This is a genomic window from Paenibacillus sp. PastF-3 (assembly GCF_029893135.1).
Taxonomy (GTDB): Bacteria; Bacillota; Bacilli; order Paenibacillales; family Paenibacillaceae; genus Paenibacillus_AQ; species Paenibacillus_AQ nitricinens.
In genome coordinates this window covers 173,015-288,357 of the sequence record NZ_JARXWM010000001.1, presented here as the reverse complement: position 1 = coordinate 288,357, position 115,343 = coordinate 173,015, and the positions used below count along the sequence as shown (strand labels likewise).

120 protein-coding genes and 1 pseudogene (2 of these 121 running past the window's edge) are annotated in these 115,343 nt (G+C 43.6%); 27 read left to right on the top strand and 94 right to left on the bottom strand.

All coding sequences use genetic code 11. The features are described 5' to 3' along the window. Together M2444_RS01405 and M2444_RS01400 are read right to left on the bottom strand one after the other, a co-directional pair. A protein-coding gene (locus M2444_RS01405) for a LacI family DNA-binding transcriptional regulator (protein WP_179281747.1) crosses the window boundary here: on the bottom strand, window positions 1-1,065 show its 5' portion. 45 nt of this gene lie to the left of the window's left edge; 1,065 of the gene's 1,110 nt are visible here — the first part of the coding sequence; its start codon is at window positions 1,063-1,065; the stop codon falls past the left edge of the window. Window positions 1,066-1,167: 102 nt separating this feature from the next. Further along, window positions 1,168-2,043, bottom strand: coding sequence for a LysR family transcriptional regulator (locus M2444_RS01400; RefSeq protein ID WP_094874171.1), 876 nt, complete (start codon window positions 2,041-2,043; stop codon window positions 1,168-1,170). A gap of 128 nt (window positions 2,044-2,171) precedes the next feature. Here M2444_RS01400 and M2444_RS01395 point away from each other — a divergent pair, with 128 nt between their 5' ends. Continuing rightward, entirely contained in the window at window positions 2,172-3,065 is an 894-nt protein-coding gene (locus M2444_RS01395) for a DMT family transporter (RefSeq protein WP_094874170.1), read from the top strand. Window positions 3,066-3,142: 77 nt separating this feature from the next. Here M2444_RS01395 and M2444_RS01390 read toward each other — a convergent pair whose 3' ends face one another. The 6 genes from M2444_RS01390 to M2444_RS01365 form a co-directional block, all read right to left on the bottom strand. Beyond that, window positions 3,143-4,642 (bottom strand): DHA2 family efflux MFS transporter permease subunit, encoded by a 1,500-nt coding sequence (locus M2444_RS01390; protein WP_094874169.1) that lies wholly within the window; start codon window positions 4,640-4,642, stop codon window positions 3,143-3,145. Between the two features lie 249 nt (window positions 4,643-4,891). Further along, window positions 4,892-5,641, bottom strand: coding sequence for a stalk domain-containing protein (locus tag M2444_RS01385; protein WP_094874168.1), 750 nt, complete (start codon window positions 5,639-5,641; stop codon window positions 4,892-4,894). Window positions 5,642-5,767: 126 nt separating this feature from the next. Then, window positions 5,768-6,532, bottom strand: a complete 765-nt coding sequence (locus tag M2444_RS01380; protein ID WP_218832799.1) for a M15 family metallopeptidase — start codon at window positions 6,530-6,532, stop codon at window positions 5,768-5,770. Between the two features lie 45 nt (window positions 6,533-6,577). After that, window positions 6,578-7,483, bottom strand: coding sequence for a hypothetical protein (locus M2444_RS01375; RefSeq protein WP_280786041.1), 906 nt, complete (start codon window positions 7,481-7,483; stop codon window positions 6,578-6,580). Window positions 7,484-7,550: 67 nt separating this feature from the next. After that, window positions 7,551-8,876 (bottom strand): FtsW/RodA/SpoVE family cell cycle protein, encoded by a 1,326-nt coding sequence (locus M2444_RS01370; RefSeq protein ID WP_280786040.1) that lies wholly within the window; start codon window positions 8,874-8,876, stop codon window positions 7,551-7,553. Further along, window positions 8,873-9,205: a PadR family transcriptional regulator gene (locus M2444_RS01365; protein WP_179281746.1), complete on the bottom strand. Its 333-nt coding sequence runs from the start codon at window positions 9,203-9,205 to the stop codon at window positions 8,873-8,875. The genes M2444_RS01370 and M2444_RS01365 overlap by 4 nt, the downstream gene beginning before the upstream one ends. A 230-nt stretch (window positions 9,206-9,435) precedes the next feature. Between M2444_RS01365 and M2444_RS01360 the strand changes: the two genes are divergently transcribed. Further along, window positions 9,436-9,969 carry a PadR family transcriptional regulator gene (locus M2444_RS01360; RefSeq protein WP_280786039.1) on the top strand — a complete coding sequence of 178 codons (534 nt, stop codon included), beginning with the start codon at window positions 9,436-9,438 and terminating at the stop codon, window positions 9,967-9,969. Between the two features lie 58 nt (window positions 9,970-10,027). Beyond that, on the top strand, window positions 10,028-10,846 hold the full coding sequence (locus tag M2444_RS01355; RefSeq protein ID WP_280786038.1) for an SDR family oxidoreductase: 819 nt from the start codon (window positions 10,028-10,030) through the stop codon (window positions 10,844-10,846). Between the two features lie 162 nt (window positions 10,847-11,008). On the opposite strand, the gene M2444_RS01350 is transcribed toward M2444_RS01355, so the two are convergent. Next, window positions 11,009-12,463, bottom strand: a complete 1,455-nt coding sequence (locus M2444_RS01350; protein WP_094874181.1) for a DHA2 family efflux MFS transporter permease subunit — start codon at window positions 12,461-12,463, stop codon at window positions 11,009-11,011. Window positions 12,464-12,513: 50 nt separating this feature from the next. Beyond that, window positions 12,514-13,083: a TetR/AcrR family transcriptional regulator gene (locus M2444_RS01345; RefSeq protein ID WP_094878284.1), complete on the bottom strand. Its 570-nt coding sequence runs from the start codon at window positions 13,081-13,083 to the stop codon at window positions 12,514-12,516. Window positions 13,084-13,245: 162 nt separating this feature from the next. On the opposite strand from M2444_RS01345, the gene M2444_RS01340 reads away from it, so the two are divergent. Further along, a complete protein-coding gene (locus M2444_RS01340; RefSeq protein ID WP_094874162.1) occupies window positions 13,246-13,680 on the top strand; it encodes a DUF4395 domain-containing protein in 435 nt (144 codons plus the stop codon). A 5-nt stretch (window positions 13,681-13,685) separates the two neighbouring features. Here M2444_RS01340 and M2444_RS01335 read toward each other — a convergent pair whose 3' ends face one another. From M2444_RS01335 to M2444_RS01295, 9 genes and pseudogenes are all read right to left on the bottom strand, one after another. Further along, window positions 13,686-14,219 carry a hypothetical protein gene (locus M2444_RS01335; RefSeq protein ID WP_280786037.1) on the bottom strand — a complete coding sequence of 178 codons (534 nt, stop codon included), beginning with the start codon at window positions 14,217-14,219 and terminating at the stop codon, window positions 13,686-13,688. A 103-nt stretch (window positions 14,220-14,322) separates the two neighbouring features. Further along, a complete protein-coding gene (locus tag M2444_RS01330; protein WP_094878281.1) occupies window positions 14,323-15,198 on the bottom strand; it encodes a serine/threonine protein kinase in 876 nt (291 codons plus the stop codon). Between the two features lie 22 nt (window positions 15,199-15,220). Next, window positions 15,221-15,469, bottom strand: a pseudogene (locus M2444_RS01325) (GNAT family N-acetyltransferase); the annotation flags it as partial. A gap of 98 nt (window positions 15,470-15,567) precedes the next feature. Beyond that, the gene (locus tag M2444_RS01320; protein WP_094878279.1) at window positions 15,568-15,837 is read right to left on the bottom strand and encodes a PQ-loop domain-containing transporter; all 270 of its coding nucleotides are present in this window, start codon (window positions 15,835-15,837) and stop codon (window positions 15,568-15,570) included. 94 nt (window positions 15,838-15,931) lie between these two features. Then, a complete protein-coding gene (locus M2444_RS01315) occupies window positions 15,932-16,906 on the bottom strand; it encodes an ROK family protein (RefSeq protein WP_280786036.1) in 975 nt (324 codons plus the stop codon). A gap of 106 nt (window positions 16,907-17,012) precedes the next feature. Further along, on the bottom strand, window positions 17,013-18,521 hold the full coding sequence (pdxR, locus tag M2444_RS01310; RefSeq protein WP_094878277.1) for a MocR-like pyridoxine biosynthesis transcription factor PdxR: 1,509 nt from the start codon (window positions 18,519-18,521) through the stop codon (window positions 17,013-17,015). Between the two features lie 33 nt (window positions 18,522-18,554). Beyond that, window positions 18,555-18,866: an AzlD domain-containing protein gene (locus tag M2444_RS01305; protein WP_280786035.1), complete on the bottom strand. Its 312-nt coding sequence runs from the start codon at window positions 18,864-18,866 to the stop codon at window positions 18,555-18,557. After that, complete coding sequence (locus tag M2444_RS01300) at window positions 18,863-19,606, bottom strand: AzlC family ABC transporter permease (RefSeq protein WP_094874154.1); 744 nt, start codon at window positions 19,604-19,606, stop codon at window positions 18,863-18,865. Before M2444_RS01300 ends, M2444_RS01305 begins: the two co-directional genes overlap by 4 nt. Window positions 19,607-20,589: 983 nt before the next feature. Further along, on the bottom strand, window positions 20,590-21,693 hold the full coding sequence (locus tag M2444_RS01295; protein WP_280786034.1) for a PRK06851 family protein: 1,104 nt from the start codon (window positions 21,691-21,693) through the stop codon (window positions 20,590-20,592). Between the two features lie 303 nt (window positions 21,694-21,996). On the opposite strand from M2444_RS01295, the gene M2444_RS01290 reads away from it, so the two are divergent. After that, window positions 21,997-22,230, top strand: coding sequence for a hypothetical protein (locus M2444_RS01290; RefSeq protein ID WP_280786033.1), 234 nt, complete (start codon window positions 21,997-21,999; stop codon window positions 22,228-22,230). Between the two features lie 217 nt (window positions 22,231-22,447). Here M2444_RS01290 and M2444_RS01285 read toward each other — a convergent pair whose 3' ends face one another. The 9 genes from M2444_RS01285 to M2444_RS01245 all read right to left on the bottom strand — a co-directional run bounded on the left by M2444_RS01285 (window position 22,448) and on the right by M2444_RS01245 (window position 30,366). Next, window positions 22,448-23,089, bottom strand: coding sequence for a thermonuclease family protein (locus M2444_RS01285; RefSeq protein ID WP_280786032.1), 642 nt, complete (start codon window positions 23,087-23,089; stop codon window positions 22,448-22,450). A 170-nt stretch (window positions 23,090-23,259) separates the two neighbouring features. Beyond that, window positions 23,260-24,438 (bottom strand): MFS transporter, encoded by a 1,179-nt coding sequence (locus M2444_RS01280; RefSeq protein WP_280786031.1) that lies wholly within the window; start codon window positions 24,436-24,438, stop codon window positions 23,260-23,262. An 83-nt stretch (window positions 24,439-24,521) separates the two neighbouring features. Next, window positions 24,522-24,833 (bottom strand): ArsR/SmtB family transcription factor, encoded by a 312-nt coding sequence (locus tag M2444_RS01275; protein WP_094874126.1) that lies wholly within the window; start codon window positions 24,831-24,833, stop codon window positions 24,522-24,524. A gap of 49 nt (window positions 24,834-24,882) precedes the next feature. Continuing rightward, window positions 24,883-25,836: a phospho-N-acetylmuramoyl-pentapeptide-transferase gene (gene mraY, locus M2444_RS01270; RefSeq protein WP_280786029.1), complete on the bottom strand. Its 954-nt coding sequence runs from the start codon at window positions 25,834-25,836 to the stop codon at window positions 24,883-24,885. A gap of 324 nt (window positions 25,837-26,160) precedes the next feature. Beyond that, a complete protein-coding gene (locus M2444_RS01265; protein ID WP_280786028.1) occupies window positions 26,161-26,616 on the bottom strand; it encodes a hypothetical protein in 456 nt (151 codons plus the stop codon). A gap of 170 nt (window positions 26,617-26,786) precedes the next feature. Next, entirely contained in the window at window positions 26,787-27,530 is a 744-nt protein-coding gene (locus tag M2444_RS01260; RefSeq protein WP_179281745.1) for an ABC transporter permease, read from the bottom strand. 48 nt (window positions 27,531-27,578) lie between these two features. Beyond that, window positions 27,579-28,328, bottom strand: a complete 750-nt coding sequence (locus M2444_RS01255; RefSeq protein ID WP_042193809.1) for an ABC transporter permease — start codon at window positions 28,326-28,328, stop codon at window positions 27,579-27,581. Between the two features lie 124 nt (window positions 28,329-28,452). Beyond that, complete coding sequence (locus M2444_RS01250; RefSeq protein WP_042187774.1) at window positions 28,453-29,508, bottom strand: ABC transporter ATP-binding protein; 1,056 nt, start codon at window positions 29,506-29,508, stop codon at window positions 28,453-28,455. 78 nt (window positions 29,509-29,586) lie between these two features. Further along, window positions 29,587-30,366 (bottom strand): GTP cyclohydrolase II, encoded by a 780-nt coding sequence (locus M2444_RS01245; RefSeq protein WP_094874108.1) that lies wholly within the window; start codon window positions 30,364-30,366, stop codon window positions 29,587-29,589. A 194-nt stretch (window positions 30,367-30,560) separates the two neighbouring features. Here M2444_RS01245 and M2444_RS01240 point away from each other — a divergent pair, with 194 nt between their 5' ends. Next, on the top strand, window positions 30,561-30,887 hold the full coding sequence (locus tag M2444_RS01240) for a winged helix-turn-helix transcriptional regulator (protein ID WP_094874109.1): 327 nt from the start codon (window positions 30,561-30,563) through the stop codon (window positions 30,885-30,887). 91 nt (window positions 30,888-30,978) lie between these two features. Here the strand turns inward: M2444_RS01240 and M2444_RS01235 are convergent, their stop codons facing one another. The 11 genes from M2444_RS01235 to M2444_RS01185 all read right to left on the bottom strand — a co-directional run bounded on the left by M2444_RS01235 (window position 30,979) and on the right by M2444_RS01185 (window position 40,128). Next, window positions 30,979-31,863, bottom strand: a complete 885-nt coding sequence (locus M2444_RS01235) for an ABC transporter permease subunit (protein ID WP_280786027.1) — start codon at window positions 31,861-31,863, stop codon at window positions 30,979-30,981. After that, the gene (locus M2444_RS01230) at window positions 31,860-32,822 is read right to left on the bottom strand and encodes an ABC transporter ATP-binding protein (protein WP_280786026.1); all 963 of its coding nucleotides are present in this window, start codon (window positions 32,820-32,822) and stop codon (window positions 31,860-31,862) included. The genes M2444_RS01235 and M2444_RS01230 overlap by 4 nt, the downstream gene beginning before the upstream one ends. After that, on the bottom strand, window positions 32,819-33,940 hold the full coding sequence (locus M2444_RS01225) for a hypothetical protein (protein WP_280786025.1): 1,122 nt from the start codon (window positions 33,938-33,940) through the stop codon (window positions 32,819-32,821). Before M2444_RS01225 ends, M2444_RS01230 begins: the two co-directional genes overlap by 4 nt. 53 nt (window positions 33,941-33,993) lie before the next feature. Continuing rightward, window positions 33,994-34,512 carry a sigma-70 family RNA polymerase sigma factor gene (locus M2444_RS01220; RefSeq protein WP_094874113.1) on the bottom strand — a complete coding sequence of 173 codons (519 nt, stop codon included), beginning with the start codon at window positions 34,510-34,512 and terminating at the stop codon, window positions 33,994-33,996. Window positions 34,513-34,685: 173 nt separating this feature from the next. Further along, window positions 34,686-35,003, bottom strand: coding sequence for a hypothetical protein (locus M2444_RS01215; RefSeq protein ID WP_280786024.1), 318 nt, complete (start codon window positions 35,001-35,003; stop codon window positions 34,686-34,688). A 147-nt stretch (window positions 35,004-35,150) separates the two neighbouring features. Next, entirely contained in the window at window positions 35,151-36,608 is a 1,458-nt protein-coding gene (nagE, locus tag M2444_RS01210) for an N-acetylglucosamine-specific PTS transporter subunit IIBC (RefSeq protein ID WP_280786023.1), read from the bottom strand. A gap of 48 nt (window positions 36,609-36,656) precedes the next feature. Continuing rightward, window positions 36,657-37,163, bottom strand: a complete 507-nt coding sequence (locus M2444_RS01205) for a PTS sugar transporter subunit IIA (RefSeq protein ID WP_042187759.1) — start codon at window positions 37,161-37,163, stop codon at window positions 36,657-36,659. Window positions 37,164-37,185: 22 nt separating this feature from the next. Further along, window positions 37,186-38,058: a PRD domain-containing protein gene (locus M2444_RS01200; protein ID WP_042187757.1), complete on the bottom strand. Its 873-nt coding sequence runs from the start codon at window positions 38,056-38,058 to the stop codon at window positions 37,186-37,188. Between the two features lie 213 nt (window positions 38,059-38,271). Next, window positions 38,272-38,658 carry a DivIVA domain-containing protein gene (locus M2444_RS01195; protein WP_094874127.1) on the bottom strand — a complete coding sequence of 129 codons (387 nt, stop codon included), beginning with the start codon at window positions 38,656-38,658 and terminating at the stop codon, window positions 38,272-38,274. 93 nt (window positions 38,659-38,751) lie between these two features. Continuing rightward, window positions 38,752-39,111, bottom strand: coding sequence for a replication termination protein (locus M2444_RS01190; protein WP_042127258.1), 360 nt, complete (start codon window positions 39,109-39,111; stop codon window positions 38,752-38,754). Between the two features lie 447 nt (window positions 39,112-39,558). Further along, a complete protein-coding gene (locus M2444_RS01185; RefSeq protein ID WP_094874117.1) occupies window positions 39,559-40,128 on the bottom strand; it encodes a GNAT family N-acetyltransferase in 570 nt (189 codons plus the stop codon). Between the two features lie 121 nt (window positions 40,129-40,249). Between M2444_RS01185 and M2444_RS01180 the strand changes: the two genes are divergently transcribed. Next, a complete protein-coding gene (locus tag M2444_RS01180; protein ID WP_280786022.1) occupies window positions 40,250-41,140 on the top strand; it encodes a GNAT family N-acetyltransferase in 891 nt (296 codons plus the stop codon). Window positions 41,141-41,254: 114 nt separating this feature from the next. Here the strand turns inward: M2444_RS01180 and M2444_RS01175 are convergent, their stop codons facing one another. The 6 genes from M2444_RS01175 to hrpB all read right to left on the bottom strand — a co-directional run bounded on the left by M2444_RS01175 (window position 41,255) and on the right by hrpB (window position 47,154). Continuing rightward, a complete protein-coding gene (locus M2444_RS01175) occupies window positions 41,255-42,199 on the bottom strand; it encodes a GNAT family N-acetyltransferase (protein WP_280786021.1) in 945 nt (314 codons plus the stop codon). A 307-nt stretch (window positions 42,200-42,506) separates the two neighbouring features. After that, a complete protein-coding gene (locus tag M2444_RS01170) occupies window positions 42,507-42,701 on the bottom strand; it encodes a hypothetical protein (protein ID WP_094874120.1) in 195 nt (64 codons plus the stop codon). A 24-nt stretch (window positions 42,702-42,725) separates the two neighbouring features. After that, window positions 42,726-42,854: a hypothetical protein gene (locus M2444_RS01165; RefSeq protein ID WP_280786020.1), complete on the bottom strand. Its 129-nt coding sequence runs from the start codon at window positions 42,852-42,854 to the stop codon at window positions 42,726-42,728. Window positions 42,855-42,880: 26 nt separating this feature from the next. Further along, entirely contained in the window at window positions 42,881-43,747 is an 867-nt protein-coding gene (locus M2444_RS01160) for an NAD-dependent epimerase/dehydratase family protein (protein WP_280786019.1), read from the bottom strand. A 233-nt stretch (window positions 43,748-43,980) separates the two neighbouring features. Further along, window positions 43,981-44,565: a general stress protein gene (locus tag M2444_RS01155; RefSeq protein WP_094874122.1), complete on the bottom strand. Its 585-nt coding sequence runs from the start codon at window positions 44,563-44,565 to the stop codon at window positions 43,981-43,983. 96 nt (window positions 44,566-44,661) lie between these two features. Then, entirely contained in the window at window positions 44,662-47,154 is a 2,493-nt protein-coding gene (hrpB, locus tag M2444_RS01150; protein WP_280786018.1) for an ATP-dependent helicase HrpB, read from the bottom strand. A 157-nt stretch (window positions 47,155-47,311) separates the two neighbouring features. On the opposite strand from hrpB, the gene M2444_RS01145 reads away from it, so the two are divergent. Beyond that, on the top strand, window positions 47,312-47,737 hold the full coding sequence (locus M2444_RS01145; protein WP_094878256.1) for a GNAT family N-acetyltransferase: 426 nt from the start codon (window positions 47,312-47,314) through the stop codon (window positions 47,735-47,737). Between the two features lie 118 nt (window positions 47,738-47,855). Here the strand turns inward: M2444_RS01145 and M2444_RS01140 are convergent, their stop codons facing one another. Further along, the gene (locus tag M2444_RS01140) at window positions 47,856-48,254 is read right to left on the bottom strand and encodes a DnaJ family domain-containing protein (RefSeq protein WP_094874128.1); all 399 of its coding nucleotides are present in this window, start codon (window positions 48,252-48,254) and stop codon (window positions 47,856-47,858) included. 1,218 nt (window positions 48,255-49,472) lie between these two features. Here M2444_RS01140 and M2444_RS01135 point away from each other — a divergent pair. Then, the gene (locus M2444_RS01135; RefSeq protein ID WP_280786017.1) at window positions 49,473-49,949 is read left to right on the top strand and encodes an SRPBCC family protein; all 477 of its coding nucleotides are present in this window, start codon (window positions 49,473-49,475) and stop codon (window positions 49,947-49,949) included. Here the strand turns inward: M2444_RS01135 and M2444_RS01130 are convergent. From M2444_RS01130 to M2444_RS01115, 4 genes are all read right to left on the bottom strand, one after another. Next, window positions 49,941-50,750: an SDR family oxidoreductase gene (locus tag M2444_RS01130; RefSeq protein WP_094878752.1), complete on the bottom strand. Its 810-nt coding sequence runs from the start codon at window positions 50,748-50,750 to the stop codon at window positions 49,941-49,943. The genes M2444_RS01135 and M2444_RS01130 overlap by 9 nt on opposite strands. A gap of 138 nt (window positions 50,751-50,888) precedes the next feature. Continuing rightward, window positions 50,889-51,755: a transglutaminase family protein gene (locus M2444_RS01125; RefSeq protein ID WP_094874597.1), complete on the bottom strand. Its 867-nt coding sequence runs from the start codon at window positions 51,753-51,755 to the stop codon at window positions 50,889-50,891. Beyond that, the gene (locus M2444_RS01120; protein ID WP_280786016.1) at window positions 51,752-52,705 is read right to left on the bottom strand and encodes an alpha-E domain-containing protein; all 954 of its coding nucleotides are present in this window, start codon (window positions 52,703-52,705) and stop codon (window positions 51,752-51,754) included. The genes M2444_RS01125 and M2444_RS01120 overlap by 4 nt, the downstream gene beginning before the upstream one ends. A gap of 68 nt (window positions 52,706-52,773) precedes the next feature. Then, window positions 52,774-54,237, bottom strand: coding sequence for a circularly permuted type 2 ATP-grasp protein (locus M2444_RS01115; RefSeq protein WP_280786015.1), 1,464 nt, complete (start codon window positions 54,235-54,237; stop codon window positions 52,774-52,776). 353 nt (window positions 54,238-54,590) lie between these two features. Here M2444_RS01115 and M2444_RS01110 point away from each other — a divergent pair, with 353 nt between their 5' ends. Then, window positions 54,591-55,478, top strand: a complete 888-nt coding sequence (locus tag M2444_RS01110) for a DUF1835 domain-containing protein (RefSeq protein ID WP_280786014.1) — start codon at window positions 54,591-54,593, stop codon at window positions 55,476-55,478. 119 nt (window positions 55,479-55,597) lie between these two features. On the opposite strand, the gene ftsY is transcribed toward M2444_RS01110, so the two are convergent. The 12 genes from ftsY to M2444_RS01050 form a co-directional block, all read right to left on the bottom strand. Further along, window positions 55,598-56,605 carry a signal recognition particle-docking protein FtsY gene (ftsY, locus tag M2444_RS01105; protein WP_094874594.1) on the bottom strand — a complete coding sequence of 336 codons (1,008 nt, stop codon included), beginning with the start codon at window positions 56,603-56,605 and terminating at the stop codon, window positions 55,598-55,600. Window positions 56,606-56,657: 52 nt separating this feature from the next. Then, window positions 56,658-60,227: a chromosome segregation protein SMC gene (gene smc, locus M2444_RS01100; RefSeq protein WP_280786013.1), complete on the bottom strand. Its 3,570-nt coding sequence runs from the start codon at window positions 60,225-60,227 to the stop codon at window positions 56,658-56,660. A gap of 171 nt (window positions 60,228-60,398) precedes the next feature. Next, the gene (gene rnc, locus M2444_RS01095) at window positions 60,399-61,103 is read right to left on the bottom strand and encodes a ribonuclease III (protein ID WP_042127220.1); all 705 of its coding nucleotides are present in this window, start codon (window positions 61,101-61,103) and stop codon (window positions 60,399-60,401) included. Between the two features lie 12 nt (window positions 61,104-61,115). Further along, complete coding sequence (gene fabF / locus M2444_RS01090) at window positions 61,116-62,354, bottom strand: beta-ketoacyl-ACP synthase II (protein ID WP_076282776.1); 1,239 nt, start codon at window positions 62,352-62,354, stop codon at window positions 61,116-61,118. Between the two features lie 218 nt (window positions 62,355-62,572). After that, a complete protein-coding gene (locus tag M2444_RS01085) occupies window positions 62,573-62,806 on the bottom strand; it encodes an acyl carrier protein (protein ID WP_036686493.1) in 234 nt (77 codons plus the stop codon). Window positions 62,807-63,030: 224 nt separating this feature from the next. After that, window positions 63,031-63,780, bottom strand: a complete 750-nt coding sequence (fabG, locus tag M2444_RS01080) for a 3-oxoacyl-[acyl-carrier-protein] reductase (RefSeq protein WP_094878488.1) — start codon at window positions 63,778-63,780, stop codon at window positions 63,031-63,033. Window positions 63,781-63,832: 52 nt separating this feature from the next. Continuing rightward, window positions 63,833-64,756 (bottom strand): ACP S-malonyltransferase, encoded by a 924-nt coding sequence (gene fabD, locus M2444_RS01075; RefSeq protein WP_094878489.1) that lies wholly within the window; start codon window positions 64,754-64,756, stop codon window positions 63,833-63,835. A gap of 37 nt (window positions 64,757-64,793) precedes the next feature. After that, window positions 64,794-65,783 carry a beta-ketoacyl-ACP synthase III gene (locus M2444_RS01070; protein ID WP_139328492.1) on the bottom strand — a complete coding sequence of 330 codons (990 nt, stop codon included), beginning with the start codon at window positions 65,781-65,783 and terminating at the stop codon, window positions 64,794-64,796. Between the two features lie 8 nt (window positions 65,784-65,791). Continuing rightward, on the bottom strand, window positions 65,792-66,781 hold the full coding sequence (gene plsX, locus M2444_RS01065) for a phosphate acyltransferase PlsX (RefSeq protein WP_094878491.1): 990 nt from the start codon (window positions 66,779-66,781) through the stop codon (window positions 65,792-65,794). Then, on the bottom strand, window positions 66,765-67,361 hold the full coding sequence (fapR, locus tag M2444_RS01060) for a transcription factor FapR (RefSeq protein WP_042127208.1): 597 nt from the start codon (window positions 67,359-67,361) through the stop codon (window positions 66,765-66,767). The genes plsX and fapR overlap by 17 nt, the downstream gene beginning before the upstream one ends. Before the next feature lie 422 nt (window positions 67,362-67,783). Continuing rightward, the gene (gene rpmF, locus M2444_RS01055) at window positions 67,784-67,957 is read right to left on the bottom strand and encodes a 50S ribosomal protein L32 (protein WP_019911234.1); all 174 of its coding nucleotides are present in this window, start codon (window positions 67,955-67,957) and stop codon (window positions 67,784-67,786) included. A 72-nt stretch (window positions 67,958-68,029) separates the two neighbouring features. Continuing rightward, on the bottom strand, window positions 68,030-68,542 hold the full coding sequence (locus M2444_RS01050) for a YceD family protein (RefSeq protein ID WP_042187699.1): 513 nt from the start codon (window positions 68,540-68,542) through the stop codon (window positions 68,030-68,032). 310 nt (window positions 68,543-68,852) lie between these two features. Between M2444_RS01050 and M2444_RS01045 the strand changes: the two genes are divergently transcribed. Further along, window positions 68,853-70,091: a nucleotidyltransferase gene (locus M2444_RS01045; RefSeq protein ID WP_094878492.1), complete on the top strand. Its 1,239-nt coding sequence runs from the start codon at window positions 68,853-68,855 to the stop codon at window positions 70,089-70,091. Here M2444_RS01045 and M2444_RS01040 read toward each other — a convergent pair. Beyond that, window positions 70,081-71,118 carry a SepM family pheromone-processing serine protease gene (locus M2444_RS01040; RefSeq protein WP_280786012.1) on the bottom strand — a complete coding sequence of 346 codons (1,038 nt, stop codon included), beginning with the start codon at window positions 71,116-71,118 and terminating at the stop codon, window positions 70,081-70,083. The genes M2444_RS01045 and M2444_RS01040 overlap by 11 nt on opposite strands. A gap of 152 nt (window positions 71,119-71,270) precedes the next feature. On the opposite strand from M2444_RS01040, the gene M2444_RS01035 reads away from it, so the two are divergent. Further along, window positions 71,271-72,497 carry a nucleoside recognition domain-containing protein gene (locus tag M2444_RS01035; RefSeq protein WP_280786011.1) on the top strand — a complete coding sequence of 409 codons (1,227 nt, stop codon included), beginning with the start codon at window positions 71,271-71,273 and terminating at the stop codon, window positions 72,495-72,497. Here the strand turns inward: M2444_RS01035 and coaD are convergent. The 8 genes from coaD to M2444_RS00995 all read right to left on the bottom strand — a co-directional run bounded on the left by coaD (window position 72,469) and on the right by M2444_RS00995 (window position 78,501). Then, a complete protein-coding gene (gene coaD, locus M2444_RS01030; protein ID WP_094874348.1) occupies window positions 72,469-72,987 on the bottom strand; it encodes a pantetheine-phosphate adenylyltransferase in 519 nt (172 codons plus the stop codon). The genes M2444_RS01035 and coaD overlap by 29 nt on opposite strands. Continuing rightward, on the bottom strand, window positions 72,971-73,579 hold the full coding sequence (gene rsmD, locus M2444_RS01025; RefSeq protein WP_094874347.1) for a 16S rRNA (guanine(966)-N(2))-methyltransferase RsmD: 609 nt from the start codon (window positions 73,577-73,579) through the stop codon (window positions 72,971-72,973). The genes coaD and rsmD overlap by 17 nt, the downstream gene beginning before the upstream one ends. A 697-nt stretch (window positions 73,580-74,276) precedes the next feature. Beyond that, complete coding sequence (locus M2444_RS01020; protein WP_280786010.1) at window positions 74,277-74,735, bottom strand: DUF6773 family protein; 459 nt, start codon at window positions 74,733-74,735, stop codon at window positions 74,277-74,279. A 705-nt stretch (window positions 74,736-75,440) separates the two neighbouring features. Next, the gene (locus M2444_RS01015) at window positions 75,441-75,545 is read right to left on the bottom strand and encodes a sporulation protein YjcZ (protein WP_094874345.1); all 105 of its coding nucleotides are present in this window, start codon (window positions 75,543-75,545) and stop codon (window positions 75,441-75,443) included. Between the two features lie 119 nt (window positions 75,546-75,664). After that, a complete protein-coding gene (locus M2444_RS01010; RefSeq protein WP_094874344.1) occupies window positions 75,665-76,087 on the bottom strand; it encodes a hypothetical protein in 423 nt (140 codons plus the stop codon). 111 nt (window positions 76,088-76,198) lie between these two features. Beyond that, window positions 76,199-76,483, bottom strand: coding sequence for a holin (locus M2444_RS01005; RefSeq protein WP_094874343.1), 285 nt, complete (start codon window positions 76,481-76,483; stop codon window positions 76,199-76,201). Between the two features lie 20 nt (window positions 76,484-76,503). Continuing rightward, window positions 76,504-77,313 carry a glycoside hydrolase family 73 protein gene (locus M2444_RS01000; protein WP_280786009.1) on the bottom strand — a complete coding sequence of 270 codons (810 nt, stop codon included), beginning with the start codon at window positions 77,311-77,313 and terminating at the stop codon, window positions 76,504-76,506. 579 nt (window positions 77,314-77,892) lie between these two features. Further along, the gene (locus tag M2444_RS00995; RefSeq protein WP_094874341.1) at window positions 77,893-78,501 is read right to left on the bottom strand and encodes a pentapeptide repeat-containing protein; all 609 of its coding nucleotides are present in this window, start codon (window positions 78,499-78,501) and stop codon (window positions 77,893-77,895) included. 123 nt (window positions 78,502-78,624) lie between these two features. On the opposite strand from M2444_RS00995, the gene M2444_RS00990 reads away from it, so the two are divergent. Next, window positions 78,625-79,005: a PilZ domain-containing protein gene (locus tag M2444_RS00990; RefSeq protein WP_094874340.1), complete on the top strand. Its 381-nt coding sequence runs from the start codon at window positions 78,625-78,627 to the stop codon at window positions 79,003-79,005. A gap of 112 nt (window positions 79,006-79,117) precedes the next feature. Here M2444_RS00990 and M2444_RS00985 read toward each other — a convergent pair whose 3' ends face one another. Genes M2444_RS00985 through M2444_RS00965 form a run of 5 tightly spaced genes read right to left on the bottom strand, consistent with a single transcriptional unit; the run spans window position 79,118 to window position 82,626 of the window. Beyond that, window positions 79,118-79,846 carry a hypothetical protein gene (locus M2444_RS00985; RefSeq protein ID WP_280786008.1) on the bottom strand — a complete coding sequence of 243 codons (729 nt, stop codon included), beginning with the start codon at window positions 79,844-79,846 and terminating at the stop codon, window positions 79,118-79,120. After that, window positions 79,840-80,541 (bottom strand): ABC transporter ATP-binding protein, encoded by a 702-nt coding sequence (locus M2444_RS00980; protein WP_280786007.1) that lies wholly within the window; start codon window positions 80,539-80,541, stop codon window positions 79,840-79,842. Before M2444_RS00980 ends, M2444_RS00985 begins: the two co-directional genes overlap by 7 nt. 12 nt (window positions 80,542-80,553) lie before the next feature. After that, window positions 80,554-80,928, bottom strand: coding sequence for a GntR family transcriptional regulator (locus M2444_RS00975; protein ID WP_094874337.1), 375 nt, complete (start codon window positions 80,926-80,928; stop codon window positions 80,554-80,556). 2 nt (window positions 80,929-80,930) lie between these two features. Further along, a complete protein-coding gene (locus tag M2444_RS00970) occupies window positions 80,931-81,677 on the bottom strand; it encodes an ABC transporter permease (protein WP_094874336.1) in 747 nt (248 codons plus the stop codon). Then, window positions 81,670-82,626 carry an ABC transporter ATP-binding protein gene (locus M2444_RS00965; protein ID WP_094874335.1) on the bottom strand — a complete coding sequence of 319 codons (957 nt, stop codon included), beginning with the start codon at window positions 82,624-82,626 and terminating at the stop codon, window positions 81,670-81,672. Before M2444_RS00965 ends, M2444_RS00970 begins: the two co-directional genes overlap by 8 nt. A 199-nt stretch (window positions 82,627-82,825) precedes the next feature. Here M2444_RS00965 and M2444_RS00960 point away from each other — a divergent pair, with 199 nt between their 5' ends. From M2444_RS00960 to M2444_RS00950, 3 genes are all read left to right on the top strand, one after another. Beyond that, window positions 82,826-83,197, top strand: a complete 372-nt coding sequence (locus M2444_RS00960; RefSeq protein ID WP_094874334.1) for a hypothetical protein — start codon at window positions 82,826-82,828, stop codon at window positions 83,195-83,197. 131 nt (window positions 83,198-83,328) lie between these two features. Further along, window positions 83,329-83,700, top strand: a complete 372-nt coding sequence (locus tag M2444_RS00955; protein ID WP_094878500.1) for a hypothetical protein — start codon at window positions 83,329-83,331, stop codon at window positions 83,698-83,700. 98 nt (window positions 83,701-83,798) lie between these two features. Beyond that, window positions 83,799-84,635, top strand: coding sequence for a sulfurtransferase (locus M2444_RS00950; RefSeq protein ID WP_280786006.1), 837 nt, complete (start codon window positions 83,799-83,801; stop codon window positions 84,633-84,635). A 1,004-nt stretch (window positions 84,636-85,639) separates the two neighbouring features. Here M2444_RS00950 and M2444_RS00945 read toward each other — a convergent pair. Then, window positions 85,640-86,323, bottom strand: coding sequence for a hypothetical protein (locus M2444_RS00945; RefSeq protein ID WP_280786005.1), 684 nt, complete (start codon window positions 86,321-86,323; stop codon window positions 85,640-85,642). A gap of 679 nt (window positions 86,324-87,002) precedes the next feature. Here M2444_RS00945 and M2444_RS00940 point away from each other — a divergent pair. The 5 genes from M2444_RS00940 to M2444_RS00920 all read left to right on the top strand — a co-directional run bounded on the left by M2444_RS00940 (window position 87,003) and on the right by M2444_RS00920 (window position 92,615). Then, the gene (locus M2444_RS00940; RefSeq protein WP_094873768.1) at window positions 87,003-87,260 is read left to right on the top strand and encodes a hypothetical protein; all 258 of its coding nucleotides are present in this window, start codon (window positions 87,003-87,005) and stop codon (window positions 87,258-87,260) included. Window positions 87,261-87,749: 489 nt separating this feature from the next. Beyond that, a complete protein-coding gene (locus M2444_RS00935) occupies window positions 87,750-88,409 on the top strand; it encodes a response regulator transcription factor (RefSeq protein WP_094878087.1) in 660 nt (219 codons plus the stop codon). 2 nt (window positions 88,410-88,411) lie between these two features. Next, window positions 88,412-89,815: a sensor histidine kinase gene (locus M2444_RS00930; RefSeq protein ID WP_094878086.1), complete on the top strand. Its 1,404-nt coding sequence runs from the start codon at window positions 88,412-88,414 to the stop codon at window positions 89,813-89,815. 56 nt (window positions 89,816-89,871) lie between these two features. Then, on the top strand, window positions 89,872-90,954 hold the full coding sequence (locus M2444_RS00925; RefSeq protein WP_280786004.1) for an AI-2E family transporter: 1,083 nt from the start codon (window positions 89,872-89,874) through the stop codon (window positions 90,952-90,954). 272 nt (window positions 90,955-91,226) lie between these two features. Then, window positions 91,227-92,615 carry a cryptochrome/photolyase family protein gene (locus M2444_RS00920; protein WP_094878084.1) on the top strand — a complete coding sequence of 463 codons (1,389 nt, stop codon included), beginning with the start codon at window positions 91,227-91,229 and terminating at the stop codon, window positions 92,613-92,615. Here M2444_RS00920 and M2444_RS00915 read toward each other — a convergent pair. After that, window positions 92,610-93,620, bottom strand: coding sequence for a phosphotransferase (locus tag M2444_RS00915; protein WP_280786003.1), 1,011 nt, complete (start codon window positions 93,618-93,620; stop codon window positions 92,610-92,612). The two genes, M2444_RS00920 and M2444_RS00915, sit on opposite strands and share 6 nt — an antisense overlap. A 335-nt stretch (window positions 93,621-93,955) precedes the next feature. Here M2444_RS00915 and M2444_RS00910 point away from each other — a divergent pair, with 335 nt between their 5' ends. Next, window positions 93,956-96,232 carry a preprotein translocase subunit SecA gene (locus tag M2444_RS00910; RefSeq protein WP_280786002.1) on the top strand — a complete coding sequence of 759 codons (2,277 nt, stop codon included), beginning with the start codon at window positions 93,956-93,958 and terminating at the stop codon, window positions 96,230-96,232. 23 nt (window positions 96,233-96,255) lie between these two features. Here the strand turns inward: M2444_RS00910 and M2444_RS00905 are convergent, their stop codons facing one another. The 8 genes from M2444_RS00905 to M2444_RS00870 form a co-directional block, all read right to left on the bottom strand. Continuing rightward, the gene (locus M2444_RS00905) at window positions 96,256-96,441 is read right to left on the bottom strand and encodes a hypothetical protein (RefSeq protein WP_280786001.1); all 186 of its coding nucleotides are present in this window, start codon (window positions 96,439-96,441) and stop codon (window positions 96,256-96,258) included. A 70-nt stretch (window positions 96,442-96,511) separates the two neighbouring features. Further along, window positions 96,512-97,759: an MFS transporter gene (locus M2444_RS00900; RefSeq protein ID WP_280786000.1), complete on the bottom strand. Its 1,248-nt coding sequence runs from the start codon at window positions 97,757-97,759 to the stop codon at window positions 96,512-96,514. Between the two features lie 233 nt (window positions 97,760-97,992). Continuing rightward, window positions 97,993-98,757: an ABC transporter permease gene (locus M2444_RS00895; RefSeq protein ID WP_280785999.1), complete on the bottom strand. Its 765-nt coding sequence runs from the start codon at window positions 98,755-98,757 to the stop codon at window positions 97,993-97,995. After that, window positions 98,754-99,698, bottom strand: coding sequence for an ATP-binding cassette domain-containing protein (locus M2444_RS00890; protein WP_094873784.1), 945 nt, complete (start codon window positions 99,696-99,698; stop codon window positions 98,754-98,756). Before M2444_RS00890 ends, M2444_RS00895 begins: the two co-directional genes overlap by 4 nt. An 11-nt stretch (window positions 99,699-99,709) precedes the next feature. After that, window positions 99,710-100,063 (bottom strand): DUF1048 domain-containing protein, encoded by a 354-nt coding sequence (locus M2444_RS00885; protein WP_082651129.1) that lies wholly within the window; start codon window positions 100,061-100,063, stop codon window positions 99,710-99,712. Next, window positions 100,056-100,385, bottom strand: coding sequence for a PadR family transcriptional regulator (locus M2444_RS00880; protein WP_042187640.1), 330 nt, complete (start codon window positions 100,383-100,385; stop codon window positions 100,056-100,058). Before M2444_RS00880 ends, M2444_RS00885 begins: the two co-directional genes overlap by 8 nt. Before the next feature lie 235 nt (window positions 100,386-100,620). After that, the gene (locus tag M2444_RS00875; RefSeq protein WP_280785998.1) at window positions 100,621-102,858 is read right to left on the bottom strand and encodes a M56 family metallopeptidase; all 2,238 of its coding nucleotides are present in this window, start codon (window positions 102,856-102,858) and stop codon (window positions 100,621-100,623) included. A gap of 5 nt (window positions 102,859-102,863) precedes the next feature. Then, window positions 102,864-103,241 carry a BlaI/MecI/CopY family transcriptional regulator gene (locus tag M2444_RS00870; protein ID WP_094873788.1) on the bottom strand — a complete coding sequence of 126 codons (378 nt, stop codon included), beginning with the start codon at window positions 103,239-103,241 and terminating at the stop codon, window positions 102,864-102,866. A gap of 215 nt (window positions 103,242-103,456) precedes the next feature. Here M2444_RS00870 and M2444_RS00865 point away from each other — a divergent pair, with 215 nt between their 5' ends. Continuing rightward, window positions 103,457-104,947: a 4-hydroxyphenylacetate 3-hydroxylase family protein gene (locus M2444_RS00865; protein WP_280785997.1), complete on the top strand. Its 1,491-nt coding sequence runs from the start codon at window positions 103,457-103,459 to the stop codon at window positions 104,945-104,947. Window positions 104,948-105,110: 163 nt separating this feature from the next. Here the strand turns inward: M2444_RS00865 and M2444_RS00860 are convergent, their stop codons facing one another. Then, window positions 105,111-106,262 carry an MFS transporter gene (locus M2444_RS00860; RefSeq protein ID WP_280786329.1) on the bottom strand — a complete coding sequence of 384 codons (1,152 nt, stop codon included), beginning with the start codon at window positions 106,260-106,262 and terminating at the stop codon, window positions 105,111-105,113. Window positions 106,263-106,602: 340 nt separating this feature from the next. On the opposite strand from M2444_RS00860, the gene M2444_RS00855 reads away from it, so the two are divergent. Then, window positions 106,603-107,184 (top strand): TetR/AcrR family transcriptional regulator, encoded by a 582-nt coding sequence (locus tag M2444_RS00855; RefSeq protein ID WP_094873792.1) that lies wholly within the window; start codon window positions 106,603-106,605, stop codon window positions 107,182-107,184. A 119-nt stretch (window positions 107,185-107,303) separates the two neighbouring features. Then, window positions 107,304-107,681, top strand: coding sequence for a PilZ domain-containing protein (locus M2444_RS00850; protein WP_094873794.1), 378 nt, complete (start codon window positions 107,304-107,306; stop codon window positions 107,679-107,681). A gap of 112 nt (window positions 107,682-107,793) precedes the next feature. Here the strand turns inward: M2444_RS00850 and mnhG are convergent, their stop codons facing one another. From mnhG to M2444_RS00815, 7 genes are all read right to left on the bottom strand, one after another. Next, window positions 107,794-108,198 carry a monovalent cation/H(+) antiporter subunit G gene (mnhG, locus tag M2444_RS00845; protein ID WP_256990002.1) on the bottom strand — a complete coding sequence of 135 codons (405 nt, stop codon included), beginning with the start codon at window positions 108,196-108,198 and terminating at the stop codon, window positions 107,794-107,796. Then, window positions 108,173-108,466 (bottom strand): Na(+)/H(+) antiporter subunit F1, encoded by a 294-nt coding sequence (locus M2444_RS00840; RefSeq protein ID WP_094873796.1) that lies wholly within the window; start codon window positions 108,464-108,466, stop codon window positions 108,173-108,175. The genes mnhG and M2444_RS00840 overlap by 26 nt, the downstream gene beginning before the upstream one ends. Next, the gene (locus M2444_RS00835; RefSeq protein ID WP_094873798.1) at window positions 108,466-108,939 is read right to left on the bottom strand and encodes a Na+/H+ antiporter subunit E; all 474 of its coding nucleotides are present in this window, start codon (window positions 108,937-108,939) and stop codon (window positions 108,466-108,468) included. The genes M2444_RS00840 and M2444_RS00835 overlap by 1 nt, the downstream gene beginning before the upstream one ends. Before the next feature lie 5 nt (window positions 108,940-108,944). Further along, window positions 108,945-110,423: a Na+/H+ antiporter subunit D gene (locus M2444_RS00830; protein ID WP_280785996.1), complete on the bottom strand. Its 1,479-nt coding sequence runs from the start codon at window positions 110,421-110,423 to the stop codon at window positions 108,945-108,947. Beyond that, window positions 110,420-110,755: a Na(+)/H(+) antiporter subunit C gene (locus M2444_RS00825; RefSeq protein WP_076121569.1), complete on the bottom strand. Its 336-nt coding sequence runs from the start codon at window positions 110,753-110,755 to the stop codon at window positions 110,420-110,422. Before M2444_RS00825 ends, M2444_RS00830 begins: the two co-directional genes overlap by 4 nt. Next, a complete protein-coding gene (locus M2444_RS00820) occupies window positions 110,755-113,619 on the bottom strand; it encodes a Na+/H+ antiporter subunit A (protein ID WP_280786328.1) in 2,865 nt (954 codons plus the stop codon). Before M2444_RS00820 ends, M2444_RS00825 begins: the two co-directional genes overlap by 1 nt. Before the next feature lie 127 nt (window positions 113,620-113,746). Next, a complete protein-coding gene (locus tag M2444_RS00815; protein WP_231573438.1) occupies window positions 113,747-114,385 on the bottom strand; it encodes a universal stress protein in 639 nt (212 codons plus the stop codon). 292 nt (window positions 114,386-114,677) lie between these two features. Here M2444_RS00815 and M2444_RS00810 point away from each other — a divergent pair, with 292 nt between their 5' ends. Both M2444_RS00810 and M2444_RS00805 read left to right on the top strand, forming a co-directional pair. Next, the gene (locus tag M2444_RS00810) at window positions 114,678-115,010 is read left to right on the top strand and encodes an ArsR/SmtB family transcription factor (protein ID WP_094873804.1); all 333 of its coding nucleotides are present in this window, start codon (window positions 114,678-114,680) and stop codon (window positions 115,008-115,010) included. 18 nt (window positions 115,011-115,028) lie between these two features. After that, window positions 115,029-115,343 carry the 5' portion of an SRPBCC domain-containing protein gene (locus tag M2444_RS00805; RefSeq protein WP_280785995.1) on the top strand. Its footprint extends 219 nt past the window's final position, so the window shows 315 of its 534 coding nt (coding positions 1-315); the start codon lies at window positions 115,029-115,031; its stop codon lies beyond the right edge, outside the window.

Sequence of the window (115,343 nt, the reverse complement as noted above, 5' to 3'; positions counted from 1 at the left end):
TAGTTCTGTCGGTAGTTTAATCTGGATGACTTGGGAGGATGATGAGGTTTCTGAGAGGCTATTCCCCAGCAATTCTAATACCTTAGCCACAGCGATTTCACCTAGCTCATAAAAGGGAACTCGCACACTGCTTAAGGCTGGTGTAGTTAGCTCAGCGGCATCTGAATCATCATACCCCACAATAGCTGGAATATGATCCCTTGGGATACCTAGCGCCTGCAAGCCTTGCTGCAATCCAATGGCCATTCGATCATTGGCGGCAACAATAGCATCAATCTCATTCAGCAGAGGCAACATCTCCTTAGCAGCCATAACACCGCTTTTACGACTGAAATTGCCTTCGAATAAAAGCGATTCATCCAACGGAAGGTTAGACTCCTCCAAAGCGCGTGCATAACCCGTTAAACGATCTCGGCTGTTCGAATAAGATGCTGGCCCGTTTAGAAAGGCAATTCTTGTAAAGCCCTGATCCAGTAAGTGCCTGACCGCTTGCCAGCTTCCTTCGACATGATCAGCATCCACCTCGTGAAAAGCTTCTTCTTCAAAATGCTGATTAATCAGGCAAAATGGATAACCTTCCTCCTTTAAACGACGAAGTGAATCCAGCTCACCAGGCTCTTCTTTGGCACCGAGTACAATGCAAGCATCGATCTTCCGCATCTTAAACAAACCGCAATAATCCATGGGCTCCTCGGCATTTCGAAAGAGCATTAGCAGATCATAACCCTCTTCTCGCGCCTTACTCCCAATTCCACTTAATATTTCAGAAAAATAATAAGTGGAGAACAAGCGTGCATTTGGCAAATAAGGCATTACTACACCAAGGTGCCCGCTTCTTCTACGAGCAAAGCTCTGCGCGAGTGAACTAGGGGTATATCCCAGCTTGAGCGCAGCTGCCAACACACGTTCCTTCGTTTCTTCCTTGAGCGGACCTACGTTGTTTAACACACGAGAGACTGTGGCTTCTGAGACTCCGGCAAGCTCGGCAACCTCTTTACGGCTGGCGATAGAAATCCCTCCTACGAAAGCGTATTCATTTAGATGTACGCGCGTACATTCTCTCATGAACCATGCCCTTCGTCAACCCTATTTTTGGATATTTATTAATAATAAATCCCCTGAATCGAATCAGGGGATTGAGATCATTTGAATTGGATTACTAACTATTCAGGGATTCCCCATTAACCACGCTTGCACATGCTTTAGGAATTTTCTAGTAGCAGGGGAAGCGTATTTCATGGAGTGTACAGCGATCCCAAGCGATCTAAAACTTCGTTCCTCCAATTCAAGCATGGTTACGTTATAATTTTGACGGGTTAACACAAGCTCTGGCAAAATACTAATCCCAAGCCCCTTCTCCACCATTGCCATAATGGCATAGTCATCACCCGCTGAAAACTTAATATTCGGTTTGATGCCTGCCTTATCCAGCACACGTCTGACATCATAATCTGAACCTGCCTTCGGGATGATGAAATCCTCCTTCGCAATTTGGGATAATGACAGAAACGGCTCTGCGCTAAGCGGGTTATCTTTGGAAACGATACCTAACATCCGGTCCTTTTTTAAGGGAATCACTTCGAACTTCTCACGGGTAGGCAGAGAAATAAAACCACAGTCAACAACTCCGGCCTCAATCCATTGTTCTACCTCTAAGTAACCCCCCTCCATTAACCTAATTTCTATATAGGGGTATTCACTGCGGAATTGCTTAATCATCCCTGGCAGCCAATGTACGGATACACTGGTAAACGTCCCAATGGTAATGGTACCGACCTCTAGCCCATGAATATCCGCTACTTCCTGCTTCAATTGTTCATTCCACTTTAGAATTTCACGGATCGGCTGCAGTACTTGCTCACCGTTGACCGTTAATTTAACCCCAGATCTATTTCTAATTAATAACGTGAAGCCAAACTCCATCTCCAAGCTGCTAATCGTGTGGCTAATCCCAGATTGCGTAAAGCCCAGCACATCTGCTGCTTTGGTTAGGCTCCCCAGCTCCACAACTTTTAGAAAAATCTCATACTTATTAATGCTCAACCTCTATCCCTCACCTTTATAAGTTGCATAAGTTTTACTCATGTATCCTATGATAAACATTCAGTTACCTTATGTATAGAGCCGTATTATAATATGTTGAGTTGATGATAAAGAAGGATGATGACGAGATGAAACCGCTCAAAGCTGAGCTGCTGCTGTTAGTTGTAACATTATTTTGGGGCTCCTCCTACATATTTATGAAAATGGGTTTAGGTACATTAGGCGAATTCAATCTGATTGCACTCCGCTTCGGACTTGCTTTTATATTAGCCACAGTGATCTTCCACAAACGATTAAGACAAGTAGACATCAAAACAATAAAATATGGTGCTCTACTCGGATTCTTACTCCTCGGCGTGTTCACATGCATAACCTTCGGACTGAAGACTACAACAACCTCCAACGCTGGATTTTTAGTTGCCTTGACGGTCATTTTTGTACCGATATTAGATCGAGTTATTTTCAAAAAGAGAATCGCATCTGCGCAGGTTTTCGGCTCCATACTCGCTATAGCTGGAATTGGACTCCTTACCTTAAACGCAACCCTATCGATTGGGCCAGGTGACTTCCTTTGTATTCTTTCGGCGGTATTCTATGCGGTACAGATCTTATTTACAGGCAAGGCTGTAAAAGAGTGTGATTCTCTGAATATTGGAATCTTACAGTTGGGTTTTGCCGGAGGCTTTGCTTTAGTGTTATCTGCACTGTTCGAGACACCTTCGCTTCCTTCGACTTTACCGGCATGGATTGCGATCCTCGCACTTGGGATTCTCTGTAGTGCCTGTGGCTTCATCCTGCAACCCATTGCTCAAAAATATACTTCCCCATCACGCACCGGACTGATCTTCTCCCTTGAGCCGGTATTCGCCGCACTGTTCGGCTATTGGTTCGCCGCTGAAAAGCTATCGATGCAAGGATATGCTGGTGCAGCCCTTGTACTACTGGGGATTGTGGCCTCTGAGCTATTGGGTAAATTGTCTCTAACCCCAGCGTTGGTTCAGAAGAAACCAGAACATCTATAGATAGATTCTCTAATACAAAAAAGGCGTCGTCAGCTAGGCAAGCTGAACGACGCCTTTTTATCATCTAATCTTATGAATTAATGCCCCATCATCATTGCTGCATCCGCCTTCTGGCCTTCTTCGGAGGAGGAATCACTCGAAGAAAGCTTAGGCTTGCGCAGAATAATCGACATCAATACTCCGACTACAGCAATACAGCCAGACAGGAAGAATACATCATCGAAGCCTAGAACTGCAGCTGTCAAAGGATTGCTCCCTGCTTCCAAAGCACCCATATGCACAGTGATTTGACTGGTCAGATAACCCGTCAAGCCTGCTACAGCAAAGGCCACAACCACCTGCTGTGCCGCTGCGGTAAGCGATGTAACACGGCTCACTAATTCACGCGGTGCTGCATTCAGAACATGTGTATTGAGTGGCATCATCGCTATACCCATTCCAAATCCTAATAAACCAAGATACGTCATAATTAAGTTTAGACTAGTATTTATCGTAATTCCTGACAGTAGGAATAAGGTAACCGTAATAATGCTCAGACCCACAAAAGCCAGCGGTCGTGCCCCTATCTTATCAAACAGTTTGCCGCCAAGCGGCATGCCGATTACACATGCTAAAGCTTGTGGAAGCAGTATTAATCCCGTTTCTAGTGGTGTATACGCCCGAATCTGCTGTAAGTATAGCGGCACGAACAGCATGGAACCAAACAATGCGGCCTGCATGACCCAAGTTAAAATAATGCCGCGGGTGAAATCTGAGGAGCGAAACACGCGCAGATCCAGCAAAGGCTGTTTATGCCGCAGTTCAACGATTATAAATAGAATTAGTGCAACGCCCCCAACAGATAATCCGAGGATTGCCGGAGTCGATGACCAACTATTCGCTCCACCTTCATTTACTCCATAAGCTAGCATAGAAAACGCAATCGGTGCCAGTATTATGCCTAATATGTCGAGGTTGCCTTTCCCAATCTTCTCCGTCCTAGGTAGGTACTTAACGCCAAGAATAATACCAACAATCCCAATCGGCACGTTGATCAGGAAGATCCAATGCCAGCTAACGTATTCAACAAGCCATCCGGACAAAATTGGGCCAAGGGCAGGAGCAAGCAGCATGGGAATCCCTAACATCCCCATAATCGACCCTCTTCGTTCTGCTGGAGCTAACTTAAACACCATAGCCATCCCAATAGGAGCTACCATCCCCCCACCAAGTCCTTGGATCACACGAAAAATAACAAGCTGCGAAGAAGTTTGAGCAACGGAACATAACATGGAGCCAAGAATGAACAACGTGAGCGTCACCAGAAACACTTGTTTAGAACCGAAGCGATCCGTCATCCAGCCTGCGAGCGGTATTACAGCCGCTAAAGCTAATGTGTACCCTGTAATCGCCCACTGAATCGTTTGGAGATCGGAACCGAAGTAGTCCACGAGCTTGGGAACTGCTACATTAACCACCGTACCATCCAGAATAACCATTATCATACCGACGATAATTGCAAGAAGCGGGGGGATGATAGCTCTTAGCGAGAATGGTTGTTCTTCTGTTTGGCTACTCCCAGTTATTGATTTTGTCATCCAGTGCTCCACTCTTTTCTCTAATTTAGTTAAATGCTTTAACGATTATTTCAAATTTTAATTTACCTTCGATGAAGGCGAAAGTCAACAAATAAAACCCTTTTTTACAATAAAAATACATTGTATTTACGTTCCTCTCAGAATGTTAATCCAATCAAAAAAGACTATGCATGGTCCCCTTAAGAAATTTCCTTAAGGAACGTACGCATAGCCTGTTGTGCCTGAAACGGTATCATTAATATTCTTTCACTAAATGGAAGGAAGGTTTCCCTTTAATTCAATAATCTTACCAGACTTATTAAGAACAAACTCCAGAGAGGCTTCAGTCACAGCAAAGCCAAGTACACATTGTATGGACACTTGATCTTCTTTTTGACTACTTTCCGTAGACTTTATGCCATGATATGTACCTGCTCGTGCCGTAAATTCAGCCCAATATTTCTGTAAACCCGGGACGGAAAGCGAACGCTTCATTTCATCACTAAAGAATCGATTCTCTAATTCTTGAAATTGTCCAGTGCTTAGCAATCCAGCGATCACGCTTGCTGTAACCTCAGGCGCATAAACTTCCACTAGATTAGCGTCAGCATTATAGGAGGTAACTAGTCCTATGCTAGTGAAAAAAGAGAGGGGAACATATAAGTGTTCCTTCTTAAACACAACATTATCCTTAAATTCTCTTTTCTCTTTATCATTAATGGTAATATGGTCGTCTCCTACCTTATACTCAATCTTTTGTTTGACTCCAGTTAAGGTAATGGTGTCCGTGCTTTTTTGATAAGTGGTTTGATATTTCAAGACGCTTGTTGCTTCTCGAAGGGGAATCATTACCGTAGAACCGTTAGGATAGGCTGAATATTGATCTGCTTTTAGAACCTGACCGTTCAAAACTACCTTTACTTCACTTACATCTGCCCAAGCTGTAGAATAGGTAGTTCCTCCAAATCCATTTACCAATAACAGTACACTTAGCACTACAACAACCGCGATTTTGTTCATCCGTTCGAAACCTCCCTTTTTTTGACTATTAGTATTATGTGCGTTTCCAGCATCTGCTAATCCTAATGGTAGTCAAGCTCAACAAAAAAAGTGAATCGGTTCTTACATGGACATTCAAGTTCTAGGTTATTCCACTTTGAAGTCAAAGTATTGTTTAGGATAAGGTTCCTTCGTCAATGTAAAATGCCACCATTCTTTGCTGTAAGGTTTAAATCCCTGTTGTACCATTGCCTCTTTGAGGATCGCGCGATTTGCTTTCTGAGTCTTGTTGATTAAGGGTGTATCATAATAGGAGATGTCTCCGAAAAAATCAAACGGGCTGCCCATATCTACTTCGGCTCCCGTTTCTTTATTTACGATCGTTAAATCGATGGTGCTACCTCTGGAATGGCCTGATTTTTTAGCAATAAAACCAAGTTTAAATAGATTACGTTTATCCAGTCGCGGATAATATTGCTGTTTCATCTTAGTATCTGCGGCATTCTGCGACCATCTTACAAAATGATTCACCGCCGTCTGCGGGCGATAAGCATCATAGATTTTAAGAATATAACCTTTGTTCGCTAAATCCTCACTAACCGCTTTTAAAGCCGTTGCCGCTGTCCCCGAGAATATTGCTAAAGGCGCCTTATAACCATCCATCCGCTTCCCAACAAAATTGTTGTCCCCGTAGTAACGAATCTCATATTGTGCCGTAGGAATCACTTCATCCAAATAGACAAAACCTTGCGGTAAATGATTTTTCTTCGCAAGTTGCATCTGCTGCAGCACGGAGTCCGTTGAAGAACCGACATAAGCGGCTTCTGCACTACCCATAAACATACTGTTTGTCCACAACGACAGCACAACTGCGAAAACTGCGATTCTTGTTCTTCTTGATCCTATTCTCAATTCATCCAGCCTCTTCTCAGGTGTTGTCTTCACATACTCTAATAATTACGAGTTTACGGTTTCAACTAGAAATTTTTCTATTACTGGAGTGAATTTATTATTCGTGGAATTAAGTAATTGTAGTAGCTTTTCTAAAATCGAAAGAATTCTAGTATCAACCTTGCTATTTTTTAGTGCATTTTCATACGCCTTTTTTACTTCTGGCTTGATAACTTGCTCATCATAGTCGTATGCAGGTGTATTACTTGTTCCATATAATAAGCGAGACGTTGCAATAAGAAGTTCTTTTTGAAGAGCGGTTGAACGGTTAGAAGCAGGATATTTCGTCACAAAATCCTCTATTGCAAGCGCTCTACTCGTTAACTCGGTCCAACTGATTACTATCGCTGCATCAGATACACTCGGTTGATTAGATTCGGTGGCCATGATGTCAATATAAGCTGCGATGTCCTTCGTAACAGAAGGCTTAAAGATCTTAAATCCCTCATAATGCATCACCGGATAGTACATGCCCTCACTGGTCTCCAGCTTATATCCCTTATCTCGACCTTCAATTAACACATTGCGTACGTTGGAATCGTTGATCGTATTAAGAAGTGCGGTAAAGGTTAGATTTTTGTTTTTGGAAAAAGCACTATTTATCTCTTTCTGCATCTTGTCCGGAAAAACCTTTTCTGAGTATACAATTAAATGCGCCTTCTGTGCATTCTCGAGCTGAAGTGTCATCTGAGTCGCTGTCCAGGTATCCACTTCTTTGATATGGTTAATTAAATAATTACGTGCGTTAGCAAGAGATGTCGGCTTCTGTACATACTGCTGAAATTGATTATAAACGCCTGCAGATTCCGTTGCCGTGGCGGCAAGTACTGGCTCTATGCCCCAAGTTCTTAATCCCGTCACTGAACCAATAGTTATAGCAATACTTAATAAGCTTGCTTTTTTCCAGTTCAATCCATGACCTCCTTTTGCCATATGTGTAATTGTACTTAATATATGGACATACGGGAAGATCCTGAATCTAACCTAGTACTGTATTCTCTTGGACGCCTCCAATATCCTTCCTGCGATAAATGCCCATCAAAAGTCCAATGGCAGCATATTCAAACCACACATGACTCCCATAGCTGAGGAACGGAAATGGAATTGATGTCAGCATCATTCCCCCGCTCAAAACAGCAAGACCGTAGGCAAATCTTATCGCAAGAAAAAATGCTAAGCCAACAACAAGTGCTTGTCCGTAAGGTTCACGAATCGCTCGTATCGTTGAAAGCAGCTTAATCAAAAGCCAGGTTATAACAGCTGCCAGAAGCAATCCACCCGCCCAACCAAAGCAATGGATCAGATAGACTGGCAACATATCAGAGTAGACATACGGCAGCTTTTGTTCTACTGATCCGAACCCGTGACCCCACCACCCTGCTGAACTTAAAACTTCACGCATGACTTGATAAATATATCCATAACCTTCCGGATCTAAAGATGGGTTTATAGCATTTATGAATCTAGCCAGCAAGTAGTCACTTTTAATAATAAAAATCAGTCCAATTATCAAAAAGAACCCTAACAACACGACACTCTTTAACCAATCGCGAATAATCCATAAATACAATACGATTGAATAGGCAAGATACATCACTAACTCTGGAAGAGCATTTAAAGAGAGGAGAAACAAAGCGGGTAGTAACAGAATACCTACTTCGAACAACCCACTTCGCAAAGTTTTCTTGTTAGCTGCTTCCCTACGATTTACTAGAATCCCTGTTAGAGCGACAATCAGCATAAAAGGACGATAGGATGTCATATCAGGTAAAATCAAGAAAATCCTAGGACCATAGTTCATGCCATTAACTTGAGTCCCCCAAAATATGCTCACTAAAATACCTATTAAGGAAGTACCATATAACACCCAAGAAAGTCCCTTTAATCTTCTGAAATCAATGAAGTACAATCCAAACATTAGAACAATTCCAATAACTATATTAATCGACTGCCGTCTAAGCGCATTATCTAAAAAAGAACCTTTAACAATATCACTATAGCCAGCATCCACAGAGCCCATTCCGATCAAACTAATCGCGGACAACAAAGCTATAACGCCAAACAATCCCCAAGGAACTCGTGGTTTATGTATTTGATGAAGTTCCCTCCCTAACGTTTGCGGATTTCCCATTTGTGCAATTGCCCAAGCTATTGCTTCATCTCTAGGCATGCCAGTCGCTTCTTTTTCACAGATTAATTCTTCCAGATGATTAGCTAATTCTAGACGTATCTCGGGGTGAGTTTTTTTCGCTTTAATCTCTGCACATACTTTATCCAAAAATTGCTGCTGCCTCTCTTTCATCATATACCACCCTCTCCCAGAACAGAGTCAACTGCCCCTTTAAACAAAACCCATTCCGCCCTTTTCTCCTTGAGCTTCTCTTTACCTTCATCCAGAATTCTATAATATTTACGCTTCCTTCCGTCTACCTCCATCCAATAAGCTTCCACCCAACGTTCGCTTTCCATCGCATGCAGAATCGGATACAAGGTTCCTTCTTTCAAAGCAAAAACACCCTCTGATCTCAGCTCCAGCTCTTTGATCAGCTCATAACCATATAATGGCTTCTCCAGTAAAAGAGTCAGAATCAACGTGCCTGTACTGCCCTTCAGCATTTCTTTACTTACTTTCAACGGTCTACACCTCCTGATCTCTAAACTCCATTGACTACATCTGATTATCACGAATATTATTTAGCCTGTTATACCTAGGACAACTATACATCGTAAATCTATGTATGTAAAGTATTAACATAGAATGACAGTGATATATATTTGTTAAATATATATTGACTCAATATATATTGATCTGATATATTGTGATGGCGATATACAATTTTTTCTAACTACTAGGAGGTTTTGTTTTGAACAGTCAGGACGTTATTTTAGGCATGCTTATGAAAGAATCGAAGACTGGTTATGAAATAAAACAGTTATTGGAGGATGTCTTCTCTAATTTCTATAGTTCTAGTTATGGAACGATTTATCCCACACTTGCTCGAATGGAAAAGGAGGGTTTGATCACTAAGGAAAATGTGCAGCAGGAAGGTAAGCCTAACAAGAATCTTTTAAACATCACGGATAAAGGAAGAGATAGTTTTAATGCCTATTTGCAAGCCCCACTAGAGGCAGATAGTATCAAGAAATCTGATTTTATGATGAGGCTATATTTTGGTGAGTTTGTTGGGTATGACAAGGTGATTATTTGGTTGAAGCAAGCCCAAGAAGAATCACAAAATAAGTTAGACCAATTACTTGAGCAGCATTCGCTCCATAAAGATGAAATGCATCCAGCACAGATTATCTGTATCCAAATTGGCATAGAAGAATATAAAGCAAAACTCAGAATCATCGCCGATGGTTTGTTAAGCATGGAGCAGTTAGTGCTTACGAAGTAAGTTTTGTACGTACCAAGTGAAGATGTAACACTCAGAAAACTTTTAGGAGGAATTGTTAATGAAAACAATTTTTATAACGGGTGCTTCGTCTGGCATTGGGAGAACTACAGCAAAACATTTTGCTGAAAGAGGATGGAACGTTGTAGCAACGATGCGTTCACCTGAACAAGAAAGTGAACTTATTACACTTGATAATGTATTGGTTTTACAGCTTGATGTTGAGAAGGCAGAGACGATTCAACCTGCGTTAGCGGAAGCAATTAAGCATTTCGGTAAAATTGACGTCCTCCTCAATAATGCGGGTTATGGAACAATGGGACTTATTGAGGTAGCGACAGATGAGCAGATCAGAAGACAGTTTGAAGTGAACGTATTTGGACTTATCAGTATGACTAAAGCCATCTTGCCCCACTTTAGATCTAATCAAAATGGTTTGCTGATCAATATTTCTTCTATGGGAGGGAAAGTAACCTTTCCTACGATGTCTCTGTATCATTCAACGAAATTCGCCGTAGAAGGTTTTTCTGAATCCGTATCTTATGAATTAGCATCACAAAACATCAAAGTAAAGATAATTGAACCCGGTGCTATTCAGACGGACTTTGGTGGAAGATCGATGGAGTTCTTTTTTAATGAGGCATTAACAGATTATAAGCCCTTTACGACTGCATTTTTAGGTAAGCTGGGTGAGATGGAAAAACAACCTGACTATGCTTCACCTCCAGAAATCGTTGCGGAAACCATATATCAGGCCGCCACAGATGGGACAAGTCAATTCCGGTACATCGTTGGAGAAGATGCAAAAATGCTCATTCATATGAAAGAAACTACAGATGAAGAAGAGTATCTGACTAATATTGCCCAGCATTTTTCTTAAAAAGAAGTTAGGTGGAGGCCGCTTCTCTGTATGCTACCAGGGAGAGGCCCTTCTTTCTTGTTGTAGGCAAAAAAAGTCCCCTCCGATCGACAGTGATGAGTCCATAGGTTCATGAACTTTCACCACTATCTAGCGTAAGGGGATAACGGTTTACCTTATTTATTAATGCATTGAAGTATTCATTTTATGATTCACAACTACTCTTTTAATGAAGAAAGCAAGTATTAGTCCTACAATCGCCATACTCATTCCGAAAATAAAAGCATTTTGCACACCTTGCGTGAACGCAGGCAACATATTCGCTGGATCGGCAGGATCGGCCACAGTTTTCAAATAATTCTTAGAACCTGCGGACATAATGCTGACCGCTAATGCGGTACCGATCGCACCAGCAACCTGCTGCAGCGTATTCATAATCGCTGTTCCATCTGGATATAATTCTAGCGGCAGCTGGTTAATTCCGTTGGTTTGTGCAGGCATAAATACCATCGACACACCAATCATAAGGGTACTGTGAAGTACGATTACGAATACGACCGTAGAAGCTACAGTAATACTGGAGAAGAACCACAAGGCAGCCGCTGCAATAGTTAGACCCGGAATAACGAGCCATTTCGGACCGTACTTATCGAACATACGACCCATGATCGGGGACATCAATCCGTTAATAATCCCCCCTGGAAGTAGCAGCAAGCCTGCCTTGAACGCTGTATATCCTTGACCCTGTTGAAGATACATCGGCAGAATCAACATGGATGATAGGATAACCATCATACAAATAAATACCATAGCCACACCAATGGAGAACATCGGATATTTAAATGCTCGCAGATTAATCATAGGCTGCTTCATCTTCATTTGACGCAAACCGAATAGTAAGAGTGATACCACACCTACTACGATAGCTATGATCACTTTTGGACTTCCCCAACCAGCTTCTTCACCGGCGCTACTGAAACCAAACACGATTCCACCAAATCCGATTGAAGATAACACTATGGAGAGAATGTCAATCTTCGGCTTCGTAACCTTCGTTACATTTTGCATGAAGAGGATCCCGAATATCAATGCGATCACCAGGAATGGCAGTGACAGCCAGAAGATCCAGTGCCAGCTAAGGCTTTCAATTAGAAGACCAGCAATAGTAGGACCGATCGCTGGCGCTACCATGATAACCAACCCAATCATCCCCATTGCAGCCCCACGTTTTTCAGGAGCAATGATGATAAGGATGGTATTAAACATTAGTGGTAATAGGAGCGCAGTACCCATTGCTTGTACCACACGAGCTGTTAATAGAAACTCAAAATTAGGTGATACTGCAGCTAGAAACGTTCCAAGTATTGAAAAACATAATGCAGCAACAAACAACTGTCTAGTCGAGAACCACTGAAGGAGCATTCCCGAAATTGGGACTAGAATCCCCAGTGTAAGCAGATAAGCTGTCGTCAACCATTGTGCTGTTGCTGGAGTAATTTGAAGGACATTCATAAGATCACTTAAAGCTACATTTAGTGCGGTTTCACTGAACATTCCGATAAATCCTGCAAGTAGTAATGAGACTAAAATCGGAATGGTTTTAAACTTCTTTACTTCATTTTGTTGCTTTCCTTGCATAGTTGCTTCCACTCTTAATCCTCCTGATATTCTTATCTATTTTTCTATATCTAACCAAGTATTGCAGGGATAATCTTTGCCGCCGCGAGAAGCGGTTGTTCATCCCTTAAAGTCAGCGTCTGAAGAAGTGCTCCTTCAAATAATGAGACTATTACTGAAGCCTTATCGGCTGCAGTGTTGCTCTCCACACCTTCTTCCAGAAGGCGTTTCTTGATCACATCCTGCAAGTCCATAAACACAGATTTACATGCAGTCCGCAGCTCCTCACTAATACAAGAGGTCTCCGCCGCTAACCAAAAACTGAACGGAACAATCCCCTCGAATGAGGATTCTACTGCATCTTTAGCCATTCCTAGAATGAAATCCTCCATCGCTTCAGCAGCATTATTGCCACTCACCAAATGATGCTTAATCTTCTGAGCAACTATTTCACCAATTCGGTTAATGCATGTTAAAACCAGCTCTTCTTTGCCGTGGGGGAAGTAATAATAAAGAGACCCCTTCGGTGAATCGCTGTCTTTAATAATCTGATTTAGGCCTGTTGCATGATATCCCTGAGAAAAAAATAATTTCGAAGCGGTGTGGAGAATCGCCTCACGCGTATTCGGCTTGTTCGACAAGCTGACACTTCCTTTGTATTATAACAATTGGTCTATATAATAGAACCATATTTTAAAGAGATATGTCAACATATAAATTACTTAAATTCAAAGTAATCTACTTCCCATTCCCTCAACCTCAGCGTATACTATAATTATTCCAATGAGAAAGGTGTGAATAAAATGCAAGACGTGCCCAAAGGAATTCCACGGCCATTAGTAAAGACTAATCAGGCGTTTATCGTCATTTCTGTAATATTGACATGGCTAACAGGACAGCACTGGATACTAGCGCTGCCCTTGTTTGCCGGATTGCTCGGACTGTTGTTCGGTTATAATCCTATTATTAAGCTAGCTGCCAAGTTTCTGACAAAAGAACGTTCGCACTATGTACTCGAAGACTGGTCACAACAACAGTTTAACCAAACCATTGCTGTATTCTGCCTAACAAGTGGTCTAATCAGCTTTATCGCGGGCTGGACGATTGCCGCCTATATTTTCACTGCGCTTGTTGCAGTGGCAGCCACTGTAGCCATTCTTGGTTTTTGCATCGGATGTTTTATCCATTATCAGTGGAGAATGTACAATTATAGACGTAAACAGAGCAGCACACATTAAACTTTTTAATGTTTCTCTTCTCCAACAACATCCCAGCGATGGCGAAATTTTAGAAGCCTAGGATGTAGTGATGAAGGGGCGGCTGGCAGCAATAACCGAATCTTTACAATCCACTCTTCAAAAGAGGAATACGAGGCAAACTGATTCGCCACCTCAGGCGTAAGATACAGAAAAATCGGCGAAGGGTAGATATCTGCAAGATGTCGAAACGCAGAATCAAGCGGAGTATATTTCTTTCGCTTCCCCTCCAAACTCTCTATCGTGATGAAGCTAAGTCCTTGATCCCTCTTCCATTCATGCAGCCGGTCCTCCCGCTTATAATAAGCGCTCACCGGCTCTTTGGTCATCCGTCTCACCGTTTCTTCATGAAGCGGATATAGCACTAGCTTAGTGAAACGCCGATCGGTGGCCGTTTTTGCCGCGATTACAAGCTCCTGATCTGTTATATGTTCAAAAGAATCGTAAAACACTAATGTCCCTTTACGTTGTTCAACCGGTGGCTCATAGCCGTAGGGAACATGCTGAATGTCTTTCCTCAATGAAACCCCTCCTGCTTGTTCTATTTATAAATCATATCATGTGACAATAGCGGGGCTATCATTCTTATCTTGCAGTTGAAGCAGTTCTCACTTCCCACCCGCCTCAACAATCCCCTGCTCTATCCCAAGCTAATTTAAATTCCGCTACACTCTGATACCGCTGCTCACGCTCCAGGCTAACCGCCCGTAAAGCAATATCGTAGTGCGCTTGGCTCGCTTCCCATTTTGCAAACGACCGTTCGGAGGCTCTTCCTAATAGAACAAATGCTGTTGCGCCCATATTGAATACATTGGTAACTTCATCAATCGGTGCATCCAAGATAAACTCTTCCGGTGACTTGAATCTGGATGAACCCCAGAAGTTCTCTCCCAGATCATTTACAGTTGGCTTAGGTCTATAAAAATCAATATCACAAATCCTTGTTTCATCGTTCGCGAAATTATAAAGAATACTTCCATCGTAAAAATCGACAGCGACATAACCCTGCAACTCAACATGTTCATGAAACGCAAAAATTACGTCTAAGGACACTAAACGTTTTTCAACAGATAATTGCTTATAGCGGTAAAAAGGCGATTCCGGATGATTCAACTTAGCTTCTCCCGAAAACAGCCAATGCGAATGTAAACATTCACCTTCAAACCATTCAAACACCGCTGCATATCCCGCTCCAACTTCAAAGTGTGACACCAGATTGATCAGCGATTTAGATTCAAGTTCATTATACAACGGAACAGCTTTAATCAAATTATCAACAGCATCTGAGGGGTTCCCATCATAAGTCAAAGGCTTCGCTCCAGCAAATTTCACAAAAACCTTCTGACCCTCCTTCTCCACCCCAAAAGAAAGATTTCCCGAGTCCTGCTGATCGAACACTTTGAACACCCTGCCAAGTTTAGATAACCAAGCAAAATCACAAGGCTCTTGCAATTGAAAAGTTACTGCATCGATTTCGTATGTAAAATATTTTTCGCTCAAATGTACCTCCGCATTTACTAACCTAAGTTAGCTCTATTTTCATAAAAATTCCGGCGATGTTTGTTTCATGAGGACCTGTTCTTTTGACAATTTCATACGGCTTAAATCCTAACCTGGAGTATAATAACATCCCATTAGTATTCACATTATGACAAACCAGATGTAACTCTTGAAGCTGTAAGTCCTCTTTAGCTGCAGCAAGCATGGTACGAATCAAATACTCCGCGGCTCCCTTACCTCTATAATCTGGTGAAACAATAAGATTTCCTAGCCAATATAAATCTTGTTCCTGTCATATTGCGGCATAGTCCGCAGATGCGGCTTTTCGATAACTGTACGTCATTCCGTTTCCTACCTTCTTAACTTCAATCATGTTCTTGCTCGATATTTAAGCACTAGAATAATAACCAGCAGTACAACACATAAGGACATCGTATTCGTAATCAAAAATGCTAAACCTACCCCAGTAACCGCCAAACTGATCGCATAAGCTTCCATAAGACTAATCCCAAGCAGCATAAGCAAATACGACTTCAAATTTAAATCGGCTACGGATTTGGACTTCAAGATCTGAACAATCTGAGGAATCCATCCTACTGAAAGAATCACTCCACCTATTAATTGCATGATTGCAAACATAAGAGCACCTCCACGGACTTTATTACTGTTGTATTCCGGGCGGCTCCGTCTGGTTCCAATCTATGTCAAAATAAAAATAACAAGCAACGTTCAGTTACTCTGCTTCATGAAGCTTACTATACAAATAAGAGGCGGCACCAATCGTTCCGGCCCGACTCCCAAGCTCTGCTTGAACAATTTTACACCTACTGCCAGATAGCTTCAACGCATGCTGATTTACAGTTTCTCTAACAGGTTGGAGCAATTTATCGCCCGCTGCTGCCATCCCCCCACCTACAATAATAAGATCAGGGTTAAGCATATTCACTACATTTGCTAGTCCAAAGCCAAGTATAGTTCCAGTCTCCTGCATGACCTCCATAGAGAGAGCGTCTCCGAGTTCGTAGGCTTCAGATATCATTAGCGCGGTAATTTGCTCTTCTTGATCATTAGTCCAGGTCTGAATCATGCTGGCTCGGCCTTCCTTCAGCTTCTCTTTAAAAGTGTTCACCATGCCAACCGCAGACACATACCGACCCAAGCAGCCACAGCTCCCACATTTACATGGTCGTCCATTTCTGTACATATTCATATGCCCAATTTCACCAGCGCTATATGATGTGCCGTAGATTACTTTCCCGTTGTTCACGATACCCGACCCTAAACCCGTTCCCAAAGTAATCAGAACTAGATTGTTGTAGCCTTTGCCTGCACCTTGCTGCCATTCTCCATACAGATTTACCCTTACATCGTTATCAATAAAAATAGGAAAATCGTAAAACTGCTTCATCTCGTCAACAACATGTACTTGCTCCCACCCCGGAAAATTCGGCGAGAAAAAAGAAATGCCCGCTACCGGATCAAGTAATCCGGGCACTCCGATTCCCATACCTTCTACTAAATCTAGCGAAATATCCGCTTCAACCGTAATCAAACGTACTGCATCTCTAATCCGTTCCAACACATGTAATGGACCTTTAGCAGCTTCTGTTGGCGTGGATACTTCTTTTACTGAAATAAAATCGTTATCATAAATTCCTGCTTTAATATTCGTTCCACCGAGATCAATTCCTATCATGTAGCGTTTCATAAGACCTCCAGAATTAGAAATAACTTCACCTTTCATTATGAATGTCTGAAGGCTGAAACTATAGAGGGAACATTCATGTTAATATGATAAAGTTCCAACATTTCTATTATAAATGACTACAACTAACTGTCGCTTCTGCTTCGGCTAACATCAGTCTGTTCACACCCATCTTAATCTGATTCTCAGTGAGATTAGAATAGCCAACCAGAAACACAGGTCCCTTAGGTTTACTCTCCAGAAAATAAGAAGATGCAGGATATACGCGAACTCCGTAACGGAGCGCCACTTCAGCTATACGCTTCTCTTCGGCATCCGACTCCAGCTCTATCAGTAAATGCAGTCCCGCTTCCTCACCATAATATCGCACACGACTCCCAAATTCAGTATTCAAGCTGTCTACTAGACAGGCTCTACGAGAAGCATACAGCTTTCCCATCTGTGTAACATGCCTTGCATAGTGGCCATTCTGAATAAATTCAGCTAACGCTTCCTGATCCAAAGCAGAAGACATGCGATCTGTAATCCATTTAACGGCCAAAAAAGGTTGAAGCAAAGCCGGAGGCAACACAACATAACCTATCCGCAGAGAAGGAAATAATACTTTACTAAAGCTGCCTACATAAATGACTCGACCCTCAACATCAAGACCAGCAAGCGCGGATAATTTCGGACCCTCGTACCTATATTCACTGTCATAATCGTCTTCAATAATAAAAGCATGATTAGCCTTCGCCCAATCCAACAGCTGAACTCTTCGTTTCAAGGACAGTGTCGTCCCAAAAGGAAACTGGTGAGAAGGCGTAACATAGACTAGCTTTGGCGATTTTTTAAGATTACCTTCTTTATCGTTATCACTGTTTGTTTGGATCTCTTCCACACAGATGCCATCTTGATCTACTTTAACAGGTATGACCTCTACCCCAGCAAAAGAAAATATTTCACGCACAACGCTATGTGATGGATCTTCAACAATGACTTGATCACCTTTAAATAAGAAAATCCTCGATAAAATATCAAGAGCTTGTGTAGCTCCAGAAGTAATCACGATTTGTTCTGGAACAACGGGCATAGACCGCGTGGAACGTAATAAACGAGCAATCTCTCGGCGTAGTCCCAGTGAACCCTCCGCAGGGCCATAGCCTAAAGTATCCGGTGAGGCACGGCGGCAAGCATTCATAAGAGCTTTTTGCCATTGATCCATAGGAAACGCGTCCCAAGCAGGTACACCATGTCGAAAATCGCAAAACACCGGGTTCAAATGATCAACTTCTCTAGTAGAAGGAGGATTAAGCGTAAGGATATCAGGTCCCTTCGTTATAAAATTGTAAGGGCTCTCATAATCTTTTGTAACTTTCTCCTCCAACGTCAACTCCGCAATAAACGTCCCCGCCCCTTTTTTCATCTCCAGATACCCTTCTGCCTGTAGTAGCTCATAGGATTGAAGGACCACGCTTCTAGATACGCCAAGCTGATTGGCCAAAGTTCTAGACGGAGGCAGGGGGTCCCCCCCGCTTAAAGCTCCTGAATGGATAGCATTTCGAACTTGCTCGTAAATTTGACGGCTAAATGGTATCTGTCGTTCTTTATCGAGTGTGATCAGCAAATCGTGCTTCATAAGAGGTCCTCCCCTTCTGTTCCGACTTTTGATTTAAAAATATGGGGTTAGCATTTTTACGAGTATTGCTGCGGAAACAGAGCCTAGAATCACGAAGAGCAGCGGAATTTTTCTAATTAATACCAGTATAACAGCGACAGTCCCTGATGCGATACCCACAAGATTAACATCTGGATCTACCTGAATGATTCCAGGTACCGTTAATGCACTAAGAACCGCTATGGGCAAATACTCCAGCAGCCCTTGGACTTTGGAAGAACCATTCGTATGGTTCGTAAGCAGTAAAGGCACAAAACGAAATAAAAATGTAATAACAGCCATACCTACGATGATTAGTATAGTCATACGGATACCCCCTTCTCCGCTTTGACTTGACCTTTAATTAAGGAACCTACTGCCATGCCGATCAACATAGCTATAAGAATCGAAGAGTTTCCCAGCAAAGGGTTCAGTAGCCAAGATGACCCCGCAGCTGATATACATATAGCCATATTCCGTAAGCTGCCTTTCAATTGAGGTACAACAAGTGCAATAAGTAAGGCATATAATGACGTGTTTAGCGCCGGTAAATATAAAGCTGGGATATAGGAGGCAAGGGTTATCCCCGAAGCTGTTGCTATCAGGTTAGCAACATAGGGAGGGATTTGTAGACCTAGCAGATAAGGAAGTGCTAAGGGCTGGTTCGTTTTTTCATTCTCCGTTTTACGATTTACTTCTTCTCGAGGGATCATACTAACGGCATATACCTCTTCTGTTAAACTGAAGCCAATCCAAGTTCTCGCTAGTACACTGATGTTACGATTTAACTGCCCTCCAAAGGATAAGCTGATAAACAAATATCTTAAGTTAATGATCAGGGTAAGCAGTAAAATCACTGGAGCGGCTGCTCCTGCGGCAAGCATTTTTACTCCGATAAATTGACTAGCCCCCGCAAATACGAGCGCTGACAATAAGAATACTTCCAGACTTCCTAGACCTAACCCCTTACCGACCAATCCAAACGTAAAGCAAGCTGGGATAAATCCTGCAACAATTGCGATAGAATCTTTTAGCCCTGTTCTAAACATTACTTTCTGATCATTCATAAGTTTTTCTCTCCCTTATCGTTGTTACTAGAGAGAGCATACTTGGATACAGTTCCAGTGGAAATAACCACATTGGTGCGTATGTACCATACCAATTTCTTTTCTCACAAAAAAAGACCTGACGTCGTCCTTGGGGTAGAGTTACAAGCTGAGTACATCCGTAATTCCATACTCGTATCCATATACACCTTCGTAGTGAGGTTCCGCTTCGGACCCTAATTGCTTTATTACGATGAAATGAGCACATATATTAGGGACGGACCGTATTGCACTTTTTCTCTAATAACAAGCCCCTTCCCGGGTGATCTGGGGCGAATAACAGCGCTGGCTCGTTTACGCTACAGGCGGCACATTGTATTCGATTTTTCGCATACATTTGGCTCGTTTACGTTACCGGCGGCACATTGTATTCGATTTTTCGCATACATTTGGCTCGTTTACGTTACCGTCGGCACATTGTATTCGATTTTTCGCATACATTCGGCTCGTTTACGTTACTGGCGGCACATTGTATTCGATTTTTCGCATACATTTGGCTCGTTTACGTACCGGCGGCACATTGTATTCGGTTTTTCGCATACATTTGGCTCGTTTACGTTACCGGCGGACATTGTATTAGATTTTTCGCATACATTTGGCTCGTTTACGTTACCGGCGGCACATTGTATTCGATTTTTCGCATACATTTGGCTCGTTTACGTTACCGGCGGCACATTGTATTCGATTTTTCGCATACATTTGTCCGTAGGCTCGACTAAAACATGCATTTCGGAGGATATAAGTTCCTCGCGGTTTTTAGAATCTGACGGATGACTCCTCGTTTATTCCATGTCTCCTGCTTCTTCACGTTCACCCCTCCTTCCTGCTTCTTCACGTTCACCCCTCCTTCCTATTTCTTCGGAGATATCCACATTTTTTTGTATTGTATAATTTCCTAAACAACAAAAAAGACCGCCCTCTAGAGAGCGATCTTAAATGTAGGTTTAAACCTCCAGTGGACTTTCAACAATCTCGTTGATTTCCTCTAAAATCTGCGATTTAATCTTGTCTACTTGATCAAAATCCACGGTTGAAGTATAGATTTGCTTTAACGCAACTAGGAATACTTTTGCGTCTGTAAGATGCTGTGTGGATTGCTTCATGGTGCTCGAATATCGCTCTTTAATGCCAGCTATAGCTTCAGAGTATTCTTCATCTGTACCAGGCAGTATACACCGGGAATACATATCGACGATCTCGTCGGTGTCCCGATCTGGATAGTACTCATGGGGAGCCGTGCTATCAAAAATAGCAAATCCAAGCTCACGCACAATAATCATATCAAGGCTGTTTGGATCGAAGCCACAGTGGTAAATTTCAACATCGAAACCACGCTTGATGCCTTCAGCCGCTATTTTTTTCAGCAGTGTAGATTTTCCGGAGCCCGCACGTCCTTTAACCAGATATCTTTTTAGTCCTGAGGTTAGATTAGGAACAAAATCCACTGCCCCCTTAGGCGTCGCCGCACCTAAAAAACGATGATCTACTCGGCTAGCTGTTTCAGATCTCTGATCACCGAACAGAAGCAGAATATACTCCTGTGTCAGCTCGTCGGCTGCTTGAAAATCCATTTTCGCGATGTAAATCGCTTCCCATTCGTCATGTATGCGAAGAGCTTCAGCAAAGCCGGCATAAGCCAATTCATGTTCTTGTTTAATGGCTCCAACTAAATTATCGATTTCCAGCTTCTGCTGACACAACTGGAACTGATCTGCGGCCTGCTCCAAATCTACGAATACGATGGACTCTTCAGGCAGTTCAGGGTTTATTACTCGCGGAGCTGTTCCATCCACAATTCCTATATTTAATTTGGGAATAATCACACCGTCGAATGAATCGTTATCTGATGCAGTGTGGATGAACCAAATCTCAAAACCTTGTTGATTCAACTGCTCTCCAATTTCTCTAATCAGTTTGGTCTGCCCCGTACCTGGGCCTCCTTTTAAAACATACAGACGCGTTAAACTTTGCAATGACGACTCATAGAGGCTGTAAAAGCCGTGAGCCGTATTCCCGCCAGCAAAGAAATTGAGGATTGTTCCGTTCATAATCGCACACCTTTCCGGGCTAATGTCATGGTTCATATTTCATCGTATTATGATTTGCTGGGAAAGGTGACACTTGGCGTAAGATGTTCAGTTATTCTTGCAGTTCAATTTCATCTTTTCTAAATCCCCCAGTAAATTCATTCTTCTAAAGTTTCCCCAAGCTCCATAATATAATTACTCAAACGAAACAACACCCTTCTACTTTTAAATAAGCACATAAAGAAGACAAGCATACGTACTTTACTGCATAGAAATTATACTGTATATTTATACCATTTAAGTGACGTTAATGGAGGGGTTCACTTGAAGAAAAAGAAATCAAATTCAAATACTCTCATTGTCTTCTCTCTTCTAACATTTGCGAGTTTAATCATTATCTTCTCTTATTTCTCATTAACTGGCTTACCCAATAAGAAACGCGAAATAGCAGATCAAGTAAAAACCTATCTAATCAATAAAAGATTAAATAATTCTGATAATATTCAGGATGTAAATGGAGTATACGTTTTAAATATGGATACTATCAAGCTGTTGTGAATTTTAAGGATGAACCTAACGTTAATTATACTTATGAAAAAAGAGATGGGGTTTTCACACTCATTGGAGTATCAAATTTACATGGAAATCATATAGATGAAACATTTTATTAAAATAAACATCCCGATAGGTAGCCATCTACCACGTAAAAGCAAAAACACACTAACTATTATTTAGTGTGTTTTTACTTAAATATCTTGACCTTCTATGAAAACTGTTAACGTGATGACTTAGGAGTTGCTGTAGGCTTAGGAACTTTAAAACCATATTCTTGTGCGTAATTTTCAATACTCCAGATGCCGATTCCCTGCTCTCTTGCTTGATCCTGAATAGCTCTAAATTGATCTACGTATTTCGTATTAGGTGCAAATACATATGCCACACGTGCATAACCCTGCTCTAGCAGAAGCTCATTAAACATTTTGCCATCGATATAGAGATAACAGAGTAGACGACCATATTTATCTCGTTCTGATACATCTAGTTCAATTTGCACATCTTTATTTGTAAGCATCTTTTTGGCATAATCAGAGGCTTCTATCGTAAATGGCTGAGGCTCAGGGATATTCGGATTTACGGATTCTGGAGTATCGACTAGTAGTAAGCGCACCGTTTCTTTTTTACCGTCAATCGTCAGCTTCATGGTGTCACCATCAACTACCCGTGTTACCTTAGCATCTAATAAGCGTCTGTTGTCCTCTTGTGCATTCTTTGCGGTAGCATCAGATTTAGGGTTAGGACTTGTTGTTATAGATGGAACTGGATCTGAAGTAGACTGTTCGGCGATGGTGCAACCGGTAGCTATCCCTAGTATGAGGGTGATGGCTAAACAAATTTTTAATAGATACATTTTACTCATGGATAAACCTCTTTCTTATACATATGTAATAGCTTCATGGGGTCTAATTAAAATAAATCAAAATAGTGAAAAACACAAGTTTGTATTACTTAATATAGAAAACAACGACAGCTATGTACCAGAAAATAAGATACATGGCTGTCGCTGTTTTAATAAATTCATAATGTCCGTTAATCACCCATCTTAGCTTCTGTTACGTTTAATTTCGAAATTTTTATTTTAATAATGATCGTTAAGAACGCAAGCAGTGAGAACACAATCCCCACCCAGATGAGTTGATGTATTCCCGAATGAGAAATAAACCAACCGCCGATGGCAGTCCCTATAGTAATTCCAAGATTAGAAAAAGAGATAAACAAGCTATTACCAAATTCAGGAGCTTCTTTTGCCTCGGTCGTTAACCAGGCTTGACTGACAATGAGTCCGCCGGAATGCACTGCCCCCCAAATGATTATGATAATAACCATCGGAATGAAATAAGATCCTAGATAATAAACGAAGAGGTAAGTTACCGCATATAGCAGAGGAAACATGATGACGGTCTTTGGAATGCTTTTATGTAAAAGGCCCCCAAATAAAAAGTTCCCAAAAATCATGACTATACCAAAGACCATCAACATGATACTAATCCATGATCCATTCATATGTGTTACTTGACCAAGATACTCAGCGAAGTAGCTATATACAGAAAACATAGCTGCAAAGATAAAAATAACCGTTACAATATTTAACCATAATAGGGGTTTGCGTAGTATACCAAGCTGCTTGCCATAAGACATTTTTTCTTTAACGGGCATGGAAGGAAGCCAAGCGAGTATCCCTAAAAAGGCAATTACACTTACAACAGCACCAAACAGGAAAGCAACTTCTAATGATATTTTGTCCGCGAGATAAGAAGTCAAAGGCACACCAAAAGCAAACCCGACTGTGATTCCAGCGAAAACCTTTGTAACTGCTTTGGTGCTCTTTTCTGGAGGGACAAGTTGAGCAGCGGTCACAAGAGCAACTGAAAAAAAGACAGGATGAAAAATAGCAGGGATAATACGAAAAATCAGCATTACTTCAAACATAGTTGTATAAGCGTACACAACATTTGAAACTGCAAAAATAAGTACAGCCGTTAATAGAATAACTTTACGATTAATACCAGAAGCCAGTAATGTTAGAAATGGACCAGAAATAGCAACGACTAAAGCAAATATACTTACAAGCCATCCAGTCTGTGAAGTCGATATATTAAATTTTTGAGTTATTTGCGGAAGAACACCTATAATCCCCATTTCCGTAGTGATAATACCAAATACACCTAAAGCCAGAATAATGATGAGCAACGGGTTAATCTTTTTCATTTTTAAAATAATCCTCCATTTTATATTCACATATACAGATTTGTAGATGTGTATCATCAAAAAAAAGGCTTCCCTCCTCTCATTTATAGTTTCTGTTTAATATACTCGGAAAATTCCTGAATTGTCTTCTCGTTCCGACGATAGTACGTCCACTTCCCAATTCGCTCAGATTCCAACAAACCAGCTTTTTGCATAGTCAATAAATAGCTCGAGATAACAGACTGTGCTAGTCCCGCTTTAGCTTGAATATCTCCCACACATATACCAGTTCGAAAACTTAGGCCTTGTTGTAAATAAGGCTTCTCATCAAAGTATTCCTCCGGAGTTTTTAACCACATCATAATTTGACTACGTGTCTCGTTAGACAAAGCTTTAAATATCACTAAAGGTTCCATGCATTTCATTATATCTACTTTTATAGATTTGTAAATATAAAAGAGTTATTTAGTGCATGAGATATTTCCAAATTAACCAGCAAATCAGTATGGAAACCCACGAAATGAAACCGAATATCATCACGATTTTGTTTTCGCTCCATCCGTATTTTAAACTAAAATGGAAATGGATCGGAGCCATCCGGAACAGCCGCAGCTTCGTGCGTTTGTAGTACCAAACTTGCAAAATAACCGACACCTGCTCCGCAAAATAGACGAAAAACAAAATCGGAAGCAAAAGCTCGACCTTCTCAATGACAGCCAAAATAGAAAGGGAGCCACCGATCGCCAGTGATCCTGTATCGCCCATAAACGCTCTTGCCGGATAAATATTGTAAAGGAACAGCCCAAGCAAACAGCCGATCATGACAAGTGAAAATGTCTGCACTTCAGGTTTGTCCGAAATCATAAAAAAGAAAAAATACGTTGGAATGGCTACATTGATCAGTAGCCCATCAAGACCGTCCGTAAAATTGATGGCATTTGCGGAGCCCACCACAAACAGCAAAATGATTCCGACATAAAGGTACAAAGGCAATTGCAAATAGTGCCCTTGAAACAACGCAATATCGCTCGTCAGGCCGAATGAATGGAACAACACATACAAAATGGATCCAGTAAAAATAAATTGTAACACTAGCTTTGAGCGACCGGTGATGCCGGACGGATTTTGCCAAAAAGCCTTTTTGAAATCATCCAGAAATCCGACGGAGCTGAACAACAAAAACGTGACGCATAAGAGTAACATTAGAGGTCCGGGATGAAACTGTAACGAGATCGCTATTCCGATAAGCAGGACCAACCCTGCCATAAGCGGTGTACCACGTTTGGCCTGATGATCCGCTGGTAACTCGGAGCGAATTGGCTGCGTTAGCCTCAGCCTGTGCAGTGTCCAGATCAACAACGGCGTAAATATCGCCACTAGAAGAAAAGACAGGCCGGAAATAGCCAAAATTCCAAACATATAACAAACTCCCCCATTTTTGAAAAGCATTATTTTAACACTTCCACTCCATGTACTCTACTCTGGAACCTAACTCACACTCACAAAATTGTTTTGAGAGTTATTAAGATCGCTTAAATTATGTAAAGTTTTATCCCTCTCACTTGTATCTTTATTAAAATGATATATGTAAATAAAATTTTGATAAAGAGAAAGTATTCTATTTTTATTTCCTATTTTCGCTCGTCATTTAAGAAATACTTCCGATCAATAAATAAAGGACTACCTATTCGGCAGCCCTTCATTTATTTCGCATCCCCCTTTGTTTTCAAAATCGATAATTACCTAAAAGTCTAGCTCTGCTAACTCCTGAAGGTTTTTTTCAATATCACCATCAGGATTTAACGCTTTGATCATCTCTTTTGTAATAGCTGCACCCTCATAAACTTGTGCAACAACCTCTAAGGGGAGTGAGAGTTCAAAATAACCTTCGGCAAATTCCACAAAATCCTCTGCTGTGCGGAAAATAGTTCGTAGCAAAAAGTCCGAACCATCCTCTGCTCCCGTTGGAATCTCTACCTTCCCCTTCTGCCACGTCAAGTCATTATTTTCACGCCAAAAACAAAAAGTAACATCATCCTTAGTTATCGCCTCATCTTCCAGTAAAGACAATAGTGAAGTTGGGGCTTCTTCATAGATTCCTGGCCAAACTTCATGTTCGTCGCGCGCATATGGACTTACTTCTGACTCATGATCAAATCCTTTAATTATCGTTCCTTGAGGTGCAATAATAATAAACAAATGATCACCTGATCCATTGTCAATCGATGCTAAGGAAACGTTCTTATCGAATTCAGAAACAAAACTATGATAGCGAAGTTATTAATGATTTTAGCATATTCATGAATTAGGAGTAAAAAAAAAGACTACCCGAAGGTAGCCTTTCCAACATAACAAGACACTAGCTTAACTCAAGAGCCCGCTCCCTTATATCTTCTAACACCATAACTCCATGCTAACAGACCAATCCCAAGGAATATCGCACCTACAACAGGTGTCATCAGCGCAAGGTTTGTCATCTCATCACGCTGCAGGAAGAGCGCTGCCGGATAGACTCCGACGAATGCAAACGGAATGACCCACGTAAGCAGCACCTGAATGGCGCGATTGTAGATCGTTACCGGATAACGACCGTAGGTCTGAATGTTGTACATTAACGGGAGAATCCCTGTTGGAGCATCAGAATAGAATGATAAAGAAGTCAGTGTCGTATAAATCCCCGTATAAATGGCGACGGCACTTAACGTAAGAATGATCAGAGCCGGTATCGTCCACCATTCAAAGGGAAGACCCAGATTACTACCACTGATGGCCATAATAATAATACCTATGAATGAGCCCATTAGTGCTGGTGGATCAACATTTTCCAAAAAGATCTGGAACAGATTATGCGCCGGACGCGTCAAAATACGGTCCATCTCACCTTTGACGATATAACGCTCACTAAATCCCCATAGATTCACAAAACAACTAAACACCCCAAAAGGCACCATAAAGAACCCATAAACGAACACTACTTCGTTCTGATTCCAGCCGCCAAGGCTATCCGTATGCATGAAGATTACTAGTATAAAGATAAAGTTTGTAGCCTGAAAGAGCAAATCCGATATGACTTCTACCCAGAAATCGGCGCGATAGGTGAGCCGGGACTTCATATAATTCTTGATGTATTCAATTAATAATCCAAGGTAATACACGTTTCCTCAACCTCCCTGCACGAAGAGACGCTGCCGCGCCGCATGATATAACCAGACAATTGGAATCAGTAAGGCCAGGAACCAAACGATCTGTATCCCCAGTACATTCCAAATTCCAACCCCTTGTACCCGTCCTGTAAATACAGAACCTGGCAAGTAAGTAATCGCCTGAAACGGCAGCACCTTAAGTATAGAAGATAGCCAGTCAGGAAACAGACTGATCGGCACGATCAGACCAGAGAACAGATCAACAATTACCCGCTTCATACGCATCATGCCCTCATTATTCTCAACAAAGAAAGCCGAGAGCCCCGTAATAATATTGATCTGTGAATTAATCAAAAAGCTGAAAAAGAGCATTACAAGAAAACCCGCCCAAGCAGATGGTGCTGTCGGTAATTGAACCGGGAACAACAACATCGCTATAGCCATACCCGGAATCATAAACAAGAGGAAGCGGAACATTCCCTCACCGAGTCCTTGCATCATTTTGACTAAGACATAGTTATAAGGCCTTATAAACTGGATAGCGATACTTCCGTCTCGTATATCCGTAGAGATCTCACGATCTAGATTATTAAAATAAAACGCACGAGCCATCCAAGAAACAGCGACATAAGACGTCATTTGAGTTGCGGTAAAGCCACCAAGTGAATCCCCATTACCATAGATGGCCATCCACGTGAAATAGTTAACTCCGATATTCAGTGAATAGATCAGAATACCTGAGTAGTAGTTAATCCGATAAGCAAGCATGGTAAGGAACCGGATTCGTATAAAATCTAAGTACGCCCCAAATAGTAATCTACGACTATTCTCTGGAAGACCACCTGAAGAACCTCCTGAGGACGAAGACATAGCTGTTGCAGCATTAAGCTTATCAGACATGTAAAGCCTCTCTTTCATCCTTCAGAGCGGCAGCTTGTTTCTCTGGTTTATCCGCAGACCCGGATTGATAAATACTGCGAACAATATCATCCGTATTCGTCTCAATGATTTTGATATCAGTAATGTCGGCTTTCCCTACTACCCGTCCCAAAACATCGGATACATTAATATCCAGCGGTATCCAAACCGATGCTCCAAGATCGTTGTCTGCAGACCAAGTAACCGGCATCCCTTCAGTCCAAAGCTCAAGCAATTGCCGTTTCGTTGCATTTCCGAATTGAAATTGAACTTCACGTCCGGTTCCCCAGCGCTGTTTCAGATCTTCTAGGCCGCCGTCATAAATAATCCGACCATCATCAAGCATGATCACCCGCGAGCAAAGAGCTTCAATATCTTGCAGATCATGTGTAGTCAACAGTATGGTTGTTCCATGCTCACGGTTCATATCTTTAAGGAATTCACGGATCTCTGACTTCACCACAATATCTAAACCAATGGTTGGCTCGTCCAGAAATACAATCGAAGGGTTATGAAGTAATGCTGCGACTAATTCACAACGCATCCGCTGACCGAGACTGAGCTTGCGAACAGGACGATTCAGTAGTTCTTGCAACTGCAATCGTTCGACCAATTCATCCAGCCGTTTCTTGAAGTCTTGTTCAGATACCCGGTATACCTTGCGCAGCAGCTGGAAGGATTCAATGACCCCAATGTCCCACCACAGCTGGCTGCGTTGCCCGAACACCACACCGATGTTCTTCACGAATTTCTCGCGCTCCAAATAAGGAACATAACCGCCCACCGTAAGATTTCCAGAAGTGGGTACGAGAATACCCGTGAGCATTTTGATCGTGGTTGATTTCCCAGCACCGTTCTCACCGATATAGCCACAAATCTCACCTTCGGGAATGGAAAAGGAAATATCCTTCACAGCCGTTACTTCCGTATACTCCCTTTTAAACAAATCAGCGAAGGCCCCTTTGAGACCTTCGCGGTTTTTTTGTACTTTGAATGTTTTGCGTAAGTCTTGTACTTGAATAGCAGTCATATTGTACCTCACTAAGCTTAAAGTTGGGTTCCAGTAACCCATTATAATCGAAGGAGTGCAAAAGCACTACCTCAATTTTTACTTAGCCAGTCTTCCTACAATTGGATTCGCTTCTTTCACTGCCTCTAAATGTCCTGAACGAGCCACTTTGGTGCGTAAGTATTTCTCGTTAAAAGAAGATACATCTCCCCACAGCGCTACTCTTTTCACTGCATTCATACCTGCAGTCTTGAGAGCTTCCAGTTTCTTCGGATTGTTCGTAATTAACGTGACTGGTTTATGACGCAGATGCTGTAGAACGCTAATCGCTTCTTCATAATTTCTTGAATCATCAGAAAAACCCAGCTCTAAATTAGCCTCAACTGTATCGTATCCTTCTTCTTGTAAAAGATACGCTAAAGATTTGCTAAACAATCCAATGCCTCTGCCTTCATGGTTAGCAAGATAGAATAACGCACCTGAACCATGTTCGACGATCATTTTCATGGACTGATGCAGTTGGAAGCCACAATCACAACGTTTGCTGCCAAAAATATCGCCGGTATGACAAATGCTATGCATCCGTATCAAAGCTTCATCTGAAGCTTCGAAATCACCATATACTAAAACACTGGATTGCTGACCATCTGCGAGGCTCATGGAAGGTAACTTTGAAATCAAAGCAGCTGTTGCTTCACTATTATCACCAAGAAGCTCTGCATCCGTAGTGTTCAGCCAGTTGTACCATTTAAAAGTAACAGTCTCTCCGTCTAAATTCACGGGTAAAGTAATCGGTCCAACCAATATATTTGTACTGTTTTCTAAAGGAATTCGAGTAATTTTATTTTGTAGGATAGAAATAATATCTGGTTTTGTCATGTGTGACACCTTCCTCAATGTTCATCTAGTATAGTTTCAGCTATACATAAAGATTGAATATTAGTTAAAATATAAGTAACTATTTGTAAGTAAGTTTATCATTGTAATATAACTTCGTCAAGTTATAATATATCTTTAAATATTTATAATTACTTTATGTAAGTTTATGATATAATGAATGTCGAGGTGATATTATGAATGATTTCAACATGTGTCCTCGCTTTGAAAAAGCGGTAGACTTGCTAAGTAAACGTTGGGTCGCGCTGATCGTTTTCGTGCTTATGCCTGGCCCTCGTCGTTTTGGCGAAATTGAAAGCTGTCTGTCCAATTTAAGTGGTAAAGTGCTATCCGACCGATTAAAAGAAATGGAAATCGAAGGTATTATTGAGCGAACCGTATATCCAGAAATGCCAGTACGCATTGAGTACTCCCTTACTCCAAAAGGTACCGCGTTGGCTCCTATACTTGGTGAAATTGGAAATTGGTCTACGGATTGGATTGAGCTTAGTGTTAAAAATTAATCCGACTTATACTAACTTGAAGAGCCCTTTTTGTTCCGAAAATCCGGCAACAAAAAGGGCATTTTAAGTTTTTCGATATATTGTTAAACTGCTATAGATCCTTCCGTTGAAATCGATACAATCCAATTAAGAGGGCCAACAGTGTATAGAAAATCGCATAGACGATAAATGTATTAGATGGGACTGAGGTCAAGTTATCTAATCCAAATAGACTATTGGAAGCATTAAACATCCCGTTCATTTCGTTAATACTAAACAGTTCAGCAGTCATTCTGCGCTGTAACCCGTCTACAGGCATAAGTAAGGACATTATCCCCGTCATATTATTTAGAGTGCTAAGTGCTTCGGGCTCAGATAATAAAGTACTACTTACCTTGTCAATCATTCCTCCAAGCCATCCTGCTCCATAAAGCATCGTCATAAAGACTCCATTCCCAAGGGCTGAGAAGAATCCTGAACCCAGCATAGAAACAGTTATTAGCAACGGTACGATGGAAGAAAAAAGCAAAAATGATTTGAATAACGCTAATCCATCTCTTGGAATTGCGGCATGGGCTTGCGTAATTAGCAATATAGAAATAAATAAAATCAGCGCATAACCTATTCCCAGTGTTACATAACCAAGCCAGCGGCCTGCATACCATTTCCAGCGCGGAATGGCTCTTGGAAGCAAGGCTTGCATCACTCCCTGCTCTGCCTCACCGGATATGGCGGAAAATGAACTAAAAATAGCTAAAAAAGCAATTACAAAAGCTCCGAAGAAAAATCCAAACGATAAAATAAATAAACCATTTGTAAAACGAATAAGAAGTTCTTCTCCGCTAGGAAAATTAGAACCGTGAGACATAGAACTTTGCCCGATCGTACCCGCAATAAACCAGAACCCAATAAGAAAAACCACGGTCATAAGTAATGTCAGCACCATTACTCTTTTGCGCATCAGCTCTTTCCAGGTCATAACCATTATAATTCTCATTCGTGTTCACCTCTGTGGCTTAGTCCTGATACAGCATTCATAAACCACTCTTCTAGACGTTCTTGCTGATGTGAAACTTCATATAAGGTCATCCCTTGTTCTATAATCAGTGTATTCAGCCAACCCACCTGCTCTTCACTTTCCAGCTCCGCTTCCAACCAAACCCTGCTACTATCTATGGATTCTTCGGTATGGGAAGACACCCGGATCTGCAAGCCTGTCTGATCTTTTAGCCACGACAATAAAATAGGCGCATAGCCGCCTACTTTAAATCGCCAGCTCATACGCTTGTTTAACACCTCGGACACTTTACCATGCCGGAGAATAACTCCGTTATTCAGTAGCGCCATTCGGTCGCAAAGCACTTCAACATCCTCTAACAAATGAGAGTTTAGAAATATCGTAACCCCTTTTTCTTTTAGAGTCTGTAATATACGCCGGACTTCCTGACGTCCGATTGGATCTAGAGCCGATGATGGCTCATCCAAAAACACGATAGCCGGCTCATTAACAAGTGCACAAGCTAATCCCAGTCTTTGCTGCATTCCTTTAGAGTAATGCTTCACTCGGTCACGTCCACGCTTACCAATTCCAACCTCATCAAGAAGTTGTGGAATTCTCTTATCTGCTACAGACCGCTGCATTCCGCATAGTCTTGCATGCAGCCTTACAACCTCCTCACCCGTCAGCCATTCCTGATAACGATACAATTCGGGTAAATAACCGATTAGCGATTTCGCTTCTAGCGAACCAATCTTATGCCCGAACAATGTTCCACTGCCACTTGATGGATGAATAAGACCTACAAGCATTTTTACAAAGGTGCTTTTACCTGCACCGTTAGGGCCGAGGAAGCCAAAGGCTTCCCCTTTCCCTACAGTAATACTTACATTTCGACAACCGCGTCCGTTATCATATTCCTTGGTTAGGGACTTAGCTTCAATTGCTGCAGTACTCATGATTCAATCAGCTCCTGAACCTTGGTCATAAGCTTCTCTTTACTCGAATAGAGCTCACCTGACAAATTGAATAGCTGTCCATCCTGAATCCATGTAGCTTGATATACAGGACCGCGGCTGTATTCATAATTGTCAACTATAACTAAAGTGTCACCCACAGTTATTTGCTCCGTATTTTCACCAGCGATTAACGGCATTGGGATTTCTCCGGATAAGACCCTGCTTTGCATTAAACTAGTCTTCAAGTAATCTGGGAGCAGTGGGAAATTCATTACAGCTTCCAAAGCCTCTTCCACTTTAATAGAAGGATCAACGTTAAGTACAGGTGCATTCATCTGCGACAGACTTGCCCAGTGCGTTTCATCAGATGAGAGATTGTAATTCACATATTCCGGGATATGAAGTGTAATTGGTTTACCGTCAATCGATTCGGGCAGCAGATGTTCTGCTCCAATTTTTTTCAGGGCTTTGTTCACTTCGTCTACTTTCAGATTAAGCGTGATATCTTGTGAAGCACCCACTGTAACTGAATTATGCCCTTCCACTAAAGCAGCGGTTTTCGCTGGATAGCCTAGGGTAGCCTTCAGTTGATCTGCAGGCAACTCACCAATGTAAGCCCCGCTAGCGTTTGTAAACTCACCGAATTGATTAATGGATCGATTAAGTTCACCATCTTCAGCCACCTGTGTGAAAATATTACGCAGATCACTCTCATGAACAACCGTGACCTGTTCCATCCGGAACTGATTCAGAATAGATGCCATTGCTGTATTGCCTATTGGGGTCGCAAGTATGACTGCAAAAACAGCTACACTTGCAGCTACAACTCCTAGCTTCCGACGACGGTTCATACGCAGTCGGCGCGGACGTTGTACATTCTTATCATGAGTAGTTACAAGGATGTCCTGTACTACTGTTGGTGTTGACTCTGATTGAAGATTCTCGACATTTGCTGGCTGACTTAAGTTAACAGAATCCTCAGTTTGAGATTCACTAATTTGACTCCATTTTGCCCATTGAGGATTATAAGGTTCATTCTCTAACTTACTCTGTAGCTTGAGCCAGGCTTCGTCTGTACTTTGCTTATCTTTATCTTGCTTTCCTGAATTGTTATTCATTATTGTACCTCCTGATTTTAAAGATTACTTCGTAACTTCTCCTCAAAAGAAGCCTACTTCGTCTGGGGTATCGCCTTCGTTGCATTTTGTCTTAGTTTCTCTGTCGCTCGGTGGAGCAGGGTCCCTACTACTGGAGGTCTTACTCCAAGCTCTCCCGCGATTTCCACATAACTGTACCCCGAGTAGCGAAGTAGAAGTGCTTGTCTGTCTCTTTCAGGCAATTCATTCAGCCAGGCGTGTACATCTTCCTGATCTAGCTTACTGATTATGACATCTTCACCTGAAGGGGGAGATTCACTAGCATCATAAAGCTGCTCTTGTTTATTCTGCAGTCGCCGTTCCCTTGCTTTTTTGTCCAAATAATCATATCCAATACGAGTAAGGACTCTATGAAGCCAGGCCCCCAGCGCTGCTGGATCATCTGGTGGATTTCGGTACAATCTCAGAAAAACTTCTTGAGCTAAATCATCAGCCGCCGATTCATCACATACCAAAGCGGCAAGCTTACGGCGGACAATAGGGTGATGTTCATAAAATATTGTTTTAAAAATTTCAGATTCCGGAATTTCCATCGTGTAAATCCTCCTTATCAGCTGCAGCTATAAGTAAGACGACTGTCAGTACATTTTTGTATCAGAATTCTTCATAATTATCATAACCCATCATAATACATACAAAAAGACAGCCCCTAATTAATAAGGTAACTGTCTTCATTATTTCTCTTACAACTCTATTTTGATCCCAATTATCGAATTCGAATATACCGATTAAGAATCTTCTTGGATAAAATACTCCGCTCCAGCTTAAGCTCTAGAAGCTGTTCTTTCCAATGTAACACTTCATCTGATTCTTCATTCTTACGCAGCTTCTCAAACAACTTCATGATCAATATGTTAACGGAATCAAACTGTGACCATAGTTCTATCACACTTTCTTCTTGAACTTGAGGCTCTTCCGATACCGTGTTAAGATTCTTTAAGCTCTCTATGATGTCAGCCTGCCACTGTCCATCATTAATTGCTTTGGCATAATTTAAAAGGTCCAGATAATCGTCGACTGACATATGTACCGACTCCTTCGTATGTTTATACCAAGTATTATACTAGGCATTGTGTATATTGCAACACTTTATCCCTCTGAATACACAAAAAAACAAGGGCTAGTATGCGGACTAGCCCTTGCTAATTAATTTTAAACGGAGTACGTTAAGTTATAGTAACTTCTCGATTTCCTCTTTGTATTGCTCCGATTTCGGACCAAATACGATTTGAACAGCACCTTGACCAAGTCTCATGACTCCAGAAGCACCGAGTTGTTTCAGTGCGGAATCTTTAACGGCTTTCTCGTCTTTAACGATCAGACGAAGGCGTGTAATACAAGCGTCGATATTTTCGATGTTTGAAGGTCCTCCGATGTGCTCAAGAATTTGAGCAGCCTTGGAAGAAGCAGCTGAACCCGTTGCGTTACCTCCAGTTGGTGCTACAAGCGCATCATCATCATCATCCTCACGTCCAGGTGTCTTAAGCTTGAACTTCGTGATGATAAAGCGGAATAACACGTAGTACAGAACGAAGAAGCACAGACCTACAGGGATAAGAATCCATGCATTGGTGGATAGTTTCATGTTCACTAGATAATCGATCAAACCAGCAGAGAAGCCGAATCCAAGTTTAACATCTAGAATGTACATTAGAGCCATAGAGAAACCTGTCAGTAATGCATGCACCAAGTACAAAACTGGTGCCAAGAACATAAAGGAGAACTCAAGAGGCTCCGTGATCCCTGTTAAGAAAGAAGCAATGGCAGAACCGATAAAGATAGAAGCAACCATTTTGCGTTTTTCAGGTTTAGCTGTATGAATAAATGCAAGCGCTGCACCTGGAAGCGCAAACATCATGATTGGGAAGAAGCCAGTCATAAACATCCCAGCTGTTTTATCTCCAGCGAAGAAGCGATACAAATCACCATGTACCAATTCACCCGCTGCATTCGTAAAGTCACCAATTTGGAACCAAGCAATCGTATTAAGTACATGATGTAGTCCGATTGGAATCAATAGACGGTTAGCTGTACCAAAGATGAAAGCTCCAACCGCACCGAGAGACACAACCCAGTTTCCGAAATCACTAATTACATCTTGTACAGGACTCCAGATCATCCCAATTAATACGGCAAGGACCATCGTGGAAGCTGCGGTAATGATTGGAACAAAACGTTTACCCGCAAAGAATCCAAGCCAATCTGGCATCTTAATATTATGATATTTCTTATATAGGAACGCTGCCCAAGCACCGGCAAATATACCACCAAGCACACCCATATTCAACACTACATCATCATTGATGAAGGAGAATTGAAGAGGTACAACTGCTAGAATCTTGGTCAGAACCATGTAAGCAATTACTGCTGACAAGGCTGCTACAGCATCCTTAGCAAATCCAATAGCGACCCCTACCGCAAAGATCAAAGCAAGGTTACCGAAGATTGCATTCGCTCCAGCGTTTAAAAAGGGCGCAAAATATTGATTCAGGAACCCCCCTACCGTAGCTCCTAGATGCAAATCTTTTTCATAGTTAAGCAAACCAAAGCCTTGAAGAATAGCTGCCGCTGGCATAGTAGCGACAGGAAGCATAAGCGACTTACCTAATTTTTGTAGAAAAGCCAACATAACAATATCATCCTTTCGATTCAATAGTAGTAATGCTCTATCAGCCTATTACTTTGAAGCCACTGTAAGAATCAGATCCTGTCCTGCTGTAACCTGACCATAATGTCCGTTCACTTGAGGTGGTGTTTCCTCCGTACTAGTCACGATTACAGGCGAAATTGTGTCACAGCCTGCTGCGCGAATAACATCCAGATCAAATTCGATTAAGGTTTGACCTGCCTTCACTTGATCTCCAGAGGCAATATGACTGACAAATCCGTTGCCCTTAAGACTGACAGTATCGATTCCGATATGTAACAGCAATTGCACACCGGAGGAATGTTCCAGAATAACTGCATGACTCGATTTCACGATATGAGCAACCGTGCCATCAAAAGGAGCTTTTAGTATTCCTTCAGAAGGTCTGATTGCAACTCCGCTACCCATATGACCACCAGCAAAGGTTTCATCCGGAACCTCTGTTAATGAAACTGCCTCTCCGCTGATAGGTGCCATGATTTCGATTGTATGTCCAGTATGTTTCTCTTCTTTTTTTGATTTCCATTTGGAAAACATATGCTCCACTCCTCTAAAGATGTTAGTTTTGCTTCACTAAAGTCTGAAATAATCGGTGTAAGTGCATTGCCAGGAAACACAGCTCTTCTTCCGGGATATCTACACCAAGAGATTTTTGCATCACTTTACCGAGCTTTTGAGATAACTTGTATTCTTCTTTGTATTCCTTCTTAATATGTTTCACAAAAGGATTATCTATTAGTGATCCTTTTAAAATACGTTCCAGTGAAAACCGTAAATGGATCATTAATCGAATATGATTCATACTGCCATGCTCAAAAGTTATATTCCGTTCTTGCTGTATCATATCCAGAAGTTCACTTACAATATTAGATGCTTTTACTAACTGACCCACCGATACATTGTTAACTGCGGAGTACACATGATAAGTTAGAAATCCAACCTCATCTTCGGGAATTTGCACCTGAAATTCAGCGTTGATCTTCTCTGATGCCTTGTAAGCGATATCAAATTCCTTCGGAAAAGACATCTTAGTTTCTTGTAAAAAAGGATTAATAATATCCATCCCGTTGCGCAGACGGTAAATGGTGAATTGAATGTGGCTCGGGAGTGCCAAATAAATCTTGTCGTTTAATTTGTCAGGAAATTGACTTTGGATATCAGCAATTATTTCATCAGTTATTCTCATCACTTTGGGATCTATGTCTTCCAGCAATATTTGATACTGACTCCAGGATTCGCGGTCTTCTAGACGAAACAATTTCTCAATACGAGGATCGTTTCCTTCAATCACACCTGAACCTTTCACAGCAAAACCAATGCCTTTACCGATGATGACATATTCCTTGCCGTTCTTGCTTCCCTGAACCATTACAACGTTGTTCCCAATCACACGCTGTACTTGAAATTGCTCGATCTCCCGCGACAAGCTCATCACTCCTTTCCCATATTATCGTCAATTAGGAACAAAAAAAGCCAAGAAATGTCTCATCGAGATGAAGACAATCCTTGGCTCATGCCCTTAACGGTAACACGCCACTAAAATATAAATGATCATTTATGAACATATCATAAATCATGAACTGCTAACTCGTCAATGGTAAATTTATAAATGTCAAGCGCAGCTCCTGAACTCAAAATTCTCGACTTATAAATAGCTTTCGATTTGGGGAAGCTTATCTTTAAGCTGACGAACATTGGTTTCCAGTTTTAGAATGACCTCTTCTAAGTCCTTTGGGTCGATGCCTCGAAGTACTGGGACCTGAATAACCTCTGTGGCTTTGGTTTCTGATTTTAATTCGCGCATCTCTATTTGCTGCTCCTGCCATTTATCCATCAGATCAGCAATTGTGGCATAAAAACGTTCGTAATCCTTGATTACGCTATCTAAAAATGTATCCACTTCCTCCGCATCGTAACCACGAAGCTTCATACTGAATTCTTTTTCATGTATGGTTAGAGCATCTAGTGTGATGCCAAGTTGGCTGAATAGCTTACGTTGTTTGTCCAATCGACGTTTCATATGTTCATCCATCATTTGTTACCTCCAAGTATATACTGCAATTATCCGGCAGTAACCATTATAACAGGGTGAGAGCATCCTGAAAATATAACTATAGTTCCAGTTCTAGAAGTTATCCGCAACCGCCTTGTTCAAAATACCTAGACAGCGGTCAAGATCCGTCTTCACCTGCTTCTTATATAGCTTCGCTTTCTCTTCACCATCAGAAGTAAAATGATATAAGACAATTTCTTGAAAATCCACCTTCGGGTCATTCCCTTTTAGCTGTTTAGTACGATATAAAATCCCTTGCTGTACCAGCTCATGCAGCGCGCGATAAATTTCGCTCTGTGGGGGGGAATAGCCATGTGCCTTGAAATCTCGACGTAAATCCTCAAGCATTTGGTATCCATACCCGCGATGTTGTTCTACCATTGTTATAAGATACACCTTGATAAAAGCCCGTTGAGCAATCATAAACGCCATATAAACCCTCCTCATGTTGTGTTTTTTGGTTAATCTTACCTTCTATAACTCTAGTATAAGCACTATTTTCCAACTTTCACAACCTGAAATGTGGTAGTGGGTTCACTTTTTCCGATTTGTATAGAAATTTAATAGGGATAGATGATGAATTTATTGAAAGTAACTAGATAGAGTTGTTTTTTGTGTTTTTCTATTGTGAATTTTTCATATGATGAAAGTACAGAATTCTTTGGTTGTACATGGTTGTATACCTTAATTAATCTAAATTTTCGTAGGTTAGATCCGTTTTGCTCGTACGTATCTGCCATCGGACCCAGATGATCAAAAACGCTGTATTACACCCCTTTGGGATTGCTAACGGACTCCACTCACGCTATTGGCATAAAAAGCAACAAAAATACAGCTATTCTTAAGGAATAGCTGCAACTGAGTCCGAAACTACGCTCTCTAATTCATCGCGTTTTTCTCCATAAATTCTTCCTTCGTCAATCCAAACAATATCAAATCATAATATCGTCCGTTCGTGTAAATAACTTTCCGCCGCACACCCTCTTGCACGCAGCCGACTTTCTTTAACATCCCTATTGAACCTTCGTTGCCTTCAAGCGCACATTCATTAAATTTATTTAGCCGTCGCTCAAAAAAAGCATACTTTAAGAGAATGGTTATAGCTCTCGTTCCATACCCTTTCCCTCGATGATCTTTATCCACCTGCACGCCAATGCTGAACGTACCATTTTTCTCGTCAATGCTATTCAGATTTACGCCTCCAACATTTTCACCATGCAAATCTTCGATCGTAAACATTAGTCTATCTGATGAGAATTCAGCGTAAGTCTCCGCAAAATTTTTAGCTTCGGCAATGGTGGGTGGTAGTTCTACAGCACACTGTAAGAGTCGCCGCGCTGGAGTATCGAAACGATTCGTATAATAGCCTTCCCAATCCCCTTCTTGAATTGACCGTAATCTTATTTTCTCGTCTTTCCAGTAATAATTACTATAATCTATCTCTCTCATTTTCTAGCCTCCAAATCATTTCGGGATTGTTTTTTTATAATAAACATTACTTTAGAACGGTGTAGTAAGATATAACCATTAAACGTGACTACGAAAAACACTTTGGAAAAGAGGCTTACATATGAGCGATTACCAATTGGTCAGTGATTATAAGCATATCAAAAAATATAAAGAAAGCTTTAATATATTAGCTAAATCTATCTTCGGGATTGATTTTTCGCCATGGTATGAACAAGGAGGCTGGAATGACAAGTATATCTGTTATTCCTATATCGATGGGGACCAAGTGATCGCAAATGCATCCATAAACAAAATGACGATTATATTAAATCAAAAAGAGTATAATGCCATCCAAATTGGCACTGTAATGACACATCCTGATTATCGCATGCAAGGATTATCCAGGAAATTAATAGATCATATTATCGCGAAGTACGAACAGGAAAATGACTTCATCTACTTATTTGCAAACGACAGCGCTTTGGATTTTTATCCCAAATTCGGATTTGAACGTATGCAAGAAAGCAGCTTTTCGATTAACGCTTCCAATCTTAGGAATCAATCGTCTAAAACCTTCTCTGTGCGTCCCTTATCTATGAATAGTTCCGTTGATTTCATCATGATAAAAAAATTCGCTGAAGAAAAAGTACCGGTATCCACTATACTCAGCGTTGTAAACAATGAACATCAGCTGCTGTTTTATTTCATCCTTCCTTTTCATGATTCCTTTTATTATATTGAAGAAGCTGACGTTGTAGTGATCTTTAAACATGAGGGTCATCAGCTTCATATTTTTGATATGATTAGTACAACAAGTCTGGATATCGAAGCGATATTGAATAGCATTATTTCTCCTGAAACTGAGATTATCCATTTTTATTTCACCCCAGATTATGCACTAGAGCATATGGAAGTAGAATTAATCCCCCAGAGTGAGGATACGTTATTTGTTCGTCCACTTTTAAAAGAACTACCTAAACATTTCATGTTTCCCATAACCTCACATGCCTAGATAGGATGAAGAAGGCTGCCATCCGGCAGCCCTTTTTTAAAATTGTAGAAAGTATAAATTCCCCGCCTATACTCGCTTAAACGCTTACCGCCCTTATAAGGATACCGAAAACGTTTATGCTTGATCGTTCACTGGAATATACATGCTCTGTATCTCTTGTACTCCTTGAACAAATCCTAGATTTGTATAGACAGACTCCGCATCATTACCTTCCATGACATATAATCTAAGGAATGGATACTTATCTTTAAGGAGACTTAGTCCTCTTTTCAACATCAGTGTCGCTATCCCTTTGCCTCTATAACCGGGCATTACACCAATACTATAAACTGCTGCATAATCTCCTTGTAAGCCCAAGAGACAATTCGCAATTAACTGTCCCGATTCCCTATCATACACAAGCGTTGACGCGGTAAGTAATGCTTCATTCGTATAATTCGGTTCTTCACTTGGAATAAAATCTTCAAAGGAGAATTGCTTTCTTCTAGTCGCTTCGAGGCTTCCGGCAAAGCTAGCGTAGCTACATTCGGCGATCTGATCTTCAAGAATAAACCGTCTAGTACCTTTTCCATCATCTTCGATCTGTGGTCTTTCAATTCTAAATTCTTCGTTCCATTCCACCTCGAAATGATCTGTAGGACGCTGCATCCAGCGACATCTGAACTCATCAGGCCAAAATCCTGCCCGCGCAAATAAATGAACTTGATCCGGTAGAACCTCGAAGGTTTTTATAGGCTCCGTTCGGTCAGACCAATATATCAAAAGCTTTTTTAGCAGTTTAAGCACCACAAATGTATCGTTAAAAGGTGGAATAACAAACAAATGATAAATCCGATTAGGTGACATCCTTACTCCACCTATTTTCGCCTCCCCTTTATAGATCCAAAAAGCATTCTTTTGGGCAGAATTGAACCCATCTTCTCTAAAAAAGCCAATATACTGAATATTATAATAAATGGAGCAATACACTCCCCACTCTTCCGATTCAGCCTTACGAATTGAATAATGATTACTTAGCTCATACGATATTTCATCCTCAGACCATCCCATTAATTGCATGTACAATTCCTCCTCGCTGCTACTTCACCTTCTATATCTATAGTATCACTTCTTAAAGTAAATGATTGGTAATAAACACTTATATATTAATCTTTACAGTTTTCTAGAGAGTACAAACGCAAACTAACTCAGCAAGCTTAAGGTTCCTTTCTAAACCTGACTATCCTTACTTTGAATTTCATAAGACACGGCAAGTAGTAACAAAATGCCGACTCGATTCGTTCGTCTAGCCTCACTTAACCGTTTGTCGAGTCATGCATGCTGACGTCCAATATGAAAAAAAGACCGCCTATTGGCAGTCTTCTCCTTAATAAATTCTAGAGCATAGCCAAATGGCGGTTCCCACAGCGATAATACCTGCTAACGTTACAAATAGGACATACCCTCTCTTTGTTGTAGTAACCGTGTGATTATCATAAAATTCAGGTTTTCGTACGATTCCAAACCATAGATCCGCGATTAAATTCACGACCACTAGAGAGAAATTTTTTATTACCCCCACGTCATCACTCCTTTTCAACTTTAGCTAACCAAGTTTATTATTAATTTCACGTAGTGACTCATTCATTTCGTCCATTTTCTTGATCATCGCATATTGATTGCTAATCATCATGATTAAACCAATAAAGAACAAAATCACAAGAAGTAAACTCATACTGCACTTCCTTTCAGTAGCTGAATTCATTCACTCTGGACATTCAAACTCCGAGCAAATCCTGACCTCCATGACCGGTACAGTGGACTCCATTCGTAATCCATTCGGGCTTTCGTATTGGAGGCTCCCCGTTCCCATCCTTCTCTGCCTTCTTGAACATTAGGAGCAGGAGCATCTATGGTATCTGAATAAGCTGATAACCAATCCAATCCTTTAGCAGGCTCGTCGTCTACGATGTTCACAGGGCCTGAAGGCCAGTTCAGAGCAAGCACCGCTGCGTTAGCTGCATCCTCCACATGTAGGAATGATACAACTGCATCTGTCGCTGTCACTCGTCCTTGACGAATTTCCTCTGCCATATAGCTATTAGTGTCATACCATGTTCCTTGGCCGTACAACATTCCATACCGCAAGATCACATGATTTGGGATCTCGGCAACTGCTTTCTCTAGTGAGTATATACCTTCAATCGTTCTTCTCCGAGGCTCTAAAGCCTTAAGATCTAATGGAGTTTCCTCCGTAGCTGGCTCCTCTCCAGCTTCATAAGCCCATGAAATACTTTGTGCAATAATTTGTTCCACGCCAGCTGCAAGGGATGCATCCACAATATTTCGTGTTCCTTCTATTCTTATCCTGGAATTATCTGAGAAATTCCGCTGACTTAGTGAAGTTAGCTGATGAATAACCACTTCTGGCTGTGCTTTGTGAATGGACGTAAATATGGCCTCTCGATCGAAGACATCCGCGATTACCGCCTGTGCTCCACATTTCTCAATAAATGCTCTATTTTCTTCCTTATGGGTCATTCCGACTACCTCATGCCCCGCTTCAAATAACTTAGGTAGCAATAGCCGTCCAATCACGCCCGCTGCACCGGCTACAAATATCTTCATCTAATCCCTCCTTAAGAACAGCCTCTAAGTATAAACATTGCTATGTACATCAGAAATATCTGCCATGGTAACTGCTTTGTGCATTTTTCAGTTACTTCTCAAATATCCGAATATAATTTGGATTATTATCCATATCATACCACATGTATAACAAAGACTGCACCTCACAGCTTATCGCTAGGAGGTGCAGTCTTTAATGAATTGTTCATAGTAAAAGTAGGCCGATTAACATTTTAGATTTTATCGCGGTTATAAACTTCAGCCGTTCGGTCTGCTCTGTTAGCCATTGAATTACCTAGACGAGTATCTTCGTTATAGACGCCTTCGTAACGCTGAGCATTTAGTGAGCGATTGTCTCGGAACACATCATGCGCTTGATACCCTCGTCCATTATCCTCAACAAGCACAAGGATCTTGCCACTTTCTACGTATCCTTCGTATTCTTTTGCCTCATCCTCAGGAATGCCAAGACCGATCAGGCCGCCAACTAAGCCACCTGCACCTGCACCGACGGCTGCACCTGTTAATGTTGCCACAATAGGTCCCGCTGCCAGAATAGGACCAATGCCCGGAATGGCGAGCGCTCCGATACCTGCTAGAAGTCCGGTAACACCACCTAATACGCCGCCCGTAGCAGCACCTGTTGCCACTCCTTCGGGAGCTTTTGTACCTGTATCATCCGAAATATGTCTTAGCTCATCGCGATCACGTGTGATTACTGATATTTCATCATTACTGAACCCTTGATTGTGAAGTCCTTCAATGGCTCTGGTTGCTTCTTGTTCTGTATCAAAGATACCTACGATTTTTTTAGTCACTTGAAGCCCTCCTTAGTAATTGTCTTCGCTAGTTAATTACCCTGTAAGCTGAAGTCAAAACATCTAATTTAAAATTCAAGTGCACGAATAACCATATTATTTCTTGGGACGTGTTCGATGGGTCGGAATAGCTTGCAAAGGGTCGTCTGGCCAATAGTGCTTAGGATACCGTCCTTTTAGATCCTTTTTAACCTCAAAATAAGTGCCACGCCAAAAGCTTGCAAGGTCAGAAGTCACCTGCATCGGTCTTCTTGCCGGTGACAAAAGATGAAGCAAAACAGGTACCTTCCCCCCTCCAATTCTAGGGGTGTCTAACTGTCCAAACATCTCTTGCAAACGCACAGCCAGTACGGGAGCAGCTGGATTAGCATAGTCCACCGGCACACGCGAGCCACTAGGAACTGTTATATGTGTCGGTGCTTCCTGTTCAAGAAGCTGTCGCTGATTCCAGTCCAGCAGCCCCTCAAGCGCCCGGGATAACGGGATTCGCTGAAGATCGCGCAAGTTCCGCATACCCTGAATGTAAGGTAATAGCCATTCATTCAGCGTCTCAATTAATGCTTCATCTGAGACATCCGGCCAATCTGAACGTAAGGCATGCATAAACATTAACCGCTCACGAAGCTGCAGGGTTCCCTTTTCCCACGGTAAGATATCAACCCCATCCTCTGCGATTACACTTAGCAGTACTTTCGCTGTTTCTTCTGCGGAGGGTCTTTCATGTGACGTTTCTTTTAAGACAAGAGCGCCAAGCATCGTTCGGCGGCGTTTTTTCACGCTTCCACTTTCTTTATCCCAATACACATCAGAATCCTCTATGATGTGATCTGCATGATATTTAAGCAGTTCTCCTTCTTCTAGCTCAGCTGCCAGCAAGATTGCGCCTTGTGTGGCTCGATCGTCAACAGACGCAGCCACAATATAAGCGGATCGGGCCAGAGGTTGCCCTTCCCGCATGGCCACGCCACGACCGGCGGATAGCAGAAACGCGCCATCACCGCGTTTCTGCCCGATACGGTCGGGATAGGCGAACGACAGAAGCAGCCCGCAGGGGCTGACGTCGTTCACGGTCCCGCCCGGCGCTGCTTGCAGCTGCGCCAGGAAATCGCGGCTCTCGCGCACCACCGTGCGCAGAGCCGCAGGGTCCGCTCCGCCCGTATCGGCGGAGCGCTCGAACCGGAGCAGCGCCTCTACGCGGAGCGTGAGGTCGCAATCTTGTGCCGCGGGACCCTTGAACAGGTCCCGCTCTTGCAGCAGCGCCGCCAGCCGGCAGGCTAACGGTGCTGCGCCAAGCTCTGCCGCGCGCAGCAGCATATGCGCGGCTCGCGGATGCGCGCCAAGCGCGGCCATGCTGCGGCCGTGCGGCGTGATGGCGCCGCCGGCATCCAGCGCGCCGAGCTGGCGCAGCAACGCGGTGCCCTGCGCATAGGGCGCAACGGGCGGCGCATCAAGCCAAGCTAGCGCGGCAGGATCGCGCACGCCCCACAGCGCCAGCTCCAAAGCGAGCTGCGCAAGATCCGTCTCCATAATCTCCGGCACATTGTCATCCGGAAGGCGATTATGTTCCTCCTGACTCCACAGCCTGTAGCATACGCCCGGAGCTGTCCGCCCGGCCCGTCCACGCCGCTGATCGGCAGAGGCTTTCGATACCGGAACCGTTGTAAGACTTGGCATTCCCGTACGCGGAGAGAAAATCTGCGTGCGACGCAGCCCTGTATCAATTACCGTTCGCACACCTTCAATCGTCAAGCTTGTCTCTGCAATGGAGGTCGCTAGCACGACTTTACGTTCACCTTCTTTAGACGGAGCCACTGCGGCATCCTGCATAACCTGTGGTAATTGTCCATACAAAGGGCGAAGTACGACCCCATCCGAAAGCTTACCCTGTTCCAGCTCATTTTGGGTTCTGCGAATCTCTCGTTCACCCGGCAAGAATACAAGAATATCTCCCGGCTGTTCAGCAAGCGCACGTCTCACTACGGCTGTGGCCGATTTTTCAATTGGAAGATTCCCTGTAGTTGGGGTATAGATAGTTTCCACCGGATAGGTTCGTCCCGGACAATCAACGACTGGCGCATCGCCCAACATAACCGAGACCCGTTTACTATCCAATGTTGCTGACATAATCAGAATCCGAAGATCATCACGCAGCACTGCCTGCGCTTCCAGCGCCAGAGCTAGTCCCAGATCCGCATGTAGACTACGCTCATGGAACTCATCAAAAATAATCAGACCCACATCCCCTAGTGATGGATCACTCTGAAGCATCCTCGTTAAGACACCTTCAGTCACTACAACAATTCGTGTATGCTTGCCTACCTTAGTGTCGTTCCGCATCCGATAACCTACCGTCTGTCCAACACTTTCTCCAAGGCAGGACGCCATGTAAGTTGCAGCTGATCTTGCAGCAAGTCTTCTGGGCTCCAGCATAAGAATGCTTTTACCAGCCATCCATGGCTCGTCCAGAAATGCCGGAGGCGTTCCTGTTGTTTTGCCCGCACCGGGTTCTGCAATCAGAACAGCCGCCGGTGAGGAGATAAGTATGTTTTTAAGGTCTGGAAGCACCTGTAAAATTGGAAGCTGTTTCATTGTATCTCTCCATCGTTTGTAATAATATGTTATGATTTCCTTTGATGTGGTCTAAACCCTATTTATCATGTGCGAAAAAACTTCAAAGATCAAGATAAACTGTACTTACCATTTCAAGTATAACTTTCTTATATTATAGAAAAGGAGGCTTTCTAAAATGCTTGTAACTACAACTACTGCCGCTATTTCAGATTTATCTATACTCAGCAAGATCGATAGCATGGTCATTGGCAGCGAAAATCGCAAACCTAAAATCGAGCAATACATTCTAAACGAGCAATGTGTTGTAGCTTCGATTAACAGTGAGCCTGTCGGTTATGCTTGTTACGATACCACTTTTTTCGAATGCTGTTTTATTCAGCTCGTAATTGTGAATCCTAATTTCAGACGTCTTGGCATTGCCGGTGCACTTATTCGTTACATTGAAGAACATTCTCCAACCCCAAAGCTGTTTACTTCCACCAATGAGTCCAATACGATCATGCAGCAAGTGTGTCTTTCTCTAGGATTTGTAAGAAGCGGAATCATTGAGAATTTAGACGATGGTGATCCAGAATGGGTATATTTCAAGCAAGCAAGATGAGAATACACTTATGAAGCGAAGTACGCAAAAAGGCAACTCTTTCGTCTAAACCGACTTAGAGATGCCTTTATATCATACTATTTATCCTCATGTCCAAACAAAAGAACCCTAATAATCGTTATTCTTCTTCCCTAATTATCTGTTCGTGTATTTGAACACTGTATTCCATAAAAGCAGAATTACTATCTAAGCCTCGTTCACGCAGAAGCTCTTGCAGACGCAGCCTTTTCAATGACAATTTTGCCCGGATTGCCTTGCCTTCACTAGTTTCAATACCTCCGCTATTGTGGCAGGCAGCGAGCAGCCCTTCGAGGGTAACGCATTCTGCACGCAATGATACTTCCTCGGGCACCAGGCCGGAATTCTTCATAATTTTGAACGACATGCGCAATTCTTCTGGCACGCCCGATAAATCCTCAAGCTCCAGTGGCTTGCCATGCCCAGGTAAATCTCGAAATTCCCCATTACGCATAGATTCTTGAATTCGCTGCTCAACCAGCCAGGACATCATCCCCATATACGCAGCCCCCTTCCCATTCACCAATGCCACACCCTATGATCCTCCTCGCCAAAGCAAAAGTATGGCAAGCAGAATTGCGTCTATTTTAGCATAAAAAACTGTAGATATACATCAAACTGCCGCAATGTATTCTTATAAAAGGCGATGCTTTTCCGCTCTGTGAATCTTCCTCGTCATCGCAGATCGTTCGGACTAAGGAGCCCTAATTTCGCAATTTCAGGCTATTTTGCTACACTATCGGACTCAGTTGCACCTATTCACACAAATACACCCTATTTTTAATAGAAATTGTGGAAATAAGAGCTATGGCTATGCAGTCCGATACCGCTAAAATAAGCACTAAAAAGCTCAAATAGCTGCAATGCAGTCCGAAAAGTCTGCGCATCCTCATATTCGCCTCCGCAGATCGCTCAGGACTCAAGAGTCCCCATTCCGCAAATTCAATTTATTCTTCTACACCATCATTCTCTGCTCCCTGTCCGTAACATATTACAGACGCCAAACCAAACCGTACAATAGTTTTTTTTCATGCGAACAATTGTTATACTCGTTCTAATAAGCCAACTCAACAAGAAAAACGCCTGACGTCGTCCTTGGAGGTAGAGTTACAAGCTGAGTACATCCGTAATTCCATACTCGTATCCATATACACCTTCGTAGTGAGGTTCCGCTTACGGACCGAATGGCTTTATTTCGATGAAATGAGCACATATATTAGTGACGGACCGTATTGCACTTATTCCCTAATAACAAGCCCCTTCCCGGGTGATCTGGGGTGAATAACAGCGCTGGCTCATTTACGTTACCGGCGGCACATTGTATTCGGTTTTTCGCATACATTTGGCTCATTTACGTTACCGGCGGCACATTGTATTCGATTTTTCGCATACATTTGGCTCGTTTATGTTACCGTCGGCACATTGTATTCGATTTTTCGCATACATTTGGCTCATTTACGTTACTGGCGGCACATTTGTATTCGGTTTTTCGCATACATTTGTCCGTAGGCTCGACTAAAACATGCATTTCGGAGGATATAAGGTCCGTTCGGTTTTTAGAATCTGATGGATGACTCCTCGTTTATTTCATGTCTCCTGCTTCTTCACGTTCACCCCTCCTTCCTCTTTCTTCGGAGTTATCCACATTTTTTTGTATTGTATAATTTCCTAAACAATAAAAAAGGACTACAACAGCAGTCCAAAGGAGAAATATAACATGATAGCTAACCTCAAAAAAGTTGATGATCATTATGTCGCTCGTTTCGAACGTCAACTAAAACAACCCGCATCAGAAATATGGTCCTTTCTGACAGAGAATGAGAAGCTTGCTTTATGGTTCACTGAATTACGTGTTGAAGACCTGCGTAAAGGTGGATTAATCAAGTTTGATATGCAAGACGGGACCTTTGAAGAAATGACGATTACCGCCCTGCAACATGAATCCGTTCTTGAATTTACGTGGGCTGAAGATTCAGTTCGCTTTGAGCTATATCCAAATTCAGAAGGATGTTTACTCGTCTTGAATGAAACGATCCGGACGCTCACGCCACACACACCCCGAGATTTAGCTGGCTGGCATGTATGTCTGGATGTGATCCAGCATCTTCTGGATGGTACCACGCTAGAGTCGCGAAAAGCTGAATGGAACGTTTGGTATGAACAATACCAAGAAGCGATCTCTAAATTAGGATAATAAAGACTCTGCTCCATCAATCACAATTTGCGCACCTGTAATATGAATGGATTCATCGGAAGCCAAAAAAGAAACTAGATCGGCAACATTATCCGGTTTACCCGGCCCATCTGCCAGCGGCTGCGCACCATCGGGAAATTCAATCGGAATGACGATCGCTTCTACCTCTTCGTTCATTTCAGTGGTTTCATCTATATTGGTAGCAATCGCCCCGGGGCAGATCACATTCACTCGGATTTTAAACTTAGCAAGCTCAAGTGCAGCCATTTTGGCAAAAGCCACCTGTCCAGCTTTGGTAGTGCTATACGTAGACCATCCAAAGCTGGCAAATCTAGTATTCCCATTGATGGAGCTAGTGATAATAATGCTACCTTTCCCTTTATCCTTCAGATGAGGGATCGTATATTTAAAGGTCAAAAAGGTCCCCGTCAAGTTCACCGACATCGTGCGTTCCCAATCACTCAAGCTCAGTTCCTCTATAGGTCCGACCGCACCATTGATTCCCGCGTTAGCGAATACTACATCTAAGCTGCCGAATTGTTCGATTGTCCTGCGAACGCCTTCCTCCATCCCTTTTTCATCCGAAGTATCTACCTCTATGGCTAATGCACTATCTTTGCGAAACTTGTTCAACTTATCCGCTAAAGATGAGGTACGTTCAAGATTCAAATCAAAAAGCGCTACATTAGCACCTTCCCTCGCCAGCTTAATAGCGGTAGCCCGGCCAATTCCTGAGCCCGCTCCTGTAATAATTGCTGTTTTCCCAATAAATCTTTGTTTCTTAGCTATGTTTGGACTCATATGTAATCTCTCCTTTAAGATCTCTAAGTGATGTACTATGGATCAAGATTACCCAAAACCATGTACACTGGAATCATCTTCACAAAAAAACTCCCCGTTCAAAAGCTTGAACAGAGAGTTTCATCTATATAGATCCATTTAATTGTCCAGCTTCCGCACGTCCACTTTCACGGTCAGAGTGCCTGCTCCACCACGATATACGCCTTTTACAGGTACAATATCTTTGTAGTCCCGTCCGTGACCTAACTTAATATAACGCCAATTGACCTCAACATTATTCGTCGGATCGAAACCAAGCCAACCTGTACCGGGAATGTGAGTCTCCACCCAAGCATGTGAGGCTTGCTCAAAATTAGCATTACTCCCTTGCAAATCACCGACAAAATGATATCCACTTACATATCTGGACGGCAGACCGACACTACGGCAGACAGCAATCATTAGATGAGCATAATCCTGACATACACCGCGTTTAAGCTTCAGTGCTTTTTTTACCGTAGTATTTACACTTGTAGCCTCAGGGTCATAGGTGAACTGTTCATAAATCGTCGCAGATAATTTAAGAATCCATTCATACATATCCTCTGCTTCATTAAAAGGGTACTGTGAGGCAAACTCCACTAATTCAGGCGTCACCTCGGTATAACGAGTCGGCAAAATAAACTCAATATAACGGTTCTGAAATCCCTCGTCATTTAACAATCTAATTTGTTCTTCAAGAGTTGTTCTCGGGAGGTCTGTCCCCTGAGCTTTATCCAGTGTAACTACAGTAGCTTTAGTGTGGATGACCATCTCCGTATGCGGCTTATTAACCGAATAGGCATGGACCCGATTTCCGAAGAAATCCTCATAGGTTAAAAGATTTGCTGGCGGGTAAATATCCACTTCATGGTGATAACAGGATTGGCGATAATTCGTGCGTGGCGTGAGTCTGATCTCATTGACACTGTCCGTAACCGGCTCTGGATAGCTGTATGTGGTGGTATGATTGATTTGAATCTTCATACAGACACTCCTTCTCGCCGAAAAAAGGCGCCCTCCATTGTTTTACCAAGTTTTTGACAGGATATCACCAGCGATTTAAGCACATCTTCCACTAGCTCGCCGGACATTTCTTCTTTTTCCATATAATCCAGCTCTGCTTTTAGCTTACCCGCTTGACGGATAACCTTCTCATGGCCTGAACCTTTCTCTGAGGAATCTAGTTCAAGCTTTGCTAAATGCTCTTCCAGCTGATGAAAAGAAAAACGAATGGAACGCGGAAATTTGGGATTTGCAATCAAGAAATCTAAAATGCTCTCCGGGGACATAGCATCAGCATAATAACGGCGAAACGCCTGGTACCCACTAACAGATTTAAGCACCGCCTGCAACTGAGTATAAACCGCGTTAAGCTCCTTAAAACGGCATGAGACAATGACCGCCTGCAAGATACGAGTTGTATTCTCTGCCCGCTCTAGAAACCGTCCGCTCTCCATGAAATGCCACTCATTCCCTCTAAGCATGACCGACTGCTCTGCACCGAGAAACATGGCTGTACGCTCCTTAACCTGCTGATAGAACTGATGTGGACCACTCATAATATCTGCAACAGACCGCTCACCAAGCCATAGGTTGAAGCTGTTGACAACATCCCATAATTCACTTGGAAGCTGCTGACGGAGTGTCCGCAGATTATTTCTAGCATGATGTACACAAGAGAATAATGAATTAGAATTGCCTAAATCAAGTGTGATGAAAGATAGGACATCCTGCTCGGAAAAGGTTTCGAACTGCTGCATATATTCACCTCGAACGCCTAGCGCATCGATTAACCTTGACCATTTATGTCCTTCTTCATGAAAATCCTCTTCCTGCTGGATATGATAATGAACATTGATTAGCCGCGCATGATTCTCTGCCCTTTCAATATATCTGCCGATCCAGAACAAAGCTTCAGCATTTCGATTCAGCATCTCCAGCCACTCCCTTATCCTACAAATTGATGCTGCATTTTATTATTCACTTCATCTACATAGCAGTATCATGCCATGACCCAAGTATCCTTTACGCCACCACCTTGTGAGGAATTCACGACCAATGATCCTTCTTTCATAGCCACCCGTGTCAATCCCCCAGGTATAACATGCGGCTTCCGGTCAGCACCCATTAATACAAACGCCCGAAGGTCGATATGTCTCGGTGCCATTGTTCCACCTGATAATACCGGTGCTCTAGATAGAGACATGATCGGCTGCGCAATATAACGTTCCGGGTCGGCAATAATCTTCATTCTGAATTCAGCCAGCTCCTCTTTCGTAGCTTCACTTCCGATCAGCATTCCATATCCCCCGGATAAAGAGGTTTCCTTCACAACCATTTCAGATAGGTTCTCAAGGACATATAAACGTTCATCAGGTCTGCCTAGCAAATAGGTCGGGACATTTCCAAGAATCGGTTCTTCATTCAGATAATAACGAATCATATCCGGTACATAGACATACATCGCTTTATCATCAGCAACACCAGTCCCCGGGGCATTAGCAATCGCTACATTCCCTGCCCGATACGCATTCATCAGACCCGCCACCCCTAGAAGTGAATCCGGCTGAAAAGCTAACGGATCAATGAAATCATCATCCAAACGCCGATACAGTACATCTACACGGCGATGTCCGTTCATTTCTTTTAAATATATTTTGTGATCCTTTGCAACCAAATCTCGTCCTTCTACCAAATGTATACCCATCTGTTGTGCTAGAAAAGCATGCTCATAATAAGCAGAATTGTATTCCCCAGGTGTAAGAAGTGCGATAACCGGATCTGACTTTCGTGAGGGTGATAAACTACGTAGAACGGACAAGAAGCGATTCAAGCTATGATCAACATCTCGGATGGAGCTGGCAAAGGACAATTCTGGAAACAACTGATTCATCAGGGTTCTGCCTTTAAAAAGATATGAAAACCCTGAAGGCGTTCGTAGATTATCTTCAAGCACATAATATTGCCCATCATGATGGCGGATCAGATCGATTCCCGAGGTAGTGATGTAGGCTCCACCAGGCACCCTTAGACCAGCCATCTCGGGACGAAAATAACAGTTGGAGATGATCATACGCCTTGGAACTATTCCATCCTTTACGATATACTGCTCATGGTAGATATCATGAATGAACAGATTCAAAGCCGTGATACGCTGAATTATTCCTGCCTCTAGCCTCTCCCATTCATTTTTAGGTATAATGCGTGGAATCATATCGAAGGGAATCGTACGCTCCATGGGATGATCCTGAGCCGGATTGTATAACGTAAAAGTAATTCCTTCCTCCATCATCCTGCGCTGCATCAAATTCTGCTTACCCTGCAGCTCTTCCGAGCTCATTCCGGAAAACATGCGATTCACATGTCTGTAATGCGGCCGGACATTTCTCTTATCTGCATACATTTCATCAAAAAAATGTTGCAGCGGATATGGAGACAGACCTGGCAGAGGATCTAATTTGGACATGAGCCCGACTCCTTTCGATAAATGTTATCTTTACTAACAACCTATACTTTAATTCCTGAAAATATCCATGAAAATATTGTTTTGTATTCCCATAATACGTAAATTCTATTGCCGATGTCAATATATATAACAGAGAAATGTGATCTCTGAATATTTCCGCGGTTTGGAATCGCTTCCTTTCTCTCTTATATAGGCTGTCGGAGCTGAAGTGTAGTTTCTTCATTGAATTGTATGCAGGAGTAGTGACAAGCAGTACTATTATGAATTTTTCATATGTTGGTTTTTTTATATAGTTTTCTGGGGAGGTGAATTCAGTTATATGGTATAATTTGGAACGTTAGGAGAGTGAACAAATGGATCACAAATATACTATGACCATGGAGCAGGAAGAGGCTAGGCGGAATCATATTTTTCTTTTATTTGGCTTATCAGAAGCGGGTTCGATGAAGGTAGCACTTAGTCGTGTAGGTAGACGTCATTTAATAAGAGTACTTTCGTTTAATGAGACGTTCTCTGCTGGACCGCTGTGCAAATTAGATAATGATGAAGGGTGTCATGCCCGTGAGTTATGGTTTCAGGAACGATTTCCGGATCAGGGTTATCATCTCAATCCCCAGCATAAACTGGAAGCTATGATTCAGACCTTAAAAGAAATTCCCGAGGACAAAAAAATCACGATTTGGTGCGGAGACAACTCCCATGATCAGACAGGTTTACGATTTGCACTTTCTGTTCTTAGTGAGCGGAAGCAACCTGTTCATGTTATAAATCCAATCGAAGCTTATGAGAAGCTTCTTGGGATTACGGATCAATTTAGCATGGGCTTATCTCCCCAATCCCTGGGTCAGCTCCCAAACGAAGCGGTGCAAATTATTATCAAAAACACCGAAAATACGGAGCCCCTTACCTCCGCAAAGAGAAAACAGTATGAACTGGAGTGGCAAGAAATCAGCAACACTGAGGATATGCTTCGAGTATGGTCCAAGGGTCAACTAACGAATGTAACCGAAACATACTATGACGAAGATATTCTGTCCTTAATTCTGCAACTGCAAAAGAATGAACAGGGCGATCATTTCGTAAATGCAGGACTTATTGCAGGTACAATTATAGGGCAGTGGAATTTATTTATCAGTACCTCATTTATAGAATATCGCTTTTGGAGGCTTATTAGTGAGGGAAAGCTGTTATTTAAAGGGATACCCTACGCGCTGCATTTGTACTTTTTAAGAATTCCTTAGTGGTCACTACATTAACAACTAACTAGCATTTTTAAAAAAAGGAATGCCCTCATAACTAAATATAGCTTCGAGGACATTCCTTGTAAATGTTGCTTATGAAAGTTGTGTGGATGATTGAACTAAGCTTGCTCTTCCGATTCTTCTGACTCTTCTTCCTCGGTAATTAATCCGGCAAAAAGAGCATGCACGAACTGCTGAGAATCAAATGGCTGCAAATCTTCCATCTTTTCTCCCAGTCCTACGAGCTTCACTGGTAAGTTCATTTCCTGACGAATGGCTACTACAATTCCGCCTTTAGCTGTACCATCCAGCTTCGTCAAGACGAGCCCTGTTACCCCACTCTTTTCACCAAATAGCTTGGCTTGCGTAAGCGCATTTTGACCTGTGGTCGCATCTAGCACCATCAGCACTTCATGCGGAGCACTAGGAATTTCTCTTTGAATAACACGGAAAATCTTGTTGAGCTCTTCCATCAGATTACTCTTATTCTGAAGTCTGCCTGCCGTATCACAAATCAAGATATCTACATTCCGCTGCTTAGCCGCTTGAACAGCATCGAACATAACAGCGGCCGGGTCAGAGCCAGCTTGTTGCTTAATTACGTCTACGCCAGCACGTTGACCCCAAACTTCGAGCTGTTCAATCGCTCCGGCACGGAACGTATCCCCTGCGGCCAAAAGAACTTTTTTACCCTCTTGTTTGTAACGATGTGCTAGTTTACCGATCGTAGTCGTCTTGCCTACTCCATTTACCCCAACGAACAAGATAACTGTAATGCCATCCGGATTTTCCTTCAGGCTGTTATCGTCATCGCCGCGCAGCAATTCCATGAGCTTACGGGACAAAATGGGTTGCAGCTCAGCTGCATCTTCAATTCGCTTTTGCTTCACTTCAGCGCGCAGATCCTCGACAAGTGTCATTACTGTATTAACACCTACGTCCGCACCAATCAAGATTTCTTCCAGCTCTTCGTAGAACTCTTCATCTATTTTTTTACGGCGGATAATCAGGTCTGCTACCTTCTCGACAAAGCCTTTACGGGTTTTCTCTAATCCGTCGCGGAATTGTTTGGTTACACTTTCCGTTTTGCCGGAAATGCTTTCTTTTAACTTCCTGAAAAAGCTCATTTGTTTCCTCCTAAAAGTTTTGTATTAAAAAGCTCAACATTTCGTCACGCCGTTATGCGATCTCTGCTTCCTCATCCTCTAAACGTACAGAGACAAGCTTGGATACTCCGCCTTCTTCCATCGTCACTCCGTAGAGCACATCCGCCTCTTCCATCGTTCCTTTGCGGTGTGTAACGACGATAAATTGCGTTTGTTCCGAGAACTCACGCAAATACTGTGCAAAACGCACGACATTCGCTTCATCTAGCGCAGCCTCTACCTCATCCAGTACACAGAACGGAACCGGCTTCACTTGCAGGATGGCAAACAAGAGGGCCATCGCAGTTAAAGCGCGTTCCCCGCCGGATAGGAGCTGCAGGTTTTGAAGCTTTTTACCCGGTGGCTGGGCTACGATATCTATCCCTGTTTCCAGCATATGCTCTGGATCCAGCAGCATGAGATCCGCTCGTCCGCCTCCGAACAGCTTCGAGAACACCGTACCGAATTGTTTACGGATCGCATCAAAGGTCTGTTTGAAGCGTTTGGACATTTCATCTTCCATCTCACGGATAACTTGGTACAGGGTAGTCTTGGCTTCGACCAGGTCATCTTTTTGTCCGCTGAGGAAGGTATAACGCTCATGAACACGCTGATATTCTTCAATCGCACCTAAGTTCACTTCGCCAAGTGCAGAAATACTGCGTTTCAGACGCTGTACATCCGCTTGTGCGGCAGGCACATCTTCAGGTACAGGATAACGTTGCTTCGCTAGTTCATAGCTTAGCTCGTAGTCATCACTCAGCTTACGAAGAATATTATCAAGTTCAACATCGAGACGACCTACAGAAACTTCAGTAGAACGCAGCTTGTCCTCCACGACTCTAAGTGCCTGACGCTGATCCTTGGTCTTGCCCTCCTCTAGTTCAAGCTTACGGGTTAACGCGGAACGTTCCGCCCTAGCTAGATCCAAAGTACCGGCTGTCTCTTCCTTCTTCAGACGATAACTATTCAAATCTTCTTTCTGTTTCACGGTTTCCAAAGTATTACTAGCCAAATCCTGTTCGATCGTATGTAACAGATTTCGATTCTGGCGCAGCTCTTTATCCTGTGAACCCGCATCTTGTCTTAGACGACGTAATTGCTCCTCCAAGGAGAAGATCTCCTGATCGAGCTTGCCTTCCGAAACCTTCATACTGGTCAGCTTACCTTGCAACTCTTCCTTAGCCGATTCATTCGCTTTACGCGCCGATTCGGCATTACGGATACCCTCATGAGCTTCCTTCTCTTCCTTCTCGAGACGTTCAAGCTCAGCAGAGGCTTGTTTTCGAGTCTCCTCAAGCGCGCGAACCTCACTTTCAAAACCACTACGTTCCGCGCCTGTACTCTCCACTTGTTCCTGCACATGCCGAAGCTCCTGTTCAAGCTGCTTCAAATCGCCAGAAACACGTTGCTCTTCCAGTCTTTTCTCATCACCATCACGGCGCAGGTCCTCTAGCTTCACGCTAGCATTCTCCTGCTCTTCACGAAGTCTGGCTATGCCTTGCTTCAGCTTAACAATTTGACGCTCGCTCTCTTCGATCTCACTGCTCAGCTGATCCAGCTGGCGTTTACGACTAAGTAAGCTATTGTTCTTCTTATGCTGGCTACCACCAGTCATGGAGCCCCCGGCATTGACTACATCACCCTCTAGCGTAACCACACGATAACGATACTGGCATCTAGCGGCGATACGATTCGCCTGCTCCAGGCTCTCAGCAATAACTACATTACCAAGCAAACTGCCAATAATACTTGCATACTTATCATCGTATCCAACGAGTTCGGAACCAATTCCAACAAAACCTTCAGCATCTTCCACCATTCCACGGTCACTACCGGAAATTTGGCGTGGCCGGATAACATCGAGTGGTAGAAAAGTAGCTCGTCCCAATTGACGTTGCTTCAGGAAAGATATCGCTTGGCGAGACACGCTCTCATTATCCATAACCACGTGTTGCAGCGATGCACCCAGCGCAGTCTCAACAGCCATTTCCAGCTTCTCCGGAACGGAGATGAGTTCAGCAACCGCACCATGCACACCGTTAAGCTGTCCTTTACGGGCACCTTTGAGAACTTCTTTAACCCCAAGCATAAAGCCATCGAAATCATCCTGCATTTCTTTCATGGTCTCGTGACGGGAGACTTGTGCTTCCCGCTTCTGTTCCCACTTTCTCAGACCTGATTGCGTCTCTTCAATCAGCTTCTGACGTTTACTAAGTTGTTCACTCTCAGTAATATAAGCACCACGAAGATTGCTTAGTTCTTTTCCAAGCTGGGCAATCTTATCTTTTAGCCCTTTCTGGTTAGCAGACAACTCTTCCTGCCGTGCAGTCCATTTGCCGCTTTCTTCTTCACTGCGGCTCATACGACGTTCCAGATTCTCCTTCTGTTGATCCGCGTAACGAATTTCGTTACGCGCATTCGCCATAAGGTTCATTAACTCCAGGAGAGCACTTTTCAGCTTCTCCTCCTGGCTCTGACTAATACCGTCAGCGACACCTTCGAGTCTTGTCTCTTCCGCTTCGATCTGTTTCCGAAGCTCAACAAGCTTGAGACGGGACGCTTCGAGCTTAGCTTCTAAATCTCCAAGCTCGCGTTGTCGATCCGCAGAACGTTCACCTACAGAACCTAATGTGAGCATTAACTGTTCTCGGTTGCTCTCAAGATTACGCTTGCGTTCTTTCAACACTTCCCCGTAACCTTCGCTCTTCTCATAAGCCTCACTATAACGGAGCAATTGCTCTTGCTGCTTCTCGATCTGTTCTTCTATCGCGCGCAGTTCGGCACGTCCGCTTTCCAGCTTGGCATCATGGGCTGAGACTACAGTAGATAATTCCAGTTGCTCATCCTTTAAAGTTTCGAGCTTAGCGTTACCTTCCTGCCAAGCTGTATGAATCCCTTCAATCTGATGCACATAGACTGAAATTTCCTGATGCTTCAGTTGTTCCCGAAGCTCTTTAAAGCGAATGGCCTTCTCCGATTGATCCTTTAGTGGACCAATCTGATCCTCAAGCTCACTAATCAAATCGTGAATACGAAGCAAATTTTGCTCCGTGTCATCAAGCTTACGACTTGCATCTTTTTTGCGCGATTTATATTTTACAATACCCGATGCCTCTTCAAAGATGCCTCGCCGATCTTCGGAACGAGTACTCAGAATCTCTTCAATCCGACCCTGTCCGATAATCGAATAAGCCTCACGCCCGATACCGGTATCCATGAACAGCTCTGTGATATCCTTCAGTCGGCAGGATTGCTTATTAATTAAATATTCACTCTCACCACTACGGTGAACACGCCGAGTCACTGTAACTTCGCTGAAATCCAATGGAAGCGTGTGATCCTCATTATCGAGCGTAAGTGATACTTCACCATAATTCACAGCTTTACGCGCGTCACTACCGGCAAAAATAATATCTTCCATCTTGCCGCCACGCAGTGATTTAGCACTCTGTTCGCCGAGCACCCAGCGTATGCCGTCAGAAATATTGCTCTTGCCGCTTCCGTTCGGACCCACTACGGCCGTTATTCCGCGCACAAATTCCATTTCTGTTTTGTCGGCAAATGATTTAAAACCAGCTAATTCTATCCGTTTCAAAAACATACTTGCCTATCACCTCTGACCCATTATACCATAGCGTTTATTCGCCTAAAATAGCTTCAAAATGAAGCTTGGCTATTCTTTCGAAAAAGAGCAGCAACGGTCTGAGCTCCGCCTAAACGCCGGTATTCAGACCTTTGCTGCTCTCCTCCGCTTGTCCACATGATGCAAAATTCAGGCACCATCTTCTTTCAGATGCAACAGTGCAGCTGCTGCAGCCTGCTGCTCTGCTTCCTTCTTCGAGCGGCCGCTCCCTTTACCAAGTGAACGGTTAGTCATTAACACTTCAGAGACGAATTCACGCTCATGCGCGGGTCCCCGTTCTTCAATGATCCGATATTCCAACGTACCCATATTGTGCTGCTGAATTAGCTCTTGCAGTTCCGTCTTATAATCGGTCATCTGCATTTGCAGTTTCCCATCCGTCTCCACAAGTGGAAATACGTGATTATCAAGAAAAGACCGTACAGTTTCCAGCCCTTGGTCAAGATAAAGCGCTCCCACGAAGGATTCGAACACATCAGCCAGCAGGGCCGGGCGAGTACGTCCGCCCGTAAGTTCTTCCCCTTTTCCCAGCAGTACATAACGGCCAAAACCTAAACTCTCAGCGAACTTAACCAGCGAAGGCTCGCATACGATAGCGGCACGTAGCTTGGTCAGTTCCCCTTCAGGTCGATCTGGCAACAGATTGTACAAATATTCAGAAACCGTCAGCTCCAGTACAGCATCCCCTAGAAATTCGAGACGCTCATTATCCTGATGCTGATTGAAACGGTGTTCATTCACATATGATGCATGGGTAAAGGCCTGCTTCAGAAGCACAGAATCGTGAAATTGGATTTGAAGTTGCTGTTGTAACTGCTTCAGTTCTCCTTTCACCGCGCTGTCCCCTTACTGATTATATTTTTTTAGAATAACTGTAGCGTTATGTCCCCCGAATCCAAACGAATTCGACATTACAATATCAAGATCCGCTTTACGTGGAACATTTGGTACATAATCCAAATCACATTCTGGGTCTTGGTTGTCCAAATTAATCGTTGGTGCAATCATACCCTTTTGCAAAGAGAGTCCGCAGATAATAGCTTCTACACCACCGGCAGCACCTAGAAGATGACCTGTCATGGATTTCGTTGAGCTAATAGCTACTTTATAGGCATGTTCGCCCAATGCTTTCTTAACAGCAGCCGTTTCTGATCGATCTCCTACAGGCGTTGAAGTACCATGTGCGTTAATGTAATCAATATCTTCAGGAGAGATACCAGCATCACGGATTGCCATCTTCATGCAGCGAGCTGCTCCATCTGGATCCGGTTCAGTCATATGGTGAGCATCAGCGCTTAGACCATAGCCGATAACCTCAGCATAAATCTTCGCTCCACGCTTCTCAGCATGTTCAAGGGATTCCAGAATCAAGATTCCAGCGCCCTCTCCCATAACGAAACCATCGCGATCTACATCAAATGGACGACTAGCTTTCTCCGGCTCATCATTACGAGTGGACATCGCTCTCATTGCACAGAATCCTGCCATTCCTGTTGGTCGAATGGTCGCTTCCGAACCACCGCAGATCATAGCATCCGCGTCTCCACGTTGAATCAGACGGAATGATTCCCCAATGGAATGACTTCCTGTAGCACAGGCTGTCACTGTAGTCGTATTCGGTCCCTTTGCACCGAGGTTAATGGACAGCTGCCCAGAACCCATGTTAGCGATCATCATCGGGATAAAGAACGGGCTAACCCGTTTTGGCCCTTTTTCAAGCAACAGATTATGATTGTCTTCCCAAGTACCAAGACCACCGATACCCGAACCAACAGATACACCGATTCGTTCAGCATCGATATCTTCACCGATCTTAAGTCCACTGTCGCGCAATGCATCTTCACCGGCAGCCACTGCAAATTGTACAAAACGGTCCATTTTGCGGGCTTCCTTGCGGCCAAAAAGCGCCTCAGGATCAAAGTCTTTAACTGATGAAGCAATTTGCGTAGTGTATTCACTGACATCAAACGCTTCAACCATCGATACACCTGATTTACCGCTCATCAGATTATCCCAGAACGTCTCCAAGTCTTTCCCTAGTGACGTAATTACGCCCATCCCGGTTACAACCACTCTATGACTCAAACACAATCACCCCATCTATAGGCTGTATACATTATATTCAGTACTTATATACTGCAAATTATTACTATATGAACAGCGATCACCGCATCATTAAAGCTTACGCGGTTCTGTTATAATCCCTATAAAGCTGCACATGGCAACCTTTAATACATCTTTAATGCTGTATAAATGAGGAGAAGCCCCGCCCAAGTTGGAACGGGACTCTCAATCATATGACTCTAGGTATGAGATTGTATGTACTTCACAACTTCACCCACGGTCGTAATCGTCTCTGCATCTTCATCAGAGATTTCCATGTCGAATTCATCTTCCAATTCCATAACCAATTCTACTACATCAAGAGAATCAGCACCTAAATCATCTTTGAAAGACGCTTCTAATGTTACCTCAGCTTCATCGGCACCTAAGCGGTCGATGACAATGCGTTTTACACGCTCTAATACATCGGACATCCGGTTCACCTCCTCTTTTGGTATTATACGAGATATGAGGTCAAAATACCATAGACCGCAAAAAACGCTTTCCTGATCCCTCACATTTCATCTTTAAAACAGTGTAATTTCTCCCAAGCATAAAACGCCTTCGGCCTCCTTATAAGGACGGTAAGTGTTTTAGCGAGAAATATAAGGATAAGTATAGTGTGAAACTTATACTTTCTTATATTTTTGACGGAGAGTTACATATACATCCCGCCATCCACGTGTAGTGTCTGGCCGGTCATATAAGCGGCACCTTCAGAAGCTAGGAAAACAACTGCCATAGCTATCTCTTCCGGACGCCCAAGGCGAGCTAGTGGAATGCCCTTCTCTAGCTCACTGCGAACTTCTTCAGAAAGCTCACGCGTCATATCTGTATCGATAAAACCAGGAGCGATACAGTTGACAGTGATGCCCCGCGAGGAGAGCTCACGAGCGGCTGCTTTCGTCAGGCCGATGACACCAGCCTTAGCTGCAGAGTAATTAGCCTGACCAGGGTTACCTGTCACGCCCACAACCGAGGAAATATTAATGATACGACCATAACGTTGTTTCATCATCGGACGTGTAGCTGACTTAAGGCAATTAAACACACCTTTCAGATTCGTCTCGATCACTTGATCGAACTCTTCCTCTTTCATGCGCATAATCAGATTATCCCTGGTAATGCCGGCATTATTGACAACAATGTCAATACGTCCCCAGGTATTAAGAACCTCTTTCACAAGGCTCTCGGCCTGTTCACTATTGCCGACATCTCCCCGGAGCGCAATCCCCTCCGAGCCAAGCTCGGCAATACGAGCCACTGTCTCGTGTGCCGCTGCTTCACTCCCTGCATAGTTCACAGCCACCTTTACGCCGTGTTCTGCAAGTGCAAGCGCGATACTACGACCAATGCCACGTGAGCCGCCAGTTACAAGGGCTGTCTGGCCCCGCAATGCTGAGAACATAGTTTAATCCCCTTTCAATCATGATACTGTTGTCAAAATGTTAAACCATCCCTTACAAAACAGTTTGAACACTTTCAAGTGTATTAATGTTGATTACTTTGACTGTTTTGTCTATTTTGCGGATTAAACCGGCCAGAACACTGCCCGAACCGATCTCAACAAAAGTATCCACACCATCCGCAATCAACCATTCAATACTGTCCTGCCAAAGCACAGGAGAATACACCTGACGAACAAGCAGTTCGCGAATTTCTTCGGGATCTGTTACCGGTGATGCTGTGACATTAACAATGACAGGTACATTTGGAGTGTTGAAGGTTACTTTCTTCAACTCTTCTGCCAAACGATCTGCAGCAGCTCTCATCATTGAAGAGTGAAAAGGTCCACTTACTTCTAGCGGAATTGCCCGCTTGCCACCAGCTTCTTTAACACGCTGCACAACACCATTAACACCTTCCTGAGATCCGGAAACAACGATCTGACCTGGACAGTTAACGTTAGCCAGTTCTACAACACCACTCTCTTCAGAGATAGTTTGGCATAATACTGCCAGCGCTTCACGTTCAGCACCAAGCACTGCCGCCATTGCACCTTGTCCTCCTGGAACAGCTTCTTCCATGAAGCGGCCTCTCAAGCGCACAAGTGTTACAGCATCTTCATATGACAACACACCGGCAGCTACTAGTGCACTGTATTCACCAAGGCTATGACCAGCAACATAATCCGGCTTCATACCCTGCTCACGCAGAGCTTCAAGATAGGCTACGCTTGCTGTAAGAAGCGCTGGTTGCGTGTTTACTGTTTGCTTCAAGTCACTGTCCGGTCCTTCAAAAATCAGCTTGCTCAGTGGAAATCCGAGAACTTCATCCCCTTTCTCGAACACTGCACGGCTGTTTGGAAGAGCATCATAAACATCCTTGCCCATTCCAACTGCTTGCGCTCCCTGACCGGGAAAGACGAATGCAATTTTACTCATAAGTATGAACTCCTTCCCGTATAACGGTCTTAGCTTATTACCAGATCAATACAGATGCGCCCCAAGTCAAGCCGCCGCCGAATCCAACCATCAGGACGGTGTCGCCTTCTTTCATACGTCCTTCTTCCGCCGCTTCAACAAGAGCAAGTGGAATGGAGGCAGCCGAAGTATTGGCATATTTATCAACATTGATCACACATTTTTCTGGTGGCAAATCAAGACGCTGCATAGCGGATTGAATGATACGAATATTCGCTTGGTGAGGTACGAACAAATCAATATCTTCCTTACCCAGACCAGCTTTAGTAAGCACACGTTCTGTAGCTGAGCCCATTACACGAACTGCAAATTTGAATACTTCACGGCCATTCATATAAATGAAATGCTTCTTATCTTCAACGGTTTGCTGAGAGGCAGGTAAGCGCGAACCGCCGGCTTCTAGCTTAAGCAAGTTCCCTCCAGAGCCTTCAGCACCCAGATCAAAGGATTGGAAACCACGACCTTCTGGAACCTCACCAATGATAACTGCACCTGCTCCATCACCAAACAAGACACAAGTATTGCGATCCGTATAATCTGTGATGCGGGATAAAGTATCCGCACCTATAATAAGTGCATTGTTGTACATTCCGTTCTGAATAAAGCCAACCGCAGTAGCTAAGCTGTATACAAAACCAGAGCAGGCTGCTGACAAGTCAAAAGCCGCAGCGCCTTTAGCACCCAGTTTATCCTGCAAAATGCAGGCTGTAGAAGGGAAAGCACTATCAGGTGTTACTGTTGCAATAATAATAAGATCCAAATCTTCGGCTTTCATACCAGCGGAATCAAGTGCCTTGAGTGCTGCTTCATACGCTAGATCAGAAGTTGCCTCGTGAGGTGCAGCAATATGTCTTTCACGGATGCCTGTCCGACTGACGATCCACTCATCGTTAGTCTCCACTATTTTTTCCAGATCGCTATTTGTCAATATTTTCTCAGGTACATATTTCCCAGTTCCTATAATCCCAACCGGTCGCAACTGTCTCATGTCGTCACTCACTTCCCGCTAATTTCCTTGGATATACTTAGCACAAGATCGGCTTGTAGAGCAATCCGCGCTTGTCTTACCGCATTCTTAACTGCATTTCCGTCAGAAGATCCGTGCCCCTTAACTACCAATCCGCTAAGACCGAGTAGCGGTGCACCACCGTGCTCTTTGTAATCCATTTTACCCTTCAGAGCTCTAAGCTCCGGCATCAGCATTGCCGCGCCAAGCTTAGTCTTCAGAGAACGACTAAATTGCTCCTTGAGCAAAGAGAACAAAGCACCCGCCGTACCCTCAAGAGACTTTAGCAAAATATTACCGGCAAATCCATCGCACACAAGCACATCGCAATTCCCTGTCAGTACGTCACGTGCCTCAACATTACCGATAAAATGAATGCCTGGCAAGTTCTCAAGCAACGGATAAGCTTCTTTCGTCAGTTCGTTACCCTTTCCAGGCTCCGTCCCTACATTCAGAAGTCCCACACGCGGCTTAGCAATACCATGAACCTTGCTCCGGTAAATGCTGCCCATCAGCGCATATTGTACCAGATGCTCAGGCTTCGCATCCATATTAGCCCCAAGATCAAGAGCCAATACGCCAACATCGTCAAGCGTCGGAATCATAGGCGCAAGTGCAGGACGTTCAATCCCCTGCATCCGGCCAACTACGAGGAGTCCTGTGGTCATTAGCGCACCCGTGTTACCCGACGAAATCATAGCATCCGCTTCACCTTCACGCACCATTCGTCCAGCTACAACCATGGATGAGTCTTTTTTACGACGAACGGCCTTAACTGGCTCTTCATCAGAACCAATAACGTCTCCCGCATGACGTATTGTCAGATTAGACGGCTTGTCTTTGAGTAGTGGCTCTAATCTGGCTTCGTCACCAACGAGCACAATCTGCGTATCTTTCCATTCCGCGGCCGCGGACAACGCCCCCTCGACATTACATTCAGGAGCGTTGTCCCCGCCCATGGCATCAATGGCGATCAGCACTATGGTTACCCCCTTCACTGTGTTCATCATTTGCAGACCGATACACTATAAAATGGCCCTGAAACACTAGTTCTTCTCCGACATAGGTGAATACGTCCACCTCTGCTTTGCCACCCCTACCGGCAAGTGACCGCACCTGTGCTTTGGCAATACACTTCTCACCTAGCTGAACTGTGCGTACAAAACGTATATCGGCTGAAGCGGTCAGAGCAATCTCGTCGTTGATTACGGCAACCGCAAGCGAGTTCGCTTGAGCAAACACATAGTGACCACGAGCGATCCCATTTCTAGAGAACACATGGTCTTCGCGAATCTCAAATATCGAAATCCCACTCTTGTCCAGTTGTAAATCCACAATGTCTCCGATGACTTCATCCGCAGGCAAAGAGCGCACCTGATCATAGGAGTGCTCTGCCATTTGCTTCATTCGTTCACGCAGTTCCGGTATCCCCAGTTCCATTCGGTCTAACCGAATCGTCTGAATGCTAACTTTTAGCTGACGAGTCAATTCCCGATCCGTTACAAAAGGATTACCTGCGATTATATGTAGCAGCTGTTGCTGACGTTCTTTCTTGGACATCCGCTCGATTGCGGCTCACCTCCTGGCACGTGCCAAGCATAAACGCCTTCGGCATCCTTATGGACGATAAGCGTTTAAGCGAGAAATATAAGACATCAAGTATAGGTGCATAACTTATACTTTCTTATATTTTAAAGAAAGCATTCGGCCGCTTGAATGGCCGCTGTTATATTAGGTCAAATAATCACATTCATTATTTAGAACCAGGTACTAATATGTAGTATAAAGCATGCCGCACCAAAAATAAAGCATTGACTTCTGGGCGGCTTATGTTTGAATAAGCACAAACGCCTTCGGCATCCTAATAGACGGTAAGCGTTTGTGCGAAAATATAAGGATAATGTATAGCTTGAAACTTATATATTCTTATATTTCAAAAAAAATAGTACCTCACCGATAGTGAAGTACTACTTATTCCAAAACTATTGTTTGATGATTTCTCTTGCTTTGTAAGTTCCGCAAACTTTACATACGTGGTGAGCCAATTTCAACTCTCCGCATTGTTCGCATTTCACCATGCCCGGCACAACCAACTTAAAGTGGGTGCGACGTTTGTCACGGCGTGTCTTAGACGTTCTACGTTGTGGTACTGCCATGTATTCCACCTCCTTGTGATATTTCTGTCAGCCTGCTCCTCTAGAAGCAGAATGTGTTTTTGTTGTAATGTTTCATTTGAAAAAGTCTTTCAACCCAGCGAGTCGAGGATCGATCACTGTGTTGTCGCAACTGCAGGTGCCTTCGTTCAAGTTCTGTCCGCATTTCTGACAAAGACCAAGACAGTCTGCCTTGCACAATACCGAATCGGGTAAGTGCAGTACGAAATTTTCTTCCACATAAGGAATAAGATCCACAACCTCATCCTTGACGTAAATGAGTTCCTCATCTTCGTCATCATCTGGAAGAACTGGCTGCTTAAGCCACTTGAAAGTCTCAGCAAAAGGAATGTTCAAATCACTTTTGACCTCCGTGAGACAACGTGAACATAACATGTCCACATCTCCACTCAGTTTTCCCACCACGTTCACACAATCGGTTCCCGCGGGCAGCGCTTTAAGGTCCACTGAGAGCGGAGCAACAGCTAGAATATCCTTGCGCCCTTTGACTACCTCGCTGACATCCACAACATCGTGAATATGTAACGGTTCGTCGGCATTCGCTAATTTGCGAAAGTGAATCTGCATAACTTATCACTCCCAAACAAACAAAATTTATTATACCTAGTATTATATACCTTTGTCAACCATTTTCCCTTTATATTGTTTCAGAAATTGGAGAGAATTATGATATAACTATTAGTGTAAATCAAAATGACAGCTTATGCGAACAGAGTTCCTAAAATTTATTCTTACTAATCTCTACAAGCATAAACGATTTTGACATCTTCATAAGGTTGATAAGCGTTTAAGCGTGAAATAAAAGACATAAAGGTTAGGTGCATAATTTCTACCTTCTTAAATTTTAAAAATGGTTACCTGCGGGAGGAAAGCAGTAATGACAACGGTTGGAATAATAGCAGAATACAATCCATTACATAACGGACATGTCCATCACTTTACCGAAGCCAAAAGACTATCAGGCGCTGATCGCGCCATCGTCGTCATGAGTGGCCCCTTTACTCAGCGCGGCGAGCCGGCGGCGGTAAGCAAGCAAGCCCGGACAGAGATGGCGCTACGAATGGGCGCCGACCTCGTCATTGAGCTGCCGGTCGCCTATGCTGTACAGCCGGCAGAATGGTTCGCCTTCGGAGCAGTTGCACTGCTGGAAGCGACCGGGGTCGTGGACAGCTTGTGCTTCGGCTCCGAAGCCGGCACTTTGGGTTCGCTGCTTCCTCTGGCCAAGTATTTGGCAGAGGAAAGCAGCGAACTTCAGAGCGAGATCCGCCGCCGTATGGCGCTCGGAGCGAGCTTCCCCGCCGCGTACAGCGCAGCGGCGGCGGTGGCCTTTGAAGGGACTCTCCATGAAGAGGAGAGTCCTGGCGATGCCGGCAAGCTGCTGCGCCAGCCGAATAACAGCCTTGGCTTGCATTATCTCATCGCCTTGCAGCGGCTAAATAGCAAGATCGAGCCGCTAACCGTTCCGCGAACGGCAGCCGGATTCCATGATCCTTTGCAGGTTGGCTCATCGATCGCAAGCGCCACTGCTATTCGCAAGCTGCTGCAAGAAGGCGGCTCTCCAGCAGCATACATGCCGGAATATAGCGTGTCCATATTAGAAAGAGAGCATGCAGCAGGTAGAGGTCCTCTGGAATTGGAGCATTTCCGAGGTCCCCTCCGTCACCTGCTCTCTACACGTACCGCTGCCGAGCTACGAACCATCCAAGACATGAATGAAGGCTTGGAGAATAGAATCCTTCGTCTTATGCCCGATCTTGAGCAATTCTCTATCTCAGGTTTGCTTCAAGCCCTTAAGAGCAAGCGTTATACGCATACACGACTGCAACGTCTTCTGCTACACATTTTGCTAAATCATACAAAGGAAGAAATGACCCCTTCTGTACTGGCAGAGGGGCCCGGATATATTCGAATCCTTGGTTTTAGAGAAAGTGGACGAGCTCTACTTAAAGAGATGAAACAAAAAGCAACCTTACCCATCGTCATGCGGCCGTCACTGTGCTCCCATCCACAACTTGAGCGAGACCTTCAAGCCGCATCTGCTTTCGCAGGAGCTTTTCGAGAACCTCACAGAACCGATATGTATCGCGATTATTTGGAACCTCCGGTCATGGTTTGACCGGTAGTTCCTCCATATACTTCAGTGCTTCATCCAGTGTCGATACGGGTACCAACTTCATCGATGTGCCGATTTTATCAGCTTTCGTTTTGGCTTCGTCGTAATTCTTAATAGGAACGAAAAAAATCTCCGCCCCTTCTCGATCTGCAGCAACAATCTTATGCTTCACTCCACCGATAGCACCTACCACACCCTCAGCGTCGATCGTGCCCGTTCCTGCAACCCTATGACCTTTGGTTAAATCACCAGGCGTAAGCCGGTTGTAAATCTCCATAGTGAACATCAGACCTGCAGAAGGACCGCCAACATTCGTATCCACAAAACTGACCGCTTTGCCTTGCTTTTTAGGTTTTACCTTTTGAACTGCGGCTATAGTGACACCAAAACCAGGTCGAACTGCAGTACCTTCTTTATCTTTGATCTCGACCAGGGTCACTCGCTCCTTTACTTCCTTACCGTTTCTTTGTAAAACAACGGCGACCTGATCACCGATTTTTTTAGTTGAAAGCAACGTGGCTAGAGCTTCTGGATCCGGTACCTTCTGTCCTTCAACACTAATGATTCTGTCACCCGGCTGGAATTGCCCTTTATTACTTGCTACTGGCACCGAAAAAACATACAAATAATCCACTACATCCTCATACGGAATCCCTGCAGCGTGATAGGCCGCCTGAACGGAGTAAGATTGCGAGCTGTTCATATAAAAAACCTGCTCCGCAGCATACTCATCTTCAGACTTGTCTCCTAATCGTGTTTCTTTCCGGACAACCTCTGAATTGGTGTTAAATACAGAGGCGACCAGCAACGCCACATTAGCGTAACTAGCAGATACTGTAGTCATCATGAAGGTTCCTTCTTCAGCTGGATCAGCATTCTCCACTTTAATCATAGGGGCAACTTCAGATGCACTACCTGGTTGATATACAATGTACGGGGTGTTCATAAAAACAAATACATACACGATAACTACTAACGTAAAGAGATAAGCTGTGGCACGGAATCCCGGCCGATGCTTCAACTGCTTCACTACTCTTCCCTTCTTTCCCACGGCACATTTAGGATATGAATGTTTGAACTTCATTACCGCTTCGACTAGTGGTTTGGCATGATGGTTGTCTACTCTGCATAAATTGATAACACATCCGCTATGCCTTAAGTTATGAAGAGGTGATTCTAGAAATGAACAATATTAAAATACGCCGGCTAGCTAGTCGCTCCACACCTTTTTTATCCGGGGTAATCGCAATCCTGTTAGCCATTGCCATCATCATCTCACCAGAAAGCTCTTTCGAGGCTTCTCTCCAAGGGTTAAAGCTCTGGTGGACACTTGTATTCCCTGCACTTCTACCCTTCCTGATGCTGTCTGAGATGCTAACCGCTTCGGGCTTTGTGCATGGTTTCGGAGTGCTCCTGGAACCCTTGATGAAAAAGGTCTTTCGACTGCCTGGCGCGAGCGGTTGGACTTTGGCGCTTGGAATCACCACCGGATTCCCAGGCGGGGCCGGAGGTGTCATGCAGCTTCATAAGCAGGGCAGCATTTCGGACAAGGAAGCTGCTCGTCTCGCCTCACTTACGCATTTCGCCAGTCCAGTAACCTTGCTCATTGTGATTGGTGTAGCTTTCCTACATAGTCCTACAGCAGGTTACTTTCTGCTTGCTATCCATTGGGTTTCAGGACTTCTGGCCAGTTATACAGACGCTCTGTTAAATGGCCGGCTAGACAATCCGCAGCCTACTGTAAAGGAAAGCATGAATACTAAACGACCTTCTTTATATAGTCGTGTCCAACTTGCAGCCACCGAAGCCCGATCAAGAGATGGCCGAAGCTTCGGTAAACTTCTTGGGGAGTCAGTAGCTACAGCGGTGCAAAATTTGATGGTTGTGGGCGGTTACATGATTATGTTCGCCGTGGTCATCAATATCATTACTACGGCACTTCCTGCTTTGCCAGCCGCTCTGCCAGCAAGCTTGCTCGAGATTCATTTAGGAGCAGACGCTATAAGCAAAGGACTTTCGAGCATCGGAGCCGGCTCTTCAGGAGTACTAGCCTCGGCCTTCCTCTCTGCTGCACTAGGCTGGAGCGGGCTCTGCGCACAGCTACAGGTGCTGACGTTGCTTAAACAAGCAAATGTCCGATTCCTGCCCTATGCTGCCGTTCGCCTGATGCATGGCGTTTATGCTTTTTTATTAACACTGCTATTATGGAAACCACTTTTGGTAATAAGTGAAGCTGCTTTGCCTGCGCTCGCGGATTCACAATCCATACCAAACAGAACCATTAATGTAACTGCCATATGGAGCTCTTTTCCACAGTTGCTTAGTTTGCAATCTCTTCTACTTATCATCTTATTGGCATTATCCGCAGTGATATATCTTGTTAGTGCTTTTCGTCATCGACTCGATTAAATTTAAGCTTCATCGCCTGTTCCACCTCAGGTGTCACGAAGTCGGACACATTCCCACCAAAATGGGCAATTTCTTTTACAACGCTGGAGCTTAAATAGGAATATTTCGGATTAGTCATCATAAAGATCGTTTCCGCATCCGGATCCAGACTATGGTTGATGGATGCATTTTGAAGTTCATATTCAAAGTCAGTTACGGTACGAATACCACGTACTATGACTTGAGCATCTTTTTGACGAACATAATTGACTAGCAGATCCCGAAAGCTGTCGATTTCCACATTGGGAATATCAGCTGTTGCCTGTCTTAAAAGCTCTGTCCGCTCTTCTACTGTAAATAGCGGGTTCTTACTCAAATTATTAAGCACCGTTACGATCAAACGGTCGAATTGCTTGGATGCGCGCCGAATAATATCCATATGTCCCATAGTCACTGGATCAAAGGTGCCTGGATAGATGGCGACACGTTCTTTTCTAATTTGCTGACTCATTCTCTACCTCCTCACCAGTCTCACTTTCCACTGAAGGATTAGCTTCATACTGATAAATAGAAATTGTCGTTTCTCCGTATACGGCCTGACGCAACCTATAAAATCCCGGGATATCCTCAGGATAGGCATAACTTGATTCATGCTCCAGAACAATGATTGCGTCCTCTTCCAGCATTCCTTTTTCTACCATAGACAGCATCAGCTCATCTCCGTGCTTCAATCGGTACGGAGGATCTAGAAAGACTAAATCAAAAACACGTCCCCGCTTCTCCAATGCACTGAGCGCTCTTCCTGCTTCATTTCGGTACACTTGCGCACTTGCTTCAAGATTAGTCGCTTTCAAATTGGCACGAATTGTGTCAATACTCTTAGGATCCATATCTACAAATACGGCGCTTTCCATCCCTCTGCTTAAAGCTTCGATACCCAAACCACCCGTACCTGCGAACAAGTCCAGCACCGCTCCACCTTCAAAATATGGACCGATCATACTGAATACAGCTTCCTTCACCTTATCGGTTGTAGGTCTTGTTCCGCTTCCCGGTACACTTTTTAGTGGTCTTCCTTTTGCACTTCCCGATACCACTCTCACCGTCAATCACCCGCTCTATGTCTCTGTTTGTTATACCCAAAAGGGCATAAGTCCACGCCTATCGTAACACATTTGCGCGATGAAATAAAAAATTTGTCTAGATATGAAAAATGGAAATATCAAGACTATTCCGATAAATAAGCCTTCCTTATGTATAAGACTGGGCTTCCAGGGACATCATGTAATTATCGACACCACAAATGTCGTAGACAACCGCGGAGCAGGCTTACGTTTCCCCATAAGCTCTTCGTCCGGTTTCTCCTCTCCCATGAAAGGGGCCCTAGAGATAGGGCCCCGAATTTATGTTTAAAGACTTTATATAATCGCGAAACTATTTCTGGTTGTTTCTACTCTTGCCTATCTTAAGTTGGAGATCAATGGCTTATTTTTGTAGATGTCTCGTAATGAATAATCCTAATAAATGGATCAGTATTCCAACAGAAAACACAATTAGAGCTGTGGGAATACCTCCTAATCTAAGAGGAATTATCAAAACAGATAATCCTATCGTAATTCGACCTAGTAGATGAATGTATTTGAGCATTTTAAATTCAAGCCTCCTATACTTTACACCAACCGAGTAAGCTAGCCAGTAGTTATATGTTGATCATCTACTATCCAAGCAATAGTTTAAAATAGAACGAACTTTTAAAAACAGACTAAGAAAGAACATCGTGCTCTAAGACCTTTTATGTGATCAGCATTCCATATCTTCATCACTACTTATTTCATCATCAATTTGCCTCTGTCTTTTTTTGTTTATATTCCGTAATACAAGATGTGTAAGAAAATGAATAATCGTGACAGCAACAAAGATTAAAGTCATATTCCACACTTTTCTTTCTCCCGCCAAAATTATAAGAAGCGAAACACAAATCCCGCCGGAAATAATACTGTTAGTGAGCAGCTTTTTGTTGGTTTGATTTGGGGGATCCCAAATATAAACACCCACTGACAAGTTTCGTATCGTTATATATATTCCACTACCAATCAAACAGAAAAACTCGACTGCAAATTGCTCAAACGGAGCATTCATTATGAATTGTTGAATCAGTACTGAAATCATCAAACAATATACTAATATTTGATAAGCATCACTTTGAGTCATTCTTCTTTGCGATACAATTCGTTCATCATTAATTTTACTTTTTTTCATTATTATCCCTCCCATATCCCCAATTATAATATATTTATTACATAATGCAATTTATATGTTGCATTTATTTGTGAATAAAAAGCAAACTCACACTATAAGTTTGCTAAAGGGTAAGTCAAACACAAAAGGACTGCCCTTTCGGCCGGCAGCCCTTAAATAGACACTCACTTCACGAATTTCCCAATAAGCTCTGGAACTACGCTCTAATATTGAACCGGATCCATGCGGAAAGCTTCCCATGACCGTAGCTCCCCCATGGACACACCATGAAGAATCACTTATGTGTTCTGGCCATTCGCTTCCAAGACGCGCTGAACCCCCTTCAAATAACCCTTGCACTCCAGCCAACCCAACCCGAATATAATTACCACTGCTATCACCATGTCCTCTAGCATCAGGCAGCAATATCTTATATTCTAGTCTTACGTATTACATTCTGGCATATCCGCTCATTTGAGTCGCATTTCCAGCATAACCATGCGCAATAATTACCGTCTTATCGGTGTGCTCAGGAGCTGCTATGTAGTACCTTCAGTATCTTTAGATTGTTCCACTTCCAGACTTGATTGAGACACGTGCAATAGCGACATGATGGAAATAAAAACTTCCAGCTGTTACGACAATGACTAATAGCACAATCAACATAACACGATAAAAAAAAGCCCACTTCCAGCACTAATGCTAGAAGCAGACTATTTCATATCTCTAGAATATACATGCGCTCGTAATAATTACTAACAAGATGAACAACACTAAGATTGCGCCTGTATTAGTAAAAGCGCCACCAACCCCACCAAATTCTGCACCCATGAGAAGACCTCCTCCGTATTTTAGAATACACCACAGGATATGTATTAATCCTCCAAGAAGATTGGGCGAACGGTTAAAAATAAAACCCCGCAAACTGCGCGAGGTTAGTGTAAAGATGTCTAATCAGAAACTAATATACCGTCAAAGCTTTCCGGACCCACACGAACTGTGCCGAGAAGATTAGATGAAACAAATGCTGTATAAGTGAGTTGAGGTGTAATTGCAGGTAAGAAATCGTCTGCTGAAAAGGTTATGACTTGCGGAGCCAATATACTTAGACCAAAAGTTGAAGTAGCAGAATATATAAGCGGATCGGTTGGTAAAGTTCCCCTTACAATAGTAATTGTGATTCCAACTAAAGCTAAAGGAAGAGTTACAGAGATCGTTCCTTTAAGCAGCACACGCGGATTTGTAGTCACTCCAGCAGTTATCAGCCCAATCTGCCCAAAAAGCTGTGGTGTATTAAGAACAGTTATAGGAATAGCTATAGAGTTGGCGAGACTGGCATTTTGCGACGTTCTTCCATCAAGATAAGTTCCCATCGTTGCACCCCCTTTATGATTGACATAAGATAATATATTAGGGTTCTCGATAGATTGCATAGTCACAATACCTGTATAAAACGATTGTTTTATAAAACAGATAGGCCGAGTCTATTTATCATCTGCTTTGGTTCCATCCCTTTTGTTAAAAGCAAGCTCAAATAAACCCGTCGCCGAAAGTCCTGCTAGCCCTCCAGCCCATAGCCGCAGGATCAGATTCATATCAGTGAACGGATAGGCCACTGCTCCAACCAGCAAGCCAATAGCTAATCCAACTACCGGTACAATATTCCGCGGAAGTTGCACGCTATTCTTCACAAGTTGTACAAGTGCCATTACAAAAACAGCCAGCACGGAAGCAAAGGCAAGCACACTGTTGAGAGCATCATTATACATGGTGTTTAATCCTCCTTATTTCATTTTCCACTACCAGGAGCAAGTAAGCCTGCACGGTTCAGCACGGTTATTATGCGATAGAAGTCATAACTGCCACCTGACGGTGTATCCAGCAGCCCTGCAGCACTCGCTGCTTTTACTGCCGCTTCAGCCCAAGGGGGTACATTCATCACTGCTCGGCCTTCGATTAAAGTCACACGATCCGAAAGCTTAGTAATCGACTGACCTTGTTCCTGCATACCTGTTTTTAGCGTATCCTTGCTATCCGTAAGGCTCACAATAAGAGCACGCAATTCCTTTATTTCCGTTTCCAGACTAACCAGCCTTTGTTTATCCTCTGCCGACATTTCGTCATCACCTTCCTTGGCTTCATCATCATATTTATACAGATTGTAGGTATTCATGATTTGGATTAGCTTTGCTGCATAGTTTGGGTCGGTAGCATAACCAGCGGCAGCAATCTCTTGTGCGGCTACCTTCCCACTAGCACCAAGCACCTTGCTGTAAAGATTGCGATTCCACGAAACCCCATTCACAATCAACGCGGAATGATCCGCAACAGATTCTCCCCAGTTGTTATAGGCCCGAAAAAGAGCTTCTACTTTAACAGCTTTACCATTAACATATTCAGTAGTTTGCACAGTAATACTACCGGCTGGTCCGCTGCCTTTAATCCCAAACAAATTGTTGGCCTTAACAGTCAATCCGCTGCTGCCAAAGCCCGATTCCAGCGCCGCTTGAGCTATCGTTAGCGATGCCGGAACCTTGCTGATATGCATGTCCTTCACAGCAAAATTTGCGATTTTCGCAATAAACTCGGTCTCCGTCATTTCATCACTTCCTCTCCTTTTATTAAATGCTGAGCATAATGAAATGCTTGTGCATATCCCTACTAATAGAGCGTCTTTGCTAGATTCCAATCAAAAAAAACGTCAAAAAACGCGCCCAAAGAGCGCGTGTGAATATTTTACAATTCGAATGTAAAATAAGTAACGGAAAAGAAATAAATGAAGCATGCAACCCACATAGGGCTATTGGTCCTGCCCACATGAGCATTTTTCTTCTCGTAGATTCATAATATGTAATTATAAGTAAAATTGTCTTGAAGTTTCATTAAAACTAGCGTAACATATAGTATTAATTGACTATATAGGAGGGTCTAATAGACTATGCCTTCATATTACTTTAGAGAACTATGGACACCCTTACGCTGGGTAGGCATTAAATTTTTCCGTGATGACGAAGGTTTTCTTTGGATTAAATGGTGGGCCAAACCCAGAAAAAGACTGCGTTAACCGTTAAGCAAGCAAATATACATAAGAAGTTTCATACCATGTACATATGTATTTCTTGATAACAATCTAAAGGGGCATCAACCGCTACAACAGTAGCAGCTGATGCCCCTATTCCTAGTTACCTACCTTAGCCCCAAAAGAGCGTGCTAACAGTACAGCCTGATCTATATCCATACGAACTCCCCGTAGATCCAAACTCTTTAAATCAATGCCCTCAACCATAGCATCCCGAAGGTCAGCCCCCTTAAGCTTGCATTGAGACAATTGTACGCGGCTGAGATCAGCCCCTCGAAGATCACTTTTTTGCAAATCACAACCCATTAGATCCGCTTCTATAAATCGAATTCCACGCAGATCCTGTCTACTAAGATTGGTATGTCTTAGGTTCGTGTAGGACCAGTCCCCACCGATAAGTGTGATCCCGTCTAAATAAGCATTTGAGAAATCAGAACCTACCATTTTACAATCTTCAAATTTCGATACGAACAGATTCGCACCTGTGAACTTACAGTTAGTAAAAGCCGAGCCTTTATGATGTGATGCATTGAGCATGGCTCCAGTAAAATCGCAATCTATAAATCGGCAGCCGATGGAAGTCATCTCTTCCATAGAGCTGCCTTTGAAGGAACACTGCTCAAATGTACAGTTATTTAGTTCCCCATCCTGCAGGCTTCCTTGGTCAAAATTGTGTTTTTGGAACGTTTCATTCAGGTATTGGTACATATTGAGTCTCATCACCTTCATTAGTATTAAATAAATTTATTCTTATTAAAAATAGCACTTTAGTAGATTGTTCTCAACAATCCCTTTCGATATAATAGCAAATAAACGATAGGGAGGTAAATTATGGATGTGTCCAGCAGGAAAGAACCATTCCGTTATGTAATGAACCAGCCGCTTGAATGCTGGATTGAAGTTCCTATGAGTAGCAGCGGCCCGGGTGCCGGTAAGTTAACAGAAGCTGTGTTGCTCGATCTTAGCCGATCTGGCTGCAAAGTGCGCACCCCCCTGAATCTTCGATTCACGGCGGGCGATACAAAGCTAGTGATTCATCTTCAATTAAACGAAGAAAAGCTTCAACTCGTGGGCAGCGTCCGTTGGGGCTGGATGTTTGGACTCGGCCAATACCAATATGGCGTTAAACTTAAATTGAACGAGGACGAAGAGGAACTGCTACATAGAGAACTCGATATATGGACAGCCTCTCTAAATGTAGAGGGCCTGTAGAATTCTACATAACAGATGCCCTTCTCATAGAAAGGCGTCTTTTTTTTGCATAAAAACGAAGACAAAGCTAATCGCTCTGCCTCCGTTCTAAAAAACGTTATTTCACCGTGGCCTAAGACTCCACTCTTTTTTTAACGAGCTTAACTATAGCAAATACTAGTATCGCAATAATCACAGCTTCGAACAGGGTAGGAAGTAAGCCAAGAACATACTGAGAGGTCTCAATATTATTTATTTTAGCGGCCTCATCCGTCACTTCAAATCGAAAAGCTCTTTCCAAAGTGATATTTTCATGATCGAACATCGATGTTTCTAATAAAGAAATTATATACTGTATTACAAAAAAAACGGCTATCCCAATCCATACTCTTCCTTTCACTCTCACACTCATTGCAACGGTCATGGAGAACATCACGAGCAACATAGAGTAGGCGGAAGCCCAAAAGACTATTAGCACTGTATATGCGGAAATCTGCCAAAATTTTTCTGGTAAAAACGAAGTTGAAAACATCATAATATCTACTGCTAAATGAATATAAGCGACTAGAAATAAAGCGAGTAACGACCCTAAAAACAGCATTAACGGTGAGAGAACGGTATACAGGACTGGTACTGGCACAAGCCTCCGATTGAATAATCTCAGGTTCTGACCGAAGGTGCGCAGACTAAAAAAGAGAAGTACTACACCTGCTACGGCATAGGAAGTGATGTTCATCATGAACATGTCTTGATCAGAATGAACCGTAAATCCTATCACAAACTGCACAAGAATGGTGATTACAAAAACAGCAAGAAACTTATCCCTATCCCGTCTAAAATCATACTTCACTAGCTTTAGCATTCTGCGTACACCTCTCTGAACAGTTCGTCTATGCTTTTACCTTGGCGCAGCCGGATATCCTCTACCGCCGTATGCATCACAATTTCTCCCTCTTTTATAAAAATCACATCATCAAAGATCCGCTCTATATCCGATACTAAATGAGTAGAAAGGAGAATGGTGCTGTCCTCTTCATAAAACTCTACTAACGCGTTAAGAATTTTAGTTCTAGCTACTGGATCAACACCACCGATGGGCTCATCCAGTAAATACAGACTAGCTCGGCGTGATAAAGCAAGTGTAAGCTGTAGACGTTCATTCATCCCTTTGGACAAATCCCTCACCTTATCTTGAGCTCTTAGCTTCATAAACTCCAACATTCGAGAAGCCTTAGTCTGATCAAAATCCGGATAGAAATCACTTTGGAACTTTAGAGCGTCCTTAACATTCATCCAGGATTCTGTAAGCGGCTTATCGGGCATAAATGACACTACTGCTTTACTATCTATGCCTACAGCCCCTCCAATAATGGATACACGACCGGAAGTAGGCTGTGTCAGCCCGGCGATGATTTTCATAAGTGTACTTTTACCGCTGCCGTTACTGCCCAGCAGTCCCGTGATCTTACCCGCATTCAGATTAAAGGATACTCCGCGGAGGGCGTGCTTTGATCTATATTTTTTTGTAACGTCATGAACCTCAAGTATATTTTCCAACCTGCTTCCCCCCTATTCTCCATCCTTGTTTCGGATACTCTCTGCTACTGCCGCTAAAATATCTTCACCTTGAAAACCAAGGTCCTGCATGCCGCGAATGAAACGATCTAGTACATCCTTTGCCATTTCTTTTTTGATGGTCAAAATCGTACCTTCATTACTAGTGACGTATCTTCCCATTCCACGCCGGGTCTCCACGATTTCTTCACGCTCCAGTTCCTGAAAGGTTCTTTGTACTGTATTCGGATTAATCTGCAGGTCACTGGCAAGCTCTCGTACCGAGAGAATTTTATCTCCTGGTTTTAACTTACCTGTGACGATTTCTCCTTTGATGTAATTCATGATCTGAATATAAATCGGCAGGTTGTTATCGAATTCGATTGTCATGATTAAGCAACATCCCTTCGTCTAAAGACGGAGAAGCCTATGAGCAGAAAGACAGCTGTGTATAAAACTAGCATTGCTATGGAAAAGGTCAGCGTCATTCCAGGCATAGGTGCTCCTCCACCTTCATAAGCAGCTAAATTTAGGTTGGGGAATAATACATATTTATAAAATTCACGAAAAATAACCAATTTGTCTATCATCAGCATAAACATTGTAGCACCAATTGTAACACCCGTAGATGTTGTCAAAATCCCGATCATAAAAGCTAGTGTTGTATATACAACTGTACTAACTGAGTTATACATTAAACTGGTTAACATCTCACGGATACCAGCCTCACCACCACTCAAGCCAAACCATAAAGCTCCTGATGCAAAAACCGCCAACATGCCGACAACTGCCACTGAGAACGCGTAAATCAACACTACAGCATATTTGGACGCAAGTATTGCTGTACGACTTCTCGCACGGATTAGAAGGAATTTGATGGTGCCCTGACTATATTCTTTTGAGACAATACCCGCTGTTCCGATGATTGCGAGAATGGTAATCACTTGCCCAATTCCTTGGGAAAGCAGCATCATTGCTGAAAAATCATAAGCTGATCCAAACAGATCAGGTGAGACAGAATGAACAATGTAACCTAACAGCAGGGATAACAGAATTAATATCAGATAAGGCACAAAAAACGTGCGTTTCTTCGAGAGCTTGAGCCATTCATTAACCACCAAATTATTAAAACTACGCAATGCGGTTCCCTCCTGTCCATTTCAAGAAATCTTCTTCTAAGCTTTGTTTATTCTCTGTAATCCGGAAAATACCTACCCCTTTATCACTAAAAGCAGACACTAGCTCTGGCACTCTACTGTCATGCAGACTTACTGTCACCTCAGAACGAGTACTGTCCATAGTTAATAGTTCTGCGTATTCTAACCTCCCCAAGAGGATTATTGCGGATTCAACTGAGGCTACGCGAATCGTTAGCTTCACTTCTGCAGCTGTCTCCTGCTCCCCACCAATCGCTGTAACGGTCACCAATTTGCCGTTCTGAATCACGATGGCACGATGGCATATTTGTTCGATTTCAGTCAGCAGGTGGCTGGAGATTAGAATGGAAATCCCTTCAACATCTGCGATTCTACGCATATAATCACGCATTTCTCGTATTCCTGCTGGATCAAGACCATTCGTAGGTTCATCTAGAATCAATAATTTTGGTCGGTTCAGTAATGCCTGAGCAATCCCAAGACGTTGACGCATACCCAGCGAATAGGCCTTCACTTTCTTATTCATTGCTTCCTGAAGTCCTACCAATTCTACAACCTCATCAATTCTGCCAGCTTCAATATTATCTGTCATTCTCTGGTATTGCTTTAGATTATCAAGCCCTGTCATATACGGATAGAACTCTGGATTCTCAATAATTGCTCCAATATGTCCAATAGCTTTATTAAAATCATTCTTAACACTGTGACCTTGAACGATCACATCGCCTTCACTCATCCGTATAAGACCCGTCATCATCCGGATCGTTGTTGTCTTCCCCGCACCATTGGGTCCCAATAGCCCAACAATTTCTCCCTTACGGATATCAAATGTCAGCTTATCCACAATGGATTTCCCTTTAATGATCTTGCTTACCCCATTCATTTGCAACACGATTGAATCTTGCATGCGTTCGTTACTTCCCTGCTTCATGGTAATCCTCCCTGCCATCTTTTTTATTATTGATGAATTCATTTTAATGTGTCTGTGTTATAGTTGAATAGTACACTAATATATTATTGATGTAAAGCCCGAAATTATGGATTACGCAAAATAAGGGCTTTCTATTAGACTATCTGCCAAACCAAAAATTGAAATGAACATAGATTAGATAACAAAGGAGGAATGACAAATGAAAAAAGAAGTTCATGTATCCCAGACTTACCCACGTTTGACCGTTTACGATGAAGAAAACTTTAGGGGTAGCAGTAGAATCTATACCGGCAACCTTGGCATTCGTAATACGGACAACATTCTAGATGGTATTGAGAGTCTTCGATTCTTCTCTACCAGCAGCAATGCAACATTGGTACTCTTCACTAGAACCCGGTTTAGAGGAAACTTCCGTGTACTTCGTGGAAACCACAGCATCCGTGATTTGGACGATTTCATTTCCGGTAATGATGTGGAATCCATTATTTCAACGAATCAAAGATTAACTCTCGAACAGATTCGCAATATCCGCAGCAGCGGCACTTTGCCTGCAGGATATCGCTTGATCTAACATTTTCATTCAACAAAAAAGGAGCAATCTGGAGCTACTGCCCAGGTTACTCCTTTTTCCTAAGTTATCTTCTGAGGTCAAATAGTCAGGAGATTTACCTGCTAAGTCAATCCAACAAGGAGAGATAAAATATGGTAACCATAAAAGCAGCGTCCGTAATCTATCCCAGATTAAGAGTATATAGTGAGGAGAACTTCCGTGGACTCCGCAGAACCTATCGCGGCAACCTAGGCATTGCAGATATTGATGCAATCCTTACTGGAATAGAAAGCTTACGCTTTTTCTCCACGAATCCGAACGCTACGCTTGTACTGTTCGATCGTTCTCGCTTCCGTGACAATTTCGTAATTCTGCGTGGTAACCGCAGCATTCGTGAACTGGATGACTTTCTCCGTAGAGGAGATGTCGAATCGCTCATTTCAAGCAATCAGCGGCTGACTCCAGCGCAGGTTCGCACCATACAGCGCACTGGTAGCTTGCCTTCAGGATATCGTTTAATTTAATCACTTAAGGACGTAGTTAAGCGATAAGCTTAAGGTGCGTCCTCATTTATTTTCCGCTATAATGACTCCATACATATTAATAGAAAGAAGGTATCTTTATGGAACCAATCGTTTCTCCCCGATGGCTGCTTGCTCGGTTATACGAACCTGAAATGGTTATAGTCGATTGCCGTTTTTTACTTACTGACCCGGAAGCTGGACGTAAAGCCTATACGGAAGATCATGTTCCCGGAGCAATTTATCTACATCTAGAAGAACAACTCTCCGCTCCAGTAAGCGAACACGGTGGACGCCATCCACTGCCCGAGGTCTCCAAGCTTATCACCGTTCTTAGCAAGGTTGGCATTAACAGAGATAGTATTGTTGTAGCTTATGATGATCAAGGTGGTGCCTACGCTTCCCGTCTGTGGTGGATGCTTAAATACTTGGGGCATGAGCGTGTGTTTGTAATGGATGAAGGCTACTCTGCTTGGAAAAATGGTAAGTTCCCCGTTAGTGATCATCAAGCGGTACGTATTCCGAGTCAATATGAAGCTGATGTTCAGAAGAAGATGCTTGTTAGCATGGAAGATGTGCAAAATGTGGTTAACGACGGTGGCGCGCTTTTGATTGATTCCCGCGAGTCCCGTCGTTATGAAGGGCTGGAAGAACCAATTGATCCGAAGGCAGGGCATATTCCTGGGGCGATCAATAAGTTCTGGAAAGAAGTGTTGGATGAGCAAGGGCGCTGGAAATCCACGGAGGTGCTGAAAGAGCATTATGAGGGCATCGATCCTGAGCAAGAGATTATCATCTACTGCGGTTCAGGCGTAAGCGCCTGCCCGAATGTGCTCGCGCTTGAAAAAGCTGGGTATAGGAATGTGAAGTTGTATGCGGGGAGCTGGAGTGACTGGATTAGTTATGAGGAGAATCCGGTGGCGACAGGGGAAGAATAGAATCACAAGAACCCGCGGCGCGGGTTCTTATGATTCCCTGGAAATCAGAGGCCCCATTTACCATACTGGAAAAATATCGTATTCGGTTTTTCGCATATATTTGGCTCGTTTATGGTACCGACGGCACATTGTGATCGATTTTTCGCATACATCTGCTTTCTTTACGTTGACGGTGGCGCATTGTGATCGGTTTTTCGCGTACATCTGCTTTCTTTACGTTGCCGGCGGCACATTGTGATCGATTTTTCGCATACATCTGCCTTCTTTACGTTACCGGTGGCACATTGTATTCGGTTTTTCGTATACATCTGCTTTCTTCAACTTGCCGGGGGCGCATTGTGATCGATTTTTCGCATACATCTGCTTTCTTTACGTTGTCGGTGGCATATTGTATTCGGTTTTTCGCATACATCTGCTTTCTTTACGGTACCGGAGGCACATTGTATTCGGTTTTTCGCATACATCTGCTTTCTTTACGTTACCGGTGGCACATTATATTCGGTTTTTCGCATACATCTGCTTTCTTTACGTTGCCGGTGGCACATTGTATTCGGTTTTTCGCATACATCTGCCTTCTTTACGGTACCGGCGGCACATTATATTCTATTTTCCGCATACATCTGCCTCCTTCAACTTGCCGGCGGCACATTGTGATCGGTTTTTCTCATACATCTGCTTTCTTTACGTTACCGATGGCACATTGTATTCGGTTTTTCTCATACATCTGCTTTCTTTACGTTGCCGAAGGCACATTGTGATCGATTTTTCGCATTCATCTGCTTTCTTTACGTTACCGGTGGCACATTATATTCGATTTTCCGCATACATCTGCCTTCTTTACGTTGCCGGTGGCACATTGTGTTCGGTTTTTCGCATACACATGCCTCCTTCAACTTGCCGGAGGCACATTGTGATCGATTTTTCGCATATATTTGACTCATTTACCTACCGTCGGCACATTGTATTCGATTTTTTCATTCACATTCTCACGACGGCTTTCATCTTTAAATCAAATCTGGACTTTGTAGCGTACCAATATATTCATAGTAAATGATCCGCTGAGATGAACCTCTTGCCACCGGGCGAAATTTACCCTTAACCACCAGCTGACGGCAGTATTTAATGATCGTCATCGTGTGCAGTTCCAGCTCTCTCGCGGCATCAGCCGGGCGAAGGAAACGATGGTGCCGGATGGCTGCCCGCATCAGATCGCGCTCGATTTTGGAATAGGCTCTCTCAGTGGTTGCCTTCGCAGACTTTTCTGCTAACAAATAAGAAAAGAGAATATTCCGCAGCGCGGAGAGAATGAAGGATGGATTTTCTTTTAGCTCATCCAGCGAGATATAGAGCACCGTGCAGTCTTGAGACTGTAGAAAAAGCCCGCGGTTCAAGTCCATCCGGTATTTGCTACGATCCGTTCCATGTGAGCCATAGTCCATGATCTCAAATGCAATACGCGAGGCTCCGATCTCCCACAAAATATCCACAAAATAGGATCTGCCGCGCCAGTCTTTAACTTCATATTCTGGATGTAATCCGTGAAAATGTCCGGCTAGAGGCCACCACACCCGCTCGACAAACAAGCGGTTTCCGTAACCATGACCGCGTTTAAGTGCATCGAGCCGCTCTCCCTTCCTTTGTTTGAGATGATTACATAACCATTCCTTATGCTCCCTCTCGAAACCCATTACCTATCCCCTCGCTCTGCAACGAAATATATTTCTAATCATAAAAAAACCCGCCTCTATTCCAAAAGGAAAGGAGACGGGGCATTCTTTGCCTCGTTTGGTTTTATCTATATATAGTGTGCCACATTATCATTAGAATGCACAATAGGAAATCGGCAGGATCATTCAAAACAAGGCTATAAAGAAGGTTTGAGAGGCGATCCAGAATCTGTGATCTATAAAATAAATAAGCCCAGTGAAAACCATATTTCCATTTAAATCAGCTCGTCGCACCCGTCTGTATTAGCGCTGGAGAAGACTGTATATACAAATATACAATTCAATTGTATGAAATAAATTAGAGTGATTGGGATTCTTATGGGGATTACGCTTGCTCTTGAGGAAGATTAGAGTTAAAAGCGTGTGCTTGATATCTGGTTAAACGATTATATGAAAGAGAAGCAACTGTCAGCATCCCGGAGCATCCGGCCGCACTTCTGCGAATCGGTCCGCTGAGGACTCCCGTTCCATTCTGAGTAGTGCTCACCCTATCTGATGACGGTTGGTCCGCGTTGGGTTCGACCAGGATTTTCTGTATAATGGTAAACGTTACGTCGGATGTGATGCTAAACGCACGAACTGACAAGTAAAAAAAGTCCATCCGGCGTTTGAAACCATGAACCGGAAAGGATGAAGTAAATTGAGTTATACGGAACTGCTGGAACGGAAGAGCGAAATCTTGAAGAAAACGGTCGAGAACTGGGTTTTGAAAGAAAATCGCGACGGACTGAACCTTCAAGAGGCTCATATTTACCAGAATATACTCAAGGAATTTCATCAGAACGAACATGAATTGAATGGGGTTCGAGACGAGGAAGCAGTTAAGCGTCAGGACAACGGGTCCACGGAAAAAGAAGACACTGTAACTACTCGCAAACATGAGGCGCAAACGGCTTGATCTCAAAAGACGCACGCGTAAGAATATGAAAGGCTGCCCGGGAAATTTGGGCGGCTTTTTACGTTCAATCCGTTTGCCTCCGGCCTCCGAAGCAAACGCTCTTAAATCCAGACGTTCCTATGATCCAGCAAACTGGGGATATCGCTTTATGACGTTGACCTTGTCTGTGCCAAGTAAACCATTAGCGTACAGAGCTAGCTCCTGCGTGTCACGACTGCGAATGTGCTGGCGGTGCTGGAGTTGGCCTATATACCTTACACTGGAATCTCTTAGATGGGTTTGAAATCAACAGTTTGTTAATTCTGTTAGGGTAACGGTTCGCAATGTATGGATTCATTTTTTCTTTTTTGACCACATACTATTCTATTCTGATAGGTGTCATCCCTGGATGAAACTACCAACCTTCTAGACAATTCTTCCTTTAGTTGTATATAGTGTATAACGGGAAGTAGCATTTAGTCAGCAAGGGATCAGGAGGAGAAATACGGAATGGCAAATATATTGGTAGTAGAAGATGAACGAGCGATCAGTGATTTAATTACAATGAATCTGAAGCTGGTAGGACATACATATAGCAAGGCTTACCGTGGACCGGAGGTTTTGGAAATTCTGGAGCGTGAGAAGACGGATTTGATTCTGCTGGACGTTATGCTTCCGGAGCTGGATGGTTTTGAAGTTATGCAGCGGATTGCACATTTTCAGATTCCAGTGATATTGATCACCGCCAAAAATTCTTTAGCTGACCGCATCAAAGGCTTCGAGCTGGGCGCGGATGATTATATCATTAAACCATTTGAAATCCTTGAGCTGCTGGCAAGAATCAATGTCGTGCTGCGCAGGGGGGAAAAAGGCACATCCAGCTTCATTTGTGATGACGTTGAGGTGCGTTATCTGGAACGGCAGGTTTTGGTGGATCAGACGCCAGTTGATTTGACCGTTAGGGAATTCGAGCTGCTTGAGGTATTAATCCGCAACCGAAACATTGCATTGTCGAGGGAAAAGCTGCTGGAATTAGCCTGGGGCTATGATTTTGAAGGCGACACCCGCACCGTGGATGTCCACATCCGGCAGCTACGCAAAAAACTGGGCTGGGAAGAACGGATCAAAACCATTTTCAAACTAGGCTATCGCCTGGAAGTTCAGAGTTAATCATGAGATTCTGGCATAAAATTCTACTGTCGGTGCTCCCCCTCTTCGTCATCACCCTGGATGTAAGTGTGATTATGGTGATGAAAAAAAGCTGGCAGCTCAACATAGATAGTGAGACGCAGAGAGCCTCCAGTGAACAATTGTTGATCGTCAACAATATCTATGAGAACCTTAGTTCTATTCAGGCACGGGGTAACCCATTGACTCCCATTCTCCTGGCCAGCGTCTCCCAATCCTATGGTGATTACTACCGTAAGCAGGGAATTTATTTGCAGCTCTGGGAGAACGGCTTGATGATTTATCCTCCCCAAAATGAAAACATCATGGAGCAAAGCTCGGGAAATAGCGGCGAGCCTGAAGCCTTAGGCGCCCGGTCTATTCAGCTCTCCACACCGCTTCCTGTTCCTTACCAGCATATGCGGCTTGTCTATCAGCGTGATATCAGCGAGCTCTTCGCCAAACAACAGGAGCTGAACCGCTTTTTTGTAATGATTAACTTGATTGCGGGTCCAATTCTGCTGCTACTGTTGTATCTGCTGATCCGGCAGCTAAGTAAGCCGCTGAATCTCCTGTCCGAGACCAGCAAAACGATCGCCGAAGGCGACTATACGAAACGGGTGCAGCTGCGCAGTAGAGATGAATTTGGCGAACTGGCCCTGAACTTCAACCGGATGGCAGAGGCTGTGGAGCAGCGAGTCACCGAACTCTCGGAGATGGCTGAAGAGAAACAGCGGATGGTGGATAATTTAGCCCATGAATTGCGCACGCCTTTGACCAGTATGCAGGGGTTCGCCGAATTTCTGACCACGGCCAACATCGGCCAGGAAGAACAGCAAACGGCGGGCGGATATATTCTTAGCGAAACCCTCCGTCTCAAGAATTTGGCCTTCAAACTGCTGGATTTGTCTGTCCTCCGGCATCAGCCGCTGGCACTCCGGCAGGTGGACATTCCGGAACTGTTTCAAACAGTCCAACAGACGGAACGCCCAAAATTAGAGGATGCAGACATACAACTTCATGTCCACCAAAGGATCACTACTGTTTGGGGAGACGCAGATTTGCTGGCTTCTTGTTTAGTCAATCTAATTGAAAATGCGATTCATGCTTCCAAGCGGGGTAGCGAGATCCAAATGCTGGCCTATGAGCTGAATGGAGAAGCTGTGCTGGAAATCCGCGATACAGGAGCCGGACTCTCGGCAGAACAAACCAAACGTGTATTTGAACCGTTCTACCGGGGAGACCAGGCGCGTTCACGCGAGTACGGCGGAGCAGGCCTGGGATTGTCCTTATGCCGGCAAATTGCCGAAGCACATCAGGCCAGGTTAACATTAGACTCTGATCTTGGCATGGGGACTTGCGTGCGTATCTTTTTACAACTTCATAACAACTGCCCTCCTACTCTATAACATCTTTGGATTAAGGTTAGTAGATTCATCATCCAATCCTAATGGAGGTTAAGTTAATGAACAACAAAAAGATTTCCACTACACTCACAGTGCTCTTGTTCTCTGGAAGCGTACTGGTGGTTAGCGCAATGATTGTCCCAGGATTTGTGAATACCAGCGTTGCCAAGAGCATTCCTGTCGTGCAGGACACGGGCAAGCAGATCTTGAGCAGCAGCAAGACGCCTGTATTAAAGGTAGAAGCAGAAAAAGTAAAAACTACGTTATCCGACCTGAACAAAGAGCTGCAGCAGTTGATGACTCAAGAAGAATTGCAGCAAATTTATGATTTTGCGGACAAGCCTGATAATGAGATCACCGAGAGCAGGCCGATGACCGAGGATGAAATGAACCGGAGGCTGATATTGCAAGACCAGTATTTGTATGACGGTCTCCGTCCCAAGCAGCCACTTCCGCTAAAGCCGGGACAAGCAGAGCATTATTGGGACTTGGACAAAAACAGGATCGTTTATCCGAATCGACCATTGACTGACGAGGAACTCTTAGAAACTACTGACTGGCACTACCGGATGGACTATGCCATGTCCAAACGGAACATTGTAACTCCGCTGGACTCCAAAGATTTGAGTCAGACCGATGCCGTCGCCCTTGCCACTACAAGTGTAAAGAAGCTATTTGGTGCTGACGTCTCCAAACTGGAAGTATACGCCAATTTAAACGAAATATTATTGTTTAATGGAAAATCATGGATGATTACATTCGCTCCTTATAAAGCGGACACCTTAAGAGCACAGGGTAAGGAATTCTGGCAATATACCGTAATCGTTGATTATCCTACCCGGACGGTAGTGGATACGACTGCCGCTAATTTCACTCTGAAAAGAACTCCGATCAGTGCTGAAGCTGCCAAGGCCATTGAAAAGGACGCAGCCTGGATTCACGAGGCTACAAAAATAGTAACAGACAAACAAGGAGAGACCCGAAAAATCACTATGGCATACCTGATAGATACCGACAAAAATAATAGTCGCGGTATGGTAGACGTCAAACTTTTACTCGAAGACGGTAGCAGCTATATTGCAGAGTTGCGCTACCCGGATAAGAGTCTTCGTTGCCTCCTCTATGAAGAAGCTGCCAAATAAGATCATCCTAGCGGTTCATCTCGTAAAGGGGAATCCCATAGCCATTGGGGAAGAATAAACATAAAGAGTCTGCGTCTTGGCGCGGGCTTTTTGTGCTTAAGTTATGGTGTATATCATGGTTATAACACTTTCCAGAGTGAATGCAATGCCCATGATCCGAATCTCCTGACTCCAATTCTTCCAGTAGGGACAGTTCATCGCCAAAACTTTAAATCTATCGTATTATGGATAAGCGGTTTATTCTCTCAGATAACAGAAAGGAAATACTTTTAATGATTCTCTTCATTCACCGCAAGGATCTTCGGACTAGTGATCTTCCAGCCTTTGAGGCCATACGTTCTTCTGGCTCTCGCAGCCTTCATGTGTTGATTCTGGAACCCTTCCTGCTGCGCAAACAACGCTATCTTGAGCATAGCGGGGTAAACTTCCTGACGCAGGTCTCAAGACTTCAGCAGGAGTACGCCACTGAAGGCAAACAGCTACATATTCTTTATGGAGAGCCTGATATAATTGTCAAGAGGCTGAGCGAAGCTTACCCGATTCAGGAAATAATGATTCATGCAGATTACACCCCTTATGCATTACAAAGAGACATGAGCCTACGCGATACGTCGGTTTCTCTCCGCATCCGTTTCACAATTTATCATGAGAGCATGCTCTGCGATCTGGAAGATTTCATGGATTGGTGCGGGCGGCGGCAGCCCTTCAAGGTATTCACACCGTTCTACCGCCGCTGGCGCAACTACGTGGCAGAACGGTTTCGTCCGCCTTATTCTTCAACCTTGGCTGAGCTGTCAACGTCCGCGCTAGACGAGAGGATTGCCGAAGATTTCAAGATTCCAGAAGAGATTACACTTCAGTTTGAAGAATTAGCAACTTCAGGAAAGAAGATAGATGTACACGATACGATTGAGCAATTTATAGACCTGCATTTACGGGATTATCACGTGAGCCGTGACAGGTATGCACAGGAAGGCACCAGCCGAATCAGCCGGTATCTCAATACGGGTACCCTTTCAGCACGTACTGTGTATACTCGGCTGGCGGAAGAAGATACCGATGGGGAAGAATGGTTGCGACAGCTGGCCTGGCGGGATTTCTATCTGTATCAGGCCCGTCTGGATGCAGATTTCTTCCGTTATGAGAAGGTGTATGATTTGAGCATTCTTGGTACGAAATACTTTGAGGCCTGGTCTTTGGGAAGAACTGGCATTCCGATAATTGATGCTGCAATGATCCAACTGAACACAACCGGATGGATGCCGAACCGGCTGCGGATGATTACCGCAATGTTTCTTACCAAAAATCTGGGCTGTCCATTTATTTACGGGGAGCGTTACTTCCGGCTGAAGCTGAGCGATTATGATAATGTACTGAACCGTGGCGGCTGGCTGTGGAGCTCCTCGCTCGGATTCGATGCCTCCCCTTACTTCAGGGTCATGAATCCGGTAACCCAGTCTCAGACTCATGACCCGAGCGGAGATTATATACGCACCTGGCTGCCGGAGCTTGCGGATTTGTCCGATAAAGCTATCCACCTGCCTAGACCCAATGCTATCGTTGATCTTAAGCAGTCACGGGCGCTGGCGATTGAGGTGTATAAAGAAATCCTGAACAGCAAAGGAGCGGCGGTGCAACCTAATAGCGGAAGTGAGCTATAGCCTGCTTGCACTTCCCTGCTCTTCTTGCAATATCACTAGAATTTCTGCTGTTCCTGCAGACAGCTGGATTAAATATGCGGACAGCAGCTTTGTCTGCTCATGCAGTACCCGGGTTTCATCGGTACCCTCCAGATAACGGGTGACAAAATGAAGAAAGACATCGATTTTTCTCAGCAGCATCAGCACTGGAATGGCGCTGATTTCGGCTGGGGTGAGGCGGATACTGCGGCTGAAGCCCCGGCAGAAATCACGAATCATCTTCTTCTCCTCCACATGCCCAAGCAGCCCAGATAGAATAACTGCTGGCTCCATGACCCGCAAATCATAGGTACAGAACTCAAAATCAAGCAGCGAGGACACCTGCCCCGGGTCTTCTGAATGAACCAAGAGATTAGAGGCATTCAAGTCACCGTGCACTAGTTGGTGTGGCAGTCCCTCCAGTTCATTCAGCGAACCTGTAATATCTTCATAAGCTCTGGAGAGCATCAATAGCTCATCTCCCAGATCCTTAAAAGGTTCCGGCGGATTCAGGCACAGCTCCCGGATCACCTCCGGACTGCATAACGGATAAGACGTCCGCAATTCATAATATGGCCGGTACACCGGAGTAAGGCCGGGATCAATAACTGATAGAACTTCTGATAAAACTCCAGTCACCGCTCCAAAGGATTCTAGGTAGGAAACCTCTTCCTCCACAGGTGAATCACCATCGATATATCGGAACAAGCAGGCGAATTTGCCACTCTCCCTTAACTGAATCATAGTTTCACCGGTAGTCGTTAGAATGGGAAGAGGTACGTTGAAAGGCAAAGCTCGTGTTCCAAGCTGCTCCAGCACAGCATGCTCGAACTCAATCTTGTTTCTGTCCTTATGTGTATCATATATTCGAAGGACCGCGCGTTTCCCGTTATTTTCCACAAAATAAGTAGTGTTGTTCCAACCCCCGCTCCGCTTCTGTAGCGTTCCACTCCATTTTGGCCAAGCTTGACTTACTATAGTTTCCACAGCATATGCCTCTCTCTCATAAGTCTATCAACTCATAGGCAATTGTAAAAGCAGCGTATGCCTGTGTCAAATCCCCTATATCGGATTTAGGAGCCTGTATGCACCTCTTGTACTTTTCCGCTAGAGAATTGAAATCATCCACCTAATGACAACTTAAATAAGATGGCGATGAATGCTTAGAGTTTTAAATTTTACATTATGCTAGTCATGATTTGTCCAAATTGCATTTAATAGAATATTTTGGTAGATTGAATCCAAGGACATCTTAATCGACTGATCAGCGCAAATATCGTTCAAAACTAAGCGTATTTCTACCGAGGGGAGCTCAGATTTCTATGAATATAGCTGTCAAATTGATGCAAAAATTCAAAGACCGCGATACCCAGAATAAGCTGAAAGTTTATCAGGACAACGTGGAGCTCATCAGAAAACGGAATTTGGAAGAATGGGACGATGGGCAGCTTCAAGCGGAATCCCTCCGGTTACAAAAAAAAGCAAAATCAGGTACACCTTTGGATGAGCTGCTTATTGCTGCTTATGCGTTAGTTTGCGAGGTAGCGAAGAGAAAGCTTGGATTAAATCCTTACGACGTCCAGATCATGGCTGCCATCGCTCTGCACGAGAGATTCTTGATCGAGCAGCATACCGGCGAAGGAAAAACACTTTCTGCTGTTATGCCTGCATATCTAAATGCACTGACTGGCCAAGGTATTCATGTGCTGACTTTTAACGATTATTTAGCAAAGCGGGATGCGGAATGGATGGGCCCGATCTATCGTTTCCTCGGATTAACGGTACACTCGGTTCAAGCGGGCATGAGCCTGTCCGAGAAACAGGAAGCATACGCCAAGGATATAACCTATGTTACGGCCAAAGAAGCGGGATTCGATTACTTGCGTGATACCATTGCATTAAACGAAGCCGATACCGTACATCGTCCTTTCCACTATGTCATCGTCGACGAAGCGGATTCGCTGCTTCTCGACGAAGCACGGGTACCCCTAGTCATCAGCGGCGATTCCCCCTCTTCCAGGAGCGATGGCTTTCGTTTCGCAGAAGTGGCTCGGCAGCTCAAGCGAGATGAGCATTACGACTTCGACGAATTCCAGCGGAACGTTTACTTAAATGAAACAGGCGCTGCGAAGGCGGAATCGCTGCTGGGATGCGGCAATTTGTACGATATTCATAACAGCCACTTGCTGACTTCATTAAATTGCGCGCTGCATGTGGAATCATTATTAAAGAAAGACGTCGACTACATCGTCCGGGACGGCAAAATCGAGCTGATCGAAGAATATACCGGCCGAGTGGCGGAGAACCGGTATTTGCCGGACGGGCTGCAAGCCGCGCTTACGGCCAAAGAGGGGTTGTCCTCCACAGCCAGTGGACAAATTCTCGGGACGATCACCATTCAACACTTCATCAGCCTGTATCCGCAGATTTGCGGAATGACGGCTACCGCGCATGCTTCCGCAATGGAGTTCAAAGATATTTATGCGCTGGAGGTCGTACAAATCCCGCCGAACCGTTCAAACATCCGGATCGACCATCCGCACCGGATTTATAACCATAAAGAAGCCAAGCTTAAGGCACTCGTTCAAGAAATTTCCTCGGTCCATAGGACGAGGCGTCCAATTCTCATTGGTACGTCAAGCGTCGAGGAGTCTGCCAAGCTGGCAGAGGCGCTAGCGGCTAATGGCGTACCATGTCATGTTCTGAATGCGAAAAACGATGCGGAAGAAGCCGACATCATCGCCAAAGCAGGGGAAATCGGCGCCGTGACGGTGTCTACGAATATGGCAGGACGCGGCGTTGACATCCGGCTCGGTGGCGGCAACCCCATGCAAGCCGAAGCTGTCGCTAAGCTGGGCGGGTTGTACGTGATTGGCACCCATGTGAACGAAAGCGTACGGATCGATGACCAGTTGCGCGGACGTTCCGGCCGCCAAGGTGACCCTGGAGCTTCCGTTTTTTATGTAAGCTTGGAGGATGAGTTACTGCTTCGCTTTGGCATCCATAAAACGGATCGCGCTCTCAGGCAGGATGAGGCTCTTGACGAGACGGCGCTTAGCAGCAAGATCACCAGTACTCAGCGTATTGTTATGGGCCAAAACTTCGATATCCACAAGGAACTGAATTGTTATTCGGATATGGTGGAGGATCAGAGGCGAATTCTATACGCGGAGCGGCTCCGAATTTTGAAAGGTGAGCAGCCGTTGAGTCCAGCGGAGCAGCGGGTACGGCTTTTTTATATCGACGAATTCTGGGCTGACCATCTTGCATACGTTTCTTACCTTCGCGAAGGCATTCACTTGGAGAGCCTTGCCAGCCGCAATCCTATCGACGAATTTCATGCGCAAATCACTGAAGCCTACGAGCAAATTCCTTCTAACATAAATATCGCGTCGGAAAATATGCTTGAAAAGCTTGGAGGTTCGAATGATCCGGCAGAGTGGGAAAAGTTCGGTCTGAAAAGCCCCGCTTCCACACGGACTTATATAATCAACGATCAATACCTACAGAATAAGCGAAACTCATGGACCGGAACGACCGTATTTGCTTATTGGCTTCGTACGGTTGCGAGGCCGATATTCAAGCTGTCAAAATATTGATGCCACGAAGGGGCGGTTAGCCCCTACTCCTCTAGCTCATCCAGCTTCGCTTCCAATTCAGCCAGCTTGCGATGCGCTTGATCCAATATCTCCTGTTGTTCTGCGGTTTTTGCTCGCATTATTTCTTTTTTGATGGCCACAATCTGCTGTTCCAAATAGAGAATTTCAGCTTCATTTTCTGAATTGTTCCACATCTGTGAATAAGTCATTGTCGGGCTCCTTTTTATTTACACATGTTCGCCTTATTCTCGCAGGTACAGCGAATCCCTACTCCTGCTCTTATGATGCTTCCTTTATTAACGGCATCCCGGCCTCAACCAAACGCTTGTTACGTATGAAAAAAATGGACAGTATTACAATAAACAATCCTGTTCCAATTAGGAGCCATTCAATCTCAATAATATCTGCAAGCGGACCGAATATCAGCATTCCAATGGGCATCATGGAAGTCGATATCATTCCGAACACTCCAAATATGCGCCCCATGTAATCCGGATCTACCTTCTCTTGTAGCATTACAGTTGTCGGCGTATTAAAGACGGGCATAGCTACGCCGAATACAGCCATCATAGCCAAGTAGATCCAAAAAACAGGTACAATACCCAAAGCTAATGTACATACACCCATAATTAAGCTAGCGAAAGTCATTGTATATACTTTGTTTCGAAAGCCGCCCCATGAGGCAATAATAGCTCCGCCAGCCATCATACCGATAGAAAAAGCAATTTCAATGGCAGTTAAACGCCAATAATCATCTCCAAAGCTGCGTGTCACTTGTAGCGGTGTTAAAAATGCTGCCGGTGCCATCAATACGAAGAAAAAGGCGAAAAAAATGAAAAAGGTTTTGAGAAAGCTGTGGTTTTTAATATAACTTAAACCCTGTTTAAAATCGTCCAAATAGCTTGTCGTTTGTTTATCAGTCGCTTTTTTATGCAACGGTATTTTCAAAAAGAAAGATAATGTAAAGATTGCTATCGCCGCTGTGACAACATCGATAAAGAAAATAACCTCTATGGTTGCCATAGCAAGCAGTGACGCACTTACGATCGGTGCAACAAACATCATAAGCGCTTGAAGACTTCCATTGATCCCATTTACCTTCGTCAGCTTATCCTCTGGCACGATTTGAGGTAATATTGCCCCAACTGCAGGCGACTGAATTCCAGCTCCGAGTGCACGAACTGCAGCAATGGCGAACAACAACCATATTTCATCATAACCAAGCAAAAATGTAATGGCTAAAATCAGTGTGACAAAGGCGATCATGGCGTCTGCTATGATAATAAGATATTTCCGGTTGAAACGGTCCGCCCATACACCTGCAAAAGGTGATAATAAAAAGGTAGGAATGAATCCACAAATAATAAATAATGTCATCATCATACCTGATTTTGTCGTCAGCGTAACGTACCACATAATTGCATATTGAACTAACGCAGAACCGAATAACGACAATGTTTGGCTACTTAGAAAGATAATTATATCGCGTTTCCAATGTTTTTTGTTTTGTGCTTCGTTTGGTATCACTATAACTTACTCCCCCATTTTTTAAAAATATCATTCATTCCCCATTCGCTTATTGAAAATAATCACCAAATCCGGTACTACTAATTCTATGTACAAAAATTTTATATAAATCACATTTCAAGAATAGCACAGAAATATTCACCCCACCATTCAGCCAGCATCTTAAAATTAGCCTGTGCACACAAAGAGCCGGTATCCCCCTCTTTCGAGAAGCCACCGGCTCTTTTATACGTCTATTTCATTCTCCGTTTATACACTCGCATAGCGGAAGCCCAGAAAAACCCAAGTATTGCTAAACTCCATAATACCGCCACAAGCGTAGTTTTATCTGCCGTTCCTCCGAGTAAAAGAGAACGAATGCTCTCAATAAGCGGTGTCATGGGCTGATATTCTGCGAATACGCGGATAGCCGAAGGCATGCTGTCAGTCGGCGCAAAGGCAGAACTAACGAATAAAAGTAACATCAAAATGTAAGAAAACACTCCTGCTCCTTCGAATGATTTAGCAAGCAAGCCGAAGGTGACGGCAATCCAAGTAAACGCAAGGATACTAAGCAGCAAAATACCAATGGCTAATATCCAACCGAGCACATCCGCTTTCGGCCGAAATCCCATTCCGAAGGCAACAAGGAAAATGGCGAGCAATGAAATGACGTTAAAAACTAATGAAGCAACCACATGACCGCCTAGAATAGAGGCTTTTGCGATCGGCATGGAGTGAAAACGCTCGAATATGCCTTTCGTGAGATCGTTATTGATACGAAGAGAAGAATAAGCCACGCCACTAGCAATGCAAAAGAGCAATATTCCGGGCACAATATAATTGATATAACTTACATCACCAGTATTCATCGCTCCGCCAAAGATGTAAACAAAGAGCAGCATGATCATGATCGGCATAGCGATAACGGTAATAATCGTGTCGATGCTACGTGTGGAATGGCGAATGACACGCCCACTCATGACGGCGGTATCGCCTAGAAAATAAATGAATTTCATCGGGAGTCCTCCTTTTTGCTAGTGACGATCGCGAGAAAAACATCCTCAAGCGAGGGCAGTTTCTGGGCAAACTCGGCAATTTCTATGTCAGCTTCCGCTGCTTTTGTTAGCAGGCGCATCATCTGTCTCGTACTTCCGTCTGTAATGACGGTGAGCGTGAGATTGTTCGAATCTGCCGTCGCGTTAAATTCCTTTAACAGATCTTGTGCTTGATTTAACATTGTTTCATTGTCGAATCGAAGCTCGATATGACCCTTAGGCAATCTATTTTTAAGCTCCGCGGGACTGCCGCTTGCCACGATATGACCTTCGTGTAAGATCGCGATTTGATCGGCTAGATGGTCAGCTTCCTCTAAATACTGCGTAGTTAGAAAAACAGTGACACCTGATCTCGCTAAATCCTTAATCATATCCCACATAGCAAGACGCGCTTGCGGGTCAAGTCCGGTGGTCGGCTCATCGAGAAAAATGACCGAAGGGTTACCCAATAAGCTCATAGCCAAATCCAAGCGCCGACACATCCCTCCGGAATACGTGGAGATTCGGCGATCGGCGGCATCGAGTAAGTCAAAACGACGCAATAACTCCTCGGCTTGTTTGTCAGGATCGGGCAAATGGCGGAGTTTGGCCATCATTCGCAGATTCTCGCGTCCGGTCAGGATATAGTCTGCTGTGACGCTTTGTCCTGTCAGGCTGATCTCCTTACGTACTTGCTCCGGTTGCTTAGTTACGTCGTCTCCATTAATCTTTGCGCTTCCGTTGTCGGGCTGGAGCAGGGTGGCAAGAATTTTGATCATCGTAGTTTTACCCGCACCGTTGGACCCTAGAAGAGCAAAAGTTGAACCCTTCTGAACGGTGAAGTCCACCCCACGCAACACATCCACGTTCTTATATGATTTTTTGAGGCCTATTACTTCAATCGCCCAATTGTTCGATGTCATCCTAATCCCCCCTATCTTCCAAGTTTTTTGTGAATGGACTCGTTCATTTTCGCTCGCATTTTCCCTGTCCAAGTCTGAGCGGAAACGTCCTCGAGCAGCCCGTCACAGAACGCCATTACGTCATTCCCTACGATCTCCAGAACATCTCGACCTTCAGCAGCTCCCATCTCAAACATGTCGAGCATTTCGGGGAACAGGTTGATGACACTAGAATCGTTTGATGAGAAGTTCAGCATGTAACGCGATGCGATATTGTAAACTTCTCGGTAATCATTTGGGAGCGCTTTTGAACGTTTTACGCACTCTTTGTAAGCCTTTTTTTGTTCACGTAAATCTTTAAATTTAGCGAGCATGTTCTTATACACGGCTATCCTCCTTCAATTGAGTAAGTCTTGACGAAACATATCCCCATTTCTCCCAAAACATGGACAGTTCCCGCCATCCCTCTTCATTTAGACTATAAAATTTCCTTGGTGGTCCTATTTCGGACGGTTTTTTCTCGATATCGACGAGTTTATTTTTTTCTAACCGTATCAAGATGGTGTAGACCGTTCCTTCAACAACATCTTCGAAACCGAGCGCATTTAGCGTTTTTACGATTTCATACCCATAGGTTTCTTTCCGGCTGATGATTTCAAGTACACAGCCTTCCAAAACTCCCTTCAGCATTTCTGTTAGGTTATCCATTAAAATCCTCCAATACTACTCTGTATTGCTTAGTACCACTATATAGTATCACCGAGTAGCCGAATTGTAAATAGGAGGAAAAGCGGATTGCTGAAAATATAAAATAAATGCAACAGCAGTAGGGGCTGGATTTGGTGTGAGTGGAAAGCATTTGCTTAAGTCAGTAACAATAAAGAAAGCCCGTGGTAGGCACGGGCTTTCTTTATTGTTAAGAGGTTCTTCGACATCGACATAACTATTTATACGGGTCAGCAATTTCTTCCCATTGACCGGTGAAGACATCCACTTTTATCGTGAACTCTCTGCCGCCTTGCCTAACATTACTGAACAAATAACCATCTCCAATAAAGCCGGAAATCCAATCCACATCTGTTGACTCGAAGCCTTCTGTATCAAATATTGGCTGAAGTAACCTATATAGCTCTTTCTGGTACTCCTTACCGTTAGATATGTCCCACAGATCTACCGCTTCTCGATTCACTAGGCTTCTCACTGGACTGCCAGAAGTTACATCATGAACTGTTCCAGTTAGCGGATTAATTTTATAGCTAAGGCCTTCCCCTTCGCCATTCGGTGGATCCATAAAATCAATCCTGTATTGATCGCCTTCTTTACCAAAGGTCCAGCCGCTAGCTGGAAGCTTTTTATCCAGCAAGGACTTAATATCCTGTTCACTGAGCGGAGGAGAAATAAACGAGCCATAGTACATCTGTGCGCTCTCAATGGTAAGTTCCTTGCCATAAATAACAATAACTTCAAGCGGAAACTCAGAGATGGATGCTGCTCCTGCCAACCGGGCTACAATACGATCTCCTTCCAACTCATACGAAACTACGGCGCCAAAACCAATTTTCTTGCCCCAAGCTCCCTCAGTGTGATCATACACTTTAGTCAAATGCTTTCCGTCTAGTTCAGCGGATACGTAGGTGTGGTTATTCCGGTGTGTAATAGAGGATTTCAGCCTCCGATTTAGCGCCTCGACCGGGTCCTCTACCACAAGCTCTTCCAGAGTGTCAGGCTGGAGCACATGAATCTCACTCATGGAGAGCCCTGTTCCCGTGCCGGTAGTAATACGAATGAAGATTTCTTTAATACCGTCCCCGTTAAGATCCGCTTCTTCAATGGAAGGAGGCCGCGTTTCATCTTCACCAGCATCCCATAAAAACGTTCTGTTAACTTCACCACGTACATCTACCGTGACTTCATGCAAAAGTGCATGCTCAGCCGTGGGCTTTGCAGTTATAGTAATTCCGTTTTTCTCCGCTAATAGGGTTCCTTTGGGATCGATCGCAGGTATATCTTTAACCTGAGAAGCTGACGGGATAACAACATTCTTCTCCGGGGCTGATGTAGAACTCAGCTTTGCCCCAGTCAAGGTACAGCCACTTAAGACCATAATTACTGCTAACCCCAACACCGTGTTTTGTGCAGTGATTTTTTTATGCCTGGTGATCATGGTTATCCTTCTTTTCATTTCCTTCTTGCTGCTTGAAATGCAGGCAGCACCAGCCACTCGGATTGGACCGGTCAATGTTTCCAATAGTTTAAGAAGAGTCCGTGCGTAGTCTTTGTGGTGCTCCGATGCAAGATGCTTTAAAGCCAGCGCATCACAGGCGACCTCTTGGTCCCGTTTCATTTGGCTAACGGCATACCAAAGCAACGGATTGAACCAATGCAGCGCCAGCAGCAGTGCTGTCAGCAGATTCAGCGAAATATCACGACGTTTCACATGCGCCAGCTCATGCAGAAATATATGACGCAGTTCGTTCGCCTCCAGCGTGTGCAGCATGGATGTCGGCAACAGCAGCTTAGGGTGCATAACGCCAAGCAGTGTCGGCATGGCAATCTGCTTCGTCTCAACCAGCTTCACTGGGCGCCTTACCTTCATCTCTCGTTGGCACGTTTCGAACAACCGCAGGATATCTGCGGAACGAATCTCCGGTTCCCCTCGAACCCGTGCCGTGAATCGCAGCTGTTCACGAACCGACAGACTCATCATTACCACTGCTCCGCTAAGCCACACCAGAACCAGCAAATACATCGGCGTCCAACGTGCATTGGATATCTCAAATGGATCGTAGATTTCCGCAGTTATTGGTGTCATTCTCTCCGTTTTCTCGGCTTGCTGTGAAGTTCCTGTTCCTGTTTTTTCAGCGACCGTGGACGAATCTACCGCTTGAATGTCCATCGAAGACACAGACAAATCACCTACAATCGGCTGCGCAGAACGAATATTGAAAGTCTGAACTGATTCTGTCTCCAGCGGCAACAAATTAAAAATGCTGAACGTACTTTCCGGGGTCCAAGGGACGGCTAATCTCACGATCAGCGGCATCCACAGAAGATACGTCCAGGTCGGTTTCAATCGATGCTTGAACAAGAAACGCGTTGCCAGGATCAGCAAAGACAGCACGCTCGCCATAGCGGATAGTGACAATATCTTAACCAACAGATTGTATGCAGCTTCCAGCAAGCGACTCAGTCCTTTCGCTCATCCAAAATTCTCTTCAATTCTTCAATATCTTCTCGGGACAGCTTCTCATCCTGTAAAAAGTTGACTAACATCGGGCGCAGCGTTCCACCGTAGATCCGCTTCAGAAAAGATTGTGTTTCGTATTGGACGCATTCCTCTTCCCGCACCAGTGGGTAATAAGAATACACCCTTCCTGTCTGGTTGTAACCGATAGCCCCTTTCTCCGTCAGACGCTTAATCAGCGTCCGCACCGTTTTTGGGTTCCAGTCCCGGCTGCCCTCAAGAGCTTCAACAATCTCTCCTGCCGTACGCGGGGCTCCAGTCCACAGCACCTTCATTACTTCCCACTCGGCATCTGAGATTTTTGGAATTTCCGTAGACATAATCCTATCCGCCTTTCTTTTCACCAAATGACTACACTTGTAATCCAATGTAAAAAATATACAAGTAAGTCTCATTTATGTCAACCTTAAAGTAACAATACGAATCACTAGTTAGGTTGGCCCCTTCTCTGACTCGGTGTATGGACAATGTACAAGAAGAATTATGATTACGTACATTAAAAATAATAATACAGCTCTTCAAAGAGGTGGAACATGTGCCTATTAAAAATGGTAATCAATACATCGAACGAATCGACCGGCAAAATATCAATATCTGGTACAAAGGAACGCGTATCGAAGGGCCCTTATCCAAACATCCTGCATTTCAAGGCCTCATACAAACACAAGCCGAAATGTACAACATGCAGTGTGACGAACGTTATTTAGCGCAGATGACCTACCCTTCGCCTGATACTGGAGAGCTTGTTGGTCTATCTTTTCTCCCGCCCAAAAGTGTTGAAGATTTAGAACGCCGAAGAAAAATGATTGAACTCTGGTCAAACAGACATCACGGTTTTTTAGGACGATCCCCAGATTATATGAATACGGCAATCATGTCTCTGTTTACTGCTGCCGATATCCTTGAGGACCTTCATCCAAAATATGCTGAGAACCTCAGGAAATACTATGCCTACTGCCGAGATCATGATATTACTTTATCCCATGCATTCATCCAGCCTCAAGCAAGTAAAATATCCGGTCAGGTTGATGCTACAGAGGATTCTATAGCTGCTAAAGTTGTAGAAATCAAGGATGAAGGAATGGTTGTAACCGGTGCTTTTATGATGGCAACACAAGGGGCTACATGCGATGAAATGCTAGTATTCCCTACGCCTTCCCCCTGCCTTGTGGATGATGATAATCCCTTCGCGTTTGCCTTTGCAGTACCTAATGATCTGCCGGGGATCACTTTTTTTTGCCGCGAAAGCTATGCAGCCACTTCCACCTACGACCATCCATTAAGTTCAAGGTACGAAGAAATGGATACGCTTGTTATATTCGACCGTGTGCTTATCCCACATGATCGTATCTTTTATTACGGGGATGAGAATTACTGTTCCCGATTGTTCGGTGAGAGTCACTTTCATACCCATATTGGTCACCAAATCATCACCCGCTATATTGCTAAAACGGAGTTCTTTCTCGGTGTGCTAGAATCTTTGGCAGAAGAACAAAATGCTGTCCTTGAACCCTACACGATTGTACCGATTTCCAAAGTAATAATGTATCTAGAGACCTTCAAAGCGTTAAGGCTCGCTTCCGAAATCGGGGCAGCTCATGACAAATTTGGATATCTCGTACCTGATAAAGGCCCCCTCCTAGCTTCAACCATTCACTTTACAGAGTTTTATCCAAAGATGGTTGAAATGGTTCAAAATCTCAGCTCAAGCGGTCTTATTATGATCACCTCGGAATCGGACTTCAGTTCAAGTGCCGGTTCATACCTCTATCAGTATTTAAAGGGTAATGTCTCGGATGCTCGGTACCGAAATGCCTTATTCCGGGTCGCATGGGAACTGGGAGCTGGTGCATTCGGTGGCCGCCAAACCCAATTTGAGCGGTTATTTTTTGGAAATTCAGAAACAATGGCCTGGCGTATGTACAATAGCTATGATAATCACGGATACTTCCGTCAAATCATTCACGAATTTATTTCACCAGAAGACCCTCTCCCTAATTCAACAACAGATGTAGTTTCTAATTGAGCTTTTTGTTATTTTTTATGATGAATTAAACTTTTCGAATTGCTCCCACGGCCAGGTGACATGAAATACTATAGCCCTGGCTGGAGCGTTAAGACTTAGAAATCGCACCTAATTATAAGAGATCAGTGTTACAATTTTTCAGCACGAATACTCATCCCTTCAGTTACTCCTTTGTTAATGACCAAAAAAGAAGAGCCAGAGCACTCACAATTGCACCTAACAAACTCACTCCGTTCCAGCCAAAGTAAACATAGATACTGGTAGATGCGATCGACCCAGTGGCGCTGCCAATGGAATAGAAAATCATGTAACCGGCAGTAAGCCTGCTGCGTGCCTCAGGTCGCAAAGTAAGGATCATGCTCTGATTGGTGACATGTACGGCTTGTACTGCAAGATCAAGTAGGATAATACCTACGATTAATGCAAGAAGTGAATGCTGAACATAACTTATTGGCAACCATGATATGAGCAAAAGAATCAAGGCTACACCGGTAGTCTTCTGCCCTAAACCTCGATCAGCAAGGCGACCTGCTCGCGCTGCTGCTAACGCGCCTGCAACACCTGCGAGACCAAACGCTCCAATCGCAGTATGTGAAAGAGAAAACGGCGGGGCGCTGAGAGGTAATACTAAAGACGTCCATAATATACTGAAAGCGGTAAAAATCATCATACCTAGTGCAGCACGGATTCTAAGAGTTCGTTCCTGAGCAAACAACGTGAACATTGAACGAATCAACTGTAGGTAAGATAATGATTTTCTTGTGTGCTCATAATGTGGCAGCACCCGAAACAATACACATGCCATAATTAGTGTTAATACCGCGGAAACAAGGTAGACAGAACGCCAACCTGCTAAATCCATTAATACGCCAGCGAAAGTTCGCGCCAGTAGAATACCAATGACGATTCCACTTGTCACAACACCAACGACACGCCCACGTTCGGCAGGAGCAGCAAAAGTTGCCGCGAACGCAACAAGCGTCTGTGTCACTACGGCAAGAAACCCAACCGCTGCTATACCTATGAATAACACTATACTACTGGTGGCAGTACCAACGACAATTAAAGCCAATACGGATAGCAGCATCTGTCCAGCGATCAGCCAACGCCGATTTAATAAATCACCCAAAGGCACTAGTAGCAACAGTCCAAGTGCATAAAAAATTTGAGTAATTGTAATAACAAGTCCAACGAATGAATGAGAAATACCAAACTCGTTCGAAATAGCGTCCAGTAAAGGTTGCGCATAATATATGTTAGCAACAACTATTCCGCAAGCGACGGAAAATAAAAGTGCCACACTACGAGATATTATTGATACAGGAACTGGTTCCGACGCTCTAAGCCCTCCTTGTACTTTTTTAGCTTTTTTGTCTGTTTGATCCACTATAATAGCTTTCGATTCCTCAACAGATTCCCCCAAAATTAACGCCTCCTGAGATTGACTTTTATCAGATTCATAAATTACATACCGATCAGTACGTAAATATATTTGACAAATATAACTCTAAAAAAAGATAACTGTCAAGAGATTAGCTTATAGAACAACAAAAAATTAGATACAGACGATTTAAAAACCCATTTCTTAATTGACATACAAAGATTCAAACCATAAAATAATATCATACTGTTCGATATGAAAAGAGGGAGTTAGTATGGCTCGACCACGTGAATTTGATGAGGAAAAAGCATTAGATGCTGCTATGAAAGTATTTTGGGAAAAAGGGTTCGAGGCTACCTCTTTAAGCGACCTGACATCAAGAATGGGTATTCAACGGCCTAGCATCTACTCTACCTTCGGAGATAAAAAAGGACTATTTGAAGCTGCGTTGCGGAAATATACGAGTTCTCATGCTGCCTATGTTCGTAACAAGCTTCAAAACAATTCTTCTGTTAAAGAGGCATTCCGTGACTTTTTCGAAAATATAGTGGCAAAGGAATATGGACAAAATCCGAACTGGGGATGCTTTTGCATTAATTCAATGGTTGAACTTTCACCCCACGATGAGAAATTTGAGCTCCTAACAAGAGAACACCAGATGTATCTCTCGGTAATATTTCAAGAAACGATTGATCGAGGTTTGCGCTCAGGTGAGCTTGATCCCGCTATTAACGCAAAGAGTTTAGCGCAGACACTAGTCATATCATTAATTGGACTTACTGTGATCATGAAATCCCGTCCTGAAAGATCATTTGTAGATAATTCTGTAAAAGAAATACTTACATTGTTACGATAAAATCAAAAATCAGGTATGCAGCTTTTGTAACTTCGAATCTTTAATATGTTTAATAACTCTTCACTAATCCTGTTTTCCTGTCGATAATTTATAGTAGATGGAAAAGTATGGAGGAGCATATGAACACTAATCGCAGAACTGAACCTTTTCGATATACCCTTAAAGAACCTGTAACCCTTGATCTTCATATTCTTAGCATTAACGGAATCCAGGTTCCTTCTAAGCCTGTAAGAGCTGTACTGTTCAACATCAGTCGAACAGGCTGCCACTTATCGTTACCCCTCAACATTAATCCAGAGAATAACCTAGTACGGATTGGTATGGAAATGAATCTTACGGATGAATCTATTTACTTAGAAGGAGTTCTAAAATGGAATAGAGAACAGCAGGACTGTTTCCATTACGGTATTCAATTAGACATTCCTGAAGCAGACATTGAGTTTCTTCCAAGGGTGCTACGCAGGCTCGCTGGAGAAGGAAAAATATTGGTTCGTTGAGATGTAAACAAAAGAATAGTACTCCATTAATAAAAAACAAACCCGCGTGTAGATGCGGGTTTGTTATAGTTTTTGCTGCTGTTATTGAAAATCAAGACAATTCCTAACACTTCTACCTTTGTTCTTGAGGTATATCTCCTTCAGGGGTTACTGGTATAACTTGCTCTTTCTCCAGCACCTCTTTTAAATCATCCTGAATTCTCCGGTCCCAGTGAGGAACACCGGAACGATATGCCGCTCTACCTGTTAGGTGGGCGGATAAAGGCGCAGTTATAAATACAAAGACAATTCCTAATAATAGCTTTGCACTAATATGATCCTGAAAAAATGCAAAATATAGAAATGCCCCAACCAAGACACATAAAACACCGAGAGTGGCACTCTTCGCGGCAGCATGTGATCTTAGATATACATCAGGCAGCCGAATCAAACCAATAGCACTTACAGCGCTAAGCAATGCCCCTATAAGAATTAACAAGGCAAACAGCAACTCACCTGTAGTCTTGATCATTTCCATTTTCTAGCACCACTCCCTTTTCGATATATCTGGCAAAGGCTGTCGTTCCGATAAAGGAAAGAATTCCAATCAACAAAATAATTTCTATAAAAGCCTGTGTTTGGAGAAAGACCGATAAAACGGCCACCATGGCTAACAGATTAATTCCGATCGTATCCAGTGCAGCCACGCGGTCAGGCAAGGAAGGTCCCTTCACCAGACGCCAAGCACATACGCCTATTGCTACAGCCATGATCGTAATGGATAACATAAGAATAAAATGGATCATTAGCGGGTCACCTCCAGTATCGCACGCTCAAAGGTATCACGGATATTGGCTCTGAACTGTGCAGGGTCTTCAACATCCATGGCATGAATATACAATGTCCGATTATCATCCGATACTTCAAGTACCACCGATCCAGGCGTTAGGCAGAGCAATGTGATCAATGTAGCCACTTCCCAATCTGATTTCAGCTCTGTAGTATATTTGAGAATAGCTGGACGTATATTTAGCTCTGGTCTTAGAACGGCTTTTACCACTACATAACTAGAAACGATCAGCTCCCGCAGCAGCAACAGGATTAGCTTAAGGATCGCCCACACTTTTCCGAGATATAACCTGGGCCAAAAACGACGCATTCCGAGCAGAATGAGTATACCGAGCAGAAAACCAATGACAAAACGCGGACCAGTCCAGTCATTGTGCAGAAACATCCACAGGAATGCTATCATGAAATTCAATAATAGTTGAAATGCCATAGTATCTACTCCTTCATGACAGCGTTAATGTATAGTGCAGGATCAGCCAGTACAGCTCCGGCTTGGCTGACGTATCCATTTACCGTCTCAGCACCTACACCCATCAGAATTACAATCGCAAACAGAACAGCCGCCGGTGCCATCATAGATTTATAATGAAGCGGTTTGACTTGTTCTTCCCTTTTCTCGCCACCCCAGAATACCTGCTGGAATACTTTGATCAAGGAATATAACACTACGAAGCTGGATGCGAGTGCAATCAGCGCAAGAGCCACGTGATCCTGTCCAAATCCACTACGTACCATCATAACTTTTCCAGCGAAACCACTAAGAGGCGGAACACCAACCAATGCCAAAGTCAGTACAAAAAACATCCAGCCGGTCCACGGATAACGTCGGATTAAACCACCCATTTCTTTTAAGCGGTCGGTGCCCGATGCCGAGATTATCATCCCGCCCAGGAAAAATAATAATGCCTTGGCAACCATGTCATGCATTAAATAGAACACTACACCATTTAACGAATCCTGAGTCGCGACAGAAATCCCAAAAGCAATAAACCCAACACTGATAATGATATTATAATTAAAAATTCGCCCCAGATCGTTGTAAGCCAGTGCACCGATTGCACCAAGGATCATCGTCGCTCCCGCCATCCAGGCGATCAGTGTATGGGTGAGTCCCGGGTCTTGAATAAAAATCAATGTAAAAGTACGTGTAATTGCATACAATCCTACTTTCGTTAACAAGGCCCCAAACAGTGCTCTAACAGCCACTGGTGGTGCGCTATAAGAATCCGGAAGCCAGAAAAAGAGCAGCAAACCCGCCTTTATCGAAAATACGATCAGCAGCAGAACCGCAATGACGTTCATGACACCGCCTTGTCCCGCTTCCGCTACACGCATAGATAGATGTGCCATATTCAGCGTTCCTGTCGCGGCATATAAATAAGCAAGCGTTGCTACAAACAAGGAAGAGGAAATCACGTTAACTAATACATATTTTAACGTCTCTCTCAGTTGACCTTTGGAGCCACCAAGTACAATTAAAGCATACGAGGCAACTAACAGGACCTCAAAACAGACGAACAAGTTAAATAGATCTCCGGTGAGAAAGGAGCCAAACACCCCAGTTAATAGGAAATGGAAAAACGGATAGTAATAAAACCGTTCTCTTTCTTCCCCAATACTCGCGAAGGAAAAAAATAAGCAAGCTGCACCAACGATAGCGCCGATTAACACAAGTAAGGCCGCAAACACATCGGCAACAAACACAATCCCGTATGGCGGAAGCCATCCACCCATATTTAGGGTTTGGATTCCGTTTGTACCTACCTGATACACAATAATTCCAGCAACCAAGATATTTAAAAACACACTGACGGCACTGATCATACGCTGCAGGTCCACTCGTTCTTTTAGAAAAATCAATATCACTGCCGTAAAGGCCGGAATCAGCAGAGGCAGCACTAGCAAGTTGTTCATTGTCTCTCCTCCTTGGTGCCTTCCACATCATCCGTACCCGTCGAACGGTAAGTCCGGTATGCCAAAACAATGAAGAATGCTGTTACTCCAAAACTAATTACAATTGAGGTCAAAATGAGCGCCTGTGGTAACGGGTCTACATATGCCTCTGCTTTTTCACCAAGCAATGGTGGAGCCCCTGTCTTGAGACCCGACATCGTCAGCAGCAGTAAATGAACACCATGGGTAATCAAATTAGTACCCAGTAGGATGCGTAGCAAGCTTTTGGAAAGGACTAGATACACACCTACGGAAAACAATACGCCGATCGCCAAGGCAACAACGAGCTCCATTAGCTATCCCTCCCGATCGTAAGTATGATATTCATAGTGACACCAATAACAGCTAGATAAACACCAAGATCAAAGAACATTGCAGTGGTTAGTTCTGTTTTGCCCATAAGCGGCAATTGGAAATATCCAAACGTTTGGCTCAGAAAGGGTACGCCGAATATAAATGAGCCAACCCCGGTAAGGAAAGCAATCAAAATCCCGATCGCAATTAACTTACGATAATTAATAGGCAGCACCTTCTCAACCATATCCATCCCAAAAGTAATAGCAAGCAGCACCAAACCTGCAGAAGCCATCAAAGCCCCAATAAATCCGCCTCCCGGATTATTATGACCGGCAAAAAACAAAAACAACGAAAATATCAGAATGATAACGAATGCTACTTTAGCTACCGCTTGTAGTAACACATCATCACTTCGAGAATAACGAGGCTTATTATAGGGAACAACCCTCTTCAGTTGGGATGCTGTACCCTCTCCATCCAACTGCAGCTTGATCATGGAATAAATAGCAAGTGAGGCGAGACCTAGTACTGTTATTTCAAACATAGTATCAAAGCCGCGGAAATCAACGAGCAGAACATTGACAATATTTTTACCGCCACCCAAAGTATAACTATTCTCCACATAATATTTCGAGATGGATTCGAATGGACTACTGCCTAAAGCAGCAAGTGCAACCAATGTCATCGTTACGCCCATCCCGATGGAAATAATAAGTTTAAGGAAATGCGCACGAGGCTTGAGCTTCTCTTTTTCCAGCCTAGGCAAATGCCGGAAACATAGCAGGAACAAGGTAACAGATACCACTTCAACAATCATTTGTGTAAGCGCCAGATCAGGAGCTCTGAACAGAACAAAGAGCAAAGTAACCATATAACCAACCATTCCTGTTAACAAAATGGCTGTTATTCTCGAACGTACAAACGGAATAGCTAAAGCACCTAGAAGCAAAACCATTACAGCAATAACCTCAAACAAAGAAAAAGGAGTATACTCCGTCGTACCAAGTGTAATTCCATCTGAATACCAGACGACACCGCAAATCGTTACGATCAAGAAGGAAAAAATATACATTAAATAATGTCTCATGGAACCAGTCATATAAGAACCAGTCACCCATCTAGACAATTTCTCAACCAGCCGGATTACTCCGTCATAAACTTGATTTAAAGTGTAGCCACTGCCCCATTCTTTATCGACCAGACTTAAGCGGCCATAGATTCGGTATACAGTAATACCAAGAATCACAACACCAAGTGTCATCCATACTTCTGGTGTCCAGCCGTGCCAGAAATGGATATTCACAACAAAAGGTTCCCCGGTCTGCAAGATAGGGTGAATAGCATTCATTGCAGGGATAATAAGTGTATTAGATAAAATATTCGGGAAAAAACCAATAAATATAGACAGCACTGCAAGCAGGCACGGGGCAAGCAGAAGTCCAAATGGGGCTTCATGCGGTTTTTTGTCCAGCTTCTCAGGCTGATATTTTCCGAAAAAGGTGTGGAATACCAAAATCATACTGTATGCAAAAGTAAACACGCTGGCAATCCAGGCCAAAACCGGGAAGAGCGTAAACAACGAGGGAATAGAGAATATATCCAGGTTTCGGATATTCAGAACAGCTGTAAAAAACATCTCTTTACTTAAGAACCCGGAAAATGGCGGCAAACCAGCCATCGAGAAACTGCCGATCATCGCTACCGTAAAGGTAACCGGCATAATGGAAATCAGTCCGCCCAGCTTTCGCAGGTCGCGGGTACCCGTCTCATGGTCAACTATACCGACCATCATAAACAATGAGCCTTTAAAGATAGCATGGTTAATAAGATGAAAGATAGCCGCTGTTGTTGCAGCAGTATAAAAGACAGCTTCTTCCCCTATATAAAATGCCGCTGCCGATCCCATTCCCAGCAATCCCATAATCAGTCCAAGTTGACTAATTGTTGAATAGGCTAATAGAGCCTTCAGGTCCGTCTGCTTCATCGCCTGGATCGAACCATAGATCAAGGTGATCAAACCGACGCCTGACACAATCCAGAACCACTCATATTGCCCCGCAAAAATAGGGCTGAAACGGGAGACAAGATACAATCCAGCTTTAACCATCGTTGCTGAGTGAAGATATGCGCTTACGGGTGTCGGTGCCTCCATGGCATCCGGCAGCCAGATATGGAACGGGAACTGCGCTGATTTGGTAAATGCACCTAATAGAATTAATAGCATCGCTGGAATAAACAACGCATGCCCACTAATATCTCCAACCTCGCTCCAAATTTCCCGAATACTAAAGGTGCCTGTCATCACATACAGCATTAAAAAGCCGGCAAACATCGCTAAACCACCAAATACGGTAATCAACATAGATTTCAAAGCACCATACCGCGATTTTTGCCGCCGATGCCAAAAAGCAATCAACAGAAATGACGAGACACTTGTTAATTCCCAAAAACCGTATAGCACCATCAAGTTATCCGAGAGCACAACGCCAAGCATCGCTCCCATAAACAACATTAAATAAATATAAAAAGGGGTCAACGCTTCTTTTCGCTTGTCTAGATAATAAATCGAATAGATAATTACAAGACTACCCATTCCAGTGATTAACAGAGCGAAGAGTAAACTTAATCCATCCAGATGGAAAACCAAGTCAATCCCTAGGGAAGGAATCCACGAAACGGTTTCATATCCCAAATCCCCTCCCTTAATCACGGGAATCCGGGTTAAAAAATATACAAACAAAGCGAGCGAACCGGGGAAAACAAGCCATCCTCTATGAAGGTTGGATGCTCTCTTGGTCAAAAGTGCGATTACTAAGGCCATTAGAAACGGAACAAGTATGATTACATGCAGCAAAGGCAGTCCTCCTTTTCCACTTGAGCTTATCAAGTTGTGAACTTTAGTACTTACTTTTTTACCAAAAGCCAAAGATCATATGATTGGAAGGGCCCTTAATAATAGGCCCTCATGAAGATAAGGGCACGCCCGATTATAAAGAATCGGTCAATGTGCCATCACAAATATGCAAATATCTAGCCTTTCCATCTTCTTGCTCAATTCTGAATAAACCGTTCTCAAATTCTGTGTGTAATTCGTGAAAGAACTTTCCTTTAAGCGAATATTCTCCCTTGGGTTCATCACTGAGCTGATACTCATCCCCAATTTTGACCAGGTAGGCGATTACACCTTCCTCATGGGTTTCTTCCAACCCGGCGCGCATCCGTTGAACGGCCACGACATGCAGATCCATCATTTTCATTTTACCAATGAGTTCATTGATGAAATTACGTTTGGTAAGCTCCTGCCATCGAGTCTGGGCAGATTGTCCGATGACAATCTGTGTAACCTCATTCTTTTCAGCTACTTCTACAATAATATCAGTTGTTTTACGGCCTTCACGTTTCCGAATGATAAACTCTGCGCCAGCTTCATCGGCAAGACGTTTCCAAACCGTCATATACATTTCTTTGCTCTGATTATATTCATCATTGTCCGAACTATCGACATTTAATACAAACAATGGGGCCCCTATTATTTCAGACAGTTGCACACCACGCCGGATTAAACGCTCCCCATGCGGACCATAATGAACACAAACCATAATTTTTTCATTGTGTATGACCTTCACCCTCCTGTAACATGGCCAAGAAATACAAAAGGAGCCTACTGGCGTTAGGCCCCTTGCGTACATCAAAAACCGATAAGTTATACTTAATTATATCTATTCCTATGTTTTTTGTAAAGTTTAGTGGTTATCATGGAACATTTTTCTTCTTAATGCTTGTACTATGCCCTTCTTTTGAAGTTATCATACAATGAAAATTTTAAATATACCTTTACAGGAATATTCGCATAATGGTATATTGTAATCACGAATAGGAAATACGAATCAATTCAATGAATCGAAGTGATTTTTGTTTATGAATACTAACGTAATGAGTGCCTTAGCTGAGCCTCACCGCATGCAGATCGTTGAACTATTACGCGATAGCCCCCTAACCGTTGGAGAGATCGCGGAAAATCTTCAGCTGCGGCAGCCTCAAGCGTCTAAGCATTTGCGTGTACTCAGTGAAGCGGGGCTTATTGAAGTGCAAGCAGTTGCTAATCGGCGTATTTGCAAGCTCCGACCTGAACCATTTAAGGAAATAGACACTTGGTTAGAATCCTACCGCCATATGTGGGAGGAACGCTACGATCGACTGGATGATTATTTGCAGAAGCTACAAAGCAAGGAATCAGATAAGGAAAAGTAAACGAGGAGGATCTATCCCATGACAAATTCTAACCAAACCAACCACCTAGTACACAAAGTTGAAGGCAGTACACTAATCTTAGAGCGTATTTTTAAAGCTCCACGTGAGCTAGTTTTTAAGGCTTTTTCTGAGGCTGTGCATTTGAAGCATTGGTGGGGGCCTAAAGGTTGGACGATTCCCGTATGTCATGTCGATTTCCGTCCAGGGGGGACTTGGCATTATTGCATGAAATGCGAGGATAAGAATCAGGGTGATTTTTACGGTATGGAGTCATGGGGCAAAGCGCTTTATCGGGAAATTACGTTTCCGGAGCAAATTATTTATACGGACTGG

Excerpts from the sequence above, each read along its gene's own strand:
- M2444_RS01395 (WP_094874170.1), top strand. The coding sequence starts at position 2,172 with ATGAAACCGCTCAAAGCTGAGCTGCTGCTGTTAGTTGTAACATTATTT.
- M2444_RS01390 (WP_094874169.1), bottom strand. The coding sequence starts at position 4,642 with ATGACAAAATCAATAACTGGGAGTAGCCAAACAGAAGAACAACCATTC.
- M2444_RS01385 (WP_094874168.1), bottom strand. The coding sequence starts at position 5,641 with ATGAACAAAATCGCGGTTGTTGTAGTGCTAAGTGTACTGTTATTGGTA.
- M2444_RS01370 (WP_280786040.1), bottom strand. The coding sequence starts at position 8,876 with ATGATGAAAGAGAGGCAGCAGCAATTTTTGGATAAAGTATGTGCAGAG.
- M2444_RS01355 (WP_280786038.1), top strand. The coding sequence starts at position 10,028 with ATGAAAACAATTTTTATAACGGGTGCTTCGTCTGGCATTGGGAGAACT.
- M2444_RS01350 (WP_094874181.1), bottom strand. The coding sequence starts at position 12,463 with ATGCAAGGAAAGCAACAAAATGAAGTAAAGAAGTTTAAAACCATTCCG.
- M2444_RS01340 (WP_094874162.1), top strand. The coding sequence starts at position 13,246 with ATGCAAGACGTGCCCAAAGGAATTCCACGGCCATTAGTAAAGACTAAT.
- M2444_RS01320 (WP_094878279.1), bottom strand. The coding sequence starts at position 15,837 with ATGTTTGCAATCATGCAATTAATAGGTGGAGTGATTCTTTCAGTAGGA.
- M2444_RS01315 (WP_280786036.1), bottom strand. The coding sequence starts at position 16,906 with ATGAAACGCTACATGATAGGAATTGATCTCGGTGGAACGAATATTAAA.
- pdxR (WP_094878277.1), bottom strand. The coding sequence starts at position 18,521 with ATGAAGCACGATTTGCTGATCACACTCGATAAAGAACGACAGATACCA.
- M2444_RS01305 (WP_280786035.1), bottom strand. The coding sequence starts at position 18,866 with ATGACTATACTAATCATCGTAGGTATGGCTGTTATTACATTTTTATTT.
- M2444_RS01300 (WP_094874154.1), bottom strand. The coding sequence starts at position 19,606 with ATGAATGATCAGAAAGTAATGTTTAGAACAGGGCTAAAAGATTCTATC.
- M2444_RS01295 (WP_280786034.1), bottom strand. The coding sequence starts at position 21,693 with ATGAACGGAACAATCCTCAATTTCTTTGCTGGCGGGAATACGGCTCAC.
- M2444_RS01285 (WP_280786032.1), bottom strand. The coding sequence starts at position 23,089 with ATGAGTAAAATGTATCTATTAAAAATTTGTTTAGCCATCACCCTCATA.
- M2444_RS01280 (WP_280786031.1), bottom strand. The coding sequence starts at position 24,438 with ATGAAAAAGATTAACCCGTTGCTCATCATTATTCTGGCTTTAGGTGTA.
- M2444_RS01275 (WP_094874126.1), bottom strand. The coding sequence starts at position 24,833 with ATGGAACCTTTAGTGATATTTAAAGCTTTGTCTAACGAGACACGTAGT.
- mraY (WP_280786029.1), bottom strand. The coding sequence starts at position 25,836 with ATGTTTGGAATTTTGGCTATTTCCGGCCTGTCTTTTCTTCTAGTGGCG.
- M2444_RS01260 (WP_179281745.1), bottom strand. The coding sequence starts at position 27,530 with ATGAAGTCCCGGCTCACCTATCGCGCCGATTTCTGGGTAGAAGTCATA.
- M2444_RS01255 (WP_042193809.1), bottom strand. The coding sequence starts at position 28,328 with ATGCTTGCTTATCGGATTAACTACTACTCAGGTATTCTGATCTATTCA.
- M2444_RS01250 (WP_042187774.1), bottom strand. The coding sequence starts at position 29,508 with ATGACTGCTATTCAAGTACAAGACTTACGCAAAACATTCAAAGTACAA.
- M2444_RS01245 (WP_094874108.1), bottom strand. The coding sequence starts at position 30,366 with ATGACAAAACCAGATATTATTTCTATCCTACAAAATAAAATTACTCGA.
- M2444_RS01240 (WP_094874109.1), top strand. The coding sequence starts at position 30,561 with ATGAATGATTTCAACATGTGTCCTCGCTTTGAAAAAGCGGTAGACTTG.
- M2444_RS01235 (WP_280786027.1), bottom strand. The coding sequence starts at position 31,863 with ATGAGAATTATAATGGTTATGACCTGGAAAGAGCTGATGCGCAAAAGA.
- M2444_RS01230 (WP_280786026.1), bottom strand. The coding sequence starts at position 32,822 with ATGAGTACTGCAGCAATTGAAGCTAAGTCCCTAACCAAGGAATATGAT.
- M2444_RS01225 (WP_280786025.1), bottom strand. The coding sequence starts at position 33,940 with ATGAATAACAATTCAGGAAAGCAAGATAAAGATAAGCAAAGTACAGAC.
- M2444_RS01220 (WP_094874113.1), bottom strand. The coding sequence starts at position 34,512 with ATGGAAATTCCGGAATCTGAAATTTTTAAAACAATATTTTATGAACAT.
- M2444_RS01215 (WP_280786024.1), bottom strand. The coding sequence starts at position 35,003 with ATGTCAGTCGACGATTATCTGGACCTTTTAAATTATGCCAAAGCAATT.
- nagE (WP_280786023.1), bottom strand. The coding sequence starts at position 36,608 with ATGTTGGCTTTTCTACAAAAATTAGGTAAGTCGCTTATGCTTCCTGTC.
- M2444_RS01205 (WP_042187759.1), bottom strand. The coding sequence starts at position 37,163 with ATGTTTTCCAAATGGAAATCAAAAAAAGAAGAGAAACATACTGGACAT.
- M2444_RS01200 (WP_042187757.1), bottom strand. The coding sequence starts at position 38,058 with ATGAGCTTGTCGCGGGAGATCGAGCAATTTCAAGTACAGCGTGTGATT.
- M2444_RS01195 (WP_094874127.1), bottom strand. The coding sequence starts at position 38,658 with ATGGATGAACATATGAAACGTCGATTGGACAAACAACGTAAGCTATTC.
- M2444_RS01190 (WP_042127258.1), bottom strand. The coding sequence starts at position 39,111 with ATGGCGTTTATGATTGCTCAACGGGCTTTTATCAAGGTGTATCTTATA.
- M2444_RS01185 (WP_094874117.1), bottom strand. The coding sequence starts at position 40,128 with ATGAGAGAGATAGATTATAGTAATTATTACTGGAAAGACGAGAAAATA.
- M2444_RS01180 (WP_280786022.1), top strand. The coding sequence starts at position 40,250 with ATGAGCGATTACCAATTGGTCAGTGATTATAAGCATATCAAAAAATAT.
- M2444_RS01175 (WP_280786021.1), bottom strand. The coding sequence starts at position 42,199 with ATGCAATTAATGGGATGGTCTGAGGATGAAATATCGTATGAGCTAAGT.
- M2444_RS01165 (WP_280786020.1), bottom strand. The coding sequence starts at position 42,854 with ATGAGTTTACTTCTTGTGATTTTGTTCTTTATTGGTTTAATCATGATG.
- M2444_RS01160 (WP_280786019.1), bottom strand. The coding sequence starts at position 43,747 with ATGAAGATATTTGTAGCCGGTGCAGCGGGCGTGATTGGACGGCTATTG.
- hrpB (WP_280786018.1), bottom strand. The coding sequence starts at position 47,154 with ATGAAACAGCTTCCAATTTTACAGGTGCTTCCAGACCTTAAAAACATA.
- M2444_RS01145 (WP_094878256.1), top strand. The coding sequence starts at position 47,312 with ATGCTTGTAACTACAACTACTGCCGCTATTTCAGATTTATCTATACTC.
- M2444_RS01140 (WP_094874128.1), bottom strand. The coding sequence starts at position 48,254 with ATGGGGATGATGTCCTGGCTGGTTGAGCAGCGAATTCAAGAATCTATG.
- M2444_RS01135 (WP_280786017.1), top strand. The coding sequence starts at position 49,473 with ATGATAGCTAACCTCAAAAAAGTTGATGATCATTATGTCGCTCGTTTC.
- M2444_RS01130 (WP_094878752.1), bottom strand. The coding sequence starts at position 50,750 with ATGAGTCCAAACATAGCTAAGAAACAAAGATTTATTGGGAAAACAGCA.
- M2444_RS01125 (WP_094874597.1), bottom strand. The coding sequence starts at position 51,755 with ATGAAGATTCAAATCAATCATACCACCACATACAGCTATCCAGAGCCG.
- M2444_RS01120 (WP_280786016.1), bottom strand. The coding sequence starts at position 52,705 with ATGCTGAATCGAAATGCTGAAGCTTTGTTCTGGATCGGCAGATATATT.
- M2444_RS01115 (WP_280786015.1), bottom strand. The coding sequence starts at position 54,237 with ATGTCCAAATTAGATCCTCTGCCAGGTCTGTCTCCATATCCGCTGCAA.
- M2444_RS01110 (WP_280786014.1), top strand. The coding sequence starts at position 54,591 with ATGGATCACAAATATACTATGACCATGGAGCAGGAAGAGGCTAGGCGG.
- ftsY (WP_094874594.1), bottom strand. The coding sequence starts at position 56,605 with ATGAGCTTTTTCAGGAAGTTAAAAGAAAGCATTTCCGGCAAAACGGAA.
- smc (WP_280786013.1), bottom strand. The coding sequence starts at position 60,227 with ATGTTTTTGAAACGGATAGAATTAGCTGGTTTTAAATCATTTGCCGAC.
- M2444_RS01085 (WP_036686493.1), bottom strand. The coding sequence starts at position 62,806 with ATGTCCGATGTATTAGAGCGTGTAAAACGCATTGTCATCGACCGCTTA.
- fabG (WP_094878488.1), bottom strand. The coding sequence starts at position 63,780 with ATGTTCTCAGCATTGCGGGGCCAGACAGCCCTTGTAACTGGCGGCTCA.
- fabD (WP_094878489.1), bottom strand. The coding sequence starts at position 64,756 with ATGAGTAAAATTGCATTCGTCTTTCCCGGTCAGGGAGCGCAAGCAGTT.
- M2444_RS01070 (WP_139328492.1), bottom strand. The coding sequence starts at position 65,783 with ATGAGACAGTTGCGACCGGTTGGGATTATAGGAACTGGGAAATATGTA.
- fapR (WP_042127208.1), bottom strand. The coding sequence starts at position 67,361 with ATGTCCAAGAAAGAACGTCAGCAACAGCTGCTACATATAATCGCAGGT.
- rpmF (WP_019911234.1), bottom strand. The coding sequence starts at position 67,957 with ATGGCAGTACCACAACGTAGAACGTCTAAGACACGCCGTGACAAACGT.
- M2444_RS01050 (WP_042187699.1), bottom strand. The coding sequence starts at position 68,542 with ATGCAGATTCACTTTCGCAAATTAGCGAATGCCGACGAACCGTTACAT.
- M2444_RS01045 (WP_094878492.1), top strand. The coding sequence starts at position 68,853 with ATGACAACGGTTGGAATAATAGCAGAATACAATCCATTACATAACGGA.
- M2444_RS01035 (WP_280786011.1), top strand. The coding sequence starts at position 71,271 with ATGAACAATATTAAAATACGCCGGCTAGCTAGTCGCTCCACACCTTTT.
- coaD (WP_094874348.1), bottom strand. The coding sequence starts at position 72,987 with ATGAGTCAGCAAATTAGAAAAGAACGTGTCGCCATCTATCCAGGCACC.
- M2444_RS01020 (WP_280786010.1), bottom strand. The coding sequence starts at position 74,735 with ATGAAAAAAAGTAAAATTAATGATGAACGAATTGTATCGCAAAGAAGA.
- M2444_RS01015 (WP_094874345.1), bottom strand. The coding sequence starts at position 75,545 with ATGGGTGCAGAATTTGGTGGGGTTGGTGGCGCTTTTACTAATACAGGC.
- M2444_RS01010 (WP_094874344.1), bottom strand. The coding sequence starts at position 76,087 with ATGGGAACTTATCTTGATGGAAGAACGTCGCAAAATGCCAGTCTCGCC.
- M2444_RS01005 (WP_094874343.1), bottom strand. The coding sequence starts at position 76,483 with ATGTATAATGATGCTCTCAACAGTGTGCTTGCCTTTGCTTCCGTGCTG.
- M2444_RS01000 (WP_280786009.1), bottom strand. The coding sequence starts at position 77,313 with ATGACGGAGACCGAGTTTATTGCGAAAATCGCAAATTTTGCTGTGAAG.
- M2444_RS00995 (WP_094874341.1), bottom strand. The coding sequence starts at position 78,501 with ATGTACCAATACCTGAATGAAACGTTCCAAAAACACAATTTTGACCAA.
- M2444_RS00990 (WP_094874340.1), top strand. The coding sequence starts at position 78,625 with ATGGATGTGTCCAGCAGGAAAGAACCATTCCGTTATGTAATGAACCAG.
- M2444_RS00985 (WP_280786008.1), bottom strand. The coding sequence starts at position 79,846 with ATGCTAAAGCTAGTGAAGTATGATTTTAGACGGGATAGGGATAAGTTT.
- M2444_RS00975 (WP_094874337.1), bottom strand. The coding sequence starts at position 80,928 with ATGACAATCGAATTCGATAACAACCTGCCGATTTATATTCAGATCATG.
- M2444_RS00965 (WP_094874335.1), bottom strand. The coding sequence starts at position 82,626 with ATGAAGCAGGGAAGTAACGAACGCATGCAAGATTCAATCGTGTTGCAA.
- M2444_RS00960 (WP_094874334.1), top strand. The coding sequence starts at position 82,826 with ATGAAAAAAGAAGTTCATGTATCCCAGACTTACCCACGTTTGACCGTT.
- M2444_RS00955 (WP_094878500.1), top strand. The coding sequence starts at position 83,329 with ATGGTAACCATAAAAGCAGCGTCCGTAATCTATCCCAGATTAAGAGTA.
- M2444_RS00950 (WP_280786006.1), top strand. The coding sequence starts at position 83,799 with ATGGAACCAATCGTTTCTCCCCGATGGCTGCTTGCTCGGTTATACGAA.
- M2444_RS00945 (WP_280786005.1), bottom strand. The coding sequence starts at position 86,323 with ATGGGTTTCGAGAGGGAGCATAAGGAATGGTTATGTAATCATCTCAAA.
- M2444_RS00935 (WP_094878087.1), top strand. The coding sequence starts at position 87,750 with ATGGCAAATATATTGGTAGTAGAAGATGAACGAGCGATCAGTGATTTA.
- M2444_RS00930 (WP_094878086.1), top strand. The coding sequence starts at position 88,412 with ATGAGATTCTGGCATAAAATTCTACTGTCGGTGCTCCCCCTCTTCGTC.
- M2444_RS00925 (WP_280786004.1), top strand. The coding sequence starts at position 89,872 with ATGAACAACAAAAAGATTTCCACTACACTCACAGTGCTCTTGTTCTCT.
- M2444_RS00920 (WP_094878084.1), top strand. The coding sequence starts at position 91,227 with ATGATTCTCTTCATTCACCGCAAGGATCTTCGGACTAGTGATCTTCCA.
- M2444_RS00910 (WP_280786002.1), top strand. The coding sequence starts at position 93,956 with ATGAATATAGCTGTCAAATTGATGCAAAAATTCAAAGACCGCGATACC.
- M2444_RS00905 (WP_280786001.1), bottom strand. The coding sequence starts at position 96,441 with ATGACTTATTCACAGATGTGGAACAATTCAGAAAATGAAGCTGAAATT.
- M2444_RS00895 (WP_280785999.1), bottom strand. The coding sequence starts at position 98,757 with ATGAAATTCATTTATTTTCTAGGCGATACCGCCGTCATGAGTGGGCGT.
- M2444_RS00890 (WP_094873784.1), bottom strand. The coding sequence starts at position 99,698 with ATGACATCGAACAATTGGGCGATTGAAGTAATAGGCCTCAAAAAATCA.
- M2444_RS00880 (WP_042187640.1), bottom strand. The coding sequence starts at position 100,385 with ATGGATAACCTAACAGAAATGCTGAAGGGAGTTTTGGAAGGCTGTGTA.
- M2444_RS00870 (WP_094873788.1), bottom strand. The coding sequence starts at position 103,241 with ATGTCTACGGAAATTCCAAAAATCTCAGATGCCGAGTGGGAAGTAATG.
- M2444_RS00855 (WP_094873792.1), top strand. The coding sequence starts at position 106,603 with ATGGCTCGACCACGTGAATTTGATGAGGAAAAAGCATTAGATGCTGCT.
- M2444_RS00850 (WP_094873794.1), top strand. The coding sequence starts at position 107,304 with ATGAACACTAATCGCAGAACTGAACCTTTTCGATATACCCTTAAAGAA.
- mnhG (WP_256990002.1), bottom strand. The coding sequence starts at position 108,198 with ATGGAAATGATCAAGACTACAGGTGAGTTGCTGTTTGCCTTGTTAATT.
- M2444_RS00840 (WP_094873796.1), bottom strand. The coding sequence starts at position 108,466 with ATGATCCATTTTATTCTTATGTTATCCATTACGATCATGGCTGTAGCA.
- M2444_RS00835 (WP_094873798.1), bottom strand. The coding sequence starts at position 108,939 with ATGGCATTTCAACTATTATTGAATTTCATGATAGCATTCCTGTGGATG.
- M2444_RS00830 (WP_280785996.1), bottom strand. The coding sequence starts at position 110,423 with ATGAACAACTTGCTAGTGCTGCCTCTGCTGATTCCGGCCTTTACGGCA.
- M2444_RS00825 (WP_076121569.1), bottom strand. The coding sequence starts at position 110,755 with ATGGAGCTCGTTGTTGCCTTGGCGATCGGCGTATTGTTTTCCGTAGGT.
- M2444_RS00810 (WP_094873804.1), top strand. The coding sequence starts at position 114,678 with ATGAATACTAACGTAATGAGTGCCTTAGCTGAGCCTCACCGCATGCAG.